Annotated in this window: 113 protein-coding genes, 2 tRNA genes and 1 pseudogene (1 of these 116 cut by a window edge); 57 read left to right on the forward strand and 59 right to left on the reverse strand. The window is 56.9% G+C overall.

The genetic code is table 11. From position 1 onward, the window contains the following. Together Q8O73_RS03465 and Q8O73_RS03470 are read right to left on the reverse strand one after the other, a co-directional pair. Window positions 1-375: pseudogene (locus Q8O73_RS03465) on the reverse strand (transposase); the annotation flags it as partial. 36 nt (window positions 376-411) lie between these two features. After that, window positions 412-837: a helix-turn-helix domain-containing protein gene (locus Q8O73_RS03470; RefSeq protein ID WP_305555025.1), complete on the reverse strand. Its 426-nt coding sequence runs from the start codon at window positions 835-837 to the stop codon at window positions 412-414. 102 nt (window positions 838-939) lie between these two features. On the opposite strand from Q8O73_RS03470, the gene Q8O73_RS03475 reads away from it, so the two are divergent. Then, window positions 940-1,878 carry an aromatic alcohol reductase gene (locus Q8O73_RS03475; RefSeq protein ID WP_305555027.1) on the forward strand — a complete coding sequence of 313 codons (939 nt, stop codon included), beginning with the start codon at window positions 940-942 and terminating at the stop codon, window positions 1,876-1,878. Window positions 1,879-2,015: 137 nt separating this feature from the next. On the opposite strand, the gene Q8O73_RS03480 is transcribed toward Q8O73_RS03475, so the two are convergent. The 4 genes from Q8O73_RS03480 to Q8O73_RS03495 all read right to left on the reverse strand — a co-directional run bounded on the left by Q8O73_RS03480 (window position 2,016) and on the right by Q8O73_RS03495 (window position 6,886). Continuing rightward, window positions 2,016-2,092, reverse strand: a tRNA-Ile gene (locus Q8O73_RS03480). 101 nt (window positions 2,093-2,193) lie between these two features. Next, entirely contained in the window at window positions 2,194-4,305 is a 2,112-nt protein-coding gene (gene rpoD / locus Q8O73_RS03485) for an RNA polymerase sigma factor RpoD (protein WP_305555029.1), read from the reverse strand. A gap of 117 nt (window positions 4,306-4,422) precedes the next feature. Further along, on the reverse strand, window positions 4,423-6,327 hold the full coding sequence (gene dnaG, locus Q8O73_RS03490) for a DNA primase (protein WP_305555031.1): 1,905 nt from the start codon (window positions 6,325-6,327) through the stop codon (window positions 4,423-4,425). 103 nt (window positions 6,328-6,430) lie between these two features. Then, complete coding sequence (locus Q8O73_RS03495) at window positions 6,431-6,886, reverse strand: GatB/YqeY domain-containing protein (RefSeq protein WP_305555033.1); 456 nt, start codon at window positions 6,884-6,886, stop codon at window positions 6,431-6,433. Between the two features lie 376 nt (window positions 6,887-7,262). Between Q8O73_RS03495 and carA the strand changes: the two genes are divergently transcribed. The 4 genes from carA (at window position 7,263) to Q8O73_RS03515 (ending at window position 12,898) form a co-directional block, all read left to right on the forward strand. After that, window positions 7,263-8,429, forward strand: a complete 1,167-nt coding sequence (gene carA / locus Q8O73_RS03500; protein ID WP_305555035.1) for a glutamine-hydrolyzing carbamoyl-phosphate synthase small subunit — start codon at window positions 7,263-7,265, stop codon at window positions 8,427-8,429. Between the two features lie 81 nt (window positions 8,430-8,510). Next, entirely contained in the window at window positions 8,511-11,753 is a 3,243-nt protein-coding gene (gene carB, locus Q8O73_RS03505) for a carbamoyl-phosphate synthase large subunit (RefSeq protein WP_305555037.1), read from the forward strand. A 105-nt stretch (window positions 11,754-11,858) separates the two neighbouring features. Next, the gene (gene greA / locus Q8O73_RS03510; protein WP_305555040.1) at window positions 11,859-12,332 is read left to right on the forward strand and encodes a transcription elongation factor GreA; all 474 of its coding nucleotides are present in this window, start codon (window positions 11,859-11,861) and stop codon (window positions 12,330-12,332) included. Between the two features lie 71 nt (window positions 12,333-12,403). Then, window positions 12,404-12,898 (forward strand): GNAT family N-acetyltransferase, encoded by a 495-nt coding sequence (locus Q8O73_RS03515; protein ID WP_305555043.1) that lies wholly within the window; start codon window positions 12,404-12,406, stop codon window positions 12,896-12,898. A gap of 27 nt (window positions 12,899-12,925) precedes the next feature. Here the strand turns inward: Q8O73_RS03515 and Q8O73_RS03520 are convergent, their stop codons facing one another. After that, on the reverse strand, window positions 12,926-13,411 hold the full coding sequence (locus Q8O73_RS03520) for an Lrp/AsnC family transcriptional regulator (RefSeq protein ID WP_305555046.1): 486 nt from the start codon (window positions 13,409-13,411) through the stop codon (window positions 12,926-12,928). Between the two features lie 255 nt (window positions 13,412-13,666). Between Q8O73_RS03520 and trxB the strand changes: the two genes are divergently transcribed. The 5 genes from trxB to Q8O73_RS03545 all read left to right on the forward strand — a co-directional run bounded on the left by trxB (window position 13,667) and on the right by Q8O73_RS03545 (window position 21,364). Beyond that, a complete protein-coding gene (gene trxB, locus Q8O73_RS03525; RefSeq protein WP_305555049.1) occupies window positions 13,667-14,617 on the forward strand; it encodes a thioredoxin-disulfide reductase in 951 nt (316 codons plus the stop codon). A 224-nt stretch (window positions 14,618-14,841) separates the two neighbouring features. Beyond that, a complete protein-coding gene (locus Q8O73_RS03530; protein ID WP_305555052.1) occupies window positions 14,842-15,753 on the forward strand; it encodes a LysR family transcriptional regulator in 912 nt (303 codons plus the stop codon). A gap of 883 nt (window positions 15,754-16,636) precedes the next feature. Further along, window positions 16,637-17,980, forward strand: coding sequence for an adenylate/guanylate cyclase domain-containing protein (locus Q8O73_RS03535; RefSeq protein ID WP_305555055.1), 1,344 nt, complete (start codon window positions 16,637-16,639; stop codon window positions 17,978-17,980). Between the two features lie 736 nt (window positions 17,981-18,716). After that, window positions 18,717-20,768, forward strand: coding sequence for an elongation factor G (locus tag Q8O73_RS03540; RefSeq protein ID WP_371135035.1), 2,052 nt, complete (start codon window positions 18,717-18,719; stop codon window positions 20,766-20,768). Window positions 20,769-20,893: 125 nt separating this feature from the next. Next, the gene (locus tag Q8O73_RS03545; protein ID WP_305555061.1) at window positions 20,894-21,364 is read left to right on the forward strand and encodes a Dps family protein; all 471 of its coding nucleotides are present in this window, start codon (window positions 20,894-20,896) and stop codon (window positions 21,362-21,364) included. A gap of 133 nt (window positions 21,365-21,497) precedes the next feature. Here Q8O73_RS03545 and Q8O73_RS03550 read toward each other — a convergent pair whose 3' ends face one another. Genes Q8O73_RS03550 through uraD form a run of 5 tightly spaced genes read right to left on the reverse strand, consistent with a single transcriptional unit; the run spans window position 21,498 to window position 25,605 of the window. Beyond that, complete coding sequence (locus Q8O73_RS03550; protein WP_305555064.1) at window positions 21,498-22,253, reverse strand: aspartate/glutamate racemase family protein; 756 nt, start codon at window positions 22,251-22,253, stop codon at window positions 21,498-21,500. Further along, on the reverse strand, window positions 22,253-23,533 hold the full coding sequence (locus Q8O73_RS03555) for a TRAP transporter large permease (protein WP_305555067.1): 1,281 nt from the start codon (window positions 23,531-23,533) through the stop codon (window positions 22,253-22,255). Before Q8O73_RS03555 ends, Q8O73_RS03550 begins: the two co-directional genes overlap by 1 nt. After that, window positions 23,530-24,030: a TRAP transporter small permease gene (locus Q8O73_RS03560; protein WP_305555070.1), complete on the reverse strand. Its 501-nt coding sequence runs from the start codon at window positions 24,028-24,030 to the stop codon at window positions 23,530-23,532. Before Q8O73_RS03560 ends, Q8O73_RS03555 begins: the two co-directional genes overlap by 4 nt. A 4-nt stretch (window positions 24,031-24,034) precedes the next feature. Then, window positions 24,035-25,027 carry a TRAP transporter substrate-binding protein gene (locus tag Q8O73_RS03565; protein ID WP_305555073.1) on the reverse strand — a complete coding sequence of 331 codons (993 nt, stop codon included), beginning with the start codon at window positions 25,025-25,027 and terminating at the stop codon, window positions 24,035-24,037. 41 nt (window positions 25,028-25,068) lie between these two features. After that, window positions 25,069-25,605 carry a 2-oxo-4-hydroxy-4-carboxy-5-ureidoimidazoline decarboxylase gene (uraD, locus tag Q8O73_RS03570; RefSeq protein ID WP_305555076.1) on the reverse strand — a complete coding sequence of 179 codons (537 nt, stop codon included), beginning with the start codon at window positions 25,603-25,605 and terminating at the stop codon, window positions 25,069-25,071. Between the two features lie 99 nt (window positions 25,606-25,704). Here uraD and Q8O73_RS03575 point away from each other — a divergent pair, with 99 nt between their 5' ends. Both Q8O73_RS03575 and msrP read left to right on the forward strand, forming a co-directional pair. Beyond that, entirely contained in the window at window positions 25,705-26,646 is a 942-nt protein-coding gene (locus Q8O73_RS03575; RefSeq protein ID WP_305555079.1) for a LysR family transcriptional regulator, read from the forward strand. A 1,041-nt stretch (window positions 26,647-27,687) separates the two neighbouring features. Next, entirely contained in the window at window positions 27,688-28,656 is a 969-nt protein-coding gene (gene msrP / locus Q8O73_RS03580) for a protein-methionine-sulfoxide reductase catalytic subunit MsrP (RefSeq protein ID WP_305555082.1), read from the forward strand. Between the two features lie 14 nt (window positions 28,657-28,670). Here msrP and Q8O73_RS03585 read toward each other — a convergent pair whose 3' ends face one another. After that, a complete protein-coding gene (locus Q8O73_RS03585) occupies window positions 28,671-29,441 on the reverse strand; it encodes an ABC transporter substrate-binding protein (protein ID WP_305555085.1) in 771 nt (256 codons plus the stop codon). Window positions 29,442-29,592: 151 nt separating this feature from the next. Further along, entirely contained in the window at window positions 29,593-31,743 is a 2,151-nt protein-coding gene (gene uvrB / locus Q8O73_RS03590) for an excinuclease ABC subunit UvrB (protein ID WP_305555088.1), read from the reverse strand. A gap of 281 nt (window positions 31,744-32,024) precedes the next feature. Here uvrB and Q8O73_RS03595 point away from each other — a divergent pair, with 281 nt between their 5' ends. Together Q8O73_RS03595 and Q8O73_RS03600 are read left to right on the forward strand one after the other, a co-directional pair. Then, entirely contained in the window at window positions 32,025-33,227 is a 1,203-nt protein-coding gene (locus tag Q8O73_RS03595) for an aspartate transaminase (RefSeq protein ID WP_305555092.1), read from the forward strand. Window positions 33,228-33,352: 125 nt separating this feature from the next. After that, the gene (locus tag Q8O73_RS03600) at window positions 33,353-34,144 is read left to right on the forward strand and encodes an alpha/beta fold hydrolase (RefSeq protein ID WP_305555094.1); all 792 of its coding nucleotides are present in this window, start codon (window positions 33,353-33,355) and stop codon (window positions 34,142-34,144) included. 8 nt (window positions 34,145-34,152) lie between these two features. Here the strand turns inward: Q8O73_RS03600 and glyA are convergent, their stop codons facing one another. Beyond that, window positions 34,153-35,475, reverse strand: coding sequence for a serine hydroxymethyltransferase (gene glyA, locus Q8O73_RS03605; protein ID WP_305555097.1), 1,323 nt, complete (start codon window positions 35,473-35,475; stop codon window positions 34,153-34,155). A gap of 106 nt (window positions 35,476-35,581) precedes the next feature. Here glyA and Q8O73_RS03610 point away from each other — a divergent pair, with 106 nt between their 5' ends. Next, on the forward strand, window positions 35,582-36,460 hold the full coding sequence (locus tag Q8O73_RS03610) for a LysR family transcriptional regulator (RefSeq protein ID WP_305555100.1): 879 nt from the start codon (window positions 35,582-35,584) through the stop codon (window positions 36,458-36,460). Window positions 36,461-36,512: 52 nt separating this feature from the next. Here Q8O73_RS03610 and Q8O73_RS03615 read toward each other — a convergent pair whose 3' ends face one another. Beyond that, a complete protein-coding gene (locus Q8O73_RS03615) occupies window positions 36,513-37,046 on the reverse strand; it encodes a carboxymuconolactone decarboxylase family protein (protein ID WP_305555103.1) in 534 nt (177 codons plus the stop codon). A 102-nt stretch (window positions 37,047-37,148) separates the two neighbouring features. Beyond that, the gene (locus tag Q8O73_RS03620; protein ID WP_305555105.1) at window positions 37,149-37,676 is read right to left on the reverse strand and encodes a peroxiredoxin; all 528 of its coding nucleotides are present in this window, start codon (window positions 37,674-37,676) and stop codon (window positions 37,149-37,151) included. A 169-nt stretch (window positions 37,677-37,845) separates the two neighbouring features. Between Q8O73_RS03620 and Q8O73_RS03625 the strand changes: the two genes are divergently transcribed. The 10 genes from Q8O73_RS03625 (at window position 37,846) to Q8O73_RS03670 (ending at window position 46,204) form a co-directional block, all read left to right on the forward strand. Next, window positions 37,846-38,769 carry a LysR substrate-binding domain-containing protein gene (locus tag Q8O73_RS03625; protein ID WP_305555108.1) on the forward strand — a complete coding sequence of 308 codons (924 nt, stop codon included), beginning with the start codon at window positions 37,846-37,848 and terminating at the stop codon, window positions 38,767-38,769. 43 nt (window positions 38,770-38,812) lie between these two features. Continuing rightward, window positions 38,813-39,736, forward strand: coding sequence for a rhomboid family intramembrane serine protease (locus Q8O73_RS03630; protein WP_305555111.1), 924 nt, complete (start codon window positions 38,813-38,815; stop codon window positions 39,734-39,736). A 39-nt stretch (window positions 39,737-39,775) separates the two neighbouring features. Continuing rightward, the gene (locus Q8O73_RS03635; protein ID WP_305555114.1) at window positions 39,776-40,825 is read left to right on the forward strand and encodes a zinc-dependent alcohol dehydrogenase family protein; all 1,050 of its coding nucleotides are present in this window, start codon (window positions 39,776-39,778) and stop codon (window positions 40,823-40,825) included. Between the two features lie 253 nt (window positions 40,826-41,078). Beyond that, on the forward strand, window positions 41,079-41,255 hold the full coding sequence (gene napE, locus Q8O73_RS03640) for a periplasmic nitrate reductase, NapE protein (protein ID WP_305555117.1): 177 nt from the start codon (window positions 41,079-41,081) through the stop codon (window positions 41,253-41,255). Between the two features lie 13 nt (window positions 41,256-41,268). After that, window positions 41,269-41,784, forward strand: coding sequence for a ferredoxin-type protein NapF (gene napF / locus Q8O73_RS03645; protein WP_305555120.1), 516 nt, complete (start codon window positions 41,269-41,271; stop codon window positions 41,782-41,784). Then, a complete protein-coding gene (locus tag Q8O73_RS03650; RefSeq protein ID WP_305555123.1) occupies window positions 41,777-42,025 on the forward strand; it encodes a chaperone NapD in 249 nt (82 codons plus the stop codon). The genes napF and Q8O73_RS03650 overlap by 8 nt, the downstream gene beginning before the upstream one ends. A 37-nt stretch (window positions 42,026-42,062) precedes the next feature. Further along, the gene (napA, locus tag Q8O73_RS03655) at window positions 42,063-44,567 is read left to right on the forward strand and encodes a nitrate reductase catalytic subunit NapA (RefSeq protein ID WP_305555126.1); all 2,505 of its coding nucleotides are present in this window, start codon (window positions 42,063-42,065) and stop codon (window positions 44,565-44,567) included. A gap of 8 nt (window positions 44,568-44,575) precedes the next feature. Next, on the forward strand, window positions 44,576-45,055 hold the full coding sequence (locus tag Q8O73_RS03660; RefSeq protein WP_371135036.1) for a nitrate reductase cytochrome c-type subunit: 480 nt from the start codon (window positions 44,576-44,578) through the stop codon (window positions 45,053-45,055). An 11-nt stretch (window positions 45,056-45,066) separates the two neighbouring features. After that, a complete protein-coding gene (locus tag Q8O73_RS03665) occupies window positions 45,067-45,657 on the forward strand; it encodes a NapC/NirT family cytochrome c (protein ID WP_305555128.1) in 591 nt (196 codons plus the stop codon). A 16-nt stretch (window positions 45,658-45,673) separates the two neighbouring features. Then, a complete protein-coding gene (locus Q8O73_RS03670; protein WP_305555130.1) occupies window positions 45,674-46,204 on the forward strand; it encodes a DUF2478 domain-containing protein in 531 nt (176 codons plus the stop codon). Window positions 46,205-46,206: 2 nt separating this feature from the next. Here the strand turns inward: Q8O73_RS03670 and Q8O73_RS03675 are convergent, their stop codons facing one another. From Q8O73_RS03675 to rfaD, 10 genes are all read right to left on the reverse strand, one after another. Next, window positions 46,207-46,938, reverse strand: a complete 732-nt coding sequence (locus Q8O73_RS03675; protein WP_305555133.1) for a GMP synthase — start codon at window positions 46,936-46,938, stop codon at window positions 46,207-46,209. Window positions 46,939-47,073: 135 nt separating this feature from the next. After that, entirely contained in the window at window positions 47,074-48,177 is a 1,104-nt protein-coding gene (gene ychF / locus Q8O73_RS03680) for a redox-regulated ATPase YchF (protein WP_305555137.1), read from the reverse strand. 64 nt (window positions 48,178-48,241) lie between these two features. Next, window positions 48,242-48,976 carry an aminoacyl-tRNA hydrolase gene (gene pth, locus Q8O73_RS03685; protein ID WP_305555641.1) on the reverse strand — a complete coding sequence of 245 codons (735 nt, stop codon included), beginning with the start codon at window positions 48,974-48,976 and terminating at the stop codon, window positions 48,242-48,244. A gap of 17 nt (window positions 48,977-48,993) precedes the next feature. Next, window positions 48,994-49,608 (reverse strand): 50S ribosomal protein L25/general stress protein Ctc, encoded by a 615-nt coding sequence (locus Q8O73_RS03690; protein ID WP_305555140.1) that lies wholly within the window; start codon window positions 49,606-49,608, stop codon window positions 48,994-48,996. A gap of 123 nt (window positions 49,609-49,731) precedes the next feature. Beyond that, on the reverse strand, window positions 49,732-50,664 hold the full coding sequence (locus tag Q8O73_RS03695; RefSeq protein WP_305555143.1) for a ribose-phosphate pyrophosphokinase: 933 nt from the start codon (window positions 50,662-50,664) through the stop codon (window positions 49,732-49,734). 164 nt (window positions 50,665-50,828) lie between these two features. Then, entirely contained in the window at window positions 50,829-51,824 is a 996-nt protein-coding gene (locus Q8O73_RS03700) for a hypothetical protein (protein WP_305555146.1), read from the reverse strand. Between the two features lie 112 nt (window positions 51,825-51,936). Further along, the gene (gene pgeF / locus Q8O73_RS03705) at window positions 51,937-52,746 is read right to left on the reverse strand and encodes a peptidoglycan editing factor PgeF (protein ID WP_371135037.1); all 810 of its coding nucleotides are present in this window, start codon (window positions 52,744-52,746) and stop codon (window positions 51,937-51,939) included. A 22-nt stretch (window positions 52,747-52,768) separates the two neighbouring features. Next, window positions 52,769-53,887, reverse strand: coding sequence for a class I SAM-dependent methyltransferase (locus Q8O73_RS03710; protein WP_305555149.1), 1,119 nt, complete (start codon window positions 53,885-53,887; stop codon window positions 52,769-52,771). Further along, window positions 53,884-54,705: a prolipoprotein diacylglyceryl transferase gene (lgt, locus tag Q8O73_RS03715; RefSeq protein WP_305555152.1), complete on the reverse strand. Its 822-nt coding sequence runs from the start codon at window positions 54,703-54,705 to the stop codon at window positions 53,884-53,886. Before lgt ends, Q8O73_RS03710 begins: the two co-directional genes overlap by 4 nt. An 83-nt stretch (window positions 54,706-54,788) precedes the next feature. Further along, window positions 54,789-55,775, reverse strand: a complete 987-nt coding sequence (gene rfaD / locus Q8O73_RS03720; RefSeq protein WP_305555155.1) for an ADP-glyceromanno-heptose 6-epimerase — start codon at window positions 55,773-55,775, stop codon at window positions 54,789-54,791. 193 nt (window positions 55,776-55,968) lie between these two features. Here rfaD and Q8O73_RS03725 point away from each other — a divergent pair, with 193 nt between their 5' ends. From Q8O73_RS03725 to Q8O73_RS03750, 6 genes are all read left to right on the forward strand, one after another. Next, on the forward strand, window positions 55,969-56,280 hold the full coding sequence (locus Q8O73_RS03725) for an accessory factor UbiK family protein (protein WP_305555158.1): 312 nt from the start codon (window positions 55,969-55,971) through the stop codon (window positions 56,278-56,280). 124 nt (window positions 56,281-56,404) lie between these two features. Then, window positions 56,405-56,911, forward strand: a complete 507-nt coding sequence (locus Q8O73_RS03730; RefSeq protein WP_305555160.1) for a YbjN domain-containing protein — start codon at window positions 56,405-56,407, stop codon at window positions 56,909-56,911. Window positions 56,912-57,065: 154 nt separating this feature from the next. Next, entirely contained in the window at window positions 57,066-57,881 is an 816-nt protein-coding gene (gene proC / locus Q8O73_RS03735; protein WP_305555162.1) for a pyrroline-5-carboxylate reductase, read from the forward strand. Window positions 57,882-57,925: 44 nt separating this feature from the next. After that, window positions 57,926-58,630 carry a TetR family transcriptional regulator gene (locus Q8O73_RS03740; protein ID WP_305555165.1) on the forward strand — a complete coding sequence of 235 codons (705 nt, stop codon included), beginning with the start codon at window positions 57,926-57,928 and terminating at the stop codon, window positions 58,628-58,630. 198 nt (window positions 58,631-58,828) lie between these two features. Next, a complete protein-coding gene (locus Q8O73_RS03745; RefSeq protein ID WP_305555168.1) occupies window positions 58,829-59,281 on the forward strand; it encodes a phasin family protein in 453 nt (150 codons plus the stop codon). 153 nt (window positions 59,282-59,434) lie between these two features. Beyond that, window positions 59,435-59,779, forward strand: coding sequence for a tRNA-binding protein (locus Q8O73_RS03750; RefSeq protein WP_305555171.1), 345 nt, complete (start codon window positions 59,435-59,437; stop codon window positions 59,777-59,779). Between the two features lie 64 nt (window positions 59,780-59,843). On the opposite strand, the gene Q8O73_RS03755 is transcribed toward Q8O73_RS03750, so the two are convergent. From Q8O73_RS03755 to Q8O73_RS03770, 4 genes are all read right to left on the reverse strand, one after another. After that, a complete protein-coding gene (locus Q8O73_RS03755) occupies window positions 59,844-60,620 on the reverse strand; it encodes a ferredoxin--NADP reductase (RefSeq protein WP_305555174.1) in 777 nt (258 codons plus the stop codon). 273 nt (window positions 60,621-60,893) lie between these two features. Beyond that, window positions 60,894-62,228 (reverse strand): ATP-binding protein, encoded by a 1,335-nt coding sequence (locus tag Q8O73_RS03760; protein WP_371135038.1) that lies wholly within the window; start codon window positions 62,226-62,228, stop codon window positions 60,894-60,896. Window positions 62,229-62,277: 49 nt separating this feature from the next. Further along, on the reverse strand, window positions 62,278-62,991 hold the full coding sequence (locus tag Q8O73_RS03765; RefSeq protein ID WP_305555177.1) for a response regulator: 714 nt from the start codon (window positions 62,989-62,991) through the stop codon (window positions 62,278-62,280). Between the two features lie 28 nt (window positions 62,992-63,019). Beyond that, a complete protein-coding gene (locus Q8O73_RS03770) occupies window positions 63,020-63,541 on the reverse strand; it encodes a MarR family winged helix-turn-helix transcriptional regulator (protein WP_305555180.1) in 522 nt (173 codons plus the stop codon). A 113-nt stretch (window positions 63,542-63,654) separates the two neighbouring features. On the opposite strand from Q8O73_RS03770, the gene Q8O73_RS03775 reads away from it, so the two are divergent. Then, on the forward strand, window positions 63,655-64,551 hold the full coding sequence (locus tag Q8O73_RS03775; RefSeq protein WP_305555183.1) for a branched-chain amino acid aminotransferase: 897 nt from the start codon (window positions 63,655-63,657) through the stop codon (window positions 64,549-64,551). Window positions 64,552-64,622: 71 nt separating this feature from the next. Here the strand turns inward: Q8O73_RS03775 and hemF are convergent, their stop codons facing one another. Both hemF and Q8O73_RS03785 read right to left on the reverse strand, forming a co-directional pair. Beyond that, window positions 64,623-65,486, reverse strand: coding sequence for an oxygen-dependent coproporphyrinogen oxidase (hemF, locus tag Q8O73_RS03780; RefSeq protein ID WP_305555186.1), 864 nt, complete (start codon window positions 65,484-65,486; stop codon window positions 64,623-64,625). Then, the gene (locus Q8O73_RS03785; protein ID WP_305555189.1) at window positions 65,483-65,956 is read right to left on the reverse strand and encodes a tRNA (cytidine(34)-2'-O)-methyltransferase; all 474 of its coding nucleotides are present in this window, start codon (window positions 65,954-65,956) and stop codon (window positions 65,483-65,485) included. The genes hemF and Q8O73_RS03785 overlap by 4 nt, the downstream gene beginning before the upstream one ends. Window positions 65,957-66,345: 389 nt before the next feature. Between Q8O73_RS03785 and petA the strand changes: the two genes are divergently transcribed. From petA to Q8O73_RS03805, 4 genes are all read left to right on the forward strand, one after another. Further along, complete coding sequence (gene petA, locus Q8O73_RS03790) at window positions 66,346-66,897, forward strand: ubiquinol-cytochrome c reductase iron-sulfur subunit (RefSeq protein WP_305555192.1); 552 nt, start codon at window positions 66,346-66,348, stop codon at window positions 66,895-66,897. A 7-nt stretch (window positions 66,898-66,904) separates the two neighbouring features. After that, complete coding sequence (locus Q8O73_RS03795) at window positions 66,905-68,176, forward strand: cytochrome b N-terminal domain-containing protein (protein WP_305555195.1); 1,272 nt, start codon at window positions 66,905-66,907, stop codon at window positions 68,174-68,176. Beyond that, window positions 68,169-68,942, forward strand: coding sequence for a cytochrome c1 (locus tag Q8O73_RS03800; protein ID WP_305555198.1), 774 nt, complete (start codon window positions 68,169-68,171; stop codon window positions 68,940-68,942). The genes Q8O73_RS03795 and Q8O73_RS03800 overlap by 8 nt, the downstream gene beginning before the upstream one ends. A 159-nt stretch (window positions 68,943-69,101) precedes the next feature. After that, window positions 69,102-69,728, forward strand: a complete 627-nt coding sequence (locus tag Q8O73_RS03805; RefSeq protein WP_305555201.1) for a LysE family translocator — start codon at window positions 69,102-69,104, stop codon at window positions 69,726-69,728. Between the two features lie 10 nt (window positions 69,729-69,738). Here the strand turns inward: Q8O73_RS03805 and Q8O73_RS03810 are convergent, their stop codons facing one another. After that, window positions 69,739-70,506, reverse strand: coding sequence for a class I SAM-dependent methyltransferase (locus Q8O73_RS03810; RefSeq protein ID WP_305555204.1), 768 nt, complete (start codon window positions 70,504-70,506; stop codon window positions 69,739-69,741). 120 nt (window positions 70,507-70,626) lie between these two features. On the opposite strand from Q8O73_RS03810, the gene gloB reads away from it, so the two are divergent. Continuing rightward, window positions 70,627-71,397 (forward strand): hydroxyacylglutathione hydrolase, encoded by a 771-nt coding sequence (gene gloB / locus Q8O73_RS03815; protein WP_305555207.1) that lies wholly within the window; start codon window positions 70,627-70,629, stop codon window positions 71,395-71,397. Between the two features lie 7 nt (window positions 71,398-71,404). Here the strand turns inward: gloB and Q8O73_RS03820 are convergent, their stop codons facing one another. After that, entirely contained in the window at window positions 71,405-72,652 is a 1,248-nt protein-coding gene (locus tag Q8O73_RS03820; RefSeq protein ID WP_305555210.1) for an ROK family transcriptional regulator, read from the reverse strand. 230 nt (window positions 72,653-72,882) lie between these two features. Between Q8O73_RS03820 and Q8O73_RS03825 the strand changes: the two genes are divergently transcribed. From Q8O73_RS03825 to Q8O73_RS03840, 4 genes are all read left to right on the forward strand, one after another. Continuing rightward, window positions 72,883-73,914, forward strand: a complete 1,032-nt coding sequence (locus Q8O73_RS03825) for a sugar ABC transporter substrate-binding protein (protein ID WP_305555213.1) — start codon at window positions 72,883-72,885, stop codon at window positions 73,912-73,914. A gap of 148 nt (window positions 73,915-74,062) precedes the next feature. Next, window positions 74,063-75,145, forward strand: coding sequence for an ABC transporter permease (locus Q8O73_RS03830; RefSeq protein WP_305555216.1), 1,083 nt, complete (start codon window positions 74,063-74,065; stop codon window positions 75,143-75,145). Beyond that, window positions 75,142-75,930 carry an ATP-binding cassette domain-containing protein gene (locus Q8O73_RS03835; protein ID WP_305555219.1) on the forward strand — a complete coding sequence of 263 codons (789 nt, stop codon included), beginning with the start codon at window positions 75,142-75,144 and terminating at the stop codon, window positions 75,928-75,930. The genes Q8O73_RS03830 and Q8O73_RS03835 overlap by 4 nt, the downstream gene beginning before the upstream one ends. Continuing rightward, the gene (locus tag Q8O73_RS03840) at window positions 75,927-76,556 is read left to right on the forward strand and encodes a nucleoside triphosphate hydrolase (RefSeq protein ID WP_305555222.1); all 630 of its coding nucleotides are present in this window, start codon (window positions 75,927-75,929) and stop codon (window positions 76,554-76,556) included. Before Q8O73_RS03835 ends, Q8O73_RS03840 begins: the two co-directional genes overlap by 4 nt. Here the strand turns inward: Q8O73_RS03840 and Q8O73_RS03845 are convergent. Next, complete coding sequence (locus tag Q8O73_RS03845) at window positions 76,540-77,409, reverse strand: LysR family transcriptional regulator (protein WP_305555225.1); 870 nt, start codon at window positions 77,407-77,409, stop codon at window positions 76,540-76,542. The genes Q8O73_RS03840 and Q8O73_RS03845 overlap by 17 nt on opposite strands. Before the next feature lie 121 nt (window positions 77,410-77,530). Between Q8O73_RS03845 and Q8O73_RS03850 the strand changes: the two genes are divergently transcribed. Further along, window positions 77,531-78,133 (forward strand): cysteine hydrolase family protein, encoded by a 603-nt coding sequence (locus Q8O73_RS03850; RefSeq protein ID WP_305555228.1) that lies wholly within the window; start codon window positions 77,531-77,533, stop codon window positions 78,131-78,133. A 61-nt stretch (window positions 78,134-78,194) separates the two neighbouring features. Here Q8O73_RS03850 and phbB read toward each other — a convergent pair whose 3' ends face one another. From phbB to Q8O73_RS03865, 3 genes are all read right to left on the reverse strand, one after another. Continuing rightward, complete coding sequence (gene phbB / locus Q8O73_RS03855; protein ID WP_305555231.1) at window positions 78,195-78,917, reverse strand: acetoacetyl-CoA reductase; 723 nt, start codon at window positions 78,915-78,917, stop codon at window positions 78,195-78,197. Between the two features lie 231 nt (window positions 78,918-79,148). Next, window positions 79,149-80,321 carry an acetyl-CoA C-acetyltransferase gene (locus Q8O73_RS03860; RefSeq protein WP_305555234.1) on the reverse strand — a complete coding sequence of 391 codons (1,173 nt, stop codon included), beginning with the start codon at window positions 80,319-80,321 and terminating at the stop codon, window positions 79,149-79,151. Window positions 80,322-80,569: 248 nt separating this feature from the next. Beyond that, a complete protein-coding gene (locus Q8O73_RS03865; RefSeq protein ID WP_305555237.1) occupies window positions 80,570-81,022 on the reverse strand; it encodes an Lrp/AsnC family transcriptional regulator in 453 nt (150 codons plus the stop codon). Between the two features lie 141 nt (window positions 81,023-81,163). Between Q8O73_RS03865 and Q8O73_RS03870 the strand changes: the two genes are divergently transcribed. Then, the gene (locus tag Q8O73_RS03870) at window positions 81,164-82,126 is read left to right on the forward strand and encodes a hypothetical protein (protein ID WP_305555240.1); all 963 of its coding nucleotides are present in this window, start codon (window positions 81,164-81,166) and stop codon (window positions 82,124-82,126) included. A gap of 1 nt (window position 82,127) precedes the next feature. Here Q8O73_RS03870 and Q8O73_RS03875 read toward each other — a convergent pair whose 3' ends face one another. Both Q8O73_RS03875 and Q8O73_RS03880 read right to left on the reverse strand, forming a co-directional pair. Continuing rightward, entirely contained in the window at window positions 82,128-83,201 is a 1,074-nt protein-coding gene (locus tag Q8O73_RS03875) for an alpha/beta fold hydrolase (RefSeq protein ID WP_305555243.1), read from the reverse strand. Further along, window positions 83,188-83,781 (reverse strand): hypothetical protein, encoded by a 594-nt coding sequence (locus Q8O73_RS03880; RefSeq protein WP_305555246.1) that lies wholly within the window; start codon window positions 83,779-83,781, stop codon window positions 83,188-83,190. The genes Q8O73_RS03875 and Q8O73_RS03880 overlap by 14 nt, the downstream gene beginning before the upstream one ends. Before the next feature lie 297 nt (window positions 83,782-84,078). Between Q8O73_RS03880 and phaR the strand changes: the two genes are divergently transcribed. From phaR to Q8O73_RS03895, 3 genes are all read left to right on the forward strand, one after another. After that, complete coding sequence (gene phaR, locus Q8O73_RS03885; RefSeq protein ID WP_305555249.1) at window positions 84,079-84,705, forward strand: polyhydroxyalkanoate synthesis repressor PhaR; 627 nt, start codon at window positions 84,079-84,081, stop codon at window positions 84,703-84,705. 245 nt (window positions 84,706-84,950) lie between these two features. Further along, entirely contained in the window at window positions 84,951-85,304 is a 354-nt protein-coding gene (locus Q8O73_RS03890) for a hypothetical protein (RefSeq protein WP_305555252.1), read from the forward strand. Between the two features lie 170 nt (window positions 85,305-85,474). Continuing rightward, on the forward strand, window positions 85,475-85,870 hold the full coding sequence (locus tag Q8O73_RS03895; RefSeq protein WP_305555255.1) for a helix-turn-helix domain-containing protein: 396 nt from the start codon (window positions 85,475-85,477) through the stop codon (window positions 85,868-85,870). Window positions 85,871-85,963: 93 nt separating this feature from the next. Here Q8O73_RS03895 and proB read toward each other — a convergent pair whose 3' ends face one another. From proB to rplU, 4 genes are all read right to left on the reverse strand, one after another. After that, on the reverse strand, window positions 85,964-87,082 hold the full coding sequence (gene proB / locus Q8O73_RS03900; protein WP_305555258.1) for a glutamate 5-kinase: 1,119 nt from the start codon (window positions 87,080-87,082) through the stop codon (window positions 85,964-85,966). After that, the gene (gene obgE, locus Q8O73_RS03905; protein ID WP_305555261.1) at window positions 87,079-88,116 is read right to left on the reverse strand and encodes a GTPase ObgE; all 1,038 of its coding nucleotides are present in this window, start codon (window positions 88,114-88,116) and stop codon (window positions 87,079-87,081) included. The genes proB and obgE overlap by 4 nt, the downstream gene beginning before the upstream one ends. A 135-nt stretch (window positions 88,117-88,251) precedes the next feature. Continuing rightward, entirely contained in the window at window positions 88,252-88,512 is a 261-nt protein-coding gene (rpmA, locus tag Q8O73_RS03910) for a 50S ribosomal protein L27 (RefSeq protein WP_305555264.1), read from the reverse strand. A gap of 28 nt (window positions 88,513-88,540) precedes the next feature. Then, window positions 88,541-88,855 carry a 50S ribosomal protein L21 gene (gene rplU, locus Q8O73_RS03915; protein WP_305555267.1) on the reverse strand — a complete coding sequence of 105 codons (315 nt, stop codon included), beginning with the start codon at window positions 88,853-88,855 and terminating at the stop codon, window positions 88,541-88,543. Between the two features lie 235 nt (window positions 88,856-89,090). On the opposite strand from rplU, the gene Q8O73_RS03920 reads away from it, so the two are divergent. Then, a tRNA-Ser gene (locus tag Q8O73_RS03920) sits at window positions 89,091-89,180 on the forward strand. A 193-nt stretch (window positions 89,181-89,373) separates the two neighbouring features. Here Q8O73_RS03920 and Q8O73_RS03925 read toward each other — a convergent pair. Next, complete coding sequence (locus tag Q8O73_RS03925) at window positions 89,374-89,991, reverse strand: TetR/AcrR family transcriptional regulator (RefSeq protein ID WP_305555270.1); 618 nt, start codon at window positions 89,989-89,991, stop codon at window positions 89,374-89,376. A gap of 78 nt (window positions 89,992-90,069) precedes the next feature. Here Q8O73_RS03925 and Q8O73_RS03930 point away from each other — a divergent pair, with 78 nt between their 5' ends. Continuing rightward, entirely contained in the window at window positions 90,070-91,041 is a 972-nt protein-coding gene (locus Q8O73_RS03930) for an alpha/beta fold hydrolase (RefSeq protein ID WP_305555273.1), read from the forward strand. Between the two features lie 9 nt (window positions 91,042-91,050). Further along, window positions 91,051-92,025, forward strand: coding sequence for an alpha/beta fold hydrolase (locus tag Q8O73_RS03935; RefSeq protein ID WP_305555276.1), 975 nt, complete (start codon window positions 91,051-91,053; stop codon window positions 92,023-92,025). A gap of 154 nt (window positions 92,026-92,179) precedes the next feature. Here the strand turns inward: Q8O73_RS03935 and Q8O73_RS03940 are convergent, their stop codons facing one another. Then, window positions 92,180-93,223 (reverse strand): NAD(P)-dependent alcohol dehydrogenase, encoded by a 1,044-nt coding sequence (locus Q8O73_RS03940; protein ID WP_305555279.1) that lies wholly within the window; start codon window positions 93,221-93,223, stop codon window positions 92,180-92,182. A gap of 100 nt (window positions 93,224-93,323) precedes the next feature. On the opposite strand from Q8O73_RS03940, the gene Q8O73_RS03945 reads away from it, so the two are divergent. Continuing rightward, window positions 93,324-94,247 (forward strand): LysR family transcriptional regulator, encoded by a 924-nt coding sequence (locus Q8O73_RS03945; RefSeq protein ID WP_305555282.1) that lies wholly within the window; start codon window positions 93,324-93,326, stop codon window positions 94,245-94,247. 226 nt (window positions 94,248-94,473) lie between these two features. Here the strand turns inward: Q8O73_RS03945 and Q8O73_RS03950 are convergent, their stop codons facing one another. Further along, window positions 94,474-95,184 (reverse strand): YafY family protein, encoded by a 711-nt coding sequence (locus tag Q8O73_RS03950; protein WP_305555285.1) that lies wholly within the window; start codon window positions 95,182-95,184, stop codon window positions 94,474-94,476. Between the two features lie 105 nt (window positions 95,185-95,289). Between Q8O73_RS03950 and Q8O73_RS03955 the strand changes: the two genes are divergently transcribed. Then, window positions 95,290-95,709, forward strand: coding sequence for a DUF1761 domain-containing protein (locus tag Q8O73_RS03955; RefSeq protein WP_305555288.1), 420 nt, complete (start codon window positions 95,290-95,292; stop codon window positions 95,707-95,709). A gap of 184 nt (window positions 95,710-95,893) precedes the next feature. On the opposite strand, the gene Q8O73_RS03960 is transcribed toward Q8O73_RS03955, so the two are convergent. From Q8O73_RS03960 to mntR, 8 genes are all read right to left on the reverse strand, one after another. Further along, on the reverse strand, window positions 95,894-97,678 hold the full coding sequence (locus Q8O73_RS03960) for an adenine deaminase (protein WP_305555291.1): 1,785 nt from the start codon (window positions 97,676-97,678) through the stop codon (window positions 95,894-95,896). Continuing rightward, window positions 97,675-98,598 carry a nucleoside hydrolase gene (locus Q8O73_RS03965; RefSeq protein WP_305555294.1) on the reverse strand — a complete coding sequence of 308 codons (924 nt, stop codon included), beginning with the start codon at window positions 98,596-98,598 and terminating at the stop codon, window positions 97,675-97,677. The genes Q8O73_RS03960 and Q8O73_RS03965 overlap by 4 nt, the downstream gene beginning before the upstream one ends. 5 nt (window positions 98,599-98,603) lie before the next feature. Next, entirely contained in the window at window positions 98,604-99,632 is a 1,029-nt protein-coding gene (locus Q8O73_RS03970) for an ABC transporter ATP-binding protein (RefSeq protein WP_305555297.1), read from the reverse strand. Then, entirely contained in the window at window positions 99,625-100,404 is a 780-nt protein-coding gene (locus tag Q8O73_RS03975; RefSeq protein WP_305555300.1) for an ABC transporter permease, read from the reverse strand. Before Q8O73_RS03975 ends, Q8O73_RS03970 begins: the two co-directional genes overlap by 8 nt. Beyond that, the gene (locus Q8O73_RS03980) at window positions 100,401-101,228 is read right to left on the reverse strand and encodes an ABC transporter permease (protein WP_305555304.1); all 828 of its coding nucleotides are present in this window, start codon (window positions 101,226-101,228) and stop codon (window positions 100,401-100,403) included. The genes Q8O73_RS03975 and Q8O73_RS03980 overlap by 4 nt, the downstream gene beginning before the upstream one ends. 71 nt (window positions 101,229-101,299) lie before the next feature. After that, window positions 101,300-102,328, reverse strand: coding sequence for a PotD/PotF family extracellular solute-binding protein (locus tag Q8O73_RS03985; protein WP_305555307.1), 1,029 nt, complete (start codon window positions 102,326-102,328; stop codon window positions 101,300-101,302). Continuing rightward, window positions 102,325-103,374 carry a LacI family DNA-binding transcriptional regulator gene (locus Q8O73_RS03990; protein WP_305555310.1) on the reverse strand — a complete coding sequence of 350 codons (1,050 nt, stop codon included), beginning with the start codon at window positions 103,372-103,374 and terminating at the stop codon, window positions 102,325-102,327. The genes Q8O73_RS03985 and Q8O73_RS03990 overlap by 4 nt, the downstream gene beginning before the upstream one ends. Window positions 103,375-103,552: 178 nt before the next feature. Continuing rightward, window positions 103,553-103,987: a manganese-binding transcriptional regulator MntR gene (gene mntR, locus Q8O73_RS03995; protein WP_305555313.1), complete on the reverse strand. Its 435-nt coding sequence runs from the start codon at window positions 103,985-103,987 to the stop codon at window positions 103,553-103,555. 149 nt (window positions 103,988-104,136) lie between these two features. Between mntR and Q8O73_RS04000 the strand changes: the two genes are divergently transcribed. Genes Q8O73_RS04000 through Q8O73_RS04020 form a run of 5 tightly spaced genes read left to right on the forward strand, consistent with a single transcriptional unit; the run spans window position 104,137 to window position 109,038 of the window. Then, the gene (locus Q8O73_RS04000) at window positions 104,137-105,120 is read left to right on the forward strand and encodes a metal ABC transporter solute-binding protein, Zn/Mn family (RefSeq protein WP_305555316.1); all 984 of its coding nucleotides are present in this window, start codon (window positions 104,137-104,139) and stop codon (window positions 105,118-105,120) included. Between the two features lie 11 nt (window positions 105,121-105,131). Continuing rightward, window positions 105,132-105,938, forward strand: coding sequence for a metal ABC transporter ATP-binding protein (locus Q8O73_RS04005; RefSeq protein ID WP_305555319.1), 807 nt, complete (start codon window positions 105,132-105,134; stop codon window positions 105,936-105,938). A 3-nt stretch (window positions 105,939-105,941) separates the two neighbouring features. Continuing rightward, complete coding sequence (locus tag Q8O73_RS04010) at window positions 105,942-107,159, forward strand: metal ABC transporter permease (RefSeq protein WP_305555322.1); 1,218 nt, start codon at window positions 105,942-105,944, stop codon at window positions 107,157-107,159. Further along, the gene (locus tag Q8O73_RS04015; RefSeq protein ID WP_305555325.1) at window positions 107,156-108,088 is read left to right on the forward strand and encodes a metal ABC transporter permease; all 933 of its coding nucleotides are present in this window, start codon (window positions 107,156-107,158) and stop codon (window positions 108,086-108,088) included. Before Q8O73_RS04010 ends, Q8O73_RS04015 begins: the two co-directional genes overlap by 4 nt. 29 nt (window positions 108,089-108,117) lie before the next feature. Next, the gene (locus Q8O73_RS04020) at window positions 108,118-109,038 is read left to right on the forward strand and encodes a hypothetical protein (protein WP_305555328.1); all 921 of its coding nucleotides are present in this window, start codon (window positions 108,118-108,120) and stop codon (window positions 109,036-109,038) included. An 11-nt stretch (window positions 109,039-109,049) separates the two neighbouring features. Here Q8O73_RS04020 and Q8O73_RS04025 read toward each other — a convergent pair whose 3' ends face one another. Continuing rightward, window positions 109,050-110,123 (reverse strand): siderophore-interacting protein, encoded by a 1,074-nt coding sequence (locus tag Q8O73_RS04025; RefSeq protein ID WP_305555331.1) that lies wholly within the window; start codon window positions 110,121-110,123, stop codon window positions 109,050-109,052. Between the two features lie 177 nt (window positions 110,124-110,300). On the opposite strand from Q8O73_RS04025, the gene Q8O73_RS04030 reads away from it, so the two are divergent. Beyond that, window positions 110,301-111,152, forward strand: a complete 852-nt coding sequence (locus tag Q8O73_RS04030) for a GNAT family N-acetyltransferase (protein ID WP_305555334.1) — start codon at window positions 110,301-110,303, stop codon at window positions 111,150-111,152. A gap of 3 nt (window positions 111,153-111,155) precedes the next feature. Here the strand turns inward: Q8O73_RS04030 and mutL are convergent, their stop codons facing one another. Both mutL and Q8O73_RS04040 read right to left on the reverse strand, forming a co-directional pair. Next, the gene (mutL, locus tag Q8O73_RS04035) at window positions 111,156-113,024 is read right to left on the reverse strand and encodes a DNA mismatch repair endonuclease MutL (RefSeq protein ID WP_305555337.1); all 1,869 of its coding nucleotides are present in this window, start codon (window positions 113,022-113,024) and stop codon (window positions 111,156-111,158) included. 119 nt (window positions 113,025-113,143) lie between these two features. Next, window positions 113,144-114,202: the 3' portion of a pitrilysin family protein gene (locus Q8O73_RS04040; RefSeq protein ID WP_305555340.1), read on the reverse strand. 297 nt of this gene lie beyond the right edge of the window; the window shows 1,059 of its 1,356 coding nt (coding positions 298-1,356); the start codon falls outside the window, past its right edge; the stop codon is at window positions 113,144-113,146.

The raw sequence follows: 114,202 nt of genomic DNA on the forward strand, positions 1-114,202 counted from the left end.
GTATAGCGATAAAGGGCGGCTGGTGGCGTATCACTGCCATGCGGCCGTTCATCGCGAAGATAAATCCAACCGGCCCTGCCTTGTTTTCCCCCGGCCAGGCTCAAGGACGGGCACCGGTGTATCGTCGGCATGGATATGCGAACCGGCCAGAACATGCCGTTCAATCGCAGCAATCAGGGGCTCCATCAGGCTTGAACATTTGCCAACCCAGTTGGCCAGCAATGATCGGGGCAGCTCCATGCCGTCGCGGGCATAAATGCCGACTTGCCGGTACAACGGTACATGATCGGCATATTTCGAGACCAGCACATGGGCGAGAAGATTGGCCGTGGGCATGCCGCGCTCAATCGGCAGGGACGGGATCGTTTCGCGCACTTCAAGAAGACGGCCATTGGACAGGCGAACAGTCCATCAAAAAGTTTGCCACGACGGCTTTTCTGCCGGTCGGGAATCGTATTCTTCACGTGATTTTCGAAACAGATCCGAATTTTCAACAACCCATGTCCAAAGCGGGATCATGCGAATAAGCAGCCCCATTCCCAGCTCTGTCAGCTCGTATTCCACGCGTGGCGGCATCTCCACGAGATCATAGCGTGTGACCAGCCCATCCCTCTCAAGTTGACGGAGGGTACGTGTCAACATTCTCTGGGTAACGCCATGCATTCGTCGTCCGATATCCGCATGGCGTAGTCTGCCATAGACACCCAAGGTGTGGATGATGCCCAGAGACCATCTGTTCCCTGCGTGGGTCAGAACTTCGCGCCTTACTCCGTCTTCATCCTCGCGAAGACCGTCGCAGACAGCTTGAGAATAGCTCAGAATTTCGTCTCTGGTCATCTTCCCGCCCTCCGGTATCACGCGTGTGCCTTCTTACGACAGCTTTCGAACTATGTCATCTACCCGGTCATATCAACGATGAGATTAGGAAGGATTTACACGATGAACTCTTCGCAAACAGTCGACGCACAGTCGATCTTGGTCATTGGTGCCGGAGAACTCGGCATGCCGGTTCTGCGCAATCTTGCACGTAAAGCCAAGGCGCATGAAGGGGCAACGGTCAGCGTTCTCTTGCGGGCGGCCACCGTCGAATCCATCGACCCAGTGAAAAAGCGCGACGTCGCTGAAATGCGCACATTGGGGATCGAGATCGTACCCGGAGATATCCTTGCCGCTTCGATAAGCGAGCTGGCAGCGATCTTTGCGCCTTATGATACAGTGATCGGCTGCGCAGGCTTTTCCGCCGGTCGAAACACTCCAATGAAACTCGCAAAGGCTGCGCTTGAAGCCAACCTGCAGCGATATTTTCCTTGGCAGTTCGGTGTCGATTTCGACGTCATCGGTCGCGGCAGCCCCCAGGACCTGTTCGACGCCCAGATTGATGTGCGTGAACTCCTGCGCGGCCAGGACAAAACGGACTGGGTCGTAATTTCCACGGGAATGTTCACGAGCTTTTTATTCGAACCAATATTTGAGGTCGTTGATCTCAAAAAGAACGCGGTCCACGCGCTGGGCAGCCTGGATACGGAAGTTACACTAACGACCCCTGATGATATCGGTGCCTTGACCGCAGAGGTGGTCTTTGCTCAACCGGCGATCCGAAACGAGATCGTCTACCTTGCGGGTGACACGGTGACGTATGGGGAGGTTGCAGACAAGCTTCAGACTGTGCTTGGGCGTCCGTTTACGAAATCGGAATGGACAGTTCTTCAGCTCAAATCGGAGCTTGCACAGGACCCCGACAACCACATCAAGAAATATCGGGCTGTCTTTGCCGAAGGGAAGGGTGTGGCATGGCCCAAACGCGACAGCTTCAATGAGCGGAATGGCATCAATGTCACGACCGCTGAGGAGTGGATCAGAGAAAACCTTCGCTCCTAAGGGCGATGATACGGTCTACAGTCTCAGATGCTGTCGGGTTGTGGAGTTTCCTGGGTCGTGATGATTTCATCATTTCCGGCAAGAATGTTATCTTCTCTGGCGAAAATGTCATCTTTTGTGGCACTCGACAACAAGAGTGGTAGGCCCGGAGGGACTTGAACCCCCAACCAGACCGTTATGAGCGGTCGGCTCTAACCAATTGAGCTACGGGCCCCCAAGGGGGAAAAGAAAGGACCGCGCCAGCGGTTTGTACCGGCGCGGTCCCGAAAACTAGCGATTTTCAAGCCAAGGTCAAGCCCGAACGTCGCCTGATTTTTAATAATCGAGGAACGAGCGCAGCTTGCGCGAGCGTGACGGATGTTTGAGCTTACGCAGCGCCTTTGCTTCGATCTGGCGAATACGTTCGCGGGTCACCGAAAACTGCTGCCCGACTTCCTCAAGCGTATGGTCGGTATTCATGCCAATGCCAAAGCGCATGCGCAAAACACGTTCTTCACGCGGGGTCAATGACGCCAGAACCCGTGTCGTGGTTTCGCGCAAATTGGCCTGAATCGCCGCGTCAAGCGGTTGAACCGCGTTCTTGTCCTCGATGAAATCGCCCAGATGGCTGTCTTCCTCGTCGCCAATCGGCGTTTCGAGCGAGATCGGCTCCTTGGCAATTTTCAGGACCTTGCGAACCTTCTCCAGCGGCATTTGCAGCTTTTCGGCCAGTTCTTCCGGGGTCGGTTCGCGGCCGATTTCATGCAACATCTGGCGCGAGGTCCGCACCAGCTTGTTGATGGTTTCGATCATGTGAACCGGAATACGGATGGTCCGGGCCTGATCGGCAATCGAGCGGGTAATCGCCTGCCGGATCCACCAAGTCGCATAGGTCGAAAATTTATAGCCACGGCGATATTCAAATTTATCCACCGCCTTCATCAGGCCGATATTGCCTTCCTGAATCAGGTCAAGGAACTGAAGCCCGCGATTGGTGTATTTTTTGGCAATCGAAATCACAAGGCGCAGATTGGCCTCGATCATTTCCTTTTTGGCGCGCGCTGCTTCGCGCTCGCCCTTGTTGACCACGCCATAAACCCGGCGAAATTCGCCAATCGGCAAGCCGACCTCGGCCGAAACACCGCCGATTTCCTCGCGCAATTGCGCGATTTCTTCGGGATACCGTTCGATAAACGTCTTCCAGCCCTTGCCCGGCAGCGCCGAAACACGGTCCATCCAGTTCGGGTCAAGTTCATTGCCCTGATACTGTTTGACGAAATCCGGGCGTTTGATCTTGCACCGGTCGGCAAAGCGCAGAAGCTTGCCCTCAAGGCCCAGCAGCCGGTTGTTCAGGCCGGTCAGATGATCCAGAAGTTCTTCGATCCGGAAGTTGTTCAAATGAACATCTTCCATCAGATCGACCATTTCCTGTTTAAGCTTGTTATAGCGCTTTTCGGTTGCCGCCGGAACGGCTTCGCCCTTGTTCATCGCCACAAGGCGCTGTTCCTGCGCCTTGTGCAGCTTCTCATAGGTTTTGGCAACGCGATCAAATTTCTCAAGAACCTGCTCGGTCAGTTCCTCTTCCATTTTGGAAAGCGAAACATTGACCTGCTCGTTCTCGTCGTCGTCGTCGTCGTCGTCATCGGACCGGCGCACTTCTTCGCCGTCTTCTTCCGCGTCATCCGCGCTTTCGGCGTCTTCTTCCTCGTCGCCGTCTTCTTCCTCATCGCCGGATTTGGCAATTTTCACCGGTTTGGCCTCGACAACCGGTTCCGGCTTGATTTCCTTGACCGGGTCGGTCTTCACAAGCGGGGCCGCCGGGGCCAGAAGTTCCTCGTCGGAAACGTCTTCTTCCTCGGGTTCCTCGCCGCCCAGAACAACCGGGTCCGGCCCGCCACCATAGGTGGTTTCAAGGTCGATCACATCGCGCAACAACAGATTGCCGGCCTGAAGCTGGTCATGCCAGTTGACGATGGCGCGAATGGTCAGCGGGGATTCGCAAATCCCGCCAATCATCATTTCACGCCCGGCCTCGATCCGTTTGGCAATGGCAATTTCGCCTTCACGCGACAGCAGCTCGACACTGCCCATTTCGCGCAAATACATGCGCACCGGATCATCGGTGCGGCCAATATCATCTTCGGAGATGTTGCCCTTTGCTTCCGCATCCGGGTCATCCCGATCTACGGAGTCGCTGTCTTCCACCTCGTCATTCTCGACAACATTGATGCCCATCTCGTTCAGATTGGTCATCACATCTTCGATCTGTTCAGACGAAAAATGTTCGGACGGCAAGGCGGCGTTCAGTTCATCAACCGTAATGTGGCCATGCTCCTTGCCCTTGGCAACAAGCTTTTTGATGGCCGACTTGTATGTGTCGAGAAGAGGTCCGTCTGCGGTTTCAGAAGAGTTTTTTTTCTCTTCGGCGCTCGAAGTCTTAGACGACATCTATTCCCCGTTTCCCGCTAGGTACATATGTACCGTTGTTATCCCGTACGCTGCCATTCCACAGCGCAAATCACAAATAGCCCGATCCGCCGACCCTGTCACCACTGGCAACAACGATCAGTCGTCGAGCTTGAAGACATTTTCCCGGCGTCGGGCCTGATCCTCGCGACGATGCGAAAACCGTTCCCATTCCTCTTCGCTGACATCGGCGGCCAACTGACGGACGGCATATTGTGCCTCTTCGTCCTCCAGGGCGCTTACAGCCATCGAAAAAACCTGTTCCCAACCCGCTCTTGCCCGCTCCAGCGGCGTTTCGGGCCTGGCGAAAGCGGCGTGCGCGATAATATCGCTGCCAACCACCCGCAATACTGTCCGAGACAGCCCGTCGCGCTCCAAATGGGTCTTCACGGCTTCAAAATCAAGTCCGGGGTCACCATCCAGCAGCTTTAAGACGCCCCGCCGGAGATTGTCAAGTTCGGAGTCGACGCAACTGTAGATTCCCAGCCTTTCCCCGACATCATCATGAAGGTGGGGATGATTGATCAAAGTTGCCAGCAAGATACAATCCTGAACATATCGGCGCTTGCGCGTCGGGGAATGGGACATGCCCGGCACCGCCTTGCCCGCCGGTTCCCAGAAATAATCTTTTTTTCCGCGTCGGCCACCGGGCATGAATTTTTTGCCCCGCGCCCCGCCATTGCCATACCCCGCCCCGCCATTCCGGTTGCCGGTCCCCGCTTTGGGTTTTTCACCGCGAAAAAGCTGCCACACCCGGTCGCGGAACATATTTTGATACTGATGGCGCACCGCCTCGTCGCCAATCGCGGCGATTCGGTTGTGAATATCGGCCTCCAGCGCCGCCCGGCGTTCGGGCGTATCAATCGGCCGCCCGGCGGTATCGAGCCGCCACACCAGTTCCGCCAACGGCACCGCCGCATCCAGCAATTTACGAAACGCCGCAACCCCGTCGGCGGTTCCCACCATGCTGTCGGGGTCCTCGCCTTCGGGCAGGATCGAAAACCGCAAGGATTTCCCCGGCCGCAGGATCGGTATCGCCCGTTCTGCCGCCCGCACCGCCGCCCGTTTGCCCGCCGCATCGCCGTCCAGACACAGGACCGGCTCGTTGGTCATTTTCCACAATTCGCCGATTTGTTCTTCGGTCACTGCCGTTCCCAGCGGTGCCACCGCCCCACGATATCCGGCCCGGTGCAGGGCAATCACATCCATATAGCCCTCGGTCACAATGATCGGGGCATCCTGCCGGGCGGCTTCGCGCGCCTGCGGCAGGCCATACAGCAAGCTGCCCTTGTGAAACAGCGGCGTGTCGGGGCTATTCAGATATTTCGGCTTGGTATCGCCCATCACCCGCCCGCCAAAGGCCACCACCCGCCCGCGCCGGTCCAGAATCGGAAACATCACCCGGCCGCGAAACCGGTCATAGGATTGCCGGTCTTCCCCTTCGGGATCAATCAGCAACCCGGCCTCGATCATCGCGCCCTCGTCAATGTCCTCGCGTTTCAGGGCGGCTTTCAGCGCCCCGCGGCTGTCGGGCGCAAAACCAAGGCGAAACGCCGCAATGGTGCCATCGTCCAGCCCGCGCCGATGAAAATAATCCAGCCCTTCGCGGCCTTCGGGCATCCGCAATGTGCGTTCATAAAACACACAGGCCGCCTCCATCACCTCATAAAGGGTTTTGGCCTTTTTTTCGCGTTCTTCGGCTTCGCGGGACTGTTTGGGAACCTCCATGCCAACCTGATTGGCCAGCATTTCCACCGCCTCGACAAAGGTCAGCCCGCGATTATTCATCAAAAAGCTGATGACATCGCCATGCGCCCCACAGCCAAAGCAATGGTAAAAACCCTTTTGCTCGTTGACGGTAAAGGATGGCGATTTTTCACTATGGAACGGGCACAGCCCGGAATATTCGCGCCCACGCTTGATGAGCTTCACGGACGTTCCGACGATATCCGCCAGCCCGACCCGTGCCCGCAAATCGTCCAGAAACGACTGGGGAAAACTCATGGTGCCGTGATCCCTTTATTCCGATGTTTTCCCGCAATGATCCGGGACGACAAAAGCCGGACGCATCCGCATCCGGCTTTACAGTCTAATCGCAGCGATGCCATCAGCCCAGAAGCTTTTTGGCAACTCCGCCTGCCTTGCCAAAATCCATCTGGCCGCCAAATTTGTCGCGCAGGGCCGCCATGGTGCGCCCCATATCCTTCAAACAGGTCGCCCCCAGATCGGCAACCACGCCGCGTACGGCGGCCTCGATCTCGGCATCGGACATCTGTTTGGGCAGGAATTTTTCAATCACGACGATTTCGGATGCTTCCTGATCCGCCAGATCGGCGCGATTGCCCTTGGTATACATTTCGATGCTTTCGCGGCGCTGTTTGACCATCGCCTGAAGCAGGGCCAGAATTTCCTCATCGGGAATGCCGTCCTGATTGCCCTCACCCCGTGCGGCAATATCGCGGTCCTTCAGGGCCGCAATGATCAGACGCACTGTGGTAACGGTAACCGTATCCTTGGCAAGGACGGCTTTTTTCAATGCGTCACTCAACTGTGATCGCAGCATGGCCTGTCTCTGATTCTGTGAAAGAAAGGAGTGAACATACCCCAAAACCCGCCCCCAGGCAAAGAAAACATACCGACATAAGCCATTGATTATAAACGATAAATAAAAACAAGGATGCGTCCTTGACAGGCACGCCCGCATCCCGTAGACATCCGCCAATTTGCCCGCCCGATTAAGGATTTGCCCCGCTTTTGGCATGTTATCGCAATGATGGCGACCCTGTGCGCCGGTCGATTGAGACAACACCGAAACCATGCGGCACATTTGCATGTCTGGCATACGCGGCAAATCAGGACCATGTCTATCGGTCCGGATATGATTGTTATATATAAAGACTCCGTGTCTCACCGTGGATAAATCGAAAGGACATTCACCGATGTCAGCGCCCACGCACACCCCGCCGCCCGGCGCCACCGCCGTTCTCGTTCTTGCCGATGGTTCGGTCTTTTGGGGACGCGGGGCCGGTGCCCGTGGCGAGGTGGTTGGTGAAGTCTGTTTCAACACCTCGATCACCGGCTATCAGGAAATCATGACCGACCCGTCCTATGCCGGACAGATCATCAGTTTCACCTTCCCCCATATCGGCAATGTCGGCACCAACGACGAAGATATCGAAAATACCAGCCCGGTCGCCCTTGGCTGCATCCTGCGCCAGGACATCACCGAACCGTCAAATTACCGCGCCACCGGCCATTACAATGACTGGCTGGCCAAATATAACCGGGTGGCGATTTGCGGTATTGATACCCGTCAACTGACCAAACGCATCCGCGACGAAGGGGCGCCGACCGGTGTGATCTGCCACAATCCCGATGGCATCTTCGATATCCCCGCCCTGATCGCCCGTGCACAGGAATGGCCCGGCCTCGAAGGCATGGATCTTGCCATCGAAAACAGTTGCACCACCGGCTATGAATGGGAAGAAACCCTGTGGTCGATCAAGGGCGGTTACGGCAAGATCGGCAATGCCCGCCATCATGTCGTCGCCATCGATTACGGCATCAAACGCAATATCCTGCGCAATCTGGCCGCCCTTGAATGCAAGGTATCGGTGGTCCCGGCCCAGACATCGGCCGAAGACATTCTGGCGATGAACCCCGACGGGGTGTTTTTGTCAAACGGCCCCGGCGACCCGGCGGCAACCGGCGTTTATGCGGTGCCGACCATCAAAAAACTGATTGCCTCGGGCAAGCCGGTCTTTGGCATTTGTCTGGGTCATCAGATGATGGCGCTTGCCCTGGGGGCGACCACCCGCAAAATGACGGTCGGCCATCGCGGGGCCAACCACCCGGTCAAGGATGTCACGACCGGGGTGGTGGAAATCACCAGCCAGAATCACGGCTTTGTCGTCGATAAAGACAGCCTGCCTGCCAATGTCGAAGCCACGCATTTCTCGTTGTTTGACGGATCGCTGGCCGGTCTGCGCCTGCGGGACAAGCCGGTCTTTGCCGTGCAATATCACCCCGAAGCCTCGCCAGGACCGCATGACAGTCATTATTTGTTCAAACGTTTTGTTGACCTGATCGACGCCGCGAAGGCCTGACCTTCGCGCAGACGCCACGATACGCAACGACGGACTCCATTGCGGCGGGCAACGCCCGTTACGCCAAAAGCGGAAAAAGACATGCCGAAACGTACAGATATCAAATCCATCCTTATCATCGGGGCAGGCCCGATCGTCATTGGTCAGGCCTGTGAATTTGACTATTCCGGCGCGCAGGCGTGCAAGGCCCTGAAGGAAGAAGGTTACCGGGTTATTCTGGTCAATTCCAACCCGGCCACCATCATGACCGACCCCAATCTGGCCGATGCCACCTATATCGAACCGATCACCCCTGAAATGGTCACCAAGATCATCGAAAAGGAACGCCCGGACGCGCTGTTGCCGACCATGGGCGGGCAAACCGCGCTCAATACCGCGCTGGCCCTGTCCGATGACGGCACGCTCGACAAATATGGCGTCGAAATGATCGGCGCCAAAAAGGACGTGATCCGCAAGGCCGAAGACCGCCTGCTGTTTCGCGATGCCATGGACAAGATCGGCCTTGAAAGTGCGCGTTCCGCCATGGTGCGCACCTATGAAGAAGCCCTGGCCGCCCTTGAACATACCGGCCTTCCGGCCATCATCCGCCCCAGCTTTACCCTGGGCGGCGAAGGCGGCGGCATTGCCTATAACCGCGAAGAATTTGAACAGATCGTGCGCAACGGTCTGGCCATTTCCCCAACCCACGAAGTGCTGATCGAAGAAAGCATTCTGGGCTGGAAAGAATATGAGATGGAAGTCGTCCGCGACCATTCGGACAATTGCATCATCATCTGTTCGATTGAAAATGTCGATCCGATGGGCATTCACACCGGCGATTCAATCACCGTCGCCCCGGCCCTGACCCTGACCGACAAGGAATATCAGATCATGCGCGACGCATCGCTGGCGGTGCTGCGCGAAATCGGCGTCGATACCGGCGGGTCAAACGTGCAATTCGCCGTCAATCCCGTTGATGGCCGTCTGATTGTCATTGAAATGAATCCGCGGGTGTCGCGGTCATCCGCGCTGGCCTCCAAGGCCACCGGCTTCCCGATTGCCAAAATCGCGGCCAAGCTGGCGGTCGGCTATCGCCTTGATGAACTCGATAACGACATTACCGGCGTCACCCCGGCCTCGTTCGAACCGACGATTGATTATGTCGTCACCAAAATTCCGCGCTTTACCTTTGAAAAATTCCCCGGCGCACAGGCCTTGCTTGGCACTGCGATGAAATCGGTTGGCGAAGCCATGTCGATTGGCGGCTCCTTTGCCGAAAGCCTGCAAAAAGGCCTGCGGTCGATGGAAACCGGCCTGACCGGGTTGAATGAAGTCAAAATCGAAGGCGCCCCGGATAAATCGGCGATCCGCGCACAGCTGACGCAACCGATCCCGTTCCGCATTCTCTATGCCGCACAGGCATTTCGTTATGGCCTGACCCTTGACGAAATTCAATCGGCCACGAAATTTGATCCGTGGTATCTGCGTCAGATTGAAATGCTGGTCACCGAAGAAGAATCCATTCGCGCCAATGGCCTGCCCAAAGACCGGCACGGTTTCCTGCGCCTGAAAAAACTCGGTTTCTCCGATGCCCGTCTGGCCGAACTGACCGGTGCCGACGAAGACGATGTGCGCGCCGCCCGTCACGGCCTCAAACTGCATCCGGTTTACAAGCGTATCGATACCTGTGCCGCCGAATTTCCGTCGCGGACCTCCTATATGTATTCGATTTACGAAGGCGACGGTTTCAACGAACCGGAAAACGAAGCCGAAGTCACGGACCGGAAAAAGGCGATCATTCTGGGCGGCGGTCCCAACCGCATCGGTCAGGGCATCGAATTTGACTATTGCTGCGTCCACGCCGCCTATGCGCTCCGCGAAGCCGGGATCGAGGCGATCATGGTCAATTGCAACCCGGAAACGGTTTCAACCGATTATGACACCTCTGATCGCCTGTATTTTGAACCGCTGACCGCCGAAGACGTTCTGGAACTGTGCCTGCAAGAACAGGCCAAAGGCGAATTGATGGGCGTCATCGTACAATATGGCGGGCAGACGCCGCTGAAACTTTCTGCCGCCCTTGAAAAGGCCGGCATTCCGATCCTCGGCACCAGCCCCGACAGCATCGACCTTGCCGAAGACCGCGACCGGTTTCAGGACCTGATCAAAAAACTCGGCCTCAAACAACCGGCCAACGGCATTGCCCGGTCGGTGGACGAGGCGGTCAAGATTGCCGAAAATATCGGCTATCCGGTGGTGATCCGCCCCAGTTACGTTCTGGGCGGCCGGGCGATGGAAATCGTCCATACCACCCAGGATTTGCTGCGCTATATGACCGAGGCGGTGCAGGTCTCGGGCAAAAGCCCGGTCCTGATCGACAGTTTCCTGCAAGACGCCATCGAAATTGATGCCGATGCGGTATCGGATGGCACCGATGTTTTTGTTGCCGGAATCATGCAGCATATCGAAGAAGCTGGCATTCATTCGGGCGATTCCGCCTGTTCGCTGCCGCCCTATTCGCTGGACGCCGCCATGATCGACCGTCTCAAGGCCCAGACCGTACAACTGGCCAAGGCGCTCAATGTCGTCGGCCTGATGAATGTGCAATATGCGATCAAGGATGACGATATCTATCTGATCGAAGTCAATCCGCGGGCCTCGCGCACCGTGCCGTTTGTTGCCAAGGCCACCGGCAATGCGATTGCCAAGATCGGCGCACGGATCATGGCCGGTGAAAAACTCGCCGATTTCAAGATCAATCACGGCCCGTTCAAACATATCGCCGTCAAAGAGGCCGTCTTCCCCTTCAACCGCTTCCCCGGTGTCGATACCTTGCTGGGACCGGAAATGCGGTCAACCGGCGAAGTCATGGGTCTGGATACCGATTTTGGCCGGGCTTTTGCCAAGGCACAAATGGCGGCCGGTCACAAATTGCCGCTGGGCGGCAAGATTTTTGTCTCGGTCAAGGACTATGACAAACCCGCCGCTGTTCAACTGGCCCGCGATGCGATTGCCATGGGCTTTGCCATTGTTGCCACCCGGGGCACGGCAGATGTCCTTGAAAAAGAAGGACTGGACGTCACACCGGTCAATAAGGTACAGGATGGACGTCCCCATATCGTGGATATGATGAAGAATGGCGATATCGATCTGGTGTTCAACACCACCGAAAGCAAACAGGCGCTGGTTGACAGTTTTTCAATCCGCCGCACTGCGCTGACCAACGCCATTCCTTATTATACGACCATTGCCGGGGCGCGGGCCACTTTGCGCGCCATCGACAATCTGAAACGCGGCGCTCTTGCAGTGCAGACCGTTCAGGCCTATCTTGGGGATGACTACTAGTCCTGCGACCCCGCAGAACAGTATCGAAAAGTTTCAGACCGCCCGGCGGTGATAGCCGGGCGGTTGATTTTGTAATATTGGCATTTGCAACAAGGCGTGAGCGCGATGGAAAAAGTACCAATGACCCCCCAGGGGCATCAGCGTCTCGAACAGGAACTGAAGCACCTGAAATCGGTTGAACGTCTTGAGATCATCAAGGCGATTTCCGATGCACGCGAACATGGCGATCTTTCGGAGAACGCCGAATATCATGCCGCGCGTGAACGCCAAAGCTTCTGCGAAGGCCGCATTGCCGAACTCGAAGATGTGCTGAGCCGCTCCGAAGTGATCGATGTACCGTCGCTGGCCGGATCCATCATCAAATTTGGCGCGACCGTCACCATGGTCGATGAAGACACCGACGAGGAAACCACCTATCAGGTGGTCGGCCAGATCGAAGCCGACATCAATGCCGGTCGCATCTCGACCACCTCGCCGATCGGCCGGGCGCTGATTGGCAAATCGGTCGGGGAATCGGTCGAGGTCACGGTGCCCGGCGGCACCAAAGCCTACGAAATCCTGTCGGTCACCTTCGCCTGATCTGAAAATCACCCGCGATGTAACGGCCCGATGACCCCTCATCGGGCCGTTTTTGTTTATGGAACCCTGCCATGCCGTCCCGTTTTGATATCCGCCCGGCCCGGCCCGGCGATTGCGCCGTGATTGCCGCCATGTCCAATGCCATCCATGCCGAACATGACTATCCCGGCATCCCCCATAGCGAAGACAGCATCCGCGACATGATGTTCGGGGATCGTCCGATCCTTGAAAGCCTGCTGGTTCAGGATGGCAATGGCAATGATGCCCCGGTCATCGGGCAGGCCCTGTTTCAGGAATTTTATAATCCCGACCTGTCCGCACGCGGCCTGTGGCTGACCGAACTTTATGTCATGCCCGCATACCGGTCCGCCAAAATCGGCGGAAAACTGATGACTGCCCTTGCCGCCGAGGCCCTGCGGCGCAACGCCGTCTCAATCTGGTGGACGGTCCTTGCCGACAATATAAAAGCCTGCCGGTTTTATCAGCGACTGGGCGCGATTGATGCCGGGGCGGTTCTGTATGAAATTGATGGCGATGCCCTGCGCAATCTGGCACAGCAGCCCTGAAAATCAAACCCGGTCAAAACCGGAAATTCAGTCTTCGCCATCCAGATCAATCGGCACGCCCGGTTCGCTTTTGGCGGTGCGAATCGACAGGGCCGATTTGACGTGATTGACGTTTTCCGCCATCGTCAGTTGGGTCGTCAGGAATTTCTGATATTCGTCCCAGCTATGCGATACGATTTTCAACAAAAAATCCATATCACCCGCCACCATGTGGCATTCGCGAACTTCCGGCCACGCCGCCGCACGGGCTTCAAAGGCCCGCAAATCATGTTCGGCTTGGCTGGCCAGCCCGACCAGCGCAAACACCGTCACATTATATCCCAGCGCCTGGGCATCGACATCGGCGTGATAGCCCTGAATAAACCCGGCTTCTTCCAGCGCACGCACACGACGCAAACAGGGCGGCGCCGATATCCCGGCGCGGCGCGCCAGTTCAACATTGGTCATCCGGCCGTCTTCCTGAAGATCGCGCAAAATTCTGCGGTCGATCCTGTCGAGTTTGACCCGTTGCATGTATTCCTCAATTCTGTGCGCTGATATCACCCTGTACGAAACAATATTACAGGGGGGCAATGTGCTGGCAATAATATATTCTGTGCCAGAATGCAATCTGACCCATGTAACAATTGCTAACAATTCGCAAAATCCGTGCCGTTCCGGCACCCGACCCGCAAAATCTTGTGGCAAAATCCTGTTTTGGGCGGTTGCGCCCCGGCGCATGTGCCCATATGTTCGACGCCAGTTTCATCCATCAAGACAGCAAAGAACATGGCCCAGACACATCACACCAAAGTCCTGATCATCGGTTCCGGCCCGGCGGGTTATACCGCCGCCATCTATGCCGCGCGCGCCAATCTTGAACCCATGATGGTCATGGGGTTGCAGCCGGGCGGGCAGTTGACCATCACCACCGATGTTGAAAACTATCCGGGCTTTGCCGATGTCATTCAGGGGCCGTGGCTGATGGAGCAAATGAAAGCCCAAGCCGAACATGTCGGCACCAAAATGGCCCATGACCTGATTGTCGATGTCGATTTTTCCAAACGCCCCTTTGTCTGCAAGGGCGATTCCGGCGACAGTTACGTTGCCGAAAGCGTGATCATCACCACCGGGGCGCAGGCCCGCTGGCTCGGCCTGCCCGGCGAGGCAAAATACAATGGCCGCGGTGTATCGGCCTGTGCGACCTGTGACGGGTTTTTCTATCGCAACAAACCGGTTGTCGTGGTCGGCGGCGGCAATACCGCCGTGGAAGAAGCCCTCTATCTCGCCGGAATTTGCAGCAAGGTGACGCTGGTCCATCGCCGCGATGAATTGCGTGCCGAAAAAATGTTGCAGGACCGCCTGTTCAATCACGACAAAATCGATGTGATCTGGGACAGCGTGATCGACGATATTCTGGGCGGCGACGGCCCGATGGACGGGGTCGAAGGCGTTCGCCTGCGCAATATCAAAACCGATGCGCTGACCGATATCGCCGCCGACGGATTTTTCGTTGCCATCGGCCATGATCCGGCAACCAGGGTGTTTCAGGGCCATATCACGATGGACCCGGAAAATTACATTCTGGTGCAACCCGGCACGACGCGCACCAATGTCGCCGGTGTTTTCGCCGCTGGCGATGTCACCGACAAAATTTACCGTCAGGCCGTCACTGCGGCGGGGATGGGCTGTATGGCCGCGTTGGAGGCCGAAAAATTCATCGCCGAACATCAAGGCTGATTTTGCCTGTTGTCCGATCCCTCAAACGGCACCCGTCAAACGGTGCCGTTTTTGATGGGCCTGCCCCTAAAAACACATTGCCTGCTTGCACATCCTCACAAAGGCCTCATATTAGATCATTAATCCGGTCAGCTTAACCGGCTGGAAACCATATGACTTTAAAAACAGGACAGTATCAGGGGACCATCGTTGGGACCACGCGATGGTGACAAAGGAGCAGGTCAATGGATTGGGACAAACTGCGTGTTTTTCACGCTGTTGCCGAGGCGGGAAGTTTTACCCATGCGGGGGAAAACCTTAATCTCAGCCAGTCAGCGGTCAGCCGCCAGATCAGCGCACTGGAAGACAGCGTCAAAGTCCCGCTGTTTCACCGCCATGCCCGCGGTCTGATCCTGACCGAACAGGGCGAACTTCTCTATCGCACCGCCCATGATGTCTTTGCCAAACTGTCGATGGCCGAGGCCCGCATTCGCGAATCGCGCGAACGGCCCAGCGGCCCGTTAAAGGTCACGACCACCGTTGCCTTTGGTTCCACCTGGCTGACCCCGCGCATCAACGAATTTCTGGAACGCTATCCCGATATCGAATTGTCGCTGGTTCTTCATGATCAGGAACTCGATCTGGCGATGCGCGAGGCCGATGTTGCCATTCGCATGATGCCGCCGCGTCAGGCCGATCTGGTGCAACGGCAATTGATGACCTTGCGCTATCATGTCTTTGCCTCGCCGGAATATCTCAAAATTCATGGCGTGCCGAAAAAACCCGAAGACATCAAAAATCACCGCCTGATCATTTATGGCGAGGATGCCCGCCCGCCGGTATCAAACGTCAACTGGATGATGAATGTCGCCCGGCAGTTCAAACCCGATATGCGGGCAATCCTGAAACTCAACAATATCTATGGCATTTTCCGCGCCACCGAATCGGGTCTGGGCATTTCGGCCCTGCCCGATTATCTGGTGCCCGCCGACAGCAATCTGGTCCGTATCCTGCCCGAACTCGAAGGGCCCAGTTTTGACGCCTATTTCGTCTATCCCGAAGAATTGCGCCATTCCAAACGCATCGGCGTGTTCCGCGATTTCCTGATTGAAAAAATCAACGAGGCCAAGGCCCGTGTCACCGGCATTCCGGACTGATCCCCTCCGGGGAAAATCCCGAACCACCCTTCAAACGTCCGCCTGGCAAAGGCGGGCGTTTTGCATGAAGGCCATCTGCCCGGCTGTGCCATGACAGACTGACATAATGTCTTCATATTGTTGTCATTTTTCCGCCATGCAGAAAACGCATGGTTGCTGTGTCGCATTTCTATTTTTAAACGTTACAGACCACACATATATTCACATCTGCGGTTGTTAGCGCCTGCACATACGGGCTTGCTCCCAACCGCTCCGATCAGTCCCTCCTGATCCGTCCGGCCGGAACGTTATCCGGTCTGGAATCCCCAAGATTCCCCGTCTTCCGGACGTTAAAGCCTCCCTGTTGATCCTGCCGGTAACCTTTCGGGGTTACCGGCTTTTTTTTTCGCAGTCGCACATAAAATTCTGCCCCGCCCCCCTTGCGTCCGGATTGTGGCTCGACCTTTCGGAAAATTTATTGTTTTATTTCAGATTATTAACCGCCAGTTGGAACCTGTTTTAGCTTTATGCGTTTTACGCATGGCAGAAGGATCAATTTGTCAGTGGTACTTTGCCGATAAATTGCTATCTTCCCTCTCGAACCACAGCGGCAAACACCGCACCGTGGTAACAGATTTCTCCCTGACCGATTTTCCGGTCTTGGTCGGGCTCCCAGCCCGGCCACCCAGGGCCCCGAGAGGGGTCCTACGTCTCCCAGACGTGAAGCCTCCCTGATAAACTTGCCGGGCACATTGTTGCCCGGCTTTTTTTTGTCCTGAATCTCCTCCCACACAAACCCGTGACGCCCCGCGATCATCGGCCCCTTGGCAGAACCGCCATTGCCCGCCACACTGCATCGCCCCGGCGTCCTGGTCCGGGGGCAAGCAAGGGGGCCGCACACCACATGAAAACCGATATCGCCGAATTCCTGTTTGGCAAGGCCCCCAAGGCCGGCCTGCCCGACCGCGTGACCGAGGCCATCGCCCGGCAGCAACGCCAAAGCGAAAAGCTGATCGGTTGGGTGCAGTTATTATTAATGGTGATTTTCGCCAGCCTCTATACCATCACCCCCAAAACCGCGATGAATCAGGGTTTTCATCCGGTGCCGTGGGCGCTCGCCCTTTATTTTGTCTTTACCCTGACCCGGCTGGGGCTGTCCTGGCGCATGGCGCTGGCCGACTGGTTTCTGACCCTCTCGGTCATCGCCGATATCGGGCTTTTGATGGTGCTGATCTGGAGCTTCCACATCCAGTATATGCAGCCCGCCAGTTTCTATCTTAAAGCGCCGACCATGATGTATGTCTTTATCTTTATCGCGTTGCGCGCCCTGCGGTTTGATCCGCGCTATATCCTGCTGGCCGGGGGGACGGCCGCCCTTGGCTGGTTGGCGCTGGTGTTTTATGTGATCTGGAGCGAGGGCGGGCAGAGCATGATCACCCGCAATTACGTCACCTATCTGACCTCCAATTCCATCCTGATCGGGGCCGAGATCGACAAGATCATCGCCATTCTGATGGTGTCGGGCATTCTGGCGATTGCGGTTTTGCGCGCACAGCGGTCGTTTCAACGCGCCGTCTCCGATGAAATTGCCGCCCGCGACCTGTCGCGCTTTGTCTCGCGCGAGGTGGCCGCCCGCATCACCCATGCCGATCAGCAAATCCGCGCCGGGGATGGTGAATCGGTCCATGCCACCGTGATGTTTACCGATATCGAAGGCTTTTCAACCCTCTCGGAAACCCTGACCCCGCAGGAACTGGCCCGGATGCTTAATGACTATTTCGCCGCCACCAATGCGGTGATCGAACAATATGGCGGCGTCATCAACCAGTTTGAGGGCGACGCCATGCTGATCACCTTCAACGCCGTCACCCCGGACCCGGACCATGCCCGCAAGGCGGTCCTGACCGCCCTTGGCATTCAGAAAACCTGTCGGGAAACCGTGTTTTGCCATGGTGGTTATCTGAAAACGCGCTGTGGTATCAATACCGGCAATGTTGTCGTCGGGGCGATTGGATCGCAGGACCGCCTGACCTTCACCGTGCATGGCGATACCGTCAATATCGCCGCCCGCCTTGAACAGATGAACAAACAGTTCGGCACTTTTGTCCTGACAACCGGCGAAACCTTGCAAGCCTGTGGCGAAACCCCGCCCTTTGAAAGCCACCCCCGCGGCGACGTCACCGTGCGCGGGCGCAGCACCCCTACCGCAATTTTCAGCATTGAGGAAATTGGCAAGGTCACCCCATAAAAAAAGAGCGGGGCGGGGTTTGAAACCCGCCCCGTCTTTGGGGGACAGTTGGTCTTGGGGAGACCTTAATGCCAAACGCGCCGTTCGACCCTGGGGTGCAGATGCTGCGGGGGACAGCAAATTGGGGTCCCGGTGTTTGCGAGGGAGGGACGCACACCGGTTGTCGCGTTTGACAATTGTGACTATGCCCGATAATTGCGGCATGAAAACCAGCGACTTAAGACCATTTCAGGGCAAATAAAGGCAAAAGAAGACAACCCGGAAAAACGCAAAAAAGAAGGGGCGGGGTTTGAAACCCGCCCCATTTTCGGGGTCAAATGGTCTTGGGGAGACCGATCAGTTCGAGGCGTCATTTGCTCTCTCACGGGGGACGATAAAGAGCGTCGGTAACGCTTGAGGGGGGACAGAAATGTTCCGACAACCACCTCGTCTGACATTCCCAATATGACTTGGGATTAAGGCCGGAAAACAGGCCGGTTAAGGTGATTTCAGGGCAGATCATGGCGAAATAAAGGCACATCTTTCAAAACCTGAAATAGAAAGCCTGTCACCGGCCATCAATTTTCCTTGCTGTTGATGCGCAGCAGTGAAAGGATTATCCGGAAGAAGCAAAGCCCGGAACCGGTCCCTTGCACAGGGCCGCCATACCGGGCCCATACGGCACCAGGATCGCGACCGACGGGACGCGCTGCCGCCTCCTGCCGGACGGATCATTTTCCGCCGCGAGGAGATGACCATGCCCTTTACACCCCACCCGCCGCGTGTTGCCGCCCTTGTCGGCCCCTATACCAGCGGCAAGACCAGCCTTCTGGAAAGTTTGTTGTTGGCCACCGGCACCCTGCATCGCAAGGGATCGGTGCGCGATCATAACACAATTGGCGATTACAGCGCCGACTCCCGCGAACGCGGCATGAGCACCCTTCTGACCGTCGCCAAAACCACCTGGCTGGACGAAGAATGGCATTTTATCGATTGCCCCGGCTCGGTCGATTTCGCCCAGGACAGCCGCGAAGCCGCGATGATCTGCGATGTTGCCGTGGTGGTGATCGAACCCGACCCGGCCAAAATCATGACCGCCGCCCCGATCCTGAAATATCTGGACCGGGGCCGCATCCCGCATCTGATTTTCATCAACAAGGCCGACCATGCCGGGGTGCGCCTGCGCGATACGCTGAGCGCCTTGCAGGATATTTCCGACCGGCCCCTCGTCCTGCGCGAAATCCCGATCCGCGGCAATGACGGCACCGGCGAAGAAATCACCGGCTTTGTCGATGTCGTGTCGCAACGCGCCTATGAATATCTCGACAGCCATCCGTCCAGACTGGTCTCCCTGCCCGCCCAAATGGCGGAGCGTGAACAGCAGGCCCGCGACGGATTGCTTGAAACACTGGCCGATTTTGATGATGGCTTGCTGGAAAAAATCCTTGAGGATCAAACCCCCGCCCCCGATGAAATTTACGACAATCTGGGCCGCGATCTGGCCAATGATCTGATTGTGCCGGTGTTTTTCGGATCGGCCGAAAAGGATTACGGCATTCGCCGCCTGCTCAAGGCCCTGCGTCACGAAGCCCCCAATGCCGATGTCTGCGCCCAACGTCTGGGTATCGAGACAGAGGGCAATACCAATGGGGGCGAAGCCCCGGTTGTCCAGATTTTCAAGACCCTTCACCTGCCCCATGCCGGGCGGTTTTGTTATGGGCGGGTGTTATCGGGCATGGTGCAGGAAGGCGATGGCATCGGCGCGGACCGGATCAGCGGCCTGTGTGCCCTGTCGGGTGACAAAACCGAAAAAATCGCCAGTGCCGGCCCCGGTGCCATCATCGGCCTGCCGCGCATGGACAAGGCCCGCACCGGGCAGGCCCTTGGCCCGGCGGGGAAAATCATGGATGGCCTGTGGCCCGATCCGCTGCCGCCACTTTATGCCGTTGCCCTTCAGGTCAACACACCGGGCGATGACGTCAAACTGACCGAGGCCCTGCACCATCTGACCGAACAGGACCGCTCCCTTGACGCCCTGCATGATCCCCATACCGGGCAACTGGTCCTGCGCGGGCAGGGCGACATTCATCTGCAACTGGCACTGATGCAATTGCGCGACCGCTATCACCTTGATCTGTCAACCGTGCCGGTCCAGACCGCCTATCAGGAAACCATCCGCAAACCCGTACAGGTGCAGGGTCGCTATAAAAAACAGACCGGCGGCCACGGCCAGTTTGGCGATGTCAAAATCACCCTCACCCCGCAGGCCCGCGGGGCGGGCTTTACCTTTACCGACAAGGTGGTCGGCGGCACCGTGCCGCGCCATTATATCCCGGCGGTGGAAAAGGGCATTCGCGATGGCATGCGGTCCGGGCCGCTGGGCTTTCCGGTGGTTGATTTTGCCGTCGAACTCACGGATGGCTCCTATCATGCCGTGGACAGTTCCGATCAGGCCTTTCAGATGGCCGCCCGCATCGCCTTGCAGGACGGGTTGAAACTGGCCGACCCGGTGATTCTGGAGCCGGTAGACCGGATCATTGTGTCGGTCCCGTCCGAATTCACCTCCAAAGCCCAACGGCTGGTCAGTGCGCGGCGCGGCCAGATTGCGGGCTTTTGCGCCAAGGAAGGCTGGCAGGGCTGGGACGAGATCGAGGTGCTGATGCCCGCATCCGAAACCGGCGATATGGTGATGGAACTCCGATCGCTCAGCCTTGGCACCGGCTTTTTTGAACGCCGCTTTGCCCATATGCAGGAACTGACCGGCAAGAATGCCGCACAGTTGCGGGGTGGCCGAAACACCCCCAAATAACACCAGACATACTGTGATAGATTTGATCTATCCACATTCACCAAACTATTGATTGGATTATCTATTCGGGAAGAACGATAATCCCGTCATAATCCTTATGCGCCACCGCACCGGAGAAACACAGCATGAAAATCGATATTGGCATTACCGAAAAAAACCGCACCGAAATCGCCGAGGGCCTTGGCCGTTTGCTGGCGGATTCCTATGCGCTCTATCTGAAAACCCACAATTTCCACTGGAACGTCACCGGCCCGATGTTCCAGACCCTGCACACCATGTTTGAAATGCAATATACCGAACTGGCAACCGCCGTTGATGAAATTGCCGAACGCATCCGCTCGCTTGGCGCCTTCGCACCGGGCAGTTTTTCGGCCTACAAAAAACTGTCCTCGATCAAGGAAGAAACCGGCGTTCCCGCCGCCAGGGACATGATCAAACAACTGGTCGAAGGCCACGAAACCGTCATCAAAACGGCCCGTGCGCTTTATCCGCTCTGCGCCAGTTCGGACGACGACGCCACCGCCGATCTGCTGACCCAGCGCATCCAGACCCACGAAAAAACCGCCTGGATGCTGCGCAGCCTGCTGGAAAGCTGACCGGCCCCAACCGGCCCTACACCATCCCCCCGCAACGGCCCGGAATTTCCGGGCCGTTTGCCTTGGAAAACAACCGGAAAAAGTGAAGGGAACCCAGGGCCAGATCACTCAAACAATCAGAAAGTAACGGTTTTCAGGATTGGCTGGCCTGATCCTGTCCTGCGATCCAGTGGCCCAGAGACGGTGAAAGCCCGGTGTTCGGTTTTGAAGGAGGTCGCGCAAAACTCCCTTGCGACGCCCCTTTTGGAAACAGCCGAAATTGCGCAACGGCTTGCAGCGCGGCGGCTTGCACGGGATCAATCAGAATGCGGGGAATGTCGTTTTTGATTTCGTTGGCCAACCCGGCGATTGGGGCACCGGCAAGGATAAGCACGTCGGCATCACGGGCCGCGCGGCGGCAGGTGGCGACAAGAGGCTGTCGCAAATCCTCGGCCACGCCAGACAGTGTCTTGAAAGCCTCGTTTGGTGTGAAAATCCCGGCGAAGCGTCCTTCGAGACCGGCAAGGCGGACCTGTTCTTCAAACCAGGGGGCAAGATGCCTGCTAAAGGTGACGAAGGCAAACCGCCGCCCCAGTGACATGGCCATCATCATCGATGCCTCTGTCATGCCCGAAACAGGCAGGTCAAAAAGTTCACGCGCAGCCAGCAATCCGGGATCACCAAAGGCGGCGATGACGGCAGCATCACACTCTGCTTGCCTCTCGGCCAAAGTCTCCAGAACAAGCGCACCCGCTATCTGCGCCTCGGCGCGGGACGAGATATAGGGAAACCCCCGAGAAGCCGTCACAGGCAGGAGTGTGACATCCGGCGGCAGCACGGCGGATACAGACGCGACAAGCCGCCGGGTCAGCGCCTCCGTTGTGTTGGGATTGATCATGAGAAGGCGCATCAGTACCCCATTCGTTCCGGCAACCATGTCACGACGCCGGGAAATATCATACATAACAACAAGATGGCATACATCGCCACAATGAACGGCCAGCTTTCGCGCACCAGTTCACCCATCTTCACGCCGGTGATCCCGCACACCACAAACAGGATCACGCCCACCGGCGGTGTCAGCATGCCAATCACAAGATTGAGCACAAAGAGAAAACCAAAATGCAGCGGGTCTATCCCGTATTGCATCGCAATCGGGTGAAACAGCGGCACCAGCATGATGTAGGCAGCGTTGGATTCAAGGAACATACCAACAACCAGCAGCATCACGGCGATAAGACAAAGGAAAGCAAACGGGTTGTCCGTAAACCCCTGAAGCAGCCCTGCCAGCTTGAACGGCAGCATGTCGATGGTGAACAGAAATGTCACGGTCGAGGCAAAAGCAATCATCGCACCGACCAGCGCAGAAGTCTTGGCCGCCGTCAGCAGCACCTCGGGCAGATCGCTGAGTTTCAACTGCCGCGTGACGAAGAAACCAAGAAACAAGGAATAGCAGACACCGACGGCCGCACCCTCGGTCGCGGTAAAGGCTCCGGCGACGATCCCGCCGATCACGATAACCGGCATCAGAAAGACGACAAAAGAACGGCGCAGTTCCCGCAGGATGTTCCTGAGGGTGACGGGGTTGCCAGACAGGGGATAGTCACGCTTCCACGCGATTAACCAGCACAGCACCATGAAGGTCGCAAACAGGATCAGTCCGGGAATGACACCTGCCATGAACAGCCCGCCGACCGACACACTGGACCCTGCCATAAAGGCATAGACGATCATGGCCCCCGACGGCGGGATGATGGGCCCAAGATTTGCCGCTGCCGCAACAACCCCGGTTGAGAACCCAAGCCCGTATTGCTTTTTCAAGGAAGGTACGAGTGTTGATGACAAGGCCGAGGCATCGGCAACCGCCGCCCCCGAAACAGACGCAAGACCCGCGCCCGAGATAATTGCAACCTGCGCCAGCCCGCCGCGCATGCGCCCGATGAACGCATTGGCGAAATCCACAAGCCGGTCCATGATCCCGCCCTTGAGCATCAACTCCCCCGCGATCATGAAAAGCGGGATCGACATCAGCGGAAAGGAATTCACCGCATTCATCAAGCGCGGCGGCAGCACCAGCAGATCGAACCCGGCCATCCAAAGCCCGACCAGCGCCGAAACGCCAAGCGAAAACGCCAGGGGCATGCCCAGAAACGCCAGTACCAGAAACGTGCAAATGACGAAAAGGCTCATGTTCGGGGTTCCGATGTCCTGGGATCTGATGGGAACAGGGCCATCTGTGTCAGGTGAAGTGCTGCGTGCAGCGACCCAAGAATGACCGGAAAGAAAAAGACGCTGGACGTCATGTTGAGCACGCCCAGCCTCTCGGACCAGGTCACCATCGCCACGATGATCGAGGTCCAGAACACGATCAACATCATCACAGCCGCCAGTCCGTTTGTCACACGGGCAAGCATGGCGCGCAGGCGGACCGGGAACCGCTTGACCAGCAACTCGATCCCCACATGCGTGCCGTCCCGTATCCCCAGGGGGATGGCCAGAAAAATCGTCCAGACAAAGGCGATTCGCGACACTTCATCGGCCCAGTCAAATGAACTGTTGAACATATAGCGCGCGACCACCTGGGCGGAGACGACGCCAACCATCGCCGCCGCGCCAAATATCACAAGATGACGGGCGCCGGTATCGGCGCGCGTCAGGATCAATGTGAAAATACGATCCGCTTTCAAGGGATCACATGCCAAGCTTGGCTGTTTCGGCGTCCAACAGCTCGACAAGATCCGCATCAAGGCGCGACTTGGTCTCGGCAGCAACACCTGCGGTCTTTGCGCGAAGCGCTGCGGCCAGTTCGGGCGACACTTCCGAGTAACTCATCCCCTTTTCGATGAGCACACCAAGCCCGTCAGCATCCTGTTGGGCAGCCAGTTCGCGCTGATAGGTTATTGCGGTATCCATGGCTTCATGCACCATTGCCTGCGTCTCGGCATCAAGACCATCGAACCAGGCCTTGTTCCCCACGACAGAGATGAAATCAAAGAAGTGCCCCGTGTTGGAGACGTTTTTCTGGACTTCGGCGTATCCGGCCACGTTGATGATGGCAAACGGATTTTCCTGACCGTCGATAACGCCCTGCTCCAGCGCGGAATAAAGCTCTTTGACATCCATGGCAACGGGGTTGGCCCCAAGGGCGCGGAAAGTGGCCAGATGCGTTTCATTCGGTTGCAGGCGGATTTTGAGGCCTGCAATATCCTCGACTGTCACAATGGGGCGGACATTGTTGGTCAGTTGGCGGAACCCAAGCTCCATATACCCCATCGACTTAAGACCCTCGGTCGCAAGCTTGTCATCCAGCGCCGCACCGACCGGGCCATCCACGATGGCAAAGGCCGCTTTACGATCAGGGAACTGGAACGGCAGACCAACGACTTCCAGTTCCGGCACGGTGCGGGTGAGGTAGGCTGTGCCCACCCACATCAGTTCAATTGCCCCGGTCTTGACCGACTGCACGTTCTCGGCTGCACCGCCAAGCTGTTGGGCGGGGAAAATATTCACGTCGATTGCCCCGCCCGAAAGGCGTTCAAGTTCTTCCTCGAACTTGACCATCGCCAGCGACGAGGAATGTTCGGTGGCAAAATTGCCGGCAACGCGGATCACGTCTTGTGCCTGTGCCGATACGGCAAACAGGGCGAGTGCTGATGTTGTCAGAATTGTTTTAAAGACGGTCATGTCGGGTTACTCCAGGGGTGCGGGTGCGGTTGGGGACGGAGTCAGGTTTCGGCAAAGGCTGCGTCCGGCCCAAAGACCTTGGCAGTTCTGGCGCAGATCACCGAGGCAATCTCGGCCAGTGTTCTGATATGTTCTTCGACGGCAGTGGCACAAAGCCTCTGCTCGAAGGTTTCAAACAGTGTGTGCAGGTCTTCGACCTTGTGCAGGGCGATAATGAACGGATAGCCAAAGCGCGCACGATAGGCCGCGTTCAGGCGGGACAGTCGGGCCAGATCGTCAGCGGCCAAATTCAAAAGCCCAAGGCGACCCTGTTCACTTTGCGAGGCGGGGGTCATGCTGCCCTCCAGCGCTTCTCGCCCGGCCAGTTCCGGGTGCACCTTGAACATCGCAATACGGCGCGCGACATCCGCCTTGAGGATCGTCTCGACCAACGCCTCGGCCAAGGCTGCGTCCGTTTCGAAAGGCCGGGCATCAACCGTTGCCTCACCAACCCACCCCGACAATTCCACAAGCGGCGTCACCATTGCAATCGCGGTCTGGCGGGAGGCGGAATTGAGAACGTCCAGGGCGTGTGTCATAGGATATAAATCTCGGTTCTGGTTCTGTTAACCAAGACTAGTCTCGCTTTTGCATTACAATCCATGACATTATCAGCAACAAACCATTCTTGAAATTAGGTGGGCTGCATCGTGTCCCTTCACCTTACGCCGCGCGGACTACAATACATTGAAGCCGTGGCAGAGCATGGTTCAATCCAGGCCGCTTCCCGTTCTACCGGGATTGCCGCTTCTGCGATTGACCGCCAAATCAAACTGATGGAAGACCGGCTGGGCGTCCTGCTGTTTGATCGTATGACGACCGGCATGTCGATCACACCTGCGGGCGAGATGTTCGTTGTTCTGGCCCGGCGGTGGAAAGCAGATGAGAACCAGATTTTTTCTGATATCAAAAAGATGCAGGGGGTCGATCTGGGCCATATCCGCATCATGGCCATGGACAGTCTGGTCAATGGTCTGGTGCCACGTTTCCTGGCGCGGATGGCTGCCAACTATCCGCGCGTGCGGATCGATGTCGATGTGGGCACACCCGATGATGCCGTCAGCGCATTGGAAGACGGCAGGTGCGACATTGCGCTGGCGTTCAACCTTCGGCCACAGCGCGACTTGCACGTTGTATGGTCGACGGACCTGCCTCTCTATTGTGTGGTACGGCCGGATCATGCATTGGCCAGCAGCACAAACGTGACGCTCAACGATGTCAGGAACCATGCCAGCGTGGTTCAAAGCCGCGCCCTGCCGATCCGGCGAATTCTTGAGGCGCGCCACTCATGGATGTTCTCGGACGGCCCGCCGCAGGTCGTGACCAATTCCCTGCAATTGCTGAAACATCTGGTGGTGGAAGGAAACCACGTGGCCCTGACCTCGGAACTGGATGCCGCTCCCGAGTTGCTGGATGGTCGGCTGGTCGGGATTTCCGTATCGGGCATCAATATCCCGGCACAAAGCATCAGTATCGTCATCCATTCCCGGCGCGTCCTGCCACGCATGACGATGATGGTAAGCGACTTTCTGGCGGATGAAGCACAATCGCTGCTTGAGGCCGTTCGCACCAAGGCTTGATACCCGGGACACCCGGCATATCACAAAACACCTGTTGCCGCGTAAAAAGCCATGGCCCGCCTTGGATATCCAATCCCCGCACAATGCTCCACCCCCGCCGCAAAGCCACCGCTCCCGAACGCAATCCCGGTTCCGGCCCTCGCCCCGATCCCGAACCAAAGCCCGGTGCAAAACCGGTGCCATCCGGACACAATCCGGGCGCAATGCAGACGCATCTCGGGCATCCGCCGCCCCGGACCCACCCCGGGCAAACCCCGATGCACCGCCCCCACCGCAAGCCACCACACCCCGGACGCCCCGGCGCTGGTTCTGGCCCCGGTGCCGTCCGATTACATCCGGACACACTCCGGGCGCAAGGCAGGCGCATTTCGGGCATCCGCCGCCCCGGTCCTGATCCCGGACGCAAAGCCCGCCGCAACCCCGGAACCGTCCCGATGCCATCCGGGTACACTCCGGACGCACTCCGGGCACAAGGCAGACGCATTTCGGGCATCCGCCGCTCCCGGCCCCGGCTCCGATCCCGGACCAAATCCCGCTGCGAACCCGCCGCAACCCCGGCACCGTTCCAATGCCATCCGGGCAGACTCCGGGCGCACTCCGGGCGCATTTCGGGCGTCCGCCGCATCGGGTCCGGTTGGCGCGGGATGCAATTCGGGCGTTTGGCCGGTTACATCACCCGCGCCCTGCGCCCGGACTCCCCCGGATATCGGGCATATGCCGCCCGTTCCCTGTTCTCAAACCTGTCATCTCATCCTCCTGTGTTGCACATCGCCAAACGCAAAAACCCGCAAGGAATAATCCCTGCGGGTTTTGTGTCCGGGCGCATTTATCGCCTTGATTTTTCTGTTATGCCACAGCGAAAAGAACAAAGCAAGAACTTTTTTCAGAAAAAATGCATTTTGATTTTTTTCTTATCAAAGCATTGGTTTTACAAGAGTTTTCCAACGGATTTTCCCCGTTCACCTCCCGTTCACCGAGGCGTGACTTGCCCAAATCGCCTTTTGACGAAATGGTATTCCCAGTTTGAAGCAGGAGCACCCAATGCTGATTCGCCGTCAAAAAGGATGGGAAATTCCCGAGCGGGACGTCACCCCGCAGGCCCTCTATCGCAACCGGCGACAATTTCTGGGCGGCCTTGCCGCCGGCACCATCGGGGCGGCCGCCGCCACCCTGCCCGCCGGGCGGGTTCTGGCCCAGGCAATGGATCCGACCGCCGATCTGTATCCCGCCCCGCGTAATGAGTCCTATACCGTGGACCGGGCGATTGACGAAAAAGCCAAGGCCCTGACCTATAATAATTTTTATGAATTCGGGTCGCACAAATTCATTTCCGATGCCGCCCAGGCGATGAAAATCCGCCCATGGACCATCAAGATCGACGGCATGGTCGAACAGGAAATCGAAATTGATTTCGACGATCTGGTGCGCAAAATGCCGCTGGAAGAACGGGTTTATCGCTTTCGCTGTGTCGAGGCATGGGCGATGACCGTCCCCTGGACCGGCTTTCCGATGAAGGCGCTGGTCGATTTCGCCAAACCGTTATCGGGCGCAAAATATGTCGAAATGGAAACCGCCAGCCAGCGCGACACCATGCCCGGCCTGCGGCAATTCTGGTATCCTTGGCCCTATGTCGAGGGCCTGACCCTCGCCGAGGCCACCAACGAACTTTCCATGATCGCCACCGGCATTTACGGCGAAGCCATGCCCAAACAAAACGGCGCGCCCCTGCGGCTGGTCACACCGTGGAAATACGGTTTTAAAAACATCAAATCGATTGTGCGCTTTACCTTCACCGACAAACGCCCGGTCAGTTTCTGGGAACGGATTGCCGAAACCGAATATGGTTTCTGGGCCAATGTAAACCCGCAAATCCCCCATCCCCGCTGGAGTCAGGCCCAGGAACGCCTGCTGACCACCGGCGAAGAAGTTCCGACCTTGCTGTTTAACGGCTATGGCGATTATGTCGCCGATCTGTACAAGGATATGGACGGCGAAAACCTGTATATGTAGGGGCACACCAGCCCCTACAAACCCGACCCGTCATAATGCTGATAAATCCGGTCAAACGTGCCGTCCTCGCGCATGGCAATCAGGGCATTTTCCAGCCCCTCATAACGTTCTTCGGTAAAAAACCGCGAAGCCCGCGAGACCGCAATAAAGGACGGCTTCCCGTCCAGCACCAGACTCGCCTTGCGAATGGCAAAATTTTCGGGGCGCAACAAATGGCTGGCAAGCAAGGACGGCACGATCACGGCGCGCAACCGCCCCTGATCCAGCATCCGAAACAGGGTGGTATAATCGGTGGCCTCGATCCGGTCGATCCCAAGGGCCGTATCAAAGGCCAGATTGTGAGACGCCCCGCGCATCACCCCCACCGTCTGTCCGGCCAAATCGGACAAATCCAAAACATCCCCCGCCGATGCCGCAATATAAACCGCTTTGGGTTCGGCAGGCAGTTCGGCCTTCAGGAAATACATGAAATCTTCGCGTTCCGGCGTGCGGTTCGGTCCCAGCATCAGGTCGGCACCACCGGTTTCCATCAACAGCAAGGCGCGTCGGAACGGCACATTCTGATAGGTCAGTTGCAAACCGGTTCTGCGGGCGGCTTCTTCAAGGACGTCCATGTAAATACCGGAATAAACAGGGCGGCCATCGATTTCATCAAGTATCCGGTAAGGCGGCGCATGATTGACCGCAACCGTCAGTTCGGCGGCCCTTCCCGGCAGGCTGCCCGTCGTCAAGGCACCCGAAACCCCCAGCAAAAAGATCGCAATCCACCGTCCTGTGGCTGTCAAAAAAGCCTCCGCCCTGTCGCGTCATGCCGCCTGGAACCGGGAAATCCTGCACCCGAATATACAACCGGTAATTTTACAGGATATTGTTGCGAAACGTTAGAAAGAAAGACCCGTGACGCAATTTAATCAGGCAAGGCAAAGACAAGGCCCATCATGGTCCCTTGCGACGGCGGCCCTTGTATTTCGGACGGTTGGCCGATTTTGATCCGGGTCCGGCGCTGCCATCATCCTGTGGCGTCAGGTCGCGGGCCATCGGCCCGGCCTGTGACAGGCCCAGTTCCTGACTTTCCAGACGCTTGATTTCATCGCGCAAACGGGCGGCTTCCTCGAATTCCAGATCGCCTGCGGCCTGACGCATGCGTTTTTCCAGATCCTCGATATGGGCGCGCAAATTATGCCCGATCATGATATCGCCCGACACACCGGTATCGACCGTCACATAATCGCGTTCGGCAATGCTTTCGATAATATCGCGAATTTTGCTGCGTACCGATTCCGGTGTGATGCCGTTCGCAATATTATAGGCCGTCTGTTTTTCCCGACGGCGGCTGGTTTCGCTGATCGCGTAATTCAGGCTTTCGGTCATTTTGTCGGCATACAAAATAACCCGGCCATCCAGATTACGCGCCGCCCGGCCAATCGTCTGCACCAGCGATGTTTTCGACCGCAAAAAGCCTTCCTTGTCGGCATCCAGAATCGCCACCAGCGCACATTCCGGGATATCCAGCCCCTCGCGCAGCAAATTGATCCCGACCAGAACATCAAACACACCCAGCCGCAAATCACGGATAATCTCGATGCGCTCCAGCGTGTCGATGTCGGAATGCAGATAGCGCACCCGCACTCCGTTTTCATGCAGATATTCGGTCAAATCCTCGGCCATGCGTTTGGTCAGGGTGGTGACCAGCACGCGCTGCCCCTTTTGTGCGCACTCGCGGGCCTCGGCCAACAAATCATCGACCTGCGTTTCCACCGGGCGGATAATGCAAACCGGATCAATCAGACCGGTCGGGCGGATCACCTGTTCGGTAAACACCCCGCCGGTACGATTCATTTCCCAAGGGCCCGGGGTGGCGGACACAAACACGCTTTGCGGGCGCATTGCCTCCCATTCCTCGAATTTCAGGGGGCGGTTATCGACACAACTGGGCAGGCGAAACCCATGTTCGGCCAGCGTGAATTTGCGATTGAAGTCGCCCTTGAACATGCCGCCAATCTGCGGCACGGCAACATGGCTTTCATCGACAAACAGCAACGCATTTTCTGGCAGATATTCAAACAGGGTTGGCGGCGGCTCGCCGGGATTGCGCCCCGATAACCAGCGCGAATAATTTTCGATGCCCTTGCAATGCCCGACCGTTTCCATCATTTCCAGATCGAACATGGTACGCTGTTCGATCCGTTCCGCCGCCAGCAATTTACCCTCGGCCTGAAATTGCGCCAGACGGTCTTTCAATTCCTGTTTGATGCCATGCATGGCCTGCACCAAAGTCGGACGCGGCGTGACATGGTGGGAATTGGCGTAAACCGTCACCGAATCCATATTGGCGTATTTCTGGCTGGTCAGCGGATCAAACTCCACCAGTTCCTCAACCTCATCGCCAAACATCGAAACGCGCCAGGCACGGTCTTCGGAGTGGGCCGGGAAAATTTCCAGAACATCGCCGCGCACCCGGAATGTTCCGCGTGAAAAGGCGGCGTCATTGCGGGTATATTGCAATTCCACCAGCCGTTTCATGATCGCATTGCGGTCCACCTCGTCACCCACCGCAATGCGCTGGGTCATCTCAAGATAGGTTTCGACCGCCCCGATCCCGTAAATGCACGATACCGACGCCACAATGATACAATCATTGCGTTCCAGAATCGCACGGGTGGCCGCATGGCGCATCCGGTCGATCTGCTCATTGATCGAACTGTCTTTTTCGATATAGGTGTCGGTGCGTGCCACATAGGCTTCGGGCTGGTAATAATCGTAATAGGAAACGAAATATTCCACCGCATTTTCCGGGAAAAAGCTTTTCATCTCGGAATAAAGCTGTGCCGCCAGCGTCTTGTTGGGTGCGAGAACAAGGGCCGGGCGCTGGGTTTTGGCGATCAGATTGGCAATGGTAAAGGTCTTGCCCGATCCGGTAACGCCCAGCAACACCTGATCGCGCTCGTGATCCTCGATCCCCGCCAGCAATTCGGCAATCGCATGCGGTTGATCCCCGGCCGGTTCGTAATCCGTCACCAGCTTGAATTCCCGCGATCCATCAACCGGCGGGCGGCGTTTAAGCAATATATCGGGCAAAATGTTCATGGCAGATAGTTATAAGCCAACAATCCCGAACCGCAAGCCCGCCCCTGACAGTTTGCGTCAGAAGATGTCAGCAGAACGTCATCAAAAAATTCGGAACCGGCCACCCTGATTGGCGTTGAAAAAGCGATATCGTTGCAAAACCGTATGAGGGGGCCGGAAAACATCCCAAAGAACCCGCAAAAACCCCGAAACCACCTTGAATTGCTTTAAAACCGGGCGTAGGGTCCGAACCGAAAGAGCTGACATCTTTCCATGTATTTTTATTCCAGGGAAACAGACCAATGGCGTTTATTGCCGACCGTTTGAGCCGTATTCAACCCTCTCCGACCATTGCCGTCACCACCAAGGCCGCTGAACTTAAGGCCGCTGGCGTGGATGTGATCGGCCTTGGCGCGGGCGAGCCGGATTTTGATACCCCCGACAACATCAAGGCCGCCGCCAAGGCCGCCATTGACGCCGGACAGACCAAATACACCCCGGTCGCCGGCACCGTTGCGCTGCGCAAGGCGATTGTCGCAAAATTCAAACGTGAAAACGATCTGGAATACACGATTGACGAAATCACCGTCGGCTGTGGCGGCAAACAGACGCTGTATAACGCCCTGTTTGCAACCCTGAACCCCGGTGACGAAGTGATCATTCCGGCCCCTTATTGGGTGTCCTATCCCGATATGACCCTGATGTCCGAAGGCACCCCGGTGATTGTCGAATGTCAGGAAGAAAATGACTTCAAACTGACCGCCGCCGAACTCGAAGCCGCGATCACGCCGAAAACCAAATGGCTGGTGCTCAATTCCCCGTCCAACCCGACGGGTGCGGCCTATTCCGCCGCCGAATTGCGCGCACTGGCCGATGTGTTGCTGAAACATGATCATGTCTGGATCATGTCCGACGACATGTATGAACATCTGGTCTATGACGGTTTCAAATTCACGACGATCGCCCAGATCGAACCGAAACTGAAATCGCGCACCCTGACCTGTAACGGCGTATCGAAATCCTATGCAATGACCGGTTGGCGTCTGGGCTATGCGGCGGGTCCGGTTGCCCTGATCAAGGCGATCAATATGGTGCAGTCGCAGACCAGCACCCATACCTCGTCAATCAGTCAGGCCGCCTCGGTCGAAGCCCTGAACGGTCCGCAGGATTTTCTGGCCGAGCGTGCCGAAGTCTTCAAAACCCGCCGCGACCTTGTCGTCAAGGCGATCAATGAATGCGAAGGCCTGACCTGCAAAAAACCCGAAGGTGCGTTTTATGTCTATCCGTCCTGCAAGGGCGTGATCGGCAAGAAAACCCCCGATGGCAAGGTCATCGAAACCGACAGCGATTTCGTAACCTATTTGCTGGAAGCCGAAGGCGTTGCTGCGGTTCAGGGAACGGCCTTTGGCCTTGCCCCCTATTTCCGCATTTCCTACGCCACCTCGACCGAAGCCCTGACCGAGGCGTGCAAGCGCATCAAACGGGCCTGTGCGGCGCTGAAATAGTCAACAGCTTGCGCGTGAAAAAACTACCCAAAGCCCGGCCTTGCGCCGGGCTTTGGCGCATTGACAGAGTGTGTTGTTTTAGAAATAAATAAACCCGCACCGAATAACCGAAAAAGAGGCGCATTTTGACCGACGATTTTTTTGTCACCGTGGACGGCGTGCGCCTTGCCTGTCAGAAAATCACCCCGCCCGAAGCCCGGCCCGATGCCCCCGTGATCGTGTTTCTGCACGAGGCCCTTGGCAGCATCCGCATGTGGCGCGATTTCCCAAAAAAGCTGGCCGCGGCCACCGGGTACCCGGTTCTGGTCTATGAACGGCGCGGACATGGGAGATCCGACCCGCATACGGTTATCCCGCGCCCGATTGATTTCCATAACGAGGAATCAGACCGTTTTTTGCACGGGCTTTTGACCGCGCTTGCAATCAAAAAACCAATCCTGTTTGGCCACAGTGACGGGGCGACGATTGCCCTGAAATATGCCGCGCGATTTCCGGACAATGTCTGCGCCGTGATCAGCGAAGCCGCCCATGTAATGGTCGAGGATGTGACGGTTGCCGGAATCACGGAGGCGGCCAAAACCTATGCCGAAACCGACTGGAAATCTCGGCTGGAACGCCATCATTTCGATCAGACGGACGATGTGGTACGCGCATGGATCGACACATGGACCCAACCCGCCTTTCGCGACTGGAATATGACCGGCGACCTTGCCGCCATCACCTGCCCGATACTGGTTATTCAAGGCGAAACCGACCAGTTCGGCAGCATCCGGCAGGTGGAATTGATCTGTTCCCATTCCGGCGGCCCGGCAACACCCCTGATCCTGCCCGATTCCGGCCATATCCCACATCTGGAACAACCTGATGCGGTGATTGCCGCCAGCACCGTTTTTTTAGACGGCCTTTCCATCACCTGACGGGCGGATTAGCGACATATGTAATGCAACCGGTTAAAGCGCGCCCGAAGGCCTGCAACGTCGGGGGCGATAATTTCGGAGTTTTCGATCATCAGAGCACGGGCGATCAGGCGGGCCAGTTCCGGCGTATCCGTTACGTCCACGCCCCAGCGCACCAGTTCCGGCGTGCCTATGCGCAGACCGTTCATATCACCCGCAACCGGTGGCAGCGGCAGGCCAATGCCGCAAGCCAGAAACCCGGCCTTGCGCAGGGTTTTGGAAGCCGTCTGTCCACCCCCATATGACGCCGCCATGATCGCGAACTGGTGCGACATGGTAAAACCACGGTCCTTGCCAAATACCGGAATGCCTTCATCGTCCAGTGCGTGGGCCAACGCCACAGCGACATTCACCATCTTTTGCGCATAAGCCGCGCCATATTCGCGCCAGTCGATCATTGTCAAGGCCAGCGCGGCAGATTTGGCGACGTCAAAATTTGCCGTCATGCCCGGAAAGGCAATGGTATCGAGATTGCGCGCCAGTGCGGCGTCATTGGTAACAATCAGGCCCCCTGCCGGACCGGCAAGGCTTTTATAAGTGCTCATGGTCATCAGATGTGCGCCTTCGGCCAACGGATTGGGCCAGACCCCACCCGCAATCAGCCCACATTGATGGGCGGCATCAAACAACACCAGCGCCTCGACATCATCGGCAATCGCACGGATTTGTTTCACGGGATGGGGAAACAGATTAAGGCTGCCGCCCACCGTAATCAGTTTGGGGCGGACTTGCTTTGCCAGATCGCGCAAACCGTCCAGATCAATCGTATAGCCATCGGCATCCACCGGGGCCTCATGAATGATCAGTCCATAAAGCCCGGCGCAGCCGCCATTGTTATGCGTAACATGCCCGCCAATGGCCGCGGGCGGCACAATGATCACATCACCCGGCTGGCAGATCGCCATAAAGCTATACAAATTCGCCATCGCGCCGGACGCCACCCGAATTTCAGCATATCCGGCATCGAAAATTTCGGCGCACAACTCGGCGGCGATTACCTCAATCTCCTCAATTGCCTCCAGCCCCGTTTCATATTTATCTCCGGGATAGCCCAGAGACGGACGAGATCCCAGACCGGAAGCCAGCATCGCCTCGGCCCGCGGATTCATCACATTGGTTGCCGGGTTCAGGTTGAAACATTCCTGTTCATGGATCACGCGGTTGCGCTGCGCCAAACCTATAATCCGACTGGCAATATCCGTCCCGGTCGCGACCGACGTCGCCCCGGCATATTTCTGAATAATATCTTCGCAGGCCTGCGGCACCCAGGAACGACGTACAAGATGGTTCATAATCTTCTCCCCGATGATGAAGCCCCCAGCAGATCAAAAAACCCGCTGTCACGCAAATCAGTTTTGCTATAAATTACCCGTAGAAAAACTATGCTAAGGACAATTCATGCCCGTATCGCCACCCCGGCCCAAAGGGCCGCCGTTAAACGCCCTGCGCGCCTTTGAAGCCGCAGCACGTCTGGGCGGCTTTGCTGCCGCTGCCGATGAATTATCGGTCACCCCCGGCGCAATTGCCCAGCATGTCAAATCGCTGGAGGCATGGGCAGGTACTGATCTGTTTGAACGCCGATCCCAAGGTATCGCCTTAACCCGGCTGGGTGCACAGGTGATTGAAAAACTCAGTCTGGCTTTTGATCAGTTGGGTAACGCTGTGCAGTCCCTGCGTGCGCTGGCCGCACCCGGCCATATCAGTATCGCCGCCCTGCCCTGTATAGCGCAATTATGGTTATCGCCCCGGTTGCCGGCGATCCGGTCAGCTTTGCCCCATATCGGCATTTCGATCACTGCCCTTGAACAAATGCCCAATTTGCAGCGGGAACCCTTTGACTTGTGTATTTTTTACCAGACATTGCCGATCGATCCGGGCGCGATCATCCTGTGTGACGATGACATTTATCCGGTATGCACCCCGGCTATCGCTCATACCCTGAAATCCCCCACCGATATTGGCAATGCGGTTTGTTTGCATGACAGCACATGGTCAAGCGACTGGGCGTTATGGCTTGAATCCGCCTGCCCGGATGTGGCGGTTCAGACAAAGGGGCCGGTATTTTCCCTTTATAGTCTGGCGCTGGAAGAAGCCCGCAATGGTGCTGGAGTTTTGATCGGACATGACGCGCTGGTGCGCCCGCATCTTGAAAGTGGCGCACTGGTCGCCCCTTTTGCCACCCGACGTCGGCTGAATCGCGCCCTGACGATCACGCGCTCCCGGGTCTTGCGCGATAACCCGGTATTGCAACAGGTGGTCGAGCTGTTGCAGGCATAAAAAATCCCGGCGATTGCAAACCGCCGGGATGATCTCAAATTGAAGACCGTTTTTATGCCGACAGCGCGGCTTCGGCATCCAGCACAGCCGCAACCGCATGCAGGACCGAGGCAATGCGCACGGCATTCTGCACGACTTCCTTGTTCAGGCCCGCCTGTTTGAGGATTTTTTCGTGGGAATCAATGCACATACCACACCCGTTAATCGCCGATACCGCCAGCGAAAACAGTTCAAAATCGGCCTTGTCGATGCCCGGCTTGCCGATGATGTTCATCCGCAGGCGGGCAGGCATCGTGCCATATTCCTTTTCCGACACCAGATGCACGAAACGGTAATAGATGTTGTTCATGCCCATGATAGCAGCCGCACCCTTGGCCGCCGTGATCGCATCATCGGTCAACTTGCCTTCGGCTTCGGCGGCAATCGCGCGCAACAATACGCCATTGCGCGACGCATAGGCACAGGCAAGGGCGGTGCCATAAACCTGCTGGTCGGTCATGCCCGGATTGTTAAACAGACTGCCAAGATTCAATTTCAAATCCTTGGCGTATTCCGGCAGGGCATCCTTGATTTCAGCAATAGTCATGAAAAACATCCCGTTTTCAGGAAAGACAATAAGGACGGTCCGGGCAATTCGGGGCAAACCAGATCAATGCCCGGACCGTAACATCAGAAACCCGCAGAAAGATTAGAGGGTTTCTTCACCCTGTTTCCAGTTGCAAGGGCACAGTTCGTCGGTCTGAAGCGCGTCGAGAATACGCAGGGCTTCCTGCGGATTACGGCCAACCGACAGATCATTGACCTGAACATGGCGAATGATGTTGTCCGGATCGACGATGAAGGTCGCACGCAGGGCAACGCCTTCACCTTTGGCGATGATGCCAAGGGCCGATGCCAGTTCTTTTTTCTCGTCGGCCAGCCAGACGAACGGGCTGTCGGCAAGGTCTTCATGGTGGGTGCGCCATGCGGCATGCACAAAGTCGGTATCGGTTGAAGCACCAAGCAGAACGGCATCACGGTCTTTGAAATCGCCATTCAGATCACCATAACCGACGATTTCGGTCGGGCAGACAAAGGTGAAATCCTTCGGCCAGAAGAACAAAATCTTCCATTTGCCTTCAAAAGACTGATCGGTAACCGGTGCAAAGCTGTCCGGGGTCTTGCCCGAAACACCAGTCAGATTAAATTCAGGAAGCTTGTCACCAACTGTAAGCATCGTATTGTCTCCTAACGCTTGTTTGTTTTAAATCCCGATCCCGGCCCCCGACGGGCCAAACCTGATATAGTTCGCACATGCAAAAAATCCATATCGCAGTGGCGATTAGTAAATAATTGCGTTACCAATGACCAATTAAATAAATCTGGAAAGACGATAGGAAAAATCGATGGCCGCACAGCCAAGCATCAAACAGCTGAAATATCTGGTGGCCCTCGCGGAAACCGGCCATTTTGGCCGTGCAGCCGAGTCCTGTTTCATCACCCAGCCCAGCCTGTCTTCGGCGATTAGCGAGCTTGAAAACCTGCTTGGTGCGCAATTGGTGGAACGAAACAAACGTCAGGTTCTGATCACCGCGCTTGGACAGGAAGTTGTGCTGCGGGCGCGAAGCATCCTGCATGATGTGGATGAACTGGCCCTGATGGCCCATGCTGCCAGTGAACCGCTGGTTGGACCTGTCCGGTTCGGGGTGATCCCGACCATCGGCCCCTATCTTTTGCCCGATGTGATTGGCCGCCTGCGCACCGGATTTCCGAAATTGCAGCCTTTCCTGCGCGAAGATCAGACCGGCAAACTGATCGATCTTTTGCTGGCAGGGAAACTCGATATTGCCCTGATCGCCCTGCCGATCGAGGAAAACGGGCTGGAAGACATGGAACTGTTTGAAGACCGGTTTGTTTTCGCCTGTTCGCCGGACAATCCACTGACCAAAAAGAAATTTATTGATATCGATGATATCAAGGATGAAAAACTTTTGCTGCTGGAAGACGGTCATTGCCTCCGCGATCAGGCACTGGAAATCTGCCATCGCGCCGGATGGAGCAAATCGGCGAACTTTCAGGCCAACAGCCTGTCAACGCTGGTGCAAATGGTTGCCGCCGGGATCGGATCGACCCTGTTGCCGGAAATGTCACTGGAAGTCGAGGCGCGCCGACGCGATTCGATTGCGACATTGCCGTTCCGCAATCCGGTGCCGGTGCGCCGTATCGGCCTTGTCTGGCGCAGAAGTTCCGCCCGCAAGGGTGAATATCGCAAGCTGGGCAATTTTTTACGAAGTGCGCTGCATCCCTGCCGGGCAAGTGACGTTGCCTGACTGACCGGCGCAGATTGGCGTTTTCAAACGGAACCGACGGCCAATGTTACCCATCAAGGACAATAATCCGACCACCATCACGCCATGGGTGACATGGGCGCTGATCGCCCTCAATGTCGTAGTTTTTGTCGCCACGGTCACATTGGGACCGCACGGATCGTTTCGGGTCAGCTTGCAATATGGTGCGATCCCGGCGGTTTTGTTCGGGCATGTCGATATGCCGCCGCAATTGGCCGTTTTTCCCGGCGGAATGGAATTCTTCAGCATTTTTACCGCGATGTTCCTGCATGGCGGCTGGATGCATTTGGGCGGCAACATGTTGTATCTGTGGGTGTTTGGCAACAATGTCGAAGACGCCATGGGGCATCTGCGGTTTCTGGTGTTTTATTTGCTGTGCGGGGTTGCCGCCGCCCTTGGCCATGCTCTGGCCGATACCACATCTCAAATCCCGATGATCGGCGCATCGGGGGCGCTGGCCGGGGTTTTGGGAGCGTATTTTCTGCTCTACCCCAAGGCCCGCATTCTGGTGTGGTTTTTCTGGGTTCTGGTTTTTTATGTTCCGGCGGTTTTCGTTCTGGGGTTCTGGATTGTCATGCAATTTGTCAATCTGGGCAGCGGGGCCGATGACGGTATTGCGTGGCTGGCACATATTGCCGGTTTTCTGGCAGGTATGGCGCTAATCCCGTTTTTCAAACACCGCAATCTGCCGCTGTGGCAGGGTGGCCCCAAACAACAGCCAGCCTTTGGCGTCTGGCGCCCCGGACGGCGTGGCCGTGCAACAAGCAATCCACCGCCACCCTGGGCCCAGGCCTATGAACAGGAACGCGCCGCCCGCCATCAGAAAATGCGGCAGGGCGGTTTTGGTCCGTGGGGCAAGGCCCAAAACCCGACCCCAAAACCCGGCATTGGCGTGCCAAAGGTTGCCCTTGTGCGTCCGCAAGGCGATGATGACGAAACTGCATCCTGATATCGACAAACCGATATCAAAGTACCGGGGGAAACAAAAATGCGTGCTGCCTTTTTCACTGAATATCAGGGTCCTGTTGCCATTGAAAATGTGCCTGATCCCACCCCCGCCAATGACGGTGTGGTGATCGAGGTCGGCGCAACCGGCCTGTGCCGCAGTGACTGGCATGGCTGGATGGGTCATGATTCCGATGTCAAACTGCCCCATATACCGGGCCATGAATTTGCCGGAACCATCACCGCCACCGGCAAGGACATTACACGCTGGAAAATCGGCGACCGGGTGACGGTGCCCTTTGTGTCGGGATGCGGCCATTGCCGGGAATGCCATAGCGGCAATCATCAGGTCTGCGACCATCAGTTCCAGCCCGGCTTTACCCATTGGGGCAGCTATGCACAATATGTCGCCATTGGCTATGCCGATACCAATCTGGTCGCCCTGCCCGATGATATGGATTTTGTCACCGCCGCCAGCCTTGGCTGCCGCTTTGCCACCAGTTTTCGTGGTGTGATTGATCAAGGAAAGGTCAGTGCCGGGCAATGGGTCGCGGTGCATGGCTGTGGCGGGGTCGGTCTTTCGGCAATCATGATTGCTTATGCCGCCGGGGCCAATGTCATTGCCATTGATATCGATGACGAAAAACTGGCTTTTGCCCGCAACCTTGGCGCGGCTTTCGGATTGAACGCCCGCACCATTCCCGACATTCCCGACATTCCCGCCGCCATCCGCGATCTGTGTCAGGGTGGTGTGCATGTATCGGTTGATGCGCTCGGCAGTGCCCAGACCTGTTTTAATTCGGTCGCCTCCTTGCGTAAACGCGGCAAGCATATCCAGATCGGCCTGATGACTGGCGATCACGCCCATGCCCGCATCCCGATGGACCGGGTGGTCGCCCACGAACTGGAAGTCCTGGGCAGCCACGGCATGCAGGCCTTTCGGTATGACGCGATGATCGACATGATCAGTAGCGGTAAATTACAGCCACAAAAACTGATCGGGGATCGCATCACCCTGGCAGAAGGGGCTACAGCCCTTATGAATATGGACCATTTTGTCGGCACCGGCGTCACCGTTATCGACCGGTTTTAGAAAACCTTCCGAATCCCCACAAAACAGGGCCGCCGGTTGTCATGACCGGCGGCCTTTTTGCTGTTTGTCGCCTGCCCAATGTGATGCCCCCGCCCGTGAAACCCGCAATATCCCTACTGATCATAAGGAAATTGACGATAATCAATGCTGATTTATCCCAACAGGTTGAATATGCGTTTTAGAATTTTCCAAAAAATAAAACTGACGGGACCGGCAACGGCCCTAAAACAGTTACCAAAAAGAGGGAATGTCCATGAGTAACCCGGAAACGGCGGAAGACGTCCTGCGCAAAAAAACGGAATTGCGGTGCTTTGTTTTACTGGCCGTGGTTCTGGTCCCGGTTCTGGCCGTGGCCGCAGTCGGCGGACTTGGATTTTCAATCTGGATTTATCAGATGTTTGCCGGTCCTCCCGGCGCACCCCCTCTGTGATCAGGGGGTTGTGATGTCCAAAACCCCGGTTTCGCAAGATCGCCGTGATTTTTTAATGGCGCTGCGCGGGCAAACTGCACCAGTTATGGAACCTGCGGCCATTCGTCCGCCATGGGCGTATCATCTGTTTGATACCTGTACACGGTGCGGCGATTGCGCCCCGGCCTGTCCTGAAAACATCATCATTCATGATCCTGCCGGATTTCCCCAAATCGATTTTTCCAAGGGTGAATGCACCTTTTGCGGGGCCTGTGCCGATATCTGCCGCTCTGACGTTTTCGATCGAGCGCGCGACGCATGGAGCAACGTCATTGCCGTCAGCCCTGCCTGTTTTTCCGAACGGGGTATTTATTGCCGGTCCTGTGGCGACGGATGCCCCGAACGCGCCATCCGTATCATGCCGCAATTAGGGGGCCGTGCGCGGGTCATCATCATGGAAGATGCCTGTTCGGGTTGCGGTGCCTGCGTTTCGGCCTGTCCGGCCGATGCCATATCGATCACCCCGGCAGCGGAGGCCGCCCATGACTGAAGACCACGGTGTCATATCCAGCCTGATCGTCCAGACCCGCCCTGAAAATATGAAAACAGTTCAGGCCGGTATTATCGCCTTTGATCAAGCCGAAATTCACGCCACCGATCCCTGCGGCAAGATTGTCGTGGTGATCGAAGCCCGAAACGACGCCGCACTGGCCGATGAAATGCGCCGCATTGGCGACATCTCCGGCGTATTGGGCGTCAATATGGTCTTTCATCACAATGCGCTGCAATAACAATACCCACAGGACGACCAGTCCCCGGAGGATGTCCATGTTCAATACCAAAATTTCCCGTCGCGATGCTCTCAAAGCGCAGGCCGCCGCCGTGGCCATAGCTGCCGCCGGTCTTCCGGCATCGGCACTGTCGCAAAATCTGGTCACCAGGGCCGAAGAAACCGAACTGAAATGGTCCAAGGCCCCCTGCCGGTTCTGCGGCACCGGCTGCTCGGTGATGGTCGCCACCAAGGATAACCATATCGTCGCCACCCACGGCGATGTGCAGTCGCCGGTCAATCGCGGCCTGAACTGCGTAAAAGGCTATTTTCTGTCCAAGATCATGTATGGCCGAGACCGCCTGACCACACCGCTTTTGCGCAAGACCAATGGCGTTTACGACAAGAACGGCGAATTCACCCCGGTAACATGGGACGAGGCCTTTGACGTGATGGCCGAAAAATGGAAGGAAACCCTGCGCGCCAAGGGCCCGACAGCAGTCGGTATGTTCGGGTCCGGACAATGGACGGTGTTTGAAGGTTATGCCGCCTCAAAACTGATGAAGGCCGGTTTCCGATCCAACAATCTGGACCCCAATGCCCGCCATTGCATGGCGTCTGCCGTTGCCGGGTTCATGCGGACCTTTGGCATGGACGAACCGATGGGCTGCTATGACGATATGGAAGCCGCCGATGCCTTTGTATTGTGGGGATCGAACATGGCGGAAATGCACCCGATCCTGTGGACGCGGATCACCGACCGTCGCCTGTCGGCGCCACATGTCAAGGTCGCGGTGCTGTCAACCTATGAACATCGCTGTTTTGATCTGGCCGATATTCCGATGGTGTTTACGCCGCAAACCGATCTGGCAATTTTGAATTATATCGCCCATCACATTATTTCGACCGGCCGGGTCAACACCGGTTTCGTCAATGCCCATACGGTGTTCAAACTGGGCAATCCCGATATCGGTTATGGTTTGCGCCCCGATCATCCCCTCGAACAGGCCGCCGCCAATGCCGGTGATTCCAACGGCGCAAAGGACATGACGTTCGAGGAATATGCCACCTTTGTCAGCGACTATACCCTTGATAAGGTGCATGAAATTTCCGGTGTGCCAAAAAACCGGTTGGAGGCAATGGCCGAACTTTACGCCGATCCCGCCATCAAGGTCACATCCTTCTGGACCATGGGCTTCAACCAGCATACCCGCGGGGTCTGGGCCAACAATCTGGTTTATAACATCCATCTTCTGACCGGCAAGATTGCCGAACCGGGCAATTCGCCCTTTTCTCTGACCGGACAACCATCGGCCTGTGGCACCGCGCGCGAGGTCGGCACCTTTTCGCACCGCCTGCCCGCCGATATGGTCGTCACCAATCCGGATCACCGGGCGACCGCCGAAAAAATCTGGAAATTGCCGGATGGCACTATTCCTGACAAAGTTGGCTATCATGCGGTTCAGCAAAACCGCATGCTGAAAGACGGCAAACTCAATGCCTATTGGGTTCAGTGTAATAACAATATGCAGGCCGCCGCCAATATCAACGAGGAAGGCCTGCCCGGTTATCGCAACCCGGAAAACTTCATTGCGGTTTCCGATGCCTACCCGACCGTCACCTGCGAGGCCGCCGATCTGATCCTGCCGACCGCAATGTGGGTGGAAAAGGAAGGCTGTTACGGCAATGCCGAACGCCGCACCCATATGTGGCACCAACTGGTCAATGCGCCAGGTGATGCCAAATCGGATTTGTGGCAATTGATGGAATTTTCCAAACGTTTTGTCATGGAAGATGTCTGGCCCGAAGAATTGCTGGCCAAACAGCCCGATTATCGCGGCAAGTCTCTATATGACGTTTTGTACCGCAATGGTCAGGTCGATGCCTTTCCGGTTTCCGATATTGAGGCGGGGTATAACAATCAGGAATCCGAAGAATGCGGCTTTTATATCCAGAAGGGCCTGTTTGAAGAATATGCCAGCTTTGGCCGTGGTCATGCCCATGACCTTGCGCCATTTGATGCCTATCACGCCACACGCGGCCTGCGCTGGCCGGTAGTCGATGGCAAAGAAACCCGCTGGCGCTATCGCGAGGGATATGATCCCTATGTGACCGCCGGTGCCGGAGTTGAATTTTATGGCCACAAGGATGGCAAGGCGCGGATATTTGCCCTGCCGTTTGAACCTGCCGCCGAAAGCCCGGATGACGAATATCCGATGTGGTTATGTACCGGGCGCGTTCTGGAACACTGGCATTCCGGATCGATGACCCAGCGCGTTCCAGAACTGTATCGCGCCTTTCCCGATGCTGTTTGTTTCATTCACCCCGACGATGCCAGCGAGTTGGGCCTGCGTCGGGGGGATGAAGTGCGGGTGATTTCACGCCGGGGCGACATGCTGACCCGGGTTGAAACACGGGGCCGCAACCGCCCGCCCCGCGGTCTGGTGTTTGTGCCGTGGTTCGACGCCAGCCAGTTGATCAACAAGGTGACCCTGGACGCCACCGATCCGATTTCAAAACAGACAGATTTCAAAAAATGCGCCATCCGGCTGGAAAAGGTGTGAGGGAAGTCATGATGAAACCGATCAACAAATGGCTGATGATGGCCTGTGGCCTGATTGTCATCGGCATTGCCGGTGCGGCATGGGCCGCCGAACCGGTTGCCACCCTGCGCGGCGGTGTTGCCATTGACAGGGAAACAACCCCGCCCCGCATCACCCAGTTTGAAGACACCGATCAGAAACGCCCGCGCAATTACCCGGAACAGCCGCCGACGATCCCGCATGATATTGACGGGTATCGCGTCGATATCAATTCCAACAAATGCCTGTCCTGCCATGCACGGTCTCGCACGGGTGAAAGCGGCGCACCAATGGTTTCGATCACCCATTTCATGGACCGGGAAGGGCAGTTTCGCGCGGCAGTAAGCCCGCGCCGTTATTTCTGTCTGCAATGCCATGTCCCGCAACATCAGACCGACCCGTTGGTGATCAATGACTTTGTTGATGTCGACACCTTGTTGTTGAACGATGCCCGTCACGGCAAAGAATAAGGATGGTCGCCATGCGCAAGATTCTGCTTCGCTACTGGAAGGTTCTGTCCACGCCCAGCGTCCATTACAGTCTGGCCTTCCTGACGATTGGCGGTTTTATCGCCGGGGTGATTTTCTGGGGTGGGTTCAATACCGCGCTTGAGGTCACCAACACCGAAAAATTCTGCATTTCGTGCCATGAAATGAAGGACAATGTTTTCGTCGAACTGCAATCGACCATTCATTACAGCAACCGGTCAGGTGTCCGTGCCACCTGCCCGGATTGCCATGTGCCACATCAATGGACCGACAAGATTGCCCGTAAAATGCAGGCCTCGAAAGAAGTCTGGGGCAAGATTTTCGGCACCATCAGTACCCGTGAAAAGTTCGAGGAAAAACGTCTTGAACTGGCGATGCATGAATGGAATCGCCTGAAAGCCAACAATTCATTGGAATGCCGCAATTGTCATTCCGCGGAATCAATGGATATCACCCGGCAAAGTCCGCGGGCGGTGGACGCCCATCAGACATTCCTGTTTACCGGGGAAAAAACCTGTATTGATTGCCACAAGGGAATTGCCCATCATCTGCCCAATATGGCCGGTGCACCCGGATGGCAATGATCAGGTTGATCCGCAAATGAGTGATAACAATTTTGTCATGGCGTCCGTCCTGTTTGATACAGCAGGGCGGATTGATACCCTGCTGGGCGATACCGCCGCCCGTTTGCAACGGGATGGCTTGCAGGTGGCGGGTTATGTGCAGTTCAAACGCGCCTCTACCGGACAAAGGCCGCTGGTCTATGCTCGGCAACTGGCCACTGGTACAGAAACCGCGATCACGCGCAATAATGGCAAGCTGGCATCGGGCTGCAAACTGGATTCCGATGCCCTTGCCGCCCTGTCATCCGATCTGGAATACAGCCTGTCTGACCATCCCGATATCCTGATCATCGCCCGGTTTGGCCGCAGCGAAGCCGAAGGACGCGGCCTGCGCGATACCATTTCACAGGCCCTGATGGCCGGCATTCCGGTTCTGGTCGGGGTTCGGCAGGAATATAAGGATGTCTGGCAGGAATTTCAGGGTGGTATTGCGCAAATCCTGCCGCAAGACCCGACCGAGATCCTGCAATGGTGCCAACACGCCGTCGGCACCAAGGTTACCTGCTAATTTTATTGCGACAGGCAATCCGCATCCAGCGGGGTCAACAGGCTTTGACGGGCAAAATCCTTGAACCATGCGCCAAGGGCCTCATCATAGCGTATCCGTCCCGCTCTTTGCTGATCCGGATTTTGCGCATTGGGCAAAGCCGTTTTTTCCACAGCATCGCGCAACCAGCGTTCATGAATTTCGTCATCAACTTCGGGATGAAATTGCAGGCCCCAGATGCGGTTCCCCACCCGGTAAGCCTGATGGGGAAACACCGTTCCTCGCGCCAAAAGCTCCGCCCCCGGTGGTAAATCAAACCCTTCGCGGTGCCAGTGATAGACCACCAACTCATCGGGGAAATGATCGCGGCCTGCCCCGGTCGCATAAACCGGATAATACCCGATTTCGGTCTGGCCTGCGGGATGGGGCAGAACCGCCGCCCCCAAATGCCGCGCCATCAACTGTGCCCCAAGGCAAACACCCAGATACCGCACATCGCTTGCCACCACATGGGGCAACCATGCCATGATCCGCGCAATATTGGGCAAGTCATCATCATTGGCACTCATCGGGCCGCCAAACACGATGGCGGCATGATAACCTGACAGATCGCGGGGCAGTTCATCCCCCTCGCCGGGACGGCGGATGTCAAATTCAAATCCGTGCCGATGCAACACAGAACCGATCCGGCCCGGTTGCCCGGTGGCGGAATTGAACACCATGATGATGCGTTTGCAAACAGACGAATAATTCACAAGACGGCCTTTTTATTGCAATGCCGCAAGAGTGCCGTCCCAAGGACTTTCTGGCAAGACTGGATTTTGTCCAAACAAAAAGCCGCCGCAGTTTCCTGCGACGGCTCTGGTTATCTTCCCGCCAGGGTTGGCGTCCTAGACATTGAATTTAAAATGGAAAATATCGCCGTCCTTGACGATATAGGTCTTGCCTTCCTGCCGCAATTTTCCGGCATCTCGCGCCCCGGCTTCGCCGTTAAAGGCGATGAAATCGTCATAGGCGATGGTTTCGGCCTTGATAAAACCGCGTTCAAAATCGGTGTGGATCACCCCGGCGGCATTGGGTGCCGTCGCCCCGTTATACACGGTCCATGCACGGGCTTCTTTCGGACCGACCGTAAAGAAGGTCAGCAGGTTCAAAAGCTTATACCCTTCGCGGATCACGCGGGTCAGTCCAGTTTCCGACAGGCCAAGCCCTTCAAGGAATTCCTGTTTTTCTTCGGCATTATCCAGCAAGGCAACTTCGGCCTCAATTGCGGCTGAAATCACAACGGAGCGCGCCCCTTGTTTTTCAGCCATTTCGGCAACCTTTGCCGACAATTCATTGCCTTCGGCCGCATGATCTTCGTCAACATTACAGGCATACAGAACCGGCTTGCTGGTCAAAAGCTGCAACATGCGAAACGCCTTGGCTTCGTCTTCATTGTTGATGGCGACAATGCGGGCCGGCTTGCCTTCGCGCAGAACTTCAAGGGTGCGTTCCACCAGTTCCAGCGCCAGTTTGGCGTCCTTGTCATTGCCCTTGGCACGTTTTTGCAGGCCGACAACCCGTTTCTCAAGGCTGTCCATATCGGCCAGCATCAATTCGGTTTCGATGGTTTCGGCATCGCGCACCGGATCGACCGAGCCTTCGACATGGGTGATATCGTCATTTTCAAAACAGCGCAGCACATGCACAATCGCATCGGTTTCGCGGATATTGGCCAGAAATTGGTTACCCAGCCCTTCACCCTTGGACGCGCCACGCACCAGCCCGGCAATATCGACAAATTCAAGCTGGGTCGGAATAATCTGGGCCGATTTGGAAATCGCCACGATTTTATCGAGCCGATCATCAGGAACACTGACACGACCGGTATTCGGTTCGATGGTGCAAAACGGAAAATTGGCCGCCTCGGCGGCTGCCGTCTGCGTCAGGGCGTTAAACAGGGTCGATTTCCCGACATTGGGCAGACCGACAATACCACATTTGAATCCCATCTTTCCGGGCTCCGTCACTTGAATTCATAATCTGACACGGGATCAGGTATCTGCCTGCCCGAACTTAATGTTTCTTGCCGAACGCCTTTGCAAGGGCCTGCGCCATCGCGCTGGCGGCATTGCTGATCGGGGTATCGGGTTTGTCCGACACATCATATTTTTCACGCGGGGCCTCAACGGGCGCGTCCGCCTTTGCCTCTTTCGGCACCTTTGGCGTTCTGGGTTTGGGTGGGGTTACTTCATGCGCGACCTTGCTCATGAAACCACTGTCATCGTCCGCAAACAGGCGCGGCATTTCACGGGCCACCGCATCAAGTAACGTCATCAGCCAGCCATCCTGCTCGGATTTGGCAAAGTCGCCCAGCACATATCCATGCACCCGCGCCTTGTCGCCGGGATGACCAATGCCCAGACGGACACGGCGATATTCCTTGCCGCAATGGGCATCGATTGACCGCAATCCGTTATGCCCGCCATGACCACCGGCCCGTTTGACACGCAAGCGTCCGGGCGGCAAATCCAGTTCATCATGCAGGACAATCACGTCTTCGACCGGAATTTTATAGAATCGCAAGGCCTCGCCGACACTTTGCCCGGAATTGTTCATAAAGGTTTCGGGTTTGAGAACCAGAACCTTGTGCCCGGCAATCGTGCCTTCGGCCAGTTGTCCCTGAAATTTCTTGCGCCAGGGACCAAAGGAATGGCGGCGAACAATTTCGTCCGCCGCCATAAATCCGATATTATGGCGGTTACCGGCATATCCCGAACCCGGGTTCCCCAGTCCAACCACCAAAAACATCATAGACCCCGATCTGATTATTCGGTCTCGCCTTCTTCACCGTCCTCTGCGTTATCTTCAGAACGCAAGGAAGACGGTGCAGCAATGGTCGCAACGGTAAAGTCACGGTCGGTAATGGTCGGCTCAACACCCTTCGGCAACTTGGTCGCCGAAATGTGGATCGAGTCGCCCACTTCAAAGCCGGTCAGATCGAAAACCAGTTCTTCAGGGATCGCGTTCGGGGCGCAGTTCAGTTCAACATCGTGACGCACGATGTTCAGAACGCCACCGCGCTTCAGGCCTGGCGATTTTTCTTCATTGACGAAGCGAACCGGAACTTCGACCGTCAGTTTGTGGTCGTCTGCGAAACGCAGAAGATCGACATGCAGCGGCACATCGGTAACCTTGTCAAACTGAACGTCGCGCGGCAGAACTTCATAAGACTTGCTACCGACCTTAACAGTCAGAATGTGCGAGAAAAAACCCGGCTTGTGCAGCAATTTCACGAGCGGACGCGGGTCAATCTGGAACATAACAGGATCCTGTTTTGCACCATAGATGACACCAGGGACCATACCGGCACGACGCACGGCACGGGCGGCCCCCTTTCCGGCCCGTTCACGGATTTCCGCATTAAGTACGGCATTTGCCATCGGAAAAGCTCCTTGAACTAAGACAGTCATGTTTTCGCGGGATCGGTGATTGTCACCGCTGAAAGCCCATGAAAACAGGTTCGCTGGCCTCCAGGGGTGCCAGCGAACGTGGGCCTTATACGCTTAATCGAAAAGAACGGAAACAGATTTTTCTTCCGAAATGCGACGAATCGCCTCGGCCATCAGCGGGGCAATCGGCAATTGCCGGATTTTGGAACATGCCCGCACGGCATCCGATGCCTTGATCGAGTCCGTGGTCACGACTTCACTGATCGGTGAATTGGCAATTCGTTCCACCGCCGGGCCCGATAACACCCCATGACTGACATAGGCCGCAACAGAAGCCGCCCCGCGTTCTTTCAGCGCCGTGGCCGCATTGCACAGGGTGCCTGCCGAATCCACGATGTCATCAACCAGAATGCAAACGGCGTCATTCACATCGCCAATCACATGCATGACTTCGGAAACTCCGGCCTGCGCACGGCGTTTGTCGATAATCGCCAGTTCGGCATCAATGCGTTTCGCCACCGAACGCGCACGGGCCACACCGCCGACATCGGGGCTGACAACAACCAGTTTCTGGCCTTCAAACTTGTTACGGATGTCGCTGGTCAGAACCGGCGACGCAAACAGATTATCAAGCGGGATATCGAAAAAGCCCTGAATCTGACCGGCATGAAGATCCATGGTCAGAACGCGATCTGCGCCCGCTACCGTAATCAGGTTCGCAACCAACTTGGCCGAAATCGGGGTACGGGGACCCGATTTGCGATCCTGCCGGGCATAGCCGAAATAGGGCATGACTGCGGTAATACGGCGCGCCGAACCACGGCGCAGCGCATCAAGCATCACCAGCAGTTCCATCAAATTGTCGTTGGCCGGAAAAGAGGTGCTCTGAATGACAAAAACGTCCTCACCGCGGACGTTTTCCTGAATTTCACACCAGATTTCCTGATCCGAGAATCGCTTCACATCGGCTTTGGTCAATTGCAGATTAAGGTGATCTGCAATGGTTTCTGCCAAAGGGCGGTTGCTGTTACAGGCGAGGATTTTCATCGTGGGGGCCTCGGGTTACATGGGTGCCGGGAAAGCAAATGAATTCATGCAGCCCGCCATTGGACCGCGGCGGTTTTATAACCATCCGTTAACGGTCTGTAAATGGTACCATTGCCCAACGGCGACATGGCACAGTTGCACAATGCCGCCATCCTTTGCAAATCTTATGATTTCCGCCGATCTGCCCGCAATAACAGCCCCCGGTCACTGGCAATCTGGCGCAACGCCCCTTCAAGGGCATCAATCGCCGCCTGTGCCGCCAAAGACGCCACCGATCCCCATCTTTCATCCAGCCGCCCGTGGGGCACGGCATTATTCTGCACCATCTGTCCCAGTTCTGCCCCGCCATGATCCAGAATCATCCAGGTGATGCTGACCCGGTCCATCGCCTCGCCAGTTTTATTGTTGGCCGGTTTCACCTCAATACTGGCACTCAGCACAACGGTTTGTTCGTCAATCTCGTGGCCAATCTCGATCCCCTTGTTTTGCAGGAACGCCGATGCTGATCGCAACAGGGCCTCGTTGCCATCACCGGACGCACCAGCAAAATCAAACAGGGCAATTTTCATCGGCAAGGCCATTTTGACCGTTTGACGGTCCCCGCCGATCAAGGATGCCACTGCGTTGGCCGGTGCCGCGACCAGATCATCGAACGCCAGTTCGACCGGATCAGGTTTTTCACCTTTCAGGCGCTTTATTTCCGGCACAAGATGATCAGGGACTTGCAGATTGCCTTCCTCCGCCCCTTCGGGCGGTGGGGCAAACCATGCTTCCACAGCCAGATCTCCCGGACTTTGAATCGATTCAATCGCCAGCATATCCTTGTTATACAAAACCCAGGTCACATCCAGACTGGCACTTTCGGCCCCGGCAAGGCGGGCCTCAACCACCGGGCGCAAAATATAATCACCACCCACCTGACTGTCGCTAAACGCCGGAATGTCATGGCCACGCAGGGCGCGTGCCATCGCGCGTGCCAGATGCATTCCTGCCCCGTCGGGCAAATCCCCGGCCTGCTCGACCCGCACAGCAGCCGCATCGCGCAGCACCAGTAAATCCGGATTGTTTTCACGTCCGGCCCCTTCAAACGGGCGGGGAACCTGACCACATCCGGCCAGAACAATCAGGCATAAAACAGAAATCAAAAACCGTATTTTCATGCGATCACATCAACACGCAACCGACCATCGCGACGATAATCATAAATAAAAACAACATCATTAAATGGGGCATCTCAAATCTCCAAGGCGGCACTGGCCGCCAGACGCGGTGTTATGGATGCAACATGATCGCGGATAATTGCCGCCCGTAATCCGGTTCCCCGCGCAGGGTGGTACGCCGGTAACTGTAAAACAAGTCTTCTTCAGCCAGGGTATCACGTGGCAAAACCTCGACCTTGGCAATACCGGTCGCCACCGTGCGCCGCCGCACATATTCCGGCAAATCAAACATGAAATGCCCGGACCGAACGGATGGATCGAACAGATCCGCATTCCCCGACGGACCCGACAGGATGGTATCGCGAAATGTCGCATCGACCTCATACGATGCCCGACCAATACAGGGGCCAATGGCGGCAATAATATGGGTGCGTTGTGCCCCCAATTGTTCCATTGCCACCACCGTACTTTCGGATATTCCGGCAAAGGACCCACGCCAGCCCGAATGGGCCGCACCAATCACCCGTGCGACCGGATCACAAAACAGCACCGGCGTACAATCGGCAGTCAGGATTCCCAGCATGATATCGGGCCGGTCGGTGACCATCGCATCGGCCTTGGGTGCTTCGTCCCTTGTCAGCGGCCGGTCCAGCCGGGCAACATTCACACCATGCACCTGATAGACTGTGGTCAGGCGATCTGCGCCAACGCCAAAGGCGGCGGCGGCACGATTGCGGTTTTCGGCGACGCGGTGCGTACTGTCATCCGACCCGAAACCGACATTCAACCCGGCATGAATGCCATCACTGACCCCGCCCTTGCGGGTGAAAAAACCGTGTTTGATGCCCGATACTGCCCCAAGCCCGTTAGAAACCAGCAGCATCGGGATTTCGTTATCTGTTGAAATGGCGTGATCTGACATGACAGGTCCCTGATTTCCCTGATTATCCTTCAACACCACTGACACAGGGTGGCGGTGCACTGTTGCGACCATAGGCGATCATCACTTTAAAAAGCGTTCCCATTTGCGCCGGTGAAATCAACCGTTGCAACGCGCTGTCAATTTCAAGTGCCTGCAACGGATCCGCCGATTGTTTCAGCAATTCCGCCCGCGCCTCGATACCCAGCATTTTCAAAAAGGTGCCCTGGGTCAAAACCGCACTGGTGCGGGCATCTGCCTCGGTTATGGTACGCGACAGCGCCCCGAAATCAACATGCGCTGTCAAATCGGCATCGCCTGGCGTTTGCAAAACATCATAATATTTATGGTCACGCACCGCCTGCAAGGTTTCGCCAAAGGCGCTGTGCGCATGACCATAATCGATAATCAGGGCCACCCCGCCATGATCATTCATCCGGTGGGCCATCTGGTCGGCAATGGCAATGGCAGGTGCACAACATTCAAACATGTCGCCCGGCTTTGCCGTGCCACGCAAATGCACCGGGATCAGGGCGTCGGCAATGGGCGTTTCCTGCCCACGGACAAAACACAAATGACCGCTATCGGCCTCCATCGCCACCAATCGTTCGCACCAGCCCGAATTGCCGCGCTCAAACTGCCGGACCGGCAGAGCATCAAAAAATTCATTGGCAATCACAATCATCGGCACCCCCGGCGTATCGGGCACCGCATCAAAACTTTCATGCCAAACCGCAGGCACGCCATACGGCATGATGGCGGCTTGTTGATAGTTGCGCAAAACCGGGCTGGTTTCGACAAACCGGATGGTAATCGCATCGTAAAATCCCGGCACCATTTTCACGGCGCGCAGGGCATCGGCCATCAGGGTGCCGCGACCTGGCCCCAATTCAACCAGATGACATTTCGATGGTGCGCCCATTTGCTGCCATGTGACCGCCGCCCACAGGCCGATCAATTCACCAAACATCTGGCTGATTTCAGGGGCGGTGATAAAATCCCCCCCCCGGCCCAGCGGATCACGCTTGCGATAATATCCCAGTTCGGGATGCGCCAGTGCCTCGTTCATATAATCGGCAATACTGATCGGCCCTTGCAGGGCGATCCGGCGTTTCAACACATCAATCAGGGCAGTATCGGTCACGCAGCCTTCCCGTCTTTCATCCGTAGCGGCGGGTTTTTCAGGCCATAAACCGCAACTGCCCCACCAATTAGAACCATCGGGATCGACAATAACTGCCCCATCGACGCGCCAAAAGCCAACAGACCCAGTTGCGCATCCGGTTCGCGGAAAAATTCGATGATAATCCGTGAAATGCCATAACCCGCCAGAAAAGTGCCCCCAATGACGCCGGGCCGCGACCGCAGATTGTCGCTACGCGACAGCACAAACAGAATGACAAACAGGATCAGGCCTTCCAGAAAGGCTTCGTAAAGCTGGCTGGGATGGCGCGGCAACGGCCCGCCATTGGGAAATACCATGCCCCACGCAACATCGGTGGTGCGGCCAAACAATTCGCCATTGATGAAATTGGCGATCCGGCCAAAAAACAGGCCAATCGGCGCGGCGGCGGCCACGGCATCGACAATGGCAAGAAACGACAATCCCCGGTACCGTGCAAACAGCCAAACCGCAGCAATCACGCCAACCATGCCACCATGAAACGCCATACCACCCTGCCAGACTTTCAGGATATTGCCCGGATGATCCAGATAATAATCCAGATTGTAAAACAGCACATACCCAACACGGCCGCCCAGAATCACGCCCAAAGTCGCCCAGAACAACAAATCATCAACCTGCGCACGGGTCATGGCGTGCGGCGTTCTGCCGACATAGGCAATGACATAGCGCCAGCCCAGCAACAGCCCGGCAATATAAGCCAGCGCATACCAGCGTAACGCCAGCGGACCAATCTGGATGGCGACGGGATCAATTGCCGGAAAGGCAAGACTGAACATCAGGAGGGCTCCGTTATGCGGGCTAAGTCATGATTGGAAAACAGTTCCTGCCCGACAAACTGGGCAGCAACATGGCATATCCTTTATCGGAACGGATCATCGGTCGCCAGATAATCCCGGATATATTGCCCCACCCCGTCTTCCAGCGACGTCATCGGTGCCGCATATCCGGCTGCACGCAGCTTGGTCATGTCGGCCTGGGTGAAATACTGATATTTGTCGCGAATGGCCTCGGGGGTTGGCACATATCCGATATCGGGCGTCTTCCCCATTGCATGGAAAACGGCGGTCGCCAGATCCTTGAAACTTCTGGCCTGACCGGTACCAATATTAAACAGGTCCGATACCTGCGGATTGTCATACAGCCACAGAATGATATTGACGACATCACCCACCCAGACAAAATCGCGCAATTGCCCGCCATCCTCATAATCAGGATGATGGGATTTGAACAGGGTCGCTTTTTCCCCGGCCGACACTTTGTCATACATCTGCGATACCACAGACCGCATACCGCCCTTATGATATTCATTGGGGCCGTAAACATTGAAAAATTTCAGACCTGCCCATTGTTTGGGGCGGAAACTGTTTTGATCCAGAATGCGGCGAAACCGCCGGTCGGTCAGATGCTTGGACCAGCCATAGGCATTCAGCGGTTGCAGTTTTGCCAGACTTTCCGGGTCAAACGCATCGGCAAACCCCTGTGTGCCATCGCCATAGGTCGCCGCCGACGACGCATAAATCAGCCGGGTGGACCGGCGCGCGCACCATTCCCACAGGTCGGTGGTCAGCCGGAAATTGTTTTCGATGATTTTATCGGCATCGCGTTCGGTGGTCGCTGAAATGGCCCCCATGTGAAAAATGGCATCAATGTCATCGGGATGCGCATCCAGAAACGCCGACAAATGATCCGGATGCACAATATCGCGAATTTCACGTTTGGCGATGTTGCGCCACTTGATCCCGTCGCGCAACCGGTCAACAACAACAATGTCGGTTTCCCCGCGTTCTTCAAGGGCGGCAACAATATTGGACCCGATAAATCCGGCCCCACCGGTTACGATGATCATTGTATTCTCCTGCTCTGCGCGGAACCTGATGTTTCTTGCGTCCTTTATAGGCAGCCCCCCGGCGCAGGGCAATACGGCGCGACACCAATGGACAATATCTTTGATCCCTGCCTTGCCCGCCGCCCGTCACCCACCTATGATAGAGTGCGCTGATCATCGGATCAGGACCACCCCATGCAAGCCGGAGAAACAAATGCAGATCAACAACCGTCTTCTTGATGACCTGACCCGTGTCACCAACAGCGCACTGGGCACCATGACCGGCGTGAAGGGCGAGGTCGATGCCCTGATCCGGCAGCAATTTGAAAAAATCCTTGCAACGATGGATATGGTCACGCGCGAGGAATTTGACGTGGTACGCGAAATCGCCGCTCGCGCCAGCCTGCGCGCCGACGCCATGGAACAGCAAGTCGCCAAACTCGAATCCCGTCTGGCCGCGCTGGAATCCGCCAAACCGGCGGCAAAACCGGCCCCCCGCAAGACGACAGCGAAAAAAGACGCATAAACCGCCCACCGTCCCCATATGATATGGCACACGCATCACCCCATTATGCACAGCAGTTGCAAGGTGGTGCGCCGGGCTCTATAGTGCGCGCCCTTTGGCACACGCAGGAACTGATTGAATTTTGATGACCGACCGATTGCATGATGACAGTGAACTGGGCGACGACAATCCGCTGGTACTTGTCGAGGATATCGCACGCACCAATGACTGGAGTCTGGAACGGCGCACCGATGATGAAATCGTCGTCGAAATTCCAGGGCACTGGTGTACCTATCTGGTATATTTCACGTGGCGCGAAGATGCCGAGGCCCTGCATATCGCCTGTTGTTACGATCTGTTCGTGCCCGAGCCGCTGCGACCTCGCATTTATGAATTGCTGTCGAAATGCAATGAACAGCTTTGGCTGGGCCATTTCAGCCTGTGGCAGGATGAAAACATGCCACTGTTTCGCCATACCCTGTTATTTGGCGGCGACATGCCCCCCGCCACCGAACAGTTTGAAGAACTGATCGAGATCGCCATTTCCGAATGTGAACGGTTTTTCCCGGCCTTTAATTTTGTACTGGGACAGGGCAAAACCCCGGACGAGGCCCTGACACATTCGATGCTGGAACCGCAGGGACAGGCATAAGGCCGCACCCGCAATCCTTTTGCCAACCTGTTTTGCAATTTCCCGCCCGCCCCTTGCCGGGGTCGGTGTCTTGACCCATGTTCTGATCAACGCTACGGCTTGTTCTGGTTGCCAGCAGGCAACAGGTACAGGCATGTCAAAAGCGGAGCGATAGATGAATATCAGAATGTTGCTGGTCGGATGCGGCAAGATGGGGGGTGCCATGCTGGAAGGCTGGCTGGCTCGCGGTCTTAGGGCGGACAATGTTTATGTCATCGAACAGGAAGATACCGCCGAAAAACTGGAATCCCGGCTGGGCGTTCATGGCATTTCCGACCCGACCAATCTGCCGGAGGATTTCATCCCGCAAGTCGTCCTGTTTGCCGTCAAACCCCAGGTTCTGCCCGATATCATTGCAGCCTATAAACCGCTGGTGCGGGCGGAAACGGTTTTTCTGTCGGTGGCGGCTGGCCGTACATCTGCCTTTTTTACCCGTCATCTTGGCGACACGGCGCGTATTGTTCGGGCCATGCCCAATACCCCGGCGGCAGTGTCGCGTGGCATGACGGTGATGTTCCCGACCGATATCGTCAGTATGGCCCAACGCGACATGTGCGAAAGCCTTTTGACCAGTGTCGGGATGGTGTCGTGGATTACGGATGAAAGCCTGATGGATGCGGTTACCGCCCTGTCGGGCAGTGGCCCGGCCTATATATTCCATCTGGTCGAGGCGATGGCAAAGGCCGGCGAAGCCGCCGGACTGCCTGCCGATCAGGCAATGATTCTGGCCCGACAAACCGTCGTCGGGGCGGGTTTCTTGCTTGATGATAGTGATGAAACTGCGTCCACCCTGCGCGAAAATGTCACTAGCCCCGGTGGCACCACCGCCGCCGCACTTGGCGTTTTGATGGATCCGGAAACCGGCCTGACGCCACTTATGATCCGGGCAGTCGAAGCGGCACGTAAACGATCTGTGGAATTGGCCGGATAACACCGTCCCCCACCGGCCCATCGATAACCCGCAAGGAGGTTCTGATGCCTGCCAAAAAAGACCCACAACAGAAAATCATTGATGCCGCCCTTGATCTGGCCGCGGCTGAGCCGTGGCGCCAGATCACCCTTGTCGATATTGCCCGCCATGCCACCATCGACATGGTTACCCTGTATGGTCAGTTCAGCAGCAAGGCCGACATTCTGCGGGCCTGGGTTCGGGATATCGACCGGCAGGTTCTGGCCGGGCTAAATGATGATGACTTCACCGAATCGCGACGCGACCGTCTGTTTGACATCATCATGGCCCGGTTTGATGCCCTGGCCCCGCGAAAGGCCGCTTTGCGCTCGATCCTGCATGACAGGGGCGACCTTGCCCTGACCGATGCGTCAGGATCGGTCAAAACCATGATGACATCAATGCGCTGGATGCTGGAGGCATCAGGTTTTGAAACCGGTGGCCTTCGCGGGTCCCTGCGCATCGTTGGAATCAGTGCGGTTTATGCCCGCTGTTTCCGACAGTGGTTAAAAGATGACAGCCCCGATCTTGGCCCGACCATGTCGGCACTGGATCGGGAATTGATTCGCGGGCGGCTCTGGGACAAACGCCTGACCCGTGGCACCGAAAAACTGGAGAATCTGGGCAAAAAAATTCGTGCCAATTGCTGCAAATTTCCCCAAAAGCCCGCGACCGGGACCCAGAACACACATAATGAGGCAACAGGCCGCCCGGTAGAAACAGCAGGGTAACATTTTGATAAGAAACAACCTTTCCAGAAAATAACCCAAGGTTATAATTATGTCAAAAAACTTTAACCCCAGATTTTTGTGCAGTGCAAAATAAATCCTTGACTGCGGTGCAGCATTTTGACATAGTGCAGTTGGAATTCAGCGGCGCACATCGAAGCGCCTCGTCCCAAAACACGTAACTTAGATGGAGTGCAAACCATGACCGCCGCGAAAAAAGCAACCAACCCGTTCTTTGATGTCGATTTCACCAAATTCACCACCGACTTCAAGCTTCCGGGTGTTGACGTCAACGAAATGATGGCCTTTCAGCGCAAGAATATTGAAGCCCTGACCAAAGCCAACAAAGTGGCTTTCGATGGCTTTCAGGCTGTTGCCCAGCGTCAGAGCGAAATCTTCAAATCGCTTCTCGAACAGGTCACCAGCCAGAGCAAGGGCTTCTCGACCACTTCGACCGAAAATCCGATGGAAGCCGCTGCAAAGCAAGCTGAAGTCGCCAAGGATGCCTATGAATCCGCCCTTGCCAATGCCAAGGAACTGACCGGACTCGTCAGCAAATCGCAGGAAGAAGCAACTGCTCTGCTTCAGGCCCGTTTTTCTGAATCCCTCGACGAACTGAAGGCTGCGATCTCCAAGGCCGCTGCCTCCAAGTAATTTGATAACTTCCCGTTATCAAACTGCGGCAGGATCAACTGGTCCTGCCGCTTTTTTTTGCCCGGACTCCTGATCTTCATCCCTCCCCGACATTTTCTTTGCCATACCGGTCAATGCCGGTAGGGTCGGGACATAAATTTCAGGAGACATAATATGAGCGACATCAGTTTTGATGATTTTCTAAAGGTCGATATCCGGGTCGGCACCGTGATTGACGCCCAGACCTTCCCCGAGGCCCGCCGCCCGGCCCTGAAAATGTGGGTCGATTTCGGGCCGGAAATCGGGGTGAAAAAAACATCTGCCCAGATCACCAAATATTACACGCCCGAAACCCTGATCGGGGTTCAGGTTGCCGGGGTTGTCAATTTTCCCCCGCGCCAGATCGGCCCGTTCATGTCGGAATTTCTTGCCCTGGGCTTCCCCGACGGTACCGAGGATCACGGCATTGTCCTGATCCGGCCAGAACGCAAGGTACCCGATGGCGGTCGGATGTTCTGACCTGAGACCAAAAAAGGCGCAAACCCGTTGGCTGCGCCTTTTTAATTCCGGTCGTCAATCGTCGTTATTTCTCGACAAAGGCCTTTTCGATCACGAAATGCCCCGGCTCGTTCATATTGCCTTCGACCCCGCCCCATTCAACCAGCATCTTGCGGGTATCGGCAATCATTTCCGGATTGCCACACAACATGAAACGGTCATCTTCAAGGGTTGGTTTGGACATGCCCAGATCGTCATACAGCTTGCCTGACGCCATCAATTCAGTGATCCGACCCTGATTTTTAAAATCTTCGCGGGTAACGGTCGGGTAATAAATCAGCTTATTCTGAACGTCTTCGCCAAAAAATTCATTATTGGGCAATTCGCTGTGAATAAATTCCTGATAGGCCAGTTCGCGCACTTCGCGGCAGCCATGCACCAGAATAACCTTTTCATAGCGCTCATAGGTTTCATAATCGCGAATGACGCTCATGAACGGGGCCAGACCGGTACCGGTCGACAGCAGATACAAATTCTTGCCCGGCAACAGATTGTCATGAATCAGGGTGCCTGTCGGTTTGCGCCCGACCAGGATTTTGTCACCGACCTTGATATGCTGCAACCGCGATGTCAGCGGCCCGTTCGGTACCTTGATCGAAAAGAATTCAAGTTCTTCGTCGTAATTGGCACTGACCATAGAATAGGCGCGCAAAAGCGGCTTGCCCTCGACCTCGAGTCCGATCATCGCGAACTGGCCGTTGATAAAGCGAAAACCCGGATCACGGGTTGTCTTGAAGCTGAACAGGGTGTCCGTCCAGTGATGGACATAGGTGACTGTTTCTTCGTTTAAATTGCTGGCCATAACGCTGCATCAATCCGTTTCGTCAAAAGCATCAGGTGGGAAGTACGGCGGAAACGACACATACCGTATTGCGGCATAATGTCCATACCAAACTGGCGTTATTTAACATTGAAAGAGCGTATATCGCAAGAAAACATTACATCGTTGTGTAAATTATTTGAAATCCGCCTTGATCTATATCAATTTTATGTAGAATATTGCCCGAACCGGCGAACATCCCCAGCCTGAATGCAAAACCCGCCAAAAGGCGGGTTTTGTCAGGATCTGTCCTGTTTATTGTCCGATGGGTAAAACCAGTCGCACCCGCAAACCGCCGCCCGGCGCGTCTTCCAGAAACACATCACCGCCATGACCGCGCGCCGCATCCCTTGCAATGGTCAGGCCCAGCCCCACCCCGCCGGTGGCCTGATTGCGGGATTCTTCCAGCCGGAAGAAAGGCTTGAAAACATCTTCTCGCTTGTCGGCAGGAATGCCCGGACCATCATCATCAAAAACAATTTCGTAATCATGCCCGCGCCGCCCGGCCCGAATCGCCACATTATTGGCATATCGTCCGGCATTCGACATGATGTTCGCCAAGCAGCGCCCGATTGATTGCGGGCGCAATTCCATTATCAGATGATCGGCAATATGCAGGTCAATCTGTTGTCCGTCGCGCAAATGCCCACCGACCTGATCGGTGAGCAATTTGCCGATATCGGTTTCAACCGCCTGTTCGCCTTCTTCGCCACGTGCAAAAGCCAGATAGGCATCGACCATGCGTTCCATGTCGATGACATCCTGTTTCAGGGCATCAACACCGGGCGAACTGCCCTGCATCGCCAGTTCCAGTTTCATCCGGGTCAAGGGCGTGCGCAAATCATGCGACACTCCGGCCAGCAACGCCGTGCGTTGCGTCATATGACGCACGATACGATCACGCATCGCCATAAAGGACGTGGCCGCCGTCCGAACTTCTTCCGCCCCTTCGGGTTTGAAATCACCCACGTCAATCCCACGGCCAAACTGATCGGCCGCACGGGCCAATTTGCGAATCGGTCGGACCTGATTGCGCATGAACATCACCGCAACCCCATACAAAATCAGAGCCGACCCGGCGATCCACATAAAGAAAATATAGGTCGTCGAATTATACAGACGCTTGCGCGGTGCAATGATGGACAAAACGCCGTCGCGCAACTGCACCCGCACTTCAAGCAAGCGGTCATCAATATCCATGTCGAAATAAAACGGCCGTTGCAGGCGCTCGTTCAGGGCGACAAACAGTTCTTCTGACACCAGCCCGAAGGATGGTCGGGTAATCTGGCGTTCCAAAACTGCATCGGGTTCAAAAACCAGATCCAGTTGCAACCGTATCCGGGCATTATGGGAAATCCAGTCGAAAGCTTCATCACCGGGATGCTCGCCAAGATAATCAAGGACAAAGGCAATATCCCCGGCCAGCCCGCGGCTGAGCTGCCGGGCCACGGTATCCCAGTGCCGTTCAAAAAAAATCAGCACCGTGACGATCTGCAACAACAGCATCGGCGTCATCAGAATCAACAGCGAACGGCCCAAAAGACCTTTCGGCAATAATGATTTGATCCATCCGTCTCGTGCGTCGCCCAAAACCATCTTCCTTCAATCTGCTCGTATTTGCACATTCCGTCCGGAATGTTCAATCGGTATACAGGACATAGCCCCGACCGCGCACGGTCTGCAAGTATCTTGGCTGTTTGGGGTCCTGTTCAATTTTCCGACGCAAGCGGGTCACCTGCACATCAATGCTGCGCGATGCCGCCGGATCGGCGTCATTTCCCGACATCATCCCATGCAGGTCCGCCCGTGATGTAATCTGCCCGCGCCGCTGCACAAGCGCCAGCAGCAGTTGTTGTTCAGCACCGGTCAGGTAAATATGCTGATCGCCCTGCCGCAAAATCATCCGGGCCGGATCAAAACCAAACCCACCAAAGACCACCTCGCCGCCGGTTTCCTCCGGCCCGGTATTTTCATCGGGAATCGCGGCATAGCGGCGCAGAATGGCCTCAATGCGCAAAACCAGTTCGCGCGGCTCGAACGGTTTGGCCAGATAATCATCCACCCCGGCTTCAAGACCTGCGATACGGTCTTCGGATTCCGAAAGCGCGGTCAGCAACAAGATCGGCACGCGAAAGCCCCCCTCGCGCAAGGACCGCGCCAGATCGACACCCTTTTCGCCCGGCATCAAAACATCCAGTACCAACAGGTCAAAGGTAATACCCGCCAAACGCGCCCGTGCCTCGACCGCATCGCGGGCGGCTGTGACCATAAACCCGTTTTCACCCAGATAGCGTTTCAGCAAATCGCGCAAACGGTCATCATCATCAATGACCAGAATATGTGGCTGATCCATATCGCGTAACGACCTTTCCGACCTTTGCCTAACTCGCCCGGCGGCGCAATCCGCCGCCTGTCGGAGTATCTTCGGTGAAACGTTCGCGGTCTTCCTCGCCCAATATGCCCAGCATCACCTTGCGGAAACCCTCCACCGCCTCGGCCCCGGCCTCGCGATAGGCCGCAGCAATCAGCGCACGTTGATTTTCCGACAATTTGCGTTCCAGTTCCGCCCCGCGCGGTGTCAGTTGCAATAACCGTTGCCGCCGGTCACGGGTGCCGGTTTTCTGGTCGATAAACCCTTCGCGCACCAATTGACCCAAAACCCGCGACAACGACTGTTTGGTGATTTTGAGAATCGCCAGAAGGTCGCTGACCGTGATGCCGGGATTGCGGCTGACGAAATAAATCACCCGGTGGTGGGCGCGCCCGAATTTGTAATGATCCAGAATCTGATCGGCTTCGGCGGTGAAGTCGCGATAGGCATAAAACAGCAATTCAATGCCCTGTCGCAGCTCTTCCTCGCGCAGAAAAAGCGGATTGACCTTACGTGTGGAGATATCTGCCATGCTGTCCCGTTATGTCAGTTTTGTTGACATATTAATCTATGAATGTTACTTCGACCAGACAAATAAGGACATAATATTACGTCCCGGTGCTCCTTTGACATGGAATTTGGCAAATGACGACTCCCACATTCGATAATCGCGACGGTTTTATCTGGTTTAACGGCGAACTGAAACCCTGGCGCGACAGCACGCTGCATGTGCTCAGTCACGCACTGCATTATGGCAGCGCTGTGTTTGAAGGGGAACGGGCTTATAATGGAAAAGTTTTCAAGCTGGCCGAACATGGTGAACGCCTGATCAATTCCGGCAAAATTCTGGACATGAACATCCCCTATAGCTCGACCGAGTTGGATGATGCCGTGATCGAAACCCTTGCCGCCAACAAGATTTCCGATGGCTATATCCGCCGTATCGCATGGCGCGGCAGTGAAATGATGGGCGTTGCCGCCCAGACCACCCGCATCAACGTCGCCATCGCCACATGGCAATGGCCCAGCTATTTCAAACCCGAAGAACGCCTGAAAGGCATCCGCCTTGCCCGCGCACAATGGGCGCGTCCGGCACCGAATACCGCACCGGTCCATGCCAAGGCCGCCGGTCTTTACATGATCTGCACCCTGTCCAAACACGAAGCCGAACGTAACGGCTATGCCGATGCCTTGATGCTTGATTACCGGGGCCAGATTGCCGAAGCAACCGGTGCCAATGTGTTTTTTGTTCAGGATGGCAAAATCCACACCCCGAAACCCGATTGTTTTCTGGATGGCATCACCCGCCGCACGGTGATTGGTCTTGCCAAGGCCCGTGGGTATGACGTCATCGAACGCGCCATCATGCCCGAAGAAATGGCCGGCTTTGAAGAATGCTTCATCACCGGGACGGCTGCCGAGGTGACCCCGGTTTCGGAAATCGGCGCGGACACCTTCGCCCCAGGCCTGATCACCAAAACCCTGATGGATGATTACATGGCACTGGTGCGCGGCGAAAAAGAAGCTGTCGCCGCCGAATAAGGTCCCTGTCCTGCCCGTTTTAAAAGGCCGCCGATGCAAATCCGGCGGCCTTTTCACGTTGAAAAATCAGATCACGGCCATTTCGCCATTGGCGGCAGCGACATCAGGATCGCTTCGGTATTGCCGCCAGTCATCAGACCAAACCGCGTGCCGCGATCATGCAGCAGGTTAAATTCGACATAACGCCCGCGCTTGACCAGTTGGGCGTCGCGGTCGGCCTCGGTCCAGTTTTTGTTGTAATGGCGTTCGACGATGCGTGGATAAATATCGCGAAAGGCGCGACCGACATCCTGCGTAAAGGCAAAATCGGCGTCCCAGTCTGCATCCAGATAATCATAAAAAATGCCGCCAACCCCGCGGGCTTCGTTGCGGTGAGGCAGATAAAAATACTCGTCGCACCATTTTTTGAACCGGTCGTAATAATCCTCGCCATGCGCATCGCAGGCGGTCTTGAACGCGGCATGGAAATCGGCGGTGTCGGTTTCCTGCGGGAAAACCGGCGTCAAATCAGCCCCGCCGCCAAACCATGCCTTGGACGTCACGATATGGCGGGTATTCATATGGACAATTGGCACCAGCGGCGAACAGGGATGAGCAACCAGTGAAATGCCGCTGGCCCAAAATCGCGGGTCTTCATCCGCGCCGGGGATTTCCTTGCGGAATTTTTCGGAAAATTCGCCATAGACGGTTGAAATATTCACCCCGACCTTTTCAAATACCCGGCCTTTCATCACCGACATTTCGCCGCCACCCTGATTCTCGCCGCGCTGCCATTGCGTCCGTTCAAACCGGCCTGCCGGGCGGTCTGACAAAGGGCCGACATAACTGTCTTCAAGGGCTTCAAACCGCGCACAGATATCGTTGCGCAATTGTGCGAACCAGTCGGTTGCAGTTTGTTTGCGTTGGGCGATGATCGCCTCGTTTTTGGTCGTCATAACGCCGTCTCCGGAAAACTGTTGGTCTGTCGCAAGGCCTCGCCCGTCACCATCGCCACCGCCATCGCCACATTCAGCGACCGCAGGCCGGGGCGCATCGGAATCACGATCCGGGCATCGACGCTGTCATGGATTTCATCGGGTACACCACTGCTTTCTGACCCGACCATCAAAATATCATCGGCCTGATAAGCAAAATCACAATAGGGCACCGCCCCCTTGGTCGTCAGCAGCACCAGCCGCCCCGGCAAGGCTCCGTCCTGACGGTTTTCTGAAAAGCTGTGCCAATCGGCATGGCGGGTATAATCCACCGATTGCAGATAATCCATCCCGGCCCGTTTCAGACTGCCCGATGTCAGCAAAAATCCGCACGGTTCGATCACATCCACCGCCATACCCAGACAGGCTGCCATCCTGAAAATGGTGCCGGTATTTTGCGGGATATCGGGTTCAAACAGGCAAATTCTCATATTTCGATCACCCAACAGACTCGCATCATATAAAAGTGCCGGATCGGGGCCAAACGTCCGAACTTGCACCATAAGGGGGCGGCAATCGCATTTGCCCGATAATTTGCACCCTGTATAACCGCTGTTGTGAAATCCCGCCAGCCTAGGAAAACCCTACGCCTAGCGCGGTTTTATCGCAGCATGGCCTATCCATGGTCAAAATTGTGTAGGCGGTTAAGGGCAAGTTCCCCTTAACAAACCGCGATTTTGTTAGTATACGGTCCCGGATTCAGGCCTGAAGGCTTTGGGGTGATTGGTGATTTCCGTTCAGGGAAATTAAAGATTTTGGGCCCCATGGTTGTTTCAGGCATTCCGAATGCCTGTTTTGGGGGCAGAAAGAGGAATACATCATGTCGCAAACGGCGCAATCCTCCGGGGCACATCACCCGGACGAGAACCGCAGGGATTTCCTGACCCTCGCGACCACAGCAGTCGGTGTCGTTGGCACCGGTATGGCTCTGTGGCCGTTCGTGGACAGCATGAACCCGTCAAAGGATGTTCTGGCGCTGGCCTCGGTCGAAGTGAACCTGTCAAATATTGCGGTCGGTCAGGCCGTAAAAGTAATGTGGCGCGGTAAACCCGTGTTCATCCGCCACCGTACAGAAAAAGAGATCAACGAAGCGAACGAAGTCGCGCTGAACGAACTCATCGACCCGCAAACCGATGATGAGCGCGTTGAGAAGAAGGAATGGCTGATCGTCGTTGGCGTCTGCACCCATCTGGGCTGCATTCCCATGGGCACCGCAACGGGCGAAGCCCGTGGCGATTACGATGGCTGGTACTGCCCGTGCCACGGGTCGCATTATGATTCATCCGGACGTATCCGCAAGGGCCCGGCTCCGCTGAATCTGGAGGTGCCGACCTATACCTTCCTCACCGATACTTCGGTACAGATCGGCTAAGGAGTGGATGATGAGCGCGCCTGTATGGAATAACAAGGTGGTGAAATGGGTTGATGACCGGCTTCCGGTCTTTACCATGATGCACCACACGGCTTACGAATATCCGACACCGAAAAACCTGTCCTATATGTGGAACTTCGGTTCCCTGGCCGGGTTTGTTCTGGTGACGATGATTCTGACCGGGATTTTCCTGGTGATGAATTACACCGCACATACCAGCATGGCCTTTGATTCGGTTGAACGCATCATGCGTGACGTGAATTATGGCTGGTTGATCCGTTACATCCACATGAACGGCGCTTCGATGTTCTTCATCGTTGTGTTCATTCATATGTTCCGCGGTCTTTATTACGGGTCCTACAAGGCCCCGCGTGAAGTTCTGTGGTGGATTGGCATCCTGATCCTGCTCGCCATGATGGCAACCGCGTTTATGGGCTATGTCCTGCCGTGGGGCCAGATGTCGTTCTGGGGTGCAACGGTTATTACCAACCTGTTCTCGGCCTTCCCGATCATTGGCGATCCGCTGGTGAGCTGGCTGTGGGGTGGTTTCTCGGTTGCCAACCCGACGTTGAACCGGTTCTTCTCGCTGCATTACCTGATGCCGTTCGTCATTCTGGGCCTTGTGGTCCTGCATGTCTGGGCATTGCATGCCGTGCGCTCGAACAACCCGACCGGCGTTGAAATCAAAACCCCGCAAGACAGCATCCCGTTCCACCCCTACTACACGATCAAGGATCTGTTTGGTCTGGGTGTGTTCCTGATCTTCTTTGCAGCATTTGTGTTCTTTGCCCCGGATTACCTCGGCCACCCGGACAACTATATTCCGGCCAACCCGCTGGTAACTCCGCCGCACATCGTGCCGGAATGGTACTTCCTGCCGTTCTATGCCATTTTGCGGTCGATCGACTTTGCAATCTTTGGCATTCCCGCCAAGTTGCTGGGCGTGATCGCGATGTTCGCCTCGATCGTTATCCTGTTCGTTATTCCGTGGCTCGACACCTCCAAGGTTCGCAGCTCGGCATTCCGTCCGGTGTACAAATGGTTCTTCTGGCTGTTTGTGATCGATACATTCGTCCTTGGCTATTGTGGCGCGAAGGCACCCGATGACTACTTCCTCGGTATCGAGGGTCTGCATGTCATCACCATGGGTCAGCTTTCGACATTGTACTATTTTGCCCATTTCCTGGTGGTTATGCCACTTGTGGGCAAACTGGAACGAACCAAACCGCTGCCAGCCAGCATCAGTGAATCCGTACTCAAGGGAGGCGCAAATGCGTAAATTTGCATTGACCGCCATTGCTGCGGCATTCGCGATTACTTCTTTTTCTGCATCATCACAGGCCGCCGGTAATGCACCGGTTCCCGCCGCGCAGGAATGGAGCTGGAACGGCCTGTTTGGCACCTATGACCGGGCCCAGTTGCAACGGGGTTTACAGGTTTACAAGGGCGTATGTGCAGGCTGCCACAGCCTGAAATACATTGCCTTCCGTAATCTGACAGACATCGGTTTCAACGAAGACCAGGTCAAGGCCATTGCGGCCGACTATGACATCGAAGACGGCCCGAACGAAGAAGGCGAAATGTTCTCTCGTCCGGGAATTGCGTCGGATTATTTCCCGTCGCCCTTCCCCAATGATCAGGCCGCAGCGGCCTCAAACGGTGGATCAATTCCGCCCGATCTGTCGCTGATGACCAAGGCGCGTGTCAATGGTCCGGATTATGTGTTCGGTCTTTTGACCGGATATGAGGAAGAGGCCCCCGAGGGTTTCGATCTGGCCGAAGGCAAGCACTACAATCATTACTTCCCGGGACATCAGATTTCGATGGCCCCGCCGTTGTATGATGACGCGGTAGAATATACCGATGGTACGCCTGCCACGATTGAGCAGCATGCACACGACGTTGTTGCCTTCCTGAACTGGACGGCACAGCCGGAACTTGAAGCCCGCAAATCGATGGGTATGAAGGTGATCCTGTTCCTGATCGTCCTGACCGCCATGCTTTATGCGCTCAAACGCAAAATCTGGTCGGATATCGAACACTAAACATCGACATATGATGTCACAAAGGCCGCCGGTTTTCCGGCGGTCTTTTTTTTTGCCGGGTGACATTATTACGATTGATTACGCCCATCCATCATGCATCAATACCGGGATACAATCCGACTGTCTCTGTCCCCCCGTTCCATCAAGGAATGTCATCCCATGTCGCCGGATCATTTCGGACTTTATTTTCTGGCCGTTGCTGTTGCGGTTTTTACACCCGGCCCCGCCGTTATGACCGGAATCACCAGTTCGATCCGCTATGGGTTCCCGTCCGCTATGGTTGCCGCACTCGGCTGTGTAACGGCAACCGGTTTGATGGGGGCCTTGTCGGCAATGGGGCTGGGTGCCGTCATCATGGCATCGGGCCTTTTGTTCGACATCATTCGCTATGTCGGGGCGGCTTATTTGATTTGGCTGGGATGGCGTATGTGGGCCAACAGCCGCAAGGCCGCCGTTCCGCAGAACATGGCGCGAATGACAGAAAAACCGCGCCTGATACGACTTTATTTGCGTGGTTTTATGGTTTCGGCCAGCAACCCCAAGGCAATTGCCTTTTTCACCGCGCTGTTTCCAATGTTTCTTGATCCCGACGCCCCGTTAATGGCGCAATTCCTGATTCTGGATGGCACTTTTATGGTAATGAGCTTTGCTGCAATTGTGGGATATTCCGCACTGGCCGCCCGCAGTCGGACCTTTCTGGCCGGATCGGCCCGCCGGTGGTTTGACCGGATATCGGGCAGCATTTTTGTCGCATTCGGCATCGCCTTGGCCGCCAGTCACAAATAACAAGCAGACCTTAAACCTTGTCAGGGTTTTCCGTCTGTGAATGATTACCATCCACGGGCTGCATCGGCGGGGCGGCGACCGGCACATGCACCAGCCGCCGTTTGCGTGCCGGGGTGCCTGAACTGGCATAAAGCTGTTTTCCGGCTTCGACGATACTGACCCCGGCAAAGGCCTTGAACAGGCGCGATCCGATATTTTCAAACCCGTTGGCCCAGCCCAGAAACCATCCCCGCCGGGTCGGCGGCATGAACAGGGCGCGGCTGTGCTGCACGGGCAGAAACATGTTTTCCCGCATCAGGTTTTGCAACTGGCTGACGCTATAGGGATGGCCATAGCCAAAAGGCGTGTTTTCCGACCAACTCCATAACGAGCTGCGATTCGGAGTCACGACAATGATCCGGCCATTTGGGGTCAGGATGCGCCAGCATTCGCGCAGCAGGCGCGATTGCGAATCGGAATGTTCGACCAGATGAACCAAAAGAATACGATCCACCGAACTGTCCGGCAGCGGCAACATGGTTTCTTCAGTCAGGGCCACATGGTTGGGTTCACCCGCGGGCCAATGCACGCAGCCCTGCCGGGCGGGCATAAACGCCATCACCCGTTCGGCTTCGCCGACAAAGGGCCGCAAATAGGGGGTGGCATAACCAAACCCCAAAACCCGCATCCCCCGGACATCCGACCACATCAGGCGCAAGCGCCGACGAATGATCCGCCGGGCGGCCTGACCAAGCCGGTCTGCATAAAAACGGTGTAAATCAACAACATCCTGTGGCATGGCAACAGCCTATCATTGCATCGAACCGGCTGGAAACAAATTGCGTCACCCGATCATTGTTTCCGCACACGACAAGCTGTTAGTCTGCCACCACATCCCCACTCACAAACGAGGTTCGATATGTCCGCAGGCGACGTTATTCTGATCCCCAACCGCTCGGACAATTATATTTATCTGGTCCGCTGCGCCCAAACCGGTACCACTGCCGTTGTCGATCCCGGTGATGCCGGACCGGTGATTGCCGAACTGGAAAAACGCCATTGGGATCTGGACCTGATCCTCAACACCCATCATCATAACGACCATACCGGCGGCAATGCCGGGCTTCAGGATCGCTACAAGGCCCGCCTGATTGGTCCCGATGCCGAATCGGGCAAGATTGAGGGGCTGGACGATACGGTATTTGAAGGCGACACAGTCAAGATCGGCCTGTTACTGGGCGAAGTGATTGACGTTCCCGGTCATACCAGCGGGCATATCGCCTTTTACTTCCCCGATATCCAGGCTCTGTTTTCCGGCGACAGTCTGTTTGCGCTGGGCTGTGGCCGCCTGTTTGAAGGCACACCGGAACAGATGTGGCATTCGCTGTGCAAATTGCGCCGCCTGCCCGACGACACGCAAATCTATTGCGGCCATGAATATACCCAGTCCAATGCGCGGTTTGCCGTGACAATTGAACCGGATAACGCCCCCTTGCAGGCCCGAGCCGTTGCAATCGATACCCTGCGTGCCGCAGGCAGGCCGACCATTCCGTCAATCATGGCCGCAGAAAAGGATACCAACCCGTTCCTGCGCGCCGATCAGGCCGGAATTGCGGCAAAACTGGGTATGACGCATGCTAGCCCCGAAGCGGTATTCGCTGAAATCCGAAGCCGCAAGGACCGGTTTTAGAACGCAATCAGCCCATCTGCTTGAACAGCACATTCTGATCCAGCAAATAGCGCGAAAACAGCGGCAAACTGGCCCCGCCAATCGCCCGTGCATTGCTGCCGACGGCCCCCTGCACAACATGCGGCGTGGCAATGCCCTGAAGGTCGAGTTTCAACATCGCCTTGCGGGTGGCCGCCACAATGCGGGCGCAAACATCGCGCGGGAAACCGCCATCGACAATCACCGCCTCGAAATCAATTACCGAACAAACCGATGCAATGGCGATGGCAAGACTATGCGCTGTATGATCGATCCAGATATCAAGGGCCGATCCGATATCGTCCCAGTTTTCAGGCTCGCGCCATAATATTGCGGGATCTCGTCCCTCGCGGATCAACATGTCTTCCAGAACAAAAATCGATGCCTGATCAATCAGTTGCCCCGGATGGCCGGAACGGCTGGCGACCGGCATGGTACCAAAGGCCCCGGCATTGCCGGTCCGTCCGGCATACAGCGCCTGATTAAGAACAATGCCGCCACCAATAAACGACCCGATAAAGAAATAGGCAAAATCGGCATAATGGGAACCATGCCCAAATACCAGCTCCGCCCCGCAGGCCGCAGTCGCGTCATTCTGGTGAAATACCGGAAATGGTACGATGGTGCTGATGGTATCGACAAGATCAACCTCACGCCAGGCATTCAGATCATTGGCAGGCGCACCGACTTCTTCGGCCCAGTTCCACAATTCAAACGGGGCGGCAATGCCAATCCCGGCAATGCGATTGATCTGATCGGGTCGCAGTCCCACGGATAATTTCGCCACCGCAGCACTGACAAACTGGCGAATACCATCCGGGGTCGGATATTTATAGGCTTCATGCAAACTGGCACGCACCGACCCGACAAAATCCATCAGGATCAGATCGGCACTGCGCCGCCCGATTTTCAGACCAAAGGAAAATACCCCGTCCGGGGCCAGCGCCATCGGGATCGACGGTTTGCCAACCTTGCCACGCACCGGATCGCCGCGCCTCAGCAATCCATCCTTTTCAAGGGCACGCATGATTACGGAAACCGTTTGAGCCGACAAGCCCGATGATCGGGCGATATCGGCCTTGGACAGACCGGCATGGTGACGGACAAGCGACAAAACAAGCCGTTCGTTATAGGCCCGGACACGCAACTGATTGGCACCGCCCCCGCCATGCAGGGGACGCGAACCCGCACTGTCCCCCGACTCCGGCAAAGCCCCATAATCCTGTGCTGGTGTCATTTTATCCTCCCGTCGGCGCGCATTTGTTTTGCTTTCTTTCGCATTAGATTGACAGGACTAATTAATAAATCAATCGGATTTATTAATTGACAGTGCCGGAATTTTGGTATGTTCTGGCGTCAGACAAGCCTGCCGCATTGTCCCCGGTTCGGAAAAAATGTTGCAGGATTTGTTGCAAAATCAAAGCTGGCAAAATGCCATAAATCAGGGTTTTCCTTGGGAGGAAACACATGAAAAAGTCACTTCTTGGCGCGACCTTTGGTGCGCTTGCACTCTCGTTGTCTCTTGCCCCGTTTCAGTCGGCATTTGCTGATGAAATCGGTGCCTGCCTGATCACCAAAACCGATATCAACCCGTTTTTCGTCAAGATGAAGGAAGGTGCAACCGCCACCTCGATGCATCATGGCATCAATCTTTCAACCTTTGCCGGCAAGGTCGATGGCGATCATGAAACCCAGGTGCAAGCCATCGAAACCTGCATTGCATCGGGTGCCAAGGGCATTTTGCTGACCGCATCCGATACCAAGGCAATTGTCCCGGTGGTCCAAAAAGCCCGCGATGCCGGTTTGCTGGTGATCGCCCTTGATACGCCGCTGGAACCGATTGACGCCGCCGACGCCACCTTTGCCACCGACAATTTCAAGGCCGGTGAACTGATTGGTCAGTGGGCGGCGGCAAAACTGGGGGCCGATGCCGCCAATGCCAAAATCGCCATGTTGGATCTGACCCCCAGCGCCCCGTCGGTCGATGTGCTGCGCGATCAGGGTTTCCTCAAAGGCTTTGGCATCGACATCAAAGACCCCGCCAAAATTGGTGACGAAGATGATGCCCGGATCATTGGTCATGATGTGACCAACGGTAACGAAGAAGGTGGCCGCGAGGCTATGGAAAACCTTCTGCAACGCGATTCTGAAATCAATGTCGTTTACACCATCAATGAACCGGCCGCCGCCGGGGCCTACGAAGCCTTGAAATCCTTTGGTCTTCAGGATGGTGTCCTGATTGTCTCGGTTGATGGCGGTTGCCCCGGTGTTGCCAATGTGCAGGACGGTGTGATTGGCGCAACGTCTCAGCAATACCCGCTGCTGATGGCGTCCAAAGGCATCGAGGCGATCAAGGCATGGGCCGAAACCGGCGAAAAACCGCAAAATACCGAAGGCCTGAATTTCTATGACACCGGTGTCAATCTGGTCACCGATCAGACGGCAGATGGTGTGCCGTCGATTGACGTCGAAGAAGGCATGAAACGCTGCTGGGGTTAATCCACCTGCATCACAGGGGGCGGGTCATGCCGCCCCCTTTTTAATGCCAGACCGGTCACAAAAATCCGCCACAAATTTGCAGGTTTGAACGATATTTTGACCGCGCGTCCCGTTCGGTGCAAAATCCAAGACCATCCGGGAGGAAGCGATGAGCGACGCAAAAAGTACGCCACGCCCAAAACAGGACTTTGAACAGACGCTTGACGCCAGCGACAAAAACGTCGCGGCCTTTGAACGTCAACACCACACTCTTTTAGACCGGATTCAGCATTTCCTTCATGGCTATCCGACCATGGTACCGGTGATTGTTCTGGTGATCAGCATCGCAGTTTTCGGTATGCTGGCCGGAACCAAATTCTTTTCGCCCTTTAATCTCAGCCTGATTTTACAGCAGGTGTCGATCATCGGCATCCTGGCAGCGGCCCAAAGCCTTGTCATCCTGACCGCCGGAATTGATTTGTCGGTCGGGGCGATCATGGTGCTGATGTCGGTGATTATGGGGCAACTGGCGATCACGCTCGGCGTTCCGGCCCCGCTTGCCATTATTGTCGGCTTTATTGGCGGTATCGCCGCCGGGATGCTGAACGGTTTTCTGGTAACCCGGGTCAAATTGCCGCCCTTTATCGTCACGCTGGGCACCTGGAACATCTTTTTTGCGCTGAATCTGTGGTTGTCGGGGGCTCAATCGATCCGCAGTCAGACGATTGATCAAATTGCCCCCCTGTTGAAATTTTTTGGCGAAAGCGTTTCGTTTGGCGGGGCACAAATCACCTATGGTTCCATCCTGATGGTGCTGATTTTTGCTGTGTTGTGGTATGTGCTGAACCACACCGCATGGGGGCGGCATGTCTATGCAATTGGCGATGACAAGGAAGCCGCCGAACTGTCGGGCATCCGCACCAATCGCACCCTGATTTCGGTTTATGCCGTGGCAGGACTGGTTTGCGCGATTGGTGCATGGGCCTCGATTGGCCGGGTCGGCTCGGTCTCGCCGCAAAGTTTTCAGGAAGCCAATCTGCAATCGATTACCGCTGTTGTCATCGGAGGGATTTCTCTGTTTGGCGGTCGGGGGTCGATTGTCGGCCCGCTGATCGGGGCGTTGATTGTCGGAGTATTCAATTCCGGGCTGCGTCTGGTCGGGGTTGATGTGTTGTGGCAGGTCTTTGCAATTGGCTGGCTGACCATTATTGCGGTTGCCATTGACCAATGGATCAGAAAGGTGTCGGCATGACTCAGGAACACAAACCTGTTTTAACCGCCCGCGGGCTGGTGAAACGTTACGGTCGGGTCACCGCCCTTGATCAGGCGGATTTCGATCTGTATCCCGGTGAAATCCTTGCGGTGATCGGCGATAATGGTGCCGGAAAATCATCGCTGATCAAGGCACTTTCGGGTGCTGTTTCCGTTGATGAGGGTGAAATCCGGCTGGATGGCGAGATCATCAATTTCGCCTCCCCGATGGAAGCCCGCGAAGCAGGCATTGAAACGGTTTATCAGAACCTTGCCCTGTCCCCCGCCCTGTCGATAGCCGACAATATCTTTATGGGTCGCGAATTGCGCAAACCGGGCATTGCCGGAAAATATTTTGGTATGCTTGATCATCGCGAAATGCAACGCCAGGCCCGTGAAAAACTGTCGGAACTGGGCCTGATGACGATTCAGAACATCAATCAGGCGGTTGAAACCCTGTCAGGCGGACAAAGGCAAGGGGTTGCCGTTGCCCGTGCGGCCGCGTTTGGCTCGCGGGTAGTGATCATGGATGAACCGACCGCCGCCCTTGGCGTCAAGGAATCGCGCCGGGTTCTGGAACTGATTGAAGATGTCCGGGCTCGCGGCATGCCGATTGTCCTGATTTCACATAACATGCCCCATGTGTTCGAGGTGGCGGATCGCATCCATATCCACCGGCTCGGCAAACGGCTTTGCACCATCCGGCCCGATGATTACACCATGTCGGATGCGGTTGCCTTTATGACCGGCGCCCGCGAAGCCCCGGAAATTTCCGAGGCCGCGTGACAGCCCCCCTGGATCAGATTTCGACGGCGATTGCCGCCAGAAAGACGGGTTCAGTCCGCCTGATGGTGGCGATTTCCGGTGCCCCGGCCTCGGGCAAGTCAACCTTGTCCGACCGGCTTCATCGCCATCTGGGGGGCGATGAAGCCGGGGTCGTTGTGGTGCCGATGGATGGATTTCATCTTGATAACGCCCTTCTGCGCGACCGCGATTTGTTGCCACGCAAAGGCGCACCGCAAACCTTCGATTTTCGCGGTTTTCATCACATGCTATCCCATATCCGCGCCGATGACGGGCCGGTCTGCATTCCGGTTTTTGACCGTACGCTGGACCTGTCGCGTGGATCGGCACGGATTGTCAGCCCCGACCACCGCATCATTCTGATCGAGGGCAATTACCTGTTGCTGCAACAGGCACCATGGCCCGACCTTGCCCCATTATTTGACCTGACGGTATTTCTCGATACGCCGCTTGAAACGCTGGAGGCGCGCCTGATCCATCGCTGGCTGGATCACGGTCATGACGCCACAAGCGCCCGGGCCCGCGCCCTGTCCAACGACATCCCCAATGCAAGACTGGTGCAGGGAAACAGTCGCCCGGCCGACATCATCGTCAACGGGAACGGGTAACAAACACCCCGTCGCACAACACCGACACCAGCCAGTCTGCCACCACCCGCACACGTGGCAAATGCGCCATGTCCTGATGGGTCAGCAACCATAATTCCCGCGATACCGGTTCAATATCGATCCGGCGCAATCCCGGCACCCCGTCCCCGACACAACGCGGAATCAAAAGACAGGCATTGGCCGCCACCGCCATTTGCGCCATAACGCCGCCGCGATTGCCGCGCCCCACCGTCTTGCGATTTGGATAATGCCGATTCAGCCAGACCTGCTCGGGCTTGTCGGCAAATTCATCATCCAGATCAATCCAGTTTGCCACCATCGGATCCGGGGCCGGCCCCGCACAATAAACCCCATAAGCCATATCGCCCAGCCTGCGGATATGAAATGCGCCACTGTCGGGCCGGGCAAGGCGCAAGGCGATATCGGCCTCGCGTTGCGGCAGGCTGAGATTGCGGTTGCCACCGATCAGATCGACGCACAAATCGGGATGCTGTGCAATCAGCCCGCCCAAGGCCGGGGCGACCCGGCTTTCAAGCAAGGCATCAACACCGGTCACCCGAACCACACCGGAAACCGTCGCCGACCGCAACGCGCCGCCACTGTGTTTTAAACTGTCGGCCAATTGTGCCGCCATCGCATCCGCGGTTTGCAACAATCCTTGCGCCCGCGGTGTCGCCCGCAAAATCACCCCGTCACGGCGCAATACCGGATGGCCCAGCATTTCTTCCAGCCGGGCAATCCGACGGGCAACCGTTGTCTGATTGATGCCCAGTTCACGCGCCGCCGCACTCATGGTTCCGGCCCGGCACACAATCGCAAAAGTCTTAAGGGCTTCCCAGTCCAGCGCTGTCATATCCCGCCCCGCCATGTCATATCTGCGTATTTGCAGATCATACCTGCAAATGAACCGATTTTCATTGCAATTTTGCAGAGACATACTCCGTCTATCGCTTTACACCATTCGGAGAAATACCATGACCGCCAAAACCATTTTCCAGATTCTGAACGTCACCCTGCCGGTCGGCAGCCCGCGCGATGCCGCCCTGATTGTCATCGACGCACAGGAAGAATATCGCACGGGCGGCCTGCCGCTTTCGGGGCTGGAAGCCGCCCTTGAAAAGGTTGCACTCCTTCAGGCGCACTGGCGCAAGCAGGGCGGCACTCTTATTCACATCCGCCATCACAGCCCCGAAGGGTCATTGTTTGATCCGACCAGCCCGATGGCCGACATCATGCCCGAAGCCGCCCCCATCGGAGACGAACCGGTCCTGACCAAACAGGTTCCCAACGCTTTTGGCGGCACCGATCTGAAAGCGCGGCTGGATCAGCTTGGCCTGCACCATGTCGTTCTGGCCGGATTCATGACCCATATTTGCGTCTCCACCACCGCACGGGCTGCCAGTGAAATGGGCCTTGCCGTTACTGTTGCGGGTGATGCGGTCACCACCCGCGATCTGCCCGCCACCGATGGCAGCCCGGCATTGGCGGCGGCTGATCTGCATCGTGCCGAACTGGCGATGCTGGCTGATGGTTTTGCCAAAGTAACCGATACCGCAACCATCCTTGCGCAAGATTAACCACAAAAAAGCCCCGGCGATTTTCCATCGCCGGGGCTGATATCTGTTGTCTGTGACAAACCTAGAACATGTGCTGCCCGCCATTGACCGACAGGCAGGACCCGGTGATGAAACCGGAATGCGGACCAACAAGGAACAGAACCGTCTGGGCAATTTCCTCGGCCTCGCCAAGACGGCCAACCGGAATTTTCGCAACAATGCTTTCCAGAACCTTTTCCGGCACGGCGGCGACCATATCGGTATTGATATAGCCCGGCGCGATGGTATTGACCGTCACCCCCTTGCGCGCCACTTCCTGCGCCAGCGCCTTGGTAAAGCCATGCACACCGGCCTTGGCCGCCGAATAATTGGCCTGACCAAGTTGCCCGGCCTGCCCGTTGATCGACGAGATATTGACGATGCGGCCAAAACCGCGTTCACGCATGCTTTCGATGACCGGCTTGGACATATAAAACAGGGAATTCAGATCGGTATTGATCACATCGTTCCAGTTTTCGACCGACATTTTATGCATGAAGCCGTCGCGTGTGATCCCGGCATTATTGATCAAAACATCGACCGGGCCGATTTTCGATACCACCTGGGCAATGCCATCGGCACAGGCCCCTGCGTCAGCGACACTCCATTTAAAGGTCGCGATGCCGGTTTCATCGGTAAAGGCGCGGGCGGCATCATCATTCCCGGCATAATTGGCGGCAACCGTAAAACCGGCATCCCGCAATGCGATGCTGATGGCCTTGCCAATGCCGCGCGTACCACCGGTTACCAGTGCTGTTTTTGTCATTGCAAACCTCCCTGAAATCTATCTTTCTTGTCAAATACGGATATTGCAGATGCGACGGCTCGCTGCAGCACAAGAAATATTACGAACATAATTACGAAAATAACGCAACTTTATTACGTAAACTTTCCTCAAAATCCCGCAACATCCTCACATCCGGCTTTTGGCAGTCTGAAAACAAACAGGGCAGCCCCCAAAGAGGCCGCCCTGTGTTTTTCGATCATGGCGCAAAAATCAACGCTCGACACACAGGGCAATTCCCATGCCACCGCCAATACACAGGGTCGCAAGGCCTTTTTTGGCGTCGCGTTTCTGCATTTCATGCAGCAGCGTCACCAGAACCCGTGCGCCCGATGCGCCAATCGGATGGCCCAGCGCAATTGCACCACCATTGACATTGACCTTGTCGGTATCCCAGCCCATATCGCGATTAACCGCAATCGCCTGGGCGGCAAAGGCTTCGTTGGCTTCGATCAGGTCAAGATCACCGACCGACCAGCCTGCCTTTTCCAGAGCCTTGCGCGATGCCGGTATCGGTCCCGATCCCATAACCGCCGGATCAACCCCCGCCGTCGCCCAGCTTTTGATCGTCGCAAGCGGTTTCAGGCCGCGTTTGGCGGCTTCGTCTGCCGACATCACGATCAGGGCCGCGGCCCCGTCATTGATGCCCGATGCGTTACCTGCCGTCACCGTGCCTTCCTTGTCAAAGGCCGGACGCAATTTTGCCATGCCTTCAACCGACGCACCGTGACGCGGATATTCATCGGTATCGACCACGGTTTCGCCCTTGCGATCCTTGATCGTGACCGGCACAATTTCATCCTTGAATCGTCCGGCCTTCTGGGCGGCTTCGGCCTTGTTCTGTGATCCGGCGGCAAAGGCGTCCTGATCTTCACGGGTGATTTGCCATTTTGCGGCAACATTTTCCGCCGTCGTTCCCATGTGATAACCGTTAAAGGCGCACCACAGACCGTCCTTGATCATGGTATCGATGAATTTGACATCGCCCATTTTATGCCCGGATCGCAAATACGCGACATGCGGCGACAACGACATGTTTTCCTGCCCGCCTGCCACAACGATTTTGGCATCACCGGCCATAATCTGTTGCGCGGCAAGGGCAACGGTGCGCAGGCCCGACCCGCAAACCTGATTGATCAGAAACGCTGTGCTGCTTTCGGGAATGCCGGCACCAAGGGCGGCCTGCCGCCCCGGATTCTGGCCTTCGCCCGCGCTCAGGACCTGGCCGAAAATAACTTCGTCAACGGCCTCTGCTTCCACACCGGAACGTTCCAGTGCTGCCCGGATCGCAATCGCACCCAGTTCATGGGCCGCTACAGAGGACAATGCCCCGCTGAAAGATCCGATCGGTGTCCGTACGGCACCGACAATGACGACCTCGGTCATGAAACCCTCCGCGTTCTTGTTTGTGTTTTCTCCCGGATCATCCGCCAGTCGAATGATCCTGAAACGATCTTATCGCGACGCAACGAAAAGCCAAGCATTGAAGCATCCCCCTTTCGGACAGGGAACAGCATACAACCCTTTTTCTGATCGCCCGGGTCACGGACAGTCGCTGCCTCTGCTCGCCCGGTACAGTTTCTGGAATGCCTGTGAAAGAACGGGCAATCCCCTGAAACCTGTGTGCTTTGGAGTCAAAGCGCAAGGCTTGCCGTATCCTTGACCGTCTGCATGGCGATATAGGTGCGAAAGGAGGTGACGTTGGGATCACTGTCAAAAAGTTGATCTGTGATCGCCAGATATTCATCCATATCACGCATATGGGCCGTCAGAATGCAGGAAACCTCGCCCGTCACCAGATAACATTGCCGAATCGCCCCGTTGCGAAGAACCTTTTTGACAAAATCCTTGCGATGTTCCGATCCGTGCCGGGTGAATTCCACAGAAATTATTGCGGTCAACGGCCGGCCAATCCGCGCCGGGTCCAAAACCGCCACCGTTTTTTGGATCACCCCATCCCGGCGCAGCCTTGCCACCCGGCGCAAACATGCCGAAGGCGACAGGCCAACCTGTTCGGCCAACCTTGCATTGGCGATATCGGCATTTTCCTGCAACAAACGCAGGATATTCCCGTCAATCCGGTCCATCTCCATAATTCACGCAACCTTTCGGCGTTTGATAAAACATAACGCTTTATTATTGCACAAAATCACAATTTTTTGCCGCCTTTTTCCGGAAAAGCCCCTGTAAGGTCAACGCATCCTGTTTATCAATCGTCCGGAAAAACCATGTCGCGTTACCTTCAATCCCTTTTGATCCGCAGTCAGCGTCTTTTCTGGACCCTGATCAAGGTCATGCTGCCGGTGATGATTGCCGTCCGCATTGCCGACCAGTTTGGCATGGTTGCCATTGCCGCCGATATCCTGACCCCGGTTATGGCGGTGATTGGCCTGCCACCCGAAGCAGGACTGATCTGGGCGACCTGTTTGCTGATCAATATTTATGCGGCGATTGCTGTGATCATCAGCCTTGCCGCCCAACTTGACATGACCGCCGCCCAGATCAGCGCGCTGTGCGCCATGATGCTGTTTGCACATGGTATTCCGGTTGAACAGGCGATTGTCAAACGCGCCGGGGCCAGTTTCTGGGCGACCGCCGGTTTGCGGATCGGGGCGGCCTTGCTCTATGGCGCTTTCATCACCTGGATCAGCCGCCAGACCGGCTGGCTGTCCGAACCGGCCGATCTGGCATGGATGGCCAGCGGTGCAGGGGCCAGCGGCCCGGAAGGCTGGATCGACTGGTCATTATCCACCGCACTATCGCTGGTGGTCAGTTTCGGGGTGATTGCCGGTTTGCTGGTGCTGCTTGATATTCTGGAAAAAACCGGCATCACGGATCGCATCACCCTTGCCCTGCTGCCGGTCTTGCGGATTTCGGGCCTGTCGCGCGATGTCGCCCCCGTCACCACCATCGGGGTGTTGCTGGGCCTGACCTATGGCGGGGCATTAATTATTGACGAGGCCCGGAAAAAACAGTTTCCGCCGCGCACCCTGTTTTTGTCGCTGGCATGGTTGTCCCTGTCGCATTCCCTGATCGAGGATACGGCGATCATGCTGGCGGTTGGGGCCGATATCTGGGTGGTTCTGGTCGGGCGGGTGATTCTAACCCTGATCATCATCGCATTGCTTGCCCGGCTGACGATCCGCTGGCAGGTGCAACCGGTTGCCTTAACACCGCAAACCGACCCCTGAGCTAATGCGAATCGAGCCACTCCACCACCGGCTGCCATGTTGATTTTTCGGCCCGCGATCCGACCATCATGCCGATATGACCGGCGGCAGGATGCAAATCCTGCCGCAAACCGGGCGGCAAATTGTCAAACAGCGCCTGCGCGCTTTCGGGTGGGACAATGCGGTCACGTTCGGGAATGACGACCAGTGTCGGGCAATGAATGTCGTGCGGCGTCACCGGCAAACCGTCAATCCGCCAATCGCCCTTGGCAGGCCGGTTTTCAACATACCAGCCAATCAGGCATTCAATCGCCACCCGGCGCGTCAGCGGCACCCCGTCATTGAGCCAGTCTTCAAGGGCAACAAAATCCCGCGCCCGCGCCGATCCGGGTTTCATCGCCGCAAAACGGCGGAATTTCTCACCCATCATAAAGGGATCAAGGCTGGCAAACAGGGTTTGCAGAACATCGACCGGCAAGGCGTCATGCACAGCCAGCATTTGCGGCAAGGTCGGGGCAAAGGCCCCGGCGATTCGCGCTTGCCCTGGTCCCGCTGCCATGAAATCCCACGGGGTTGCCAACAAAACCAGCTTTGATACATGCGCCGGGTCCAGCAAACTTGCCGCCAGCGCCAGAACCCCGCCCATACAATAGCCGACCATTGGCACCGCATTGCCATTCAGATCGGCCATATCCTGCAAGGCTGTGACCAGCCGTCCGGCGATATAATCATCCAGCCCGAAATTGCGTTCCTCATCGCCCGGATATCCCCAATCCAGCAACAACGGGCGATACCCATTGCGCGCCAGAAACCGGGCAAAGCTGCGTTTTTTATTAAGGTCCAGAATATAACCGCGATTGACCAGCGACGGCACCAGAAGGATTGCCCCTTTGGGGCTGCCCTTTTTCGCCCCGACAACCGACCCGTAATCAAGAATTTGCGTGGTGCCATCGCGCCAGATCACCGGCACATCGTCGGCCTCGCGCTGGCTGTTATGGGCCTGATAGGCGCGAATACCGTCCTGAAAGGCGGAATGGCTGGCAAAGGCCACCCGGTCCAGCGCCTGAATCAGATCATCGGGACTATGACTTTTCATCTCCGTCAGCAGGCTTTGCGCCTGTTCTGCCAGTTCCGGCTTCCAGGGCAGATATTGTTTCAGAAAGAGTGGCAATGCGGCGCGCGAGCTCAGCCAACTCGTCATCTCGACCGCCAGATGCATCGGCAGGGGCCGTGGCCCCGCCCGTTTGGTGATCTTTTTGCGATCCTGCTGGTTCATTGGCCGCATTTCCCCTGTTGTCTGCTGCGCTGGATGAATCGGCGGTTGCGGTTGGTGGCACATTGAAAGGAGAAAATCCTGACGATCCGGGCGGGAAACCCGGCATGGGCGCAAACCCGGCCATCATGTCGCCGTCGGGTTTCTGACCGGTTGCCAGTTGCCCGATCAGGCGTCCCCATGCCTCGAATCCCTCGCCAATCCGCGAGGTATCGGCCCCCAGCCCGGCATAAAGCCGCCCGATGGCATTGGCCGCATCATTGCCATCAACCGTTGCTGCAACCTGGGCCCGCCACAGATCCAGAAACCGCTGCGCCAATGCATCCAGATCGGCGTCAGGATCACGGATGTCAGGACCGTCAAAATCCTTTTCTGCGGTGCCTGCTGGCTGTTGGTCTGTCATCTTTGTCCCGTCCTGTCCGGGTTTATTCTTCACCTGTTACTATAAGGTGGTGCGCCGATAAGGAAAATGAAATCCCGTGTTGCGAGGCAGCACAGGCCCCATCCTGCATTTTTTCGCATCGCACTGTATGTTGAATGCTGGACACACGCGCATTTACACGGCACTCTTGCATATCGTTGTGCAGCCGCAACAGCGAAAATGCTGCGCAACATGCCGCACCGTGCCACGGCACAGATGCCAAAAGCAAGATCCTATCGGGGCCAACGTTCGGGAAACAGGGAAAGCAGGAAAAACGCCATGACCACGACCAAAAGTGCCAAAGACGCCGACCGCGTTGTCATTAAAAAATATGCCAATCGCCGTCTCTATAACACCGCAACCAGTTCCTATGTCACGCTGGATCACCTGTCGCAGATGGTCAAGGACAATACCGATTTTGTCGTTTACGACGCCAAGACCGGCGATGACATTACCCGCCCCGTCCTGACCCAGATCATTGTCGAGGAAGAAAACAAGGGGCAGAACCTGCTGCCCATCAATTTTCTGCGTCAGCTGATCGGCTTTTACGGCGACAGTTTGCAGGGCCTTGTTCCCGGATATCTGGAACAGGCGATGCGGTCTTTCAGCCATAATCAGGAACAGATGCGCGATTATATGGAAGGCACGATGAAGGGAATTTTCCCCTTTGGCCAGTTCGAGGAAATGAACAAACAGAATATGGCGCTGTTTGAGCAGACCATGAAAATGTTTGCGCCCTTTATCAATGCCGATGACGAAACCGGCGGCAACAAACCCGGCACCCCGGGCACAAGCACCCCGCGCCAGCCCGCCAAAAGCGATGCATCGCTCGATGATCTCAAGGCGCAACTCGAAGCCATGCAGGCACAGCTCAATAATCTGGTCAGCAAAAAGCCCGAAAAATAACGGCCTGCATCCTCTGCCCTGCCTCTTTGGCTTGACCGGCATCTGATTGAACGGGACCCCGCGGGTCCCGTTTTTCGTGTCCGGCATCATTCCTGCATAAACTTTTTGTTAACCATTTCGCCCGGCCCCAACAGGCCGCAAGGCGGCAATTTTTGCCGGGTCCTCTCCGGCCGAACCAGACAGAAAGGCATGCCCCCAGAATCAACTGATCCACCGGACACGCACAGAATGATGCCATGACGGCGATGAGCCCCCTTTCCCTGCGCCCGATGCAATCGCAGGCAGCATCGATGGCCAGCAGCCACACCGACGGTATGTCCGGGATCGGTGACAGTCGTTTTGCGCGCCTGCATCAACCCTCCCCCGTCCGCACCGATGGCGGGCTGTGGCTGGAAAGTCATGCACTTGCAGGCAGTTCGGCGTTCTGGGCGCAACTGATCGGGCAAATGATGCCACCCGAAAACCGATTGCAACCTGCGGTCATTCGCCAGATGCATGCCAGCTATGCACAACCCGTAACGCCTTATGGGTCAGAATCATTGATCTTTTTTTCGCCTTACGCACTAGACAAGGACCGCTATATTGACCTATATAGCTAGCTTCTCTCGCACCGTTGAGTGCTTTATCTGACCCATGTTCAGATATACATCTTGCCCGACAATGGCACAAACAGATGCCAGACAGGCGCATGGAGCGAACGTAAAAGAGACGTTCGGCGGCGGTCGAAGTGGGATTTTTATAACTGGCGGTTGATAACGGAAAAAATGCAATGAATGCTATTGCTTCAGATGACGAAAACAAGCGCGCCAATCGCGCCACCGATACGGATCGTTATGTCGGTCAGCGCATCCGCGAACGCCGCATCATGTTGGGTTTCAGCCAGCAGCAGATGGCCGATCTGATCGGCGTTACCTATCAGCAGGCCCACAAATACGAGCGCGGTATTAACCGTATCTCGGCGGGTCGTCTTTACGAAATTTCACAGGTTCTTGGCGTTCCTGTGAATTATTTCTACGAAGGGCTGAATGGCAATCAGGAAACCGAACTGAATGCCCGCCAGCGCATGTGCCTTGAACTGGCGCGCAATTTCGCCAGCATCAAACACGAAAAACATCAGGAAGCCCTGAGCCATATGGCCCGCGCTTTGGCCGATCAGGCCGCCTGACCCAAATTTTCAGCGCCACCGCTGTGCAAAAAAGGCTGCGTTTCATCGCAGCCTTTTTTGCATTCATTGTCCCGTCCTGAATCAAACCGGCCATCACAGCAGATCAGGCATCACCAAATCATCGGAATGGATCACCGCATTGCCGCGACTATATCCCAGCATCGGTTCAATATCCTGACTGCCATGCCCCTTGATCTGACGGGTTTCATCGGCCGAATAGGCGGTAATTGCCCGGGCGATTTCAAGACCCGCCGCATCAAGGACGCGCACCGCATCGCCATGTTTGAACCCGCCTTCAACGGCCGTAATTCCGGCAGGCAACAAATTCTTGCCCGCCCGCAGGGCCTTGACCGCACCGGCATCGACCACAATTGCACCGCGTGCCGACAGAGATGTCGCAATCCAATGCCGCCGGGCCGCCATCGGGCTTTCGGAGGGCAGAAACAGCGTATGCGGCCCGCCATCCAGTTGCGCCTTGAGCGGATGATACAGCGTACCGCGGGCAATGATCATGCGGCATCCGGCCTTCATGGCGATTTCGGCGGCCTGCAATTTCGTCACCATCCCGCCAGAGCTATACATCGTCGGCGCTTTTCCGGCCATGCCCATGATTTCCGGCGTCAGATCGCGCACCACGGGGATCAGGGTCGCATCCGGGTTTTTGCGCGGATCGGCGGTATAAAGCCCGTCAATATCGGACAGCAACACCAGGGTATCGGCCGAAATCATATGGGCGACCTTGGCCCCCAGACGGTCATTGTCACCAAAGCGGATTTCTTCGGTCGCCACCGTATCGTTTTCATTGATCAGCGGAATCGCCCCACGCCCCAAAAGGGCATTAAGGGTGGCACGCGCATTCAGGTAACGACGGCGCGATTCCATATCCTCCAGCGTCACCAGAACCTGCGCCATGATCAGGCCATTGCGCCCCAACGCTTCCTGCCAGACCTGCGACAGCATGATCTGCCCGGTCGCCGCGGCGGCCTGTTTGTCGGCAAGGCTGATGGTGCGGTGATCCAGACCCAGAATGCGTCGGCCCAGCGCAATCGCCCCGCTGGAAACCACCACCACTTCCATGCCGTTTTCGCGCAAATGCGCAATATCATCGGCCAGCGCCTCAAGCCACGCCCGGCGCAGCTTGCCCGTCACTTCATCAACCAGAAGCGCCGACCCGACCTTGATGATCAGACGTTTGGCATCGCCCAGACTCACGGCTGGAATTCCTCTTCCTCGCGACCCAGACCGGCGCGCAAGCGACGCTGTTCGATCATGTGACGGCGCAATTCACGATGCACGTCGGTCACACCCTGTCCGGTGACACCCGACACCACAAACACTTTTTTGCCAATGCCCTTTTCCAATATCTCGCGCTGTTCCTCGACCATTTCCGGAAGCAAACTGTCGGCCTTGTTCAGGGCAACCACTTCGGGCTTGTCGATCAGGATATCGGCATAATTTTCCAATTCGTCACGCACCGTATGATACACACCCACCGGGTCTTCCTCGGTGCAGTCGATCAGATGCAGCAACACTTCGCAACGTTCGATATGACCCAGAAAACGGGTGCCAATGCCCTTGCCTTCCGATGCCCCCTCGATCAGGCCGGGAATATCGGCCAACACGAATTCCTGTTCATCGACCTCGACCACGCCCAGTTGCGGATGCAGGGTGGTAAAGGGATAATCGGCAATTTTGGGCCGCGCATGCGAGGATGCCGCCAGAAAAGTTGATTTCCCGGCATTGGGCAGACCGACCAGACCGGCATCGGCAATCAGTTTCAGACGCAGCCATACCCACATTTCCTCGGCCGGCCAGCCTTCTTCGGAACGACGCGGGGCCTGATTGGTGGATGATTTGAAATGCGCATTGCCGCGCCCGCCATCCCCGCCCTTGCACAGCAAATAGGTCTGGCCCGGTTCGATCATATCGACAATCAGGGTTTCACGGTCTTCGGCCAGAATTTGCGTTCCGACCGGCACCTTGATGGTGATCGAATTGCCCGACCGGCCGGTACGGTTGCGGCCCATGCCATGCATGCCGACTTCGGCCTTGAAATGCTGCTGATAGCGGAAATCGATCAGGGTATTGAGGTTTTCAACAGCTTCAAGCACGACATCGCCGCCGCGTCCGCCATCGCCGCCATCCGGGCCGCCATATTCGATAAATTTCTCGCGCCGGAAACTGACAGCACCCGCACCGCCGCGGCCACTGCGCACAAAAATCTTGGCTTCATCGAGAAACTTCATAACCGGTCCTTCAGGGTAGTCCCCATTGATCGTCTTCGGGCGTTAAACACCGTCTATAACACATAAAATGAGGGAGGAATGATCGCTCATTCCTCCCTCATAATTTCTTGGCACGTTGTGCCCGGAACGGGAGGCTTACGCCTCTGCCGGAACGACGTTCACAAAGGTACGACCCTTGAACCCGGTTTTGAACAGGACGCTGCCGTCCACAGTTGCAAACAGGGTATGGTCTTTGGCGAGGCCAACATTGGCACCGGCGTGGAACTTGGTTCCGCGCTGACGAACAAGAATGTTACCTGCAACAACCGCCTGACCGCCGAATTTCTTCACACCGAGGCGTCTGCCTTCGGAGTCGCGGCCGTTGCGGGAGCTACCACCAGCTTTTTTATGAGCCATGAAACTCTCCTAAACCTGCATCCTGGCCTTAGTTGGCCTTGATGTCCTTAATGCGCAGAACGGTCAGGTTCTGGCGGTGACCATTTTTACGACGGTAATTATGCCGGCGCTTCTTCTTGAAAACGATCACTTTGTCGCCCTTGGTCTGTTCGAGAACTTCTGCAACAACAGAGGCCCCCTTGACCAACGGAACGCCAACCACCGGCGCACCGTCGCCAGCAACCATAAGAACCTCGTCGAGGGTTACGGTTTCACCGGCCTGGGCAGCGATCTTTTCGACTTTGATAACGTCGTTGGCGGCAACCTTGTATTGTTTGCCACCGGTTTTGATGATTGCATACATCGATAAGTTCCTGAAAATTCAGTTTCGGAAACACAAACGCGCAGCCCGGTGTCGCTGCTACAGATACCGGACCGCTGCGAGAGACGGGTGGATTACCGCCTTTGCCCCGCAGAGTCAATCATAATGCGCGTTTTGCGCACCCTGCCCCCGTTTAAATGCCATCCCGCAATATTCCCTCTTGCAATCTTGCGCCGGGCTCGGTAAACACCGCCTCGAACGCCAAGACCACACATGCGGAGAGGTGCCGGAGTGGTCGAACGGGGCGGTCTCGAAAACCGTTGTACTGGTGACAGTACCGTGGGTTCGAATCCCACCCTCTCCGCCATTTGCCGCCGATTGCACCCTGTGACGCGATATTTTGCGAAGTAACCGCCTTATGCTGCCGATCACCGCATGCTGTCTTTAGGGACTTGACACACGCCGATTGTCTTGCGGTCGGCCCGTTCATTCGGTGGGGACCGACGCATAGCCGGCGGGATGCAGCAGAAAATACTGTCTGCCCGTGCTGAAAGGCGCCATCAATGTCTTCGTCCAGTCTGCGGAGGCCGTGCCGCGACGCCTGACACGACGTCTTCGATGATCTCCTGCAATTCCGTTGGCGTCGAACCGTCCCGGGCTTGAATCGAGATGCCTTGCATGACCGCGGCCAAATGGCGAGCCAGGCGGTTCACCTCGTCCACCGCTGCAAACGGCTGGAGCGCCTGCGCAATCCTTTGGCGCATGGCGTCACGCCGCTTGGCAGCATCGCGGGCGAGCGGCGCATGATCAGGATGACAGGCGATCATGCCCCCGGAGATCATGCAGCCACGCTCGCGATCGGGATGGGTGACAGCTCTGACGGCTGCCTCAAGCAACAGCCGCACCGCCTCCGCGAGTGAGGTCGCCGAACTGACGGAAGTCGCATCAAGCGTGCCGAGCGTCTCCTCGTAATGGATGAGGGCTTGCTGATAGAGCCCGGCCTTGCTGCCAAAGGCCGCGTAAAGGCTCGGAGGCGCGATCCCGATCTCCTTCGTCAGATCACCGATCGACACCCCCTCAAAGCCATGCCGCCAGAACAGCCGCATCGCCGTCTCGATCGCCTTTTCCCGATCAAAGCTCCACGGCCGTCCGCCGCGTGATTTTGCATCTCGTTTCATACCAATCACTAAACAACCATTGACATACGAAGTCAATCGAATTTAATAGCGTTCGATAAACAACATGGAGCTCCCCTCATGAATTACTCGAGACGCACATTCATCGCTGGCGCCGCCGGGCTCACGGCACTCGCCTTCGGAGGCACCAATACGCCTGCGGCGCATGCGGCATCATCAGGCACCCAGGTTTCCGGCGCAGCCGCCGGTGGGGCAACCGCGGCGAAGCCTCAGTCTTTCCAGGTCCGCTCGACAGACGGCACGATGCTGGCGGGCGAGGCGAAGGGTGATCCCGATGCCCCTGAGATCCTGTTCATCCACGGTCTGCGCCAGAGCCGGCTAAGCTGGGAAAAGCAGTTCGCTGCCCCCGGGCTCGCAGGATTTCGTATGGTCGGCTTCGATCTGCGCGGCCATGGCGATTCAGACAAGCCGGCAGCACTCGATGCCTATTCCGATGCTGATCGCTGGGCGGATGACGTCGCTGCCGTGATCGACGGCGCCATGCTCCGCCGGCCGGTGCTGGTCGGCTGGTCGCTGGGCGGCTTCGTCGCCGGCGCCTATCTCAGGAAATACGGCGGCGCGAAAATCGCCGGCGTCAATCTGGTCGATGCCGTGACCAAGCTGTCGTCAGATCTACTGACCGAGGAGGCGGGAGCCTTCACCGCCACCACCACTTCCCACGATCTGACGCAACGCACCGCGGCCACGGCCGACTTCCTTGCAGCCTGCTTCCACCAACCGCCGACGGAGGCAGAGATGAAGAACATGCTCGTCGTCAACGGCATGACAGTACGCGCCGTCAACGAGGGCTTCATCAAGACCACGACCTCCGATCTCGAGCCCGTCTTCGCGGAATATGCCGGCCCGATCCTCTTGACGCATGGCGTTCATGACCGGCTCGTGCGTATCGCGATGTCGGAGCGGATCAAGGCGATCAATGCCGATAGCCGACTGTCGCTTTTCTCCAAGAGCGGACATAGCCCCTTTTACGAGGAACCGGCGCGCTACAACCGGGAACTGGCCGAGTTCGTGACGGCCTCAAGCAAGAGCTGAGAGATCGACATGACCCTGGATCGGCACTGCCACCCCGCATCCCCCAACCCGGCAACCGCGAATGCCCAGATAACCCTGAGGGTCGGGACCGGCATCGGGATTGATGGGACGCCGCCCTTCTTTCCAGGCTTCAGCACCCTTGACATCGACACCGGCGGCGTTCGCTTCGCCGGCGTCATCGGTGGCTCTGGTCCGCCGCTTCTACTGCTGCACGGTTTTCCCGAGACGCACATCGCGTGGCGCAAGGTCGCCCCGACTCTGGCATGTCGCCACACCCTGATTATACCCGACCTGCCAGGCTATGGCGCCAGCCGACCCCACGCGATGACGCCGCGCTGGACAAAACGACGTGTCGGCGACGCGCTGGTCGCACTTATGAGGATGCTTGGCCATCAGCGCTTCGCGCTTGCCGGGCACGACCGCGGCGCGCGGGCAGGCTACAGGTTGGTGCTCGATCATCCCGGCGTCGTAACCCGCTTTGCATCGTTGACCGTCGTTCCGACGCTCGATGCGATGCTGGCGGTCGACTATCGCTACGCCCAGAGGAGCTATCACTGGTTCCTCCTCGGCCAGGAAGGAGGTCTGCCCGAACGGCTGCTCGCAGCGGCACCGGATGAATTCATCGATCGGGTCTTCAAGGTCATGAGCGCGGAGAGTGACAGCGTCATTGAGGCGCCGGCGAGGGAAGCGTACCGCGCTGCTTTCCGCAATCCGGCGGTGCGGCACGCGATGTGCGAGGACTATCGTGCAGCGCTGAACGAAGATATTGTCCATGACGAGGCGGACCGAGCAGCAGGACGCAAGCTGGATTGTCCTGTCCTCGTGCTCTGGCCGAGTTCTGAGGAGGTCGCCGGCCGGCCCAACCGGATCGATATCTGGAAAGGTTGGGCCGATCATGTCACGGGTGCGGTGACGACTGGCGGCCATCTCCAGCCCGAGGATCGTCCTGATGAGGTCGCAGCCGTGCTAACCGCGTTCATCTAGGCGGCATTAGAGGGTTATTGCGTAGATGTAGTGCTCATCTTCGTCGGGCGTGGCCCGCCATTCCCTCCGATTGTACGCTATGACGCGATATTCTGCGCGATAGCTACGCAAACGACGCCGAACACCGAACACCACGGCAAGGCGGAATTGAAAATCAGCTTCCAACTTCACTCTTGAACCGAACGACCACCTTACCGAACGGCCCGCGTTCGAGATGATCGAACGCCGCTCGTGCATCCTCAAAGGCGTAGACCCTGTCGATCACCGGCTTGATGCCATGTTGGTTGATGCCGCGATTCATGTCTTCGAATGATCGTCTATGCCCGACCGAAATGCCTTGGATGATGGCCCTCTTCAGCATCATGGGAACCGCCGACAGCACGATCTCCGATCCCTTCATAAAACCGATCTGGGCGATACGCCCGCCGCTCGCGAGTGCGGCTGCCGACTGGCTGATATTGTCGCCGCCGACCAGTTCGAGCACATGATCAACACCACGCCCGGCGGTCAGTTCCAACGCTCCAGCGGACCAGTCTGGGTTGGCACGAGTGTCGATCACGCCGAAAGCGCCGAGCGCCTTTGCGTGCTCCAGCTTCTCCGTGCTGCGCGAGGTGACGATCACATGGGCTCCGAACGCCTGCGCAAACTGGAGCCCGAACAGGGCGACGCCGCCCGTACCCTGCACCAGAACGGTTTGGCCCGCTTTCAGATGACCTGTCTCGATCAGAGCGAACCATGCCGTCAGCGCCGCAACTGGCAAGGTAGAGGCTTCCACGTCCGTCAGCGATACGGGCGCCTTGACGGCGATGTCCTCGTGTAGCGTCACATATTCAGCCAGCATGCCCGGCAGCGGTCCGCCGAGCGACAGGCCATGCCGGGCCATCTCCCGTGGTGGCTCACCGTCGATCCATTGCGTCCAGAAGTTTCCGAGCACCCGGTCGCCGACCTTGAATCGTGACACATCCGCGTCGGTCGCCACGACCTCTCCCGCCATGTCCGATACCGGAACGAACGGCATGGTTGGCCTGTCGGGCAGCAACCCACCTTCGACCACCAGCTTGTCGCGATAGTTGAGGGAGACCGCCGCAACTCGGATCAGCAGCTCTTTGCTGCCCGGCGTCGGCATCGGCGCTTCGGCCAATTCCAGATTCTTCAGTCCGAATGACGGCAACTGCCATCGTTTCATTGTCTCGCTCATGGTCGATCCTTTCCCGCGTTGAGCGAGGACCTTATTGACAATCATATCGATTGTGTTGCGATGTGTTTTGCGAACACTTCCTCCATTTGGTCTCCAATTGATGAGCCTGAACATTCATTCCCACCTTCAAGGCATTTCCGCCTTCGTGCATGCGGTAGAAACAGGCAGCTTCACGGCGGCGGCGGCACGCATGGGCGTGTCGAAGTCCGCGACCGGTAAGAGCGTCGCTCGCCTCGAAGAGCGTCTCGGTGTCCGGTTGCTGAACCGCACCACGCGCAGCCTGAATCTGACGGCCGAAGGGCGGGCCTATTACCAGAGCTGTCTCAAGGTTCTGGAAGAACTGAACGCGGCTGAGACGCTTCTGGCCTCGCGAAAGCGCGTCGTATCGGGAACCTTGCGGATCAACCTGCCCATTTCATTCGGCCGGTTGTGCGTCATGCCCGTGCTCAAGGAGGTCGCGGACAAGAACCCCGATCTCAATCTCGATATCTCATTCACAGACCGCCAAGTCGATCTCGTCGAGGAAGGCATCGACCTCGTTGTGCGGCTTGGCGCCCGCGGAGATCACGCCAGCCTGATCGGGCGGCGGATTGGTACGCAACGCTCGATCATCTGCGCCGCGCCGTCCTATCTGGACCGTCGAGGGCGTCCGGCCTCCGTCGAGGAACTCGCCGAACACGACTGTCTCGCTTTCGCCAAGGATAGCCGCCCGCTGCCATGGGCGGTTTGCGGCCCGGACGAACTGGTCAGGTCGTTCGTCATCCAACCGCGCCATACGGTCAGCCACGGTGAGGCCTTGCGGGACGCGACCGTGAACGGACTGGGGCTGGCCTACCTTTCGACCTGGCTGGCGGCGGACGATCTCCGCAGCGGGCGGCTTGAAGTGGTGCCGATTGCCACCCCCGTGGAAGACGTCCCCATTACCGCGCTTTGGCCGCGCTCGCGCGATTTGGCTCCCAAGGTAAGAGTGGTGGTGGTTGCCCTCGTCGAAGCGTTTATGCCGACCCACCTGACCGACTCATGAGAAAGGGCGGCGTTAGAGAGCTATAGCGTAGACATAGTTCTCATCTTGGTCGCTCACGGCCCGCCAAACACCGCCGATTGCCCGCTATGACGCGATATTGCCGTCGATCACCGCATCATCACCAAGCAACTATCAGGACCGTCGGTTTACGCTACAGCCCGGCATATTCTGAAGGCCGGCGCAGGAAGGAAGCGACGCCATTGCTGTCGAAGGCCATTGGTGGAGACTATCCCGGAAGCCGCTTCTTTTCGTTCTCTCTTGCACTGAGCTTTGCCAGATATACGCGCAACAAGCTTACCCGCCGGGGACGAAAACTGGTTCCTTTGCTTGAAACGCCGTCGACCCGGTCGATCCTGAACATCCGGTAATCATCACGCAGGCAGCACCAGGCCAGAACCGTCAGGACGTGATCGTTATATACGATGGCAAGGGGGCGAATGATGCGCTGGCTGGCGGTGCCCTCTTGATCGCGATAGCCGATTTCGATCTCCTGCTCCTCCCAGCACGCCTTCCGTATCGCCTGCAGATGCGGATGCGAGCCGTAGCGACCACTTGGCCGATAGACATGGGAGATCGAATGCAGCAATTGCTGCTCCCGATCGTTCGGCAAGGTGGCGGCAATCTTGGCCAGCACAGCCTCGGCGGCACGCGCCAAGTCCGGATCGCCCATCTGTCGCACTTCGCCCAGTCCCACAGTAATCGCCTCGATTTCCAATCGATCGAATGTTTGCGGCGGCAGGGCATAGTCCTCGATCAGGCGATAGCCATAGCCGCGTTCTCCCTCAATACGGGCGCCCGACAGCCGCAACAGTTCGATATCGCGGTAGATCGATCGTACGGACACGCCGCGTTCGACCGCCAAACGTTCCGCCGTGATCGGAGGCGACATGACGCGCATAAGCTGAAGAAGGCGCAGCAATCTATCGGGTCCGCTCATCGTCTAACTGCCGTGAAGTGTCAGTTGGGCCCATCTATACACGTTTCATCCAATTCCGATAGCCAGAGGACGTCTTGCGGCGATATTTCAGAAAGAGAGTGAACCATGGTTTTCAGTGCATTTGCCCAGATCAGTCTCTGGGGCGTTCTTGCCGCCTCCGCGTTCGGCTTCGTGTTCGGGGGCGTCTATTTTGGTGCCCTGGTCCCCAAATATTACGCGATAGCCCTGGGACGAGAGAACATGCCGGCCGCCAAGCCGGACATGCTGACCATCCTCGGACCCTTCGTGTGCAATATCGTGATGATCGTCACGACGGCTGCGATCATGCGCATGGTCGGGGTTGTCTCGCTTGCCGATGCCCTGTCGCTCGGGCTGGTGATCGGTGTCGGTTATCTGCTGGCGATGTGCATGACGATCGCGATCAATCCCAATTTCCCCAGGCCGTTCTACTACACGATGGTGAACGCACCCTATTTCCTGGTCAGCAGCTTGGTGACGAGCGCCGTGCTACTTCTGTTGCAGTAGGCCCATTGTGCCCACGAGCGCAGACGACGTGAGGGTTTTCGATGTGCCGGAACCACTGCAGATGTGGTTTTCGAATAACCGCGTCTACAGTTTGCAAAGATGGCCAAAGCAACCTGAGAGGGCCTTGGCCTCCCTTGGTAGCCGCGCTCGAAAAAGAGCGGACCCTTAAGCCCGCCTGCGCCCGCTATACCGGCCCCAAAACCGGGCTTTGCAGCAACATGCCGGTAGTAACATCGCCAATACCCCGGTCGGTTTGATGCGGGCCGGGGTTACAGGCCAGCGTCGCCCCAAAACAGGCCTTGAACACCAGATAGGGCGGTTGCCAGTCAACAATTGCATCGGCTGCCGCCCGGATCGCTGCAAAACCGGTTGCCACATCGCGCATCGGCGCATCGGATACCAACCCGCATAGCGGCAAGGCCAGAACCGCATCCAGCTTGCCCTGCGATGCCACGGCCATCCCCCCGCCCGCCGCAATCACCGCATTGGCGGCAATCGCCATATCCTGCGGATTACCGCCAAAAACCGTCAGATTATGGCTGTCATGGGAAACCGTGGTGCAAATCGCCCCGCGCCATGCGCCCCAGCCTTCCAGAAACCCGACCCGTGGCCGACTGTCAGCCCGGCCATGACGGTGGGCGACCGCGATCAAAATCGTACCGGCAGGCGGCACGACAAAGCCGTCTTGAACAAGCGCTTCAACCTCGCCCCATTGGGTGAAACGGGGCCGGTTGATGGTAGCAATCCGGACTTTGGCACCTTCTGCCGGAACCCGGAAATCATCCGCTGTCACCCTGTCGATTTTCATGGTCTCGCGCAGCGGGGCGGCGTCGGTTTCCCAGACTGCCTGATGCAGCCTGCCGTCACTGGCCGTCAGTTTGCCATTGACCAGAACATGTCGGGCCTGAAAGGCAACAAGGTCTTCAAACAGCACAATATCCGCCCGCCTGCCCGCCGCAATCAGGCCAAGGTCCGGGCGACCCAGCCGCAAGGAGGCGTTGAGAGTCGCGGCCTGCAAGGCCCATTGCGGTTTCAGGCCATAGGCGACAAGACGCCGCACCACATCATCCAGCCCGCCCTTTTGCGCCAGATCATCGGCAAACACATCGTCGGTACACAAAGTGACGGTGGGCGGCAAATGGCCCAGTTTATTGAGGGTCGCAACACATTCAGGCAATAAATGATCGTGCGACCCGCGCAATTCAATCGTCAGCCCGGCGCGCAATTTCGCCATCAAATCATCGCCCGACACCAATTCATGATCGGAACTGACCCCCGCGGCCATAAAGGCCGCCAGATCGGCCCCGCCCAGCCCGCGGGCATGACCACAGACCGGTTTTCCCGACGTCAGACCAGCCTGCAAAATCGCACTCATGCGCGGGTCACGGCCAATCACGCCGCGCATATTCATGACTTCGGCAATGCCGCCAATTTCCGGCCAAGACAGCATTTCCGCCATGGCCTGACTGTCAAAATCGGCCCCCGAAAGTTCCATCCCCGGTGCCGCAGGCACACAGGACGGGGCCAGAACCACCACCCGCAAAGGCAGATTGCGGCAGGCTTCCACCGCCCAGCGCACCCCGGCAAGACCCAGAACATTGCCCAGTTCATGCGGGTCCCAGACAATGGTCGTCACCCCGCGCGGTACCACGGTTTGCGCATAGGTGGCCGGTGTCACCATCGAACTTTCGACATGCATATGCGTATCGATCAGACCCGGCGACAAAAAACAACCGCTGGCATCAATCACCTTGCGCCCGTCCTGACGGGCCCCGCATGCATGCACACTGGCAATCAGCGGGCCAACAATGCCGATATCGGCCGGGCGTAATTCACCCGTCACCATATCAACCAGCATCCCGCCCGTGATCAGAACATCAAACGGCATATCGCCACGGGCCGCCGCCACCGCACGCGACCGCAAGGCATTATCGGCCAAATCCTGTGGTTCAGTCGGGGCAATCGTCATTGACCGGCCTCCTTGCGCAGCGCATCCAGAACAAAATCGCGGGCGCGATCTGCATCAACAGCCACCGCATACTGCGCATTGGGCACAGTCGCGGGCCTTGCATCGACAATGGTGCGGCCCCGTGTATGGGAACCCTGCAATTCCACGGCAATATGCGCGGGCTGGAAGTGCACAATATCGGCCGTCGCAAGGGCCACCGCCGCACACGGATCATAAAGCCCCATCGCAGGCCGCCCGCGTTCCAGTGCAATCATCACATAACCGGCCAAAAGATCGGCCAGCAAACCGGCATTCCGCCCTCCACAGACGCGAATGGTTTCGGCATCCTGCAATGTCACCAGAACCTGACGGCACAAATCCAGATCCACCATGCGCAACGGCACACCATGCGCCAGAATAATCGACAGTGCCTCGGGATCGGCAAGGGCATTGAATTCAGCCGATGCCGTATGATTGCCCGCCCCGACAGCGCCGCCCATCCAGACCAGATCGGAAATTTTCGCGGCCAGATCGGGGCGCGCCAAAACCAGCGCCGCGATATTGCCAAGCGGCCCCAGGGCCAGAATGCGGCGCGGCTCCGGATCATCACCCGAAAGCCAGTCACACAGCGCGACAAAGGCATTGCCATCGGGCAAGGTGATCACATCGGGCAATGCCTGTCCGACTGTGCGCATGCCGGTCTGACCCAAAATACGTCTGGCGGTTTCAACCGGCCCCAAAACCGGAAAGGATCGCCCGCAATGAATTGGAAAGGACCAGCCAAATGCCGCACAGGCCCCCGCCGCATTGCGGCGCACCTGATCCATCGGCACATTCCCCGCCACCAGCGACATGCCGTCAATCACCATCCCGGCATGGCGCACAACCAGCACGGCGGCAATATCGTCAAAGCCCATATCGGTATCGATCCAGATTCCCATGACCGTTACCCAAGACGCGACAATTGCGCGGCCTTTGCCACCGGCAAATCAAAATTCAGAACCGCCCCGAATTCATGGGCGGCAAGGCTGGCATCGGTTTCCGCCTTGATCGGCCCCAACGGGGTATCAAGCAAATATTCCCGCGTGCCCCCGGCAAAGGAACTGCCGCGCACGGTTCCCTGATAGGGCCCGGAACCAAGGGCCACCATCGACGGACGCCATGCAAGACCAACCGCCCCGCCGGGTGCATCCGATGACAGATCCGCCATTCCGGCGGTTGTTTTCATCTTGCCGTTTTCCAGGGCAAAGACATTTTCAAAACCGACAAAATCGGCAACAAACGGCGATACCGGATGGTTGTAAATTTCTTCGGGCGTGCCGATCTGTTCAATCGCCCCGTTCAGCATCACAATGATTCGATCCGCCAGCGCAAGGGCCTCGACCTGATCATGGGTCACGAAAATCATCGTGATACCGCTTTGTTTCTGGACGCGCTGCAATTCCGCCCGCATTTCCAGACGCAACCGCGCATCCAGATTGGACAGCGGTTCATCCAGCAGCAACACCTTGGGTTCCATCACCATTGACCGCGCCAGCGATACTCGTTGTTGCTGTCCGCCCGACAGTTCGGCGGGTTTGCGCGATGCAAAATCCGACAGGCCCACGGTTTTAAGGCCGCCTTCCACCCGGTTTTCCAGATCACGCCCGCGGATTCCCTTCAGCCGCAGGCCAAAGGCAACATTTTCAAAAACATTCAGATGCGGAAACAGCGCATAGGACTGAAACACCAGCCCCACCGCCCGTTTATTGGCCGAAACGCGGGTGACATCAACACCGTCCAGACGAATGGTGCCCGATGTCGGCTGCAACAAACCGGCAATGGCGCGCATGGTGGTGGTTTTGCCACATCCTGACGGCCCCAGCAGGGCAACAAGTTCACCCTTGCCGATATCCAGATTCATATCGCCAACGGCAATTGTATTGCCATAAGACAGGGTCAGTTTTTCAAGGCTGAGATAACGGGAATCAGACATAGCGTGAAAATCCTAGAAAACGTTCGGCCAGAAAAACAATCCCCAGCGACATAAAAGCCAGCAGCGCTGACAGGGCGGCAACCGACGGGTCATAGGTGATTTCCATATAGGCCAGCATATCGATCGGCAGGGTCCGCACCCCCGGCCCGGACAAAAACAGCGATACCGGCACCTGATTGAAACTGGTGACAAAGCCCAGAATAAATGCCGCCAGAATGCCGCCCCGGATATTGGGCATCACCACCCGGAAAAACGCCCCGGTGCGCGATGATCCCAGCAACACGGCGGCTTCTTCAATATCGCCGCGCAAATTATTGAGACTGGCCGACACCACCCGCACCGCATAGGGCAGGATCAGTGCGGTATGGGCCAGAAACAGCGCAGGCAAAATGCCGAACTGAAACGGCACGACCAGATACCGCAACAAGGCAAGACCAACGATAATCCCCGGTACAATGATCGGTGCTGAAACAACGGTGCGGATTGTTTCACCAAACGGCACCTTGTAACGCGCCAGCGCATAGGCCGCCGGAATACCCAAAACAAGGGCCGCCAGCGTACCGCCAATTGCCAGAAACATCGAAATACCGAAACTGGTGCGGAAACTTTCGACCTCGAACACCTTGATCACCCAGCGCAGCGACAGGCCATCGGGCGGAAAGGCGAGTGTTTCACCCGCCGATAACGAGGCGGCGATAATAATGACAAAAGGACCGATCAGGAACAAAAGCACCAGCCCCAGAATGGTCGGTGTGTATAAACGTGACATCATCTTTTGTTCCTTGCAGTTGCCAGCCGCTTGAGCAGCAAATTGGCGGCAAAGGCCATGACGATCAGGATCAGGGCAATCACACTGGCCGCAACAAAATCATTGGCGACCGTGACCCGCTGATACAAAAGCGTTTCCAGCATCAAAACCTTGGACCCGCCCAGAATCGCCGGGGTGATATAGGCGGTCATCGACCCGGTAAAAACCAGCGTACCGCCAATCACCAGACCCTCGCGGGTCAGAGGCAGGATAACTTTCCAGAACACCTGAAACCAGTTGGCCCCCAATACCCGCGCCGCAGGCACCGCATCTCGCGGCATGTTTTCCAATGCACTGACCAGCGAAATGATCATCAGCGGCAGGAAAAGCTGCAACAGGCCAATAAACACGGCCGTTTCGGTAAACAGAAACCGGATCGGCTCGTCACTCAGCCCGATGGAAGTCAGGGCCTGATTGACGATCCCGGTCCGGCCCAGAATAACGATCCAGGCATAGGTTCTCGCCACCGGCGAAATCATCAGCGGCAGGACGACAAGGCCGATCATGCGGCCCTTTCCCTTGGGCGGCAGATTGACAATGGCAAAGGCCGCCGCATAGCCGATCACCGCCGCAACCGCCGTTACCATCGCCGCCAGTTTCAATGTCCGGACAAAAACCGTCCGGTTCAGCGGATGGGAAAAAAAGTCGATATAGGCCTGTATTGTCCAGCCATCCGCCCCCCGAAATCCTTCGGAAAGCAAAACAACCACCGGCACCAGAAAGGTGACGCCCGCAAAAACAGCCGCGGGCAATACAAGCGCAAAGGCTTCGGCCCGGTTCTGAAACATGTCCGTAACCTTGTCGTCCAAATGTGATAAAAAGGCCTGATATCACTCAGGCCGGGGGTCGCCCGGATGTCTTACTGGGCGACTTTTGTATTCCATTCCGACAACCATGTTTCTCGGTTATCAAGCTCCAGTGCCGCCGGAATGATGTTCAGCCCTTCGACTGTTTCCTTGCCAATCGTCAGGTTTTCGGCAATGTCGGGTGCAACCGTCACCTCCATATTGGCCGGGCTATCAACCAGATTTTCTGCCAACGCGGTCTGGATTTCCGTCGATAACCAGTAATCCATGAATTCAAGCGCCAGGTCCTGATTTTTGCCGTCTTTGGTCAGGATCATCACATTCATGCCACCGGCCTGACCTTCTTTCGGGGTCGCCCATTTGATCGGCATATCCATCTTTGAAAATCCGCTCCAGGCGAAACGCCCAATCGGTGCCGCCCAGATTTCTTCCTGTTGCATCAACTGCACCAGTTGCGACGACCGGACATAAAAGGTAACGATCTCGTCCTTGTGCTCGCCCACAGCGGCAATCGGTGCTTTCAAATCCGGGGCTTCGTCGCCCATTGCCTTGCCCAGCATATAAAGGGTGGCCGGGCCTTGCGTGGTTGTCACATTGGGCAGCGCCACCCGGCCGGCCAGATCATCCGACAACAGGTCGCCCCATGATGTGATGTCCACCTTGTCGGAACGATAGGCAATCGAACTGGCATAGAATGTATAGCCGATACTCATGCCATCACCGTTTGGATCGCGGGCCTTGTCATACAGCAAATCAAAATTCGACAATTTGGCCGGATCAATTTTTTCGGTCAGACCGGCCCGTGCCGCGGCCAGCGCATCGGTGGCCGAAACCACCGCCATGTCGATCACCGGATTTTCCCGGTTGGCTTCGATCTTGGCCAGCCGTTCAACGCTGTTGCCGGTTTCAACCACCAGCTTGCAGCCACATTTGGCCTCGAACGGATCATAAAGGATTTCCTTGTAGGCATCCTGGGCAAACCCATAGACCGAAATCGTCAGGGTGCGGTCCTGCGCACTGGCTGCCCCCACCGACAGCATCAACGCAGCACCCGATGCCAGCAAAATCTTGTTGATCGTCATAATACAGATGTTCCTTCTGATTGACTTGATAGGAGGATACTCGGCAGCCCCGACGACTGCCGGACAACCAGTTCCATCGGAACTTCGGACGTTTCGGCAACCACAATGGTCCCGCCGGTTTTCCGGGTTTTGTCCCCCGGTTTTGTTGTGATTGTCGCATCGATGGCCCGCGCCAGTGCCGCAACGGCAATATCGGCAATGGTGGCCATATTCATGTGAATGGTGGTCAGGGCCGGGGTGATAACCGGCGCAAAGATCAGATCGTCAAATCCGGTCACGCTGACCTGTTCGGGCACGCGAATGCCGGCCTGCTGCAATTCGGTCAGGGCACGCAGGGCATGCAAATCCGATACGGCGGCAAAGGCGGTGAAACCCTGTTGTACCCGCCCGGTCAATCCCATCGCGCAACCCGCCCCCTGCGTCTGTTCCAGATTTTTCAGCCAGATGGTTTCGGCAGACATATCGGGCATCAATGCCGATTTCATGCCGCCAATACGGTCATTTTGCACATTCGATGCCGGGTCATACCCGATCAGCAACAGGCGTTTATGACCCAGTGCCCCCAGATGTTCGACAATTTGCCGTCCTCCGCCCCAATGATCGGCCGATACCGTATTGCCCGGTGTGGACGGTGTATCGACCACGGCGACCGGACAATCAATATCGGCGATGCGGGTGCCACGCCGGGGCACAATAATCATGCCATCCACACCGCGTTCAATCAGGCGGTTGATCGCCTGGGTCTGGGTGGTGACATCCCCGCGCGAATCGGCAATCAACACACCATAGCCCGCCTGCGAGGCCGCAGCCTCCATCGCCTGGGCGATTTGCGGAAACAGTGGATTGGCAATATCGGGCAACACCAGCCCCAAAACCCCCGACCTTCCGGTGCGCAAGGCACGCCCGGCCTGACTGGGCACATATCCCAATTCATCGGCCACTTTGCGGATGGTATCGACCAGATCGGCAGACACCCGCCCCTTGCCTGACAAGGCATTGGACACCGTTGCCGTTGACACACCAACAGCCGCAGCAATCTTGCCCAAATTGGGTCCCGGACGGTTCAATGCCATAAATTATGCCATGCAACATGGGATGATTAATCGTTTAACCAACGCTATGCGAATTTTTGAACGCTGTCGAGCAGGATTTTAACCCGTCCGCAAAATCAGGAAATTTCGGGATACCCTCAAGGGCCGAAGATTGCGTGAGAACAGATCAGAGTCAGGACCGGGCGCGCACAAAATCCCGAAAAACTTCCAGCGTCTGGATGCTGACATGATGTTCGATACCTTCGGCATCGAATTCGGCAATCGCCGGATCAACGCCCAGCGCGATCAGAAATTCATAAACCACCCGATGCCGTTCCCGGCATTTTTCGGCCAGTTCGCGGCCCTGATCGGTCAGGAAAATCGCCCGATAGGGTTTGCTGGTGACAAAGCCGTCGCGTTCCAGACGTTTGATGGTGTTATTGACCGTCGCCGCCGTCACACCAAACCGCCCTGCCAGTGCCACCGCCCTTGCCTCGCCTTCTGCATCAATCAGATCGGCGATCATTTCGACATAATCCTCGGTCACTTCGCGGGCATGTGCCTCGCGCAATTGCGCGAAAACTTCCGCCTGATTATGCCGTGTTGGCAAGTCTGCCTGATCACCCATCGCCCTGTCCTTCTGCAATCCCCCTTCTTCATATCAAGACAGCCCGGAAAAATCAAATTAGCCTTGACTAAGTTTCAAAGTCCGCACATAAACAAAGGGTATTTATGGAACGATTGCAAACTGCATCCTGATCGCCGGAGATTGTCCTGATGACTGCCTTGCGCCTACCCCCCCGTCTTTCCCGCCTGATCCTTGCCACGGCCTTGATCCTGACCGGGATTGTCACTGGCACAGGGGCATCATCGGCCAAACCGCTGGATGTCGTCGCCTCCACCTCGATGATTGGCGATGCCGCCCGGCAGGTCGCAGGCGACCGCGCCACGGTCACCACCCTGATGGGGCCAGGCATCGATCCCCATTCCTATCGCCAGACCCGCAGCGACATTGCCGCGATGGCGCGCGCCGATCTGGTCTTGTGGCATGGCTTGTATCTTGAAGCGCAGCTTGAAGAATTCTTTATGGATCTGGGCAAACGCCGAAAGGTGGTGGCGGTTGGCGAAGCCGTTCCGGTCGAAAACCTGCTGAGCCACGCCGATTACCAGGGCCGTTATGACCCGCATGTCTGGATGAATCCGGAACTGTGGTCCCATGTGGTGAATGCCGTGCGCGATGCCCTGATCGAAGCCGACCCGGACGGTGCCGATCTTTATACTGCCAACGCAAAACGTCATCTCGCCGAACTTGATGATTTGTCGGCCTATGCCAAAAAGGTTCTGGCCAGCATTCCGGAAACGAGCCGGGTCTTGCTGACGGCGCATGATGCCTTTAATTATTTCGGCCGAGCCTATGATTTCGATGTTGAAGGCATTCAGGGCATTTCCACAGTATCCGAGGCCGGATTGCGCCGGATCGAGGAACTGGTCGATATGATCGTCAATCGCAAGATCGCTGCCGCCTTTGTGGAAAGTTCGGTATCGGATCGCAATATTCGCGCCCTGATCGAAGGGGCCAATGCCCGCGGGCAGGCGGTTTCGATTGGCGGCACCCTTTATTCCGATGCGATGGGTGATCCGGGCACCTATGAAGGCACCTATATCGGGATGATTGATCATAATGTCACTGTCATTACCCGGGCCTTGGGCGGCACCGCCCCGGCCACGGGCATGCAGGGCAAACTAGCCCCCGGCTTGTAAGGAATAATGTGATGAACAGCGCAGAACTGATTGCCGAATCGGGCCGCATTGTCGATGTGGCGGGCAAAGACGCCCCCCTGACAGTGCGCGGGCTGACCGTGTCCTATGGCCACAAACCGGCGGTATTTTCGGTCGATGCCAGCATCCCGGCGGGCAGCATGACGGCGATTATCGGCCCCAATGGCGCTGGTAAATCAACCTTTTTAAAAGGGGTTCTGGGTGTGGTACCGCGCCTGTCGGGGGAAGTCCGGATTTTTGGCCACCCCTTTGCCCAATCGCGCAAACGGGTGGCCTATGTCCCGCAACGCGCCAGTGTGGACTGGGATTTTCCGGCACGGGTGATTGATGTCGTCCTGATGGGGCTTTATGTCGATATCGGCCTGTTTCGCCTGTGGGGCACCCGCCACCGGCAACAGGCCATGGCGTGTCTGGACCGGGTCGGCATGGCCGATTTCGCCGACCGCCAGATTGGCCAATTATCCGGCGGGCAACAACAACGGGTGTTTCTGGCCCGCGCCCTGGCGCAAAATGCCGATTTTTATTTGCTCGATGAACCCTTTGCCGGGGTCGATGCCGCCACCGAACGCGCCATTGTCGATGTGTTGAAATCCTTGCGGGACGAAGGCCGCACCGTGGTCTGCGTCCATCATGATCTGTCAACCGTCACCGATTATTTTGACCGGGTGTTGCTGATCAATGTCCGCCGCATCGCCGAAGGCCCGACCCTGACCACCTTTACGCCGGAAAACCTTCAGGAAACCTATGGCGGGCGACTGGCGGCCACCCATATCGACGAATTGCGTCTGAGCGCCGGGTAGATCATGACTTTCATCGAATATTTCATCACCGCCCTGACCCTGCAAGCGGGCTATAACAGCGCGCTGGTAGCAATTGGGGCCGGATTGCTGGGGCTGGCGGCGGGGGGGGCCGGGGCCTTTATTTTCCTGCGCAAACGTGCCCTGGTATCCGATGCGATCAGCCATGCCACCCTGCCCGGTGTCGGCCTGGCCTTTATCGTGATGGTCGCCTTTGGCGGCGACGGGCGCTGGTTGCCCGGCCTGATCATCGGATCAGCGATTTCATCGGCGATCGGCCTGTTATGTGTCGAATGGATCACACGGCAAACCCGCCTGTCCGAAGACGCCGCCATTGGCGCGGTATTATCGGTCTTTTTCGGTTTGGGTATTGTGCTTCTGACCATCATTCAAACCATGTCGTCGGGCCGTCAGGCCGGGCTGGAGGGCTTCCTTCTGGGGGCCACCGCCGGGATGCTGATCAGCGAGGCCGCCACCATTGCCGTTGCCGGGGCAATTGCCGCCCTGTGTGTTTTTGCCCTGCGCCGCCCGATGACACTGGTGGCGTTTGATGCTGAATATGCCGCAACCACCGGGATCAATGTCCGTCTGACCGATCTGGCGATGATGGGTCTTGCCCTGATTGTCACCGTGATCGGGCTGAAAATTGTCGGGCTGGTCCTGATTGTCGCATTGCTGATCATCCCGCCCGTCTGTGCGCGTTTCTGGACCAATCAGGTCGGCCCGATGATTGGCATTTCCGCCGTGATTGGCGGGGTATCGGGTTATATCGGGGCGGCGTTATCTTCGGCGGCTTCGTCCTTGCCGACCGGGCCGATCATTGTGCTGGTGGCGTTTGGCTTTTTTGTGCTGTCCCTGTTGTTTTCACCGCTGCGCGGGGCCTTGGCCTCGGCCTTGCGGCACTGGCGGTTTCAGCGCCGGGTCCATCGCCGTCAGGGATTGCTGGCACTGGCCCGCAATGAACCGATTTATGACGGGCTGACCTTGCGGATTTTGCGGCAATCCGGTCTGATTCGCCGCGATAATGTTGCCACCCTGCGCGGCCGGGCGGCGGCGGAAAAATCCCTGCGCGACGAGGCCCGCTGGGGGGCGGTGCGCCGCCTGTTTCCCGATGATTCGGTATTGGACCGTTATGACGGACTGACCCCGATTGAAGATGTCATGACACGCGACCAGATCGCCGATATCGACCGGTCGCTGTGCGAACGCGAAGGGATGGCATGATGGGTGCCGAATTTGTCCAGCTCAGCCTGCCGCCGATTGTCATTGGCATTCTCGCCGCCATTGCCTGTGCCCTGCCCGGCAATTTCCTGTTGCTGCGCCGTCAGGCCCTCATTGGCGATGCCATCAGCCATGTGGTGTTGCCCGGTATTGTTGCCGCCTTTCTGGTCACCGGCACGATTGCCGCCTGGCCGATGATGATCGGGGCGGCGGTCGCGGCGATTGTGGCGGTGGTTCTGATTGAAATCGTCAAACGTTTGGGCCGGGTTGAACCGGGGGCGGCGATGGGTCTGGTTTTCACAACCCTGTTTGCCGCCGGGGTGCTGTTTCTGGAACGCAGCGACACCAGTTCGGTGCATATTGATGTCGAACATGCCTTGCTGGGCAATCTTGAAAGCCTGATCTGGTTTGATGCCGAAGGCTGGCATTCCCTGCTGGACCCGGTTGCCCTTGCAACTCTGCCGCCGCAATTGTCACGTCTGGCAATTACCCTTGCCGCGATGATTGTGTTCCTGACCCTGTTCTGGAAAGAACTGAAAATCTCGACCTTTGATGCCGCCTTTGCCGGGGCGATTGGCATTCATACCCGATTGCTGGGATTTGCACTGGTGGTCGCAACGGCGATTGCCGCCGTCGCGGCCTTTGATGCGGTGGGGTCGATCATTGTGATTGCGATGTTTGTCTGTCCGCCTGCTGCCGCACGGCTGATGACCAACCGCCTTGATCATCAGGTCGGCTGGAGCGTGATTTTCGCCACAATCTCGGCCATACTGGGATATGTGCTCGCCGGATATGGCCCCGGCTGGTTCGGGTCGCCCTATGCGGTCAGTGCGGCGGGCATGATTGCAACCATTGCCGGTATCATTCTGGGCCTTGCCTGCCTGTTTGGTCCGCAACGCAAACGCACCAGTCAAAGTGCTGCCGGGGCATAACCCCGGAATCACCGACAACAGGATGACCGATGACCGTAAACATGCTGCGCAACGCCCTGATCGCCGCCACAATGATCGCCACTGTCGGCACGGTTTTTGTTTCCGCCCAGGCGCAGCAATTTCGCACCCTTCAGGATGTCGAAGACCATCTGCGGGCGTTTGAAGATGTCCGCGTCCACGGCTTTGCCAGCCGCGATCAGTTTCTGGCGATTATTGACAAGACTCTGGGTCTGGACCGCATCACCGATGCGCCCAGCCTGTTTGCCCGTCTGCCCCGGTCCCCCTTTGCCGTGACCGGGCGCACCGGCGGCAATGATGCCATCCCCTGCCAGATTTTCATCCCCGATGCCCTAAGCCCGGAACGCGGAACCGACATATTTTCCGCCCTGATGCAGGGCTGGCTGGGGGAACGATTGCATTATGCCAGTTCACCCGATATCGCCTATGGCTGGCTGATGCGTCACGAGGTGCGCCATTGCACGCCGGATCATATCAACGAAGACCCCGCCACCGAACGGGCCCATGAAATTGATGCCGATCTGTTTGCCCTCAATGCCCTGCCCGATACGGCCCGGCGCGAAGATCTGATTGCCGATATTCTGGCCTTTCGCATGATCACCGCCACCCTGTTCGCCAGCCCCTCCCATATGACCGGGCTGGCCCTCAAACATACGCTTGCGCCCGATGGCGACGCACCCCTGCCCGATGCCGCCGATGAAATCATGGCCTTTGGGACCGCCCGGCAACTGGTATTTGATCACAGCCGCACCATCACCACCGCCCCCCGCCCGTCCAATCACGACGTCATCCGCGCCATGAATGATCTGGCTGATCCCGGCCATCCGGATCATCAGGCGGCATCGCCTTTGGTGCGGGAAATTCTGGTTGATCTTGACCATGCGGTGGCGCATTTCGCCCCGGATTTGCATCAAAGCAGCACGGCACCCTGACCCTGTCCGGATTACGCGGCATCCCGTCCGGTATGCCGCCAAAAGGTCGAGGCCAGACACTGATCGCGGTCCAACCCGATATCCTCTCGCCACAGGCCGCGCAGGGCGCGAAAGGTCGCCTGTTCCACCCCGGCCCAGCAAAAAACCCGGTGCCGGTCCAGCGGCAGGGTAATATCGCGTACCGCTTCAAACAGGACATCGCTGTCGCCTGCGGCCTGACTGCGCTGTACCCAGTTGATATCAATCGCCGATTTTGTCGCCAGTTCAATCATATCGTCCGGCCCGTCCACCGCAATCACTGCCATGCCACGCGCCGTTTCCGGCAATTCTTCCAAAAACCGGCCAATCGCCGGAAGGGCGGTTTCGTCCCCGGCCAACAAATACCATTCGGCATCGGGCAAAGCCGTGCCCAGCGGCCCGGTCATCCCCACCGGATCGCCCGGTGCGGCCCGCATGGCAAAGATCGATCCCGGTCCGTTATCGCCATGCAGGACAAAATCCACATCCAGCCAGCCCGCCTGCGCATCCATGCGGCGAATGGTATAGACGCGCGGAATGGCGGCATCCGGCCCGTCCGGCCAGACAGGCGCCCCGTTTTCCGCCAGATAGGGCCAGCGCGGTGCGGTACTGCCAGGTGGTAGCAACAATAACCGCACATGGATCGCCCCGCCGTCATAACAGCCAATATCGACACCGGTAAACCGGATGCGCCGCATCGATGCCGATAAATCGGTGATGCTGCTGACCCGCAATTCGCGAAAATTGGGTAATTTCCCGCCCGTCGTCCCATCACCGCGCCATGTCACCGCCAGATCGGCAGTCGGCACCAATTCCCCCAGAATGGCAATCAGCCCGGCCTTCATATAGGCCAGATCGGTATCGGTGCGCGACGATACCGTCACCGACAACATCCCGTTTTCTGCGCGCAATTCCCCCTGCCCGGCTGACAGACGGATGACCGCCACATCATCGTGCCGGATCACCTCGCAATCATACAGGGCATAATAATCACACAGGGCGACAATCGCCGCCCCGACATCGGGAACGGTGATTTGCGTGCGGGCGATCAATAAGGATTTTGTCATGAATGAACCTGAAATTTCCTGTCGGGACAGCATCACCGGTGATAGTACAATTAAAACTCATTCTCAATTAAATTCTCCCATCGCATCGCCTGCCACCAATTCCCTGTCGGCAGACCTCCTGCTTTTCTGCTATAGGCCAGTCATGACAATTGCTAACCAGACAGGATCGACCCGACCATGAAAGACAGGATCAAACATCTTGGCATGACCGATTTCCGCACCGCCCTTGACTGGGCGGCGGATGAGGGATGGAATCCCGGCCTGCATGATGCCGATGCCTTTTTCAATGCCGATCCCGAAGGATTTTGGGGCGTGTTTGACCGGCAAGGTCTGGCGGCGGTGATTTCGGCGGTGCGTTATGGGTCGCAATTTGGCTTTGTCGGATTTTACATCTGCCGCCCGGACCGGCGCGGTCAGGGGATTGGCTACCGTTTATGGCAGGCCGCCCTTGCCGCCAATGATGCGGCCACCATCGGCCTTGATGGCGTGATTGATCAGCAGGACAATTACCGCAAATCGGGCTTTGAATTTGCCCACCGCAATCTGCGTTTTGGCGGGGTGGTCATTGCCAATGCCCCCAAAAACCATGACCTGTTTACACTTGATATCGCCGATATCGGCGTGATTGATGCGTTTGAACAAACCAATCGCCTGTTTCCCGAAGGCCGCCTGCCCTTTCTCAAAGGCTGGCTGTCCGCCCCTGATCATGTTGCGATTGGTCTGCACGGGCCGATGGGGGTGCGCGGTTATGGCGTTCTGCGCCCCTGTCGCACCGGTCACAAAATCGGGCCGCTTTTTGCTGCCTATATCGACGATGCCCGCCTGGTGTTTCATGCCCTGCTGGCCAGCCGGGCGGATCAGGATGGCCCGGTATGGCTTGATATCCCCGAACCCAACCATCATGCCCGGATGCTGGTCGAAGATCATGGCATGGTGGCAGAATTTGAAACGGCCCGCATGTATCGCGGCCCGGCCCCAAAGCTGGACCTTGACATGATTTACGGCATCAGCAGTTTCGAGCTGGGATAAAAATCAGCGCCGCCCAAACATTTTTTCAATGTCGTGCAGTTTCAGTTCGACATAGGTCGGGCGGCCATGATTGCACTGGCCGGAATGCGGGGTGGCTTCCATCTGGCGCAACAATGCGTTCATTTCATCGGCATTCAAGACCCGCCCGGACCGCACCGATCCGTGGCAGGCCATGGTCGCACAGACATGCATCAAACGGTCGCGCAACGCCATACCGTGGCCCAGCTCCGCCAGTTCATCGGCCAGATCCCGCACCAGCCCGGCAACATCGGCCTTGCCCAGCAAGGCGGGGACTTCGCGCACCACAATCGCACCGGGACCAAAAGGTTCCAGAACCAGCCCCAGTTCGGCAAATTCGTCGGCCCGTTCGGCAATCCGTTCGGCCGAGGCTTCGTCAAGTTCGACCACTTCGGGCAATAACAATCCCTGCCGCTTAACGCCACTTTCGGCCAGATCGGCCTTCATCCGTTCATAGACAATGCGTTCATGCGCCGCATGTTGATCAACAATCACCAGACCGTCGCGGGTTTGCGCAATGATGTAATTGGCATGAACCTGCCCCCGTGCCGCGCCCAGGGGATGATCAACATAACGCGCATCGGTGGCATCGACCCGTGCCGATGGCGGGGCGGCGGCAAATCCAGCGTTCCCGGAATTTGCGGCCTCATTCTGCCCGGTAAAGTCGCGCCCGCGGTCAAACAGGCCACTGCCCAAACCCGGCGATTGCGCGGCAAAATGCTGATGGACCGCCGCTTGCGATGGATGGGAACCCCCATAATGGCGATTGCCATACGGCAGGGTTACACCGCCCTGTCCTTCGCGGCGCATCGCGCCCAGCGCCATATCGGCCACCGTGGTTGCCGCCCGGTGCCCCGCCCCGGCCAACGCATGTTTCAGCGCCCCGACAATCAGGCCGCGCACCAGACCGGGGTCGCGAAACCGTACTTCGGTTTTGCCGGGATGGACATTAACATCGACCTCGCGCGGATCAAGCTCGAAAAACAGCGCCAACAACGGATGACGGTCCCGTGCCAGAAAATCCTGATAGGCCCCGCGCACAGCCCCCTGCAACAAACGGTCCCGCACCGGGCGGCCATTGACAAACAGAAATTGCATTTGCGCATTGCCACGATTAAGGGTCGGCACCCCGGCATAGCCGGTCAGGCGAATGCCTTCGCGTTCCGCTTCGATCCTGATGGCATTATCCTGAAAGTCGCGGCCCATCACCGCCCCCAGACGTTTCAGCCGGGCATCGAACAAATCCCCGGCGCAGGCCGGATAATTGACAATCGATTTGTTGTTATCGCCCGACAGGCTAAAGGCGACATCAGGCCGCGCCATCGCCAGCCGGTCGATGATTTCGCGGGCATACATCTGTTCGGTCCGCGCCGTTTTCAAAAATTTCAACCGCGCCGGGGTGGCATAAAACAGGTCGCGCACCTCAACCCGCGTGCCCGCCGGATGGGCGGCGGGTTCAGGTTCGCCCTTGGCCCCACCCTCAACCAGCAACGACCACGCACTGTCCGCCCCCTTGGGGCGGCTGGTCAGGCGCAGGCGCGATACCGACCCAATGGAAGGCAAGGCTTCGCCGCGAAATCCCATAAAGGCAATATTGAACAGATCATCATCCGGCAGTTTCGACGTCGCATGACGTTCCACCGCAAGGCTGAGTTCCTCAGGCGTCATGCCGCGCCCGTCATCGGTCACGGTCAATAATGTCCGCCCGCCATCGCGCAGATTGACATCCACCCGCCCCGCCCCGGCATCCAGCGCATTTTCCACCAGCTCTTTCAACGCCGCCGCCGGGCGCTCCACCACCTCACCGGCGGCAATCTGGTTGATCAGGGTCTGGGGCAGAATGCGCAGGGTCATGAAAGGCGATGCTCGTGATCTGAAAAAGACAAAGGGACCCTATCAAAGCCAAAGGCGCAGCGAAATCCCTTTCGCCGCGCCCTCGATATTTAGTCCGTTTTTTTCGATCCGGTTCCGGCCTAAAACGCCAGTTCCCCCTCCGGCTGACCGACCACAATCACCGTCATATTGTCCGGGTCCAGCAAGTCTTTGGCAACCCGGTTGACGTCATCGAGCGTCACCGCATCAATATAGCCATTGCGCCGGTCGATGAAATCAATACCCAGATCATCGGCCTGCATACCAACCAGCATGCCCGAAATATTGCCAAGGCTGGTAAAGCGCAGCGGGAATGCCCCGGTCAGATAGGATTTGGCGTTATCAAGTTCGGTTTGCGTCACCCCGTCATCGCGCATTTTCTGCCATTCCGCCCGGATCAGCGACAGGCTTTGCCCGATCGCATCATTGCGCGTCGCCACCCCGCCCAGCATCATTTCCGCCTGTTCCAGATCAACCAGATAACTATAAACCCCATAGGCCAGCCCGCGTTTTTCGCGGACTTCCTCGGTCAGGCGCGATGAAAAACCGCCACCGCCCAAAATGTAATTCATCACATAGGCGGCATAAAAATCCGGGTCCTTGCGAGGAATGCCTTTCTGGCCCCAGATTGCCTGGCTTTGCGGGTTGGCCTGATCAATCACCTCAATCCCGCCAAAATCCGGGGCAATCGCCGGGGCAGTCGCAATATCGGCCTGATCGGGCAGGCTGCCAAAGGCTTCATCCAGAAGCGGCCCCAGTTCATCGGCCGTAATATCCCCGGCAACACCAATCACCAGATTGCCCCGCGCCAAAGATTTGCGGACAAATTCCCGAAGATCGGCCTGATGGATCGCCGCAACAGACTCAAACGTGCCCGATACCGGACGCGCATAAGGATGGTCGCCAAAGATTTTGGCAAAAAAGCCCCGCTGCGCAATCGACCCCGGATCGGTTTCCGCCCGGCGCAAACCGCCGATCACCTGGGCGCGGATGCGTTCAATCGCTTCTTCGTCAAATCGCGGTTCCGAAAGAGCGAGGCGCAGCAAATCAATTGCCGTATCGCGTTCGCGGGTCAGGCTCACCAGCGACCCGCCAAAATGATCCTGCCCGGCATCAAAAGACAGGCTGATCGACCGGTTTTCCATTTCGGTGCGGAAGGT

The organism is Thalassospira sp., assembly GCF_030690045.1.
Taxonomy (GTDB): domain Bacteria; phylum Pseudomonadota; class Alphaproteobacteria; order Rhodospirillales; family Thalassospiraceae; genus Thalassospira.

Bases quoted from the DNA above. Each gene is read 5' to 3' on its own strand.
- Q8O73_RS03470 (WP_305555025.1), bottom strand. From the start codon at position 837: ATGACCAGAGACGAAATTCTGAGCTATTCTCAAGCTGTCTGCGACGGT.
- Q8O73_RS03475 (WP_305555027.1), top strand. From the start codon at position 940: ATGAACTCTTCGCAAACAGTCGACGCACAGTCGATCTTGGTCATTGGT.
- rpoD (WP_305555029.1), bottom strand. From the start codon at position 4,305: ATGTCGTCTAAGACTTCGAGCGCCGAAGAGAAAAAAAACTCTTCTGAA.
- dnaG (WP_305555031.1), bottom strand. From the start codon at position 6,327: ATGAGTTTTCCCCAGTCGTTTCTGGACGATTTGCGGGCACGGGTCGGG.
- Q8O73_RS03495 (WP_305555033.1), bottom strand. From the start codon at position 6,886: ATGCTGCGATCACAGTTGAGTGACGCATTGAAAAAAGCCGTCCTTGCC.
- carA (WP_305555035.1), top strand. From the start codon at position 7,263: ATGTCAGCGCCCACGCACACCCCGCCGCCCGGCGCCACCGCCGTTCTC.
- carB (WP_305555037.1), top strand. From the start codon at position 8,511: ATGCCGAAACGTACAGATATCAAATCCATCCTTATCATCGGGGCAGGC.
- greA (WP_305555040.1), top strand. From the start codon at position 11,859: ATGGAAAAAGTACCAATGACCCCCCAGGGGCATCAGCGTCTCGAACAG.
- Q8O73_RS03515 (WP_305555043.1), top strand. From the start codon at position 12,404: ATGCCGTCCCGTTTTGATATCCGCCCGGCCCGGCCCGGCGATTGCGCC.
- Q8O73_RS03520 (WP_305555046.1), bottom strand. From the start codon at position 13,411: ATGCAACGGGTCAAACTCGACAGGATCGACCGCAGAATTTTGCGCGAT.
- trxB (WP_305555049.1), top strand. From the start codon at position 13,667: ATGGCCCAGACACATCACACCAAAGTCCTGATCATCGGTTCCGGCCCG.
- Q8O73_RS03530 (WP_305555052.1), top strand. From the start codon at position 14,842: ATGGATTGGGACAAACTGCGTGTTTTTCACGCTGTTGCCGAGGCGGGA.
- Q8O73_RS03535 (WP_305555055.1), top strand. From the start codon at position 16,637: ATGAAAACCGATATCGCCGAATTCCTGTTTGGCAAGGCCCCCAAGGCC.
- Q8O73_RS03540 (WP_371135035.1), top strand. From the start codon at position 18,717: ATGCCCTTTACACCCCACCCGCCGCGTGTTGCCGCCCTTGTCGGCCCC.
- Q8O73_RS03545 (WP_305555061.1), top strand. From the start codon at position 20,894: ATGAAAATCGATATTGGCATTACCGAAAAAAACCGCACCGAAATCGCC.
- Q8O73_RS03550 (WP_305555064.1), bottom strand. From the start codon at position 22,253: ATGCGCCTTCTCATGATCAATCCCAACACAACGGAGGCGCTGACCCGG.
- Q8O73_RS03555 (WP_305555067.1), bottom strand. From the start codon at position 23,533: ATGAGCCTTTTCGTCATTTGCACGTTTCTGGTACTGGCGTTTCTGGGC.
- Q8O73_RS03565 (WP_305555073.1), bottom strand. From the start codon at position 25,027: ATGACCGTCTTTAAAACAATTCTGACAACATCAGCACTCGCCCTGTTT.
- uraD (WP_305555076.1), bottom strand. From the start codon at position 25,605: ATGACACACGCCCTGGACGTTCTCAATTCCGCCTCCCGCCAGACCGCG.
- msrP (WP_305555082.1), top strand. From the start codon at position 27,688: ATGCTGATTCGCCGTCAAAAAGGATGGGAAATTCCCGAGCGGGACGTC.
- uvrB (WP_305555088.1), bottom strand. From the start codon at position 31,743: ATGAACATTTTGCCCGATATATTGCTTAAACGCCGCCCGCCGGTTGAT.
- Q8O73_RS03595 (WP_305555092.1), top strand. From the start codon at position 32,025: ATGGCGTTTATTGCCGACCGTTTGAGCCGTATTCAACCCTCTCCGACC.
- glyA (WP_305555097.1), bottom strand. From the start codon at position 35,475: ATGAACCATCTTGTACGTCGTTCCTGGGTGCCGCAGGCCTGCGAAGAT.
- Q8O73_RS03610 (WP_305555100.1), top strand. From the start codon at position 35,582: ATGCCCGTATCGCCACCCCGGCCCAAAGGGCCGCCGTTAAACGCCCTG.
- Q8O73_RS03615 (WP_305555103.1), bottom strand. From the start codon at position 37,046: ATGACTATTGCTGAAATCAAGGATGCCCTGCCGGAATACGCCAAGGAT.
- Q8O73_RS03620 (WP_305555105.1), bottom strand. From the start codon at position 37,676: ATGCTTACAGTTGGTGACAAGCTTCCTGAATTTAATCTGACTGGTGTT.
- Q8O73_RS03625 (WP_305555108.1), top strand. From the start codon at position 37,846: ATGGCCGCACAGCCAAGCATCAAACAGCTGAAATATCTGGTGGCCCTC.
- Q8O73_RS03630 (WP_305555111.1), top strand. From the start codon at position 38,813: ATGTTACCCATCAAGGACAATAATCCGACCACCATCACGCCATGGGTG.
- Q8O73_RS03635 (WP_305555114.1), top strand. From the start codon at position 39,776: ATGCGTGCTGCCTTTTTCACTGAATATCAGGGTCCTGTTGCCATTGAA.
- napE (WP_305555117.1), top strand. From the start codon at position 41,079: ATGAGTAACCCGGAAACGGCGGAAGACGTCCTGCGCAAAAAAACGGAA.
- napF (WP_305555120.1), top strand. From the start codon at position 41,269: ATGTCCAAAACCCCGGTTTCGCAAGATCGCCGTGATTTTTTAATGGCG.
- Q8O73_RS03650 (WP_305555123.1), top strand. From the start codon at position 41,777: ATGACTGAAGACCACGGTGTCATATCCAGCCTGATCGTCCAGACCCGC.
- napA (WP_305555126.1), top strand. From the start codon at position 42,063: ATGTTCAATACCAAAATTTCCCGTCGCGATGCTCTCAAAGCGCAGGCC.
- Q8O73_RS03660 (WP_371135036.1), top strand. From the start codon at position 44,576: ATGATGAAACCGATCAACAAATGGCTGATGATGGCCTGTGGCCTGATT.
- Q8O73_RS03665 (WP_305555128.1), top strand. From the start codon at position 45,067: ATGCGCAAGATTCTGCTTCGCTACTGGAAGGTTCTGTCCACGCCCAGC.
- Q8O73_RS03670 (WP_305555130.1), top strand. From the start codon at position 45,674: ATGAGTGATAACAATTTTGTCATGGCGTCCGTCCTGTTTGATACAGCA.
- ychF (WP_305555137.1), bottom strand. From the start codon at position 48,177: ATGGGATTCAAATGTGGTATTGTCGGTCTGCCCAATGTCGGGAAATCG.
- pth (WP_305555641.1), bottom strand. From the start codon at position 48,976: ATGTTTTTGGTGGTTGGACTGGGGAACCCGGGTTCGGGATATGCCGGT.
- Q8O73_RS03690 (WP_305555140.1), bottom strand. From the start codon at position 49,608: ATGGCAAATGCCGTACTTAATGCGGAAATCCGTGAACGGGCCGGAAAG.
- Q8O73_RS03695 (WP_305555143.1), bottom strand. From the start codon at position 50,664: ATGAAAATCCTCGCCTGTAACAGCAACCGCCCTTTGGCAGAAACCATT.
- Q8O73_RS03700 (WP_305555146.1), bottom strand. From the start codon at position 51,824: ATGAAAATACGGTTTTTGATTTCTGTTTTATGCCTGATTGTTCTGGCC.
- pgeF (WP_371135037.1), bottom strand. From the start codon at position 52,746: ATGTCAGATCACGCCATTTCAACAGATAACGAAATCCCGATGCTGCTG.
- lgt (WP_305555152.1), bottom strand. From the start codon at position 54,705: ATGTTCAGTCTTGCCTTTCCGGCAATTGATCCCGTCGCCATCCAGATT.
- rfaD (WP_305555155.1), bottom strand. From the start codon at position 55,775: ATGATCATCGTAACCGGTGGGGCCGGATTTATCGGGTCCAATATTGTT.
- Q8O73_RS03725 (WP_305555158.1), top strand. From the start codon at position 55,969: ATGCAGATCAACAACCGTCTTCTTGATGACCTGACCCGTGTCACCAAC.
- Q8O73_RS03730 (WP_305555160.1), top strand. From the start codon at position 56,405: ATGACCGACCGATTGCATGATGACAGTGAACTGGGCGACGACAATCCG.
- proC (WP_305555162.1), top strand. From the start codon at position 57,066: ATGAATATCAGAATGTTGCTGGTCGGATGCGGCAAGATGGGGGGTGCC.
- Q8O73_RS03740 (WP_305555165.1), top strand. From the start codon at position 57,926: ATGCCTGCCAAAAAAGACCCACAACAGAAAATCATTGATGCCGCCCTT.
- Q8O73_RS03745 (WP_305555168.1), top strand. From the start codon at position 58,829: ATGACCGCCGCGAAAAAAGCAACCAACCCGTTCTTTGATGTCGATTTC.
- Q8O73_RS03750 (WP_305555171.1), top strand. From the start codon at position 59,435: ATGAGCGACATCAGTTTTGATGATTTTCTAAAGGTCGATATCCGGGTC.
- Q8O73_RS03755 (WP_305555174.1), bottom strand. From the start codon at position 60,620: ATGGCCAGCAATTTAAACGAAGAAACAGTCACCTATGTCCATCACTGG.
- Q8O73_RS03765 (WP_305555177.1), bottom strand. From the start codon at position 62,991: ATGGATCAGCCACATATTCTGGTCATTGATGATGATGACCGTTTGCGC.
- Q8O73_RS03770 (WP_305555180.1), bottom strand. From the start codon at position 63,541: ATGGCAGATATCTCCACACGTAAGGTCAATCCGCTTTTTCTGCGCGAG.
- Q8O73_RS03775 (WP_305555183.1), top strand. From the start codon at position 63,655: ATGACGACTCCCACATTCGATAATCGCGACGGTTTTATCTGGTTTAAC.
- hemF (WP_305555186.1), bottom strand. From the start codon at position 65,486: ATGACGACCAAAAACGAGGCGATCATCGCCCAACGCAAACAAACTGCA.
- Q8O73_RS03785 (WP_305555189.1), bottom strand. From the start codon at position 65,956: ATGAGAATTTGCCTGTTTGAACCCGATATCCCGCAAAATACCGGCACC.
- petA (WP_305555192.1), top strand. From the start codon at position 66,346: ATGTCGCAAACGGCGCAATCCTCCGGGGCACATCACCCGGACGAGAAC.
- Q8O73_RS03795 (WP_305555195.1), top strand. From the start codon at position 66,905: ATGATGAGCGCGCCTGTATGGAATAACAAGGTGGTGAAATGGGTTGAT.
- Q8O73_RS03800 (WP_305555198.1), top strand. From the start codon at position 68,169: ATGCGTAAATTTGCATTGACCGCCATTGCTGCGGCATTCGCGATTACT.
- Q8O73_RS03805 (WP_305555201.1), top strand. From the start codon at position 69,102: ATGTCGCCGGATCATTTCGGACTTTATTTTCTGGCCGTTGCTGTTGCG.
- Q8O73_RS03810 (WP_305555204.1), bottom strand. From the start codon at position 70,506: ATGCCACAGGATGTTGTTGATTTACACCGTTTTTATGCAGACCGGCTT.
- gloB (WP_305555207.1), top strand. From the start codon at position 70,627: ATGTCCGCAGGCGACGTTATTCTGATCCCCAACCGCTCGGACAATTAT.
- Q8O73_RS03820 (WP_305555210.1), bottom strand. From the start codon at position 72,652: ATGACACCAGCACAGGATTATGGGGCTTTGCCGGAGTCGGGGGACAGT.
- Q8O73_RS03825 (WP_305555213.1), top strand. From the start codon at position 72,883: ATGAAAAAGTCACTTCTTGGCGCGACCTTTGGTGCGCTTGCACTCTCG.
- Q8O73_RS03830 (WP_305555216.1), top strand. From the start codon at position 74,063: ATGAGCGACGCAAAAAGTACGCCACGCCCAAAACAGGACTTTGAACAG.
- Q8O73_RS03835 (WP_305555219.1), top strand. From the start codon at position 75,142: ATGACTCAGGAACACAAACCTGTTTTAACCGCCCGCGGGCTGGTGAAA.
- Q8O73_RS03845 (WP_305555225.1), bottom strand. From the start codon at position 77,409: ATGACAGCGCTGGACTGGGAAGCCCTTAAGACTTTTGCGATTGTGTGC.
- Q8O73_RS03850 (WP_305555228.1), top strand. From the start codon at position 77,531: ATGACCGCCAAAACCATTTTCCAGATTCTGAACGTCACCCTGCCGGTC.
- phbB (WP_305555231.1), bottom strand. From the start codon at position 78,917: ATGACAAAAACAGCACTGGTAACCGGTGGTACGCGCGGCATTGGCAAG.
- Q8O73_RS03860 (WP_305555234.1), bottom strand. From the start codon at position 80,321: ATGACCGAGGTCGTCATTGTCGGTGCCGTACGGACACCGATCGGATCT.
- Q8O73_RS03865 (WP_305555237.1), bottom strand. From the start codon at position 81,022: ATGGACCGGATTGACGGGAATATCCTGCGTTTGTTGCAGGAAAATGCC.
- Q8O73_RS03870 (WP_305555240.1), top strand. From the start codon at position 81,164: ATGTCGCGTTACCTTCAATCCCTTTTGATCCGCAGTCAGCGTCTTTTC.
- Q8O73_RS03875 (WP_305555243.1), bottom strand. From the start codon at position 83,201: ATGAAAAGTCATAGTCCCGATGATCTGATTCAGGCGCTGGACCGGGTG.
- Q8O73_RS03880 (WP_305555246.1), bottom strand. From the start codon at position 83,781: ATGACAGACCAACAGCCAGCAGGCACCGCAGAAAAGGATTTTGACGGT.
- phaR (WP_305555249.1), top strand. From the start codon at position 84,079: ATGACCACGACCAAAAGTGCCAAAGACGCCGACCGCGTTGTCATTAAA.
- Q8O73_RS03890 (WP_305555252.1), top strand. From the start codon at position 84,951: ATGAGCCCCCTTTCCCTGCGCCCGATGCAATCGCAGGCAGCATCGATG.
- Q8O73_RS03895 (WP_305555255.1), top strand. From the start codon at position 85,475: ATGAATGCTATTGCTTCAGATGACGAAAACAAGCGCGCCAATCGCGCC.
- obgE (WP_305555261.1), bottom strand. From the start codon at position 88,116: ATGAAGTTTCTCGATGAAGCCAAGATTTTTGTGCGCAGTGGCCGCGGC.
- rpmA (WP_305555264.1), bottom strand. From the start codon at position 88,512: ATGGCTCATAAAAAAGCTGGTGGTAGCTCCCGCAACGGCCGCGACTCC.
- rplU (WP_305555267.1), bottom strand. From the start codon at position 88,855: ATGTATGCAATCATCAAAACCGGTGGCAAACAATACAAGGTTGCCGCC.
- Q8O73_RS03925 (WP_305555270.1), bottom strand. From the start codon at position 89,991: ATGAAACGAGATGCAAAATCACGCGGCGGACGGCCGTGGAGCTTTGAT.
- Q8O73_RS03930 (WP_305555273.1), top strand. From the start codon at position 90,070: ATGAATTACTCGAGACGCACATTCATCGCTGGCGCCGCCGGGCTCACG.
- Q8O73_RS03935 (WP_305555276.1), top strand. From the start codon at position 91,051: ATGACCCTGGATCGGCACTGCCACCCCGCATCCCCCAACCCGGCAACC.
- Q8O73_RS03940 (WP_305555279.1), bottom strand. From the start codon at position 93,223: ATGAGCGAGACAATGAAACGATGGCAGTTGCCGTCATTCGGACTGAAG.
- Q8O73_RS03945 (WP_305555282.1), top strand. From the start codon at position 93,324: ATGAGCCTGAACATTCATTCCCACCTTCAAGGCATTTCCGCCTTCGTG.
- Q8O73_RS03950 (WP_305555285.1), bottom strand. From the start codon at position 95,184: ATGAGCGGACCCGATAGATTGCTGCGCCTTCTTCAGCTTATGCGCGTC.
- Q8O73_RS03955 (WP_305555288.1), top strand. From the start codon at position 95,290: ATGGTTTTCAGTGCATTTGCCCAGATCAGTCTCTGGGGCGTTCTTGCC.
- Q8O73_RS03960 (WP_305555291.1), bottom strand. From the start codon at position 97,678: ATGACGATTGCCCCGACTGAACCACAGGATTTGGCCGATAATGCCTTG.
- Q8O73_RS03965 (WP_305555294.1), bottom strand. From the start codon at position 98,598: ATGGGAATCTGGATCGATACCGATATGGGCTTTGACGATATTGCCGCC.
- Q8O73_RS03970 (WP_305555297.1), bottom strand. From the start codon at position 99,632: ATGTCTGATTCCCGTTATCTCAGCCTTGAAAAACTGACCCTGTCTTAT.
- Q8O73_RS03975 (WP_305555300.1), bottom strand. From the start codon at position 100,404: ATGATGTCACGTTTATACACACCGACCATTCTGGGGCTGGTGCTTTTG.
- Q8O73_RS03980 (WP_305555304.1), bottom strand. From the start codon at position 101,228: ATGTTTCAGAACCGGGCCGAAGCCTTTGCGCTTGTATTGCCCGCGGCT.
- Q8O73_RS03985 (WP_305555307.1), bottom strand. From the start codon at position 102,328: ATGACGATCAACAAGATTTTGCTGGCATCGGGTGCTGCGTTGATGCTG.
- mntR (WP_305555313.1), bottom strand. From the start codon at position 103,987: ATGGGTGATCAGGCAGACTTGCCAACACGGCATAATCAGGCGGAAGTT.
- Q8O73_RS04000 (WP_305555316.1), top strand. From the start codon at position 104,137: ATGACTGCCTTGCGCCTACCCCCCCGTCTTTCCCGCCTGATCCTTGCC.
- Q8O73_RS04005 (WP_305555319.1), top strand. From the start codon at position 105,132: ATGAACAGCGCAGAACTGATTGCCGAATCGGGCCGCATTGTCGATGTG.
- Q8O73_RS04010 (WP_305555322.1), top strand. From the start codon at position 105,942: ATGACTTTCATCGAATATTTCATCACCGCCCTGACCCTGCAAGCGGGC.
- Q8O73_RS04015 (WP_305555325.1), top strand. From the start codon at position 107,156: ATGATGGGTGCCGAATTTGTCCAGCTCAGCCTGCCGCCGATTGTCATT.
- Q8O73_RS04020 (WP_305555328.1), top strand. From the start codon at position 108,118: ATGACCGTAAACATGCTGCGCAACGCCCTGATCGCCGCCACAATGATC.
- Q8O73_RS04025 (WP_305555331.1), bottom strand. From the start codon at position 110,123: ATGACAAAATCCTTATTGATCGCCCGCACGCAAATCACCGTTCCCGAT.
- Q8O73_RS04030 (WP_305555334.1), top strand. From the start codon at position 110,301: ATGAAAGACAGGATCAAACATCTTGGCATGACCGATTTCCGCACCGCC.
- mutL (WP_305555337.1), bottom strand. From the start codon at position 113,024: ATGACCCTGCGCATTCTGCCCCAGACCCTGATCAACCAGATTGCCGCC.